Genomic DNA, 115343 nt, shown 5'->3' on the forward strand with positions numbered 1-115343 from the left:
TTGAAACTGCTTTTAGGAAGATAAACGATGCCAAGCCCCTCTTCGCAAGCTTTCAGTACAGCGCTTGAATTGTTGCTTTTCCAACGGCCATGAACTCTGACTGCGGTTAGCGGATTTCCATCGTTCTCGAACAACCACTGGTCACTGTTGGCGATAATACAGCTGTGCAGCTTGAGTTGTTCTGGATTCGCTGGAGCACCAAACTCAGCAATGTAATCTTTGCTTGCTGCTGCCGCCATCGGGCGATCGACGAGCTTTCTTGCCACCAATCCTGAATCGTCCAATCGACCATAACGAATCGCGAAATCGATGCCATCTTCGATGAAGTTAACCATCTTGGTATTGAAATTCATTTCTATGGTGAGCTCAGGATGATCTTTAGCAAACTCCATCATCGCCGCTGCGACATGATTTTCTGCAAACGCGCCTGCCGCACTCACACGCAAAGTACCGCTAAGCTGAGTCTGCTGAGACGTGACTTGTTCATTGGCCTGTTGTAGCCCAATCACCAAGTCTTTGCACTGTTGGTAATAAGTGTGGCCCGATTCAGTCAGGCTAACCATCCGTGTTGAACGCGCAAGCAGGGCCACTCCCACTCTCTCTTCCAACCTTGAAACCTGCCGACTCACATGGCTGGTACTGCAACCTAGCTGTTTAGCGGCTGCTGAAAAGCCGTGGCATTCGGCGACCGCAACAAATTCATTAATCCCTTCAAAGCTATCCATACTTAATCTACTCGCATTCTATCTTTGCTATATAGCAACAATGTTTTGCCTGTTTCGTATATTATCACCTAATCAGTTTGGAACTAGTATTAGATACAACAAGGCGGCGATAGCTAAGTAACAACGCGATACCTAGTGCCTAACGAAAAGCTTCAGTGCTTAACGAAAAGCGTCAGCACCTAAATAAAAAAAACAGCAGCTCAAAGGGACGAATCATGAAAAAAATACTAATACCTGTAACTAACCACGCAACACTAGGCGATACAGATCAAGCGAACGGTACTTACGCGCCTGAACTGACTCATGCACTGAAAGAGATCGTTGCTGCGGGTTTTGAATACGACATCGCGTCTATCAAAGGTGGCAAAGGCCCATTGTACGGAACCGATATTGAAGGGGATTCAGTAAACGCCGAGATCTTGGCTGATGATGACTTCCAGAACCGCATTAATAACACGATTCCTGTAAGCCAAATTAACGTAGAAAGCTACGATGCTATCTTCTACCCAGGTGGTTTCGGTTTGCTTTCTGACTTAGCAACCGACGAGCAATTCGCAGCTATTGCGGCTAAGCATTATGAAGATGGCGGTGTGATTGCGTCAGTATGTCACGGCCCTGCGGCGCTGCTTCCGATTGTTTTAAGCAACGGCGAGAAGCTACTAAGCTCTAAATCGGTGACTGGTTTTACACGTGAAGAAGAAATCGACTTTGGCACCATCAACGACATCCCATTCCTATTGGAAGAGTCTCTTGCTCGCAGCGCAGCGCGTTTCAACAAGGTTCAACCTTGGCAAGAGCTTGTGATTGTTGATGAGCGAGTGATTACTGGCCAAAACCCAACCAGTGCGCACGCAGTAGGTGCAACTCTAGTTAAGCAGCTGTCTTAGTTAAATCAGAAACTTAATCGAGTAACGGTTTTAGTCTTAGTAACCGTCCTAATAGAATAACTGCCGTTAAACAGATATAAGCTCAATCAAATAAAAAGAGCATGCTTCCTACTCAATATTCTTGAGAGAAGCATGCTCTTTTTTCGATCTAAAGGCACAAACAGCAAAGGTCAGTGCCTTCTTATTAATTACTTCTTGCTAATGGCTTCTCGCTAGTGACTTCGCAAGATCCCTTCAAGCACATTGAACAGCAAGTCGATCTCTTCAATCGAGTTGTAATGCATACAACCAATACGCACCACGCCCTGCTCTTCAATACCCAACTGCTTCACCAACCCTAATGCGTAGAAGTGTCCGTTCCAAACACAGATATTATGTTCACCCAACTTCTTGGCGATGAACTCTGGAGAATGGTTTTCAAAGGTAATCGCAAACGTTGGCGTTCTTAAATTCGAATCAAACTCGGTTTTCCCGTAAAGCGTTGCCCCTTCAAGGTCGGCCAAGCGTTTAAGGAAATACTCACTGAGTTGGCTTTCATGCTTATTATAAAGTGCGTAACTTTGCTCTAAACGAGAACGTAATGAATCAGTTGGCTCACCAAACTGCGCCAAGTAATCCACCGCAGCAATCACACCGGCAAGGCCTTCGAAGCTTTGTGTGCCTGTCTCAAAACGGCCTGGGCCGATATTGGTTGCAGGCTCAACCTTGTAAGGCTTTAACGTGTGTAGCCATTGAGGCGCAACATAAGCAATGCCCACATGCGGGCCGAAGAACTTATACGCTGAACACGCTAAGAAATCACAATTCAGTTGCTGAACATCAATCAAATGATGCGGCGCGTAATGAACGGCATCGACATAAACCTGCGCACCATGTTGATGTGCTAGTTCGATCACTTTCGCCATATCAACAATGGAGCCCGTCGTGTTCGAAGCAAACGTCACCGCGACAAGCTTGGTTTTCTCGTTAAGCAGCGATTCAAAATGCGCCATATCCAAACTGCAATCCGACTCGTCTACACGAACTTGGCGAACAATCGCGCCTTTGTCGTCTGCCGCTTGCTGCCAGCTCGATACATTTGAGTAATGGTCTAACGCCGTGACGATAACTTCATCGCCCTCTTTCCAATCGCGGCTGATCGCTCGGCTAAGTTGGAAGGTCAGAGATGTCATGTTCGCGCCGAACACAACGTTGCCAGAAGACTCCGCATTAAGCAGTGCTTGCGCCGCTTCTCGCGCTTGCTGCATTAAGCTTGTGGTCTTTTGGCTAGAAAAATAGTGGCCGCCTAGGTTTGAATTAAAATGCCCTAGGTATTCGGTCATTGAAGCTAAAACATTCTCAGGTACCTGAGAGCCACCCGGCCCATCAAAAAAGGTCACCGGCTTACCGTTATGGTATTGGCCTAGCGCGCTAAACTGCTGGCGCACATCATTAAGAGTGAAGGACATTGCGCGCATCCTTAGCCGTTAGAACAAACACATCCATGTAGCCCATCTCATCGTGGTCTATGGTACGAATCGGCTGTGCGTTGTGCCAAAGCTTGCTGTCGGCCAGCATTGCTACTTCACCGTCTTCAAGCACTTTTCTAAAGAATGGTGCTTCATGTGAATCTTGGTACAGCATGATCTCGCCACCCACAATGTTATGACGGTTAACACCAATTAAAGCGATGTGGTCGAAGCCATCTTGGTGAACACCTTCTGGCGCAACCTGTGTCTCTTCAAAAATGGCAGCGATACGAATTTGGTGGATTTCGATTTCTTGCCCGTCTTCAAGCCCATTGGTTTCAATGAACAACTCACACATCTCTTGCATGCCTTCGCTGCTTAAGATTGGTGCTTCAATTGGTTCGAATTGGCGAACAACGTCACCTTGAAAGTGATTAATGTCTTCAGACTGAACAAAGTTATGTTTGTCTAGCTCTACGACTTGTCCATTACTGAATTGAACCACCGAGTACCTTCTCAATCGAAACTGACCATCCGCATGCTCTGTGCTTGGAAGCTTAGAGAATGACGGTGACAACTCCTCAACTGCGTGGTTACTGAGGTGGGTAATATGTAGGGTATTTTCGTGAGCATGTAACATCATCGACTCCTTAATGATTGTTAATTAACTTTCGATATTTAACGTTTTATTTACATAAAGGATACTTGAAGATATTGCCAAATCAACATTAAACAATCATTTATCCCGTCAAATTTAATAATTCAGACGCTAAACCCAATCGAGAAATAAAAAGCAGTGTATAACACCAGAATAAAAGATGACCAACTCTTAAAACTAGCACACTCCACTAGCTAGTTATAAATCCCTGAAAATTTAAATTTAACGATATTATTAACTAGCAGGCCAGGTTTCATATTGTATAAGCCCTTACCCTTTAATACGCCAGCCTTCTTGCCTGAGTTCAGGCATCACACTCGCCATCATTCATTTCTATGATTTTACACAACGAAATACGACCTACCTATCAATTGCCAAGCTATTGATTATTTACACAACAAACTGAAATTGGTTAATTTATGAGTACGCCAGAATCCACACGCCTTTGCTTGCGCGTCTGGAACAGGTCGAGTTCGGGGGGAACTCGGCCGCCCTCAAATAGAGTGCTTTCTAATAAAACCTACAATTATAAATGATGCGTTTATTTGGAATATGATGGTCTGCCTTTATGTCCTAACTTAGAATTCGTTAAAAATAGGCGACTATAAAGATTGGGAATGTTCTACACAAAACAGATGAGAGGGTAAGCAAGCTTGAAAGATTGGTTGCTAAAAGAGCCACCTTTGGTGACATTTACACCAAAAGTCAAAACGAAAATAAGTTAACTAGACTTAAAACGATTCACTTAGAAAATAGGGAATTTAGCTAACACTCAATTTCACTGGACTGATTTTTAAAACCGTTCTTCGAGCGCTTCTGCTGGTACATTCGCTGGTCAGCTAAGCTCAAACACTCAGAAAAATTGACACATTCAAAACTAGATGCGCTTCCAAAACTGAGGCCAGACTGAGGCCAATCAGCACTGCGAATTTGCTCTTCCACCTGAGTCACTCTAAGCTCAATCTGAGAATAGAGAGCCTCAACTTGTTTCTCTTTATCCACTTTCAACAACCAGATAAATTCGTCGCCACCAGCTCGATAAACCATTCCAAGGTCTGTAAATTTTTCTCGCATCATGCGGCTGGTGTATTCTAAAAAGCGATCCCCTTCATCATGACCATAAGTATCATTAATCGATTTAAGGCCATCACAATCGATGAAGACGATACAATAGGAATGATGTACTAATTGTTTACTCGCATCATTAAAATCCAGCCGGTTTCCAAGCCCCGTTAAACTATCCACCCTCGACTGGATATAGGTTTTCTGATGTTGATGTTGTTGAATCCGCAACCATTCAGTCAGTGACAATAAAATGCAGGTACAATCTATTGCTAATGCAACAACAACGATGACTTCTGTCGATCTCTGAGTCGGCAATGGTGCAAAATGCGCAAAAATGTAATATACCAAAGCCGTGCCATAACAAAGACCACCGATCAAATAATATTTAGCGACAAAGTTTCGTTGATAAACCATCAATACGCCAGTCACTATCATTGTCGGCACCCAGATTGCCGCAATTAAATGGGACATAACAAAAGTCAACGAAAACGGGGCAAAGACATTAATAAACCCGATAATGACACACAGCCAACTAAAGGCCTGAAAGGTAAGATTAATACGAATAAAATGCTGCGGAAATCCAAACAATAATCTTGTGTAATAGCAAGAAAAAGCAACCGCAAACGGAAACAATACCATTCCAAAATAAACTGGGTTCCAGCTTTGGCTTGGTAATAAGTACCCCCAAGCGCCTGAAGCGGCGAACCATCCCAGGCCATGTAGCCCAACATAACCAGCACAAGCCAGTGTGACTGGATGTTTAGTTTGAAAGTAACAAAAAAGAGCGAAAACTCCCAACGTTAGCATGACAGTAATAGAAGCTAATGTGAGCGTATTGTTGCGGAAAACGTGAATATAAAATGGATATTCAGGTTGAAGAGTGAAGTTAACTGCCTTTGGAAATTTCTTTGCTTCCAAGTAGAGCCAAAGTGTTCCAGATTCCTCCGCATTCAATATTAACGGGAAGCTTTGCCTATGCAGATGCAAGATACTCTTGTTACTTAATTGGCCAAAATCAAGTATTCGCCTTACTTGACCATTTGTTGATTGCCAGTAACCCCAACCTTGATCCAAATAGTTTGCATGGAGTGTAACTATTTGTTGTGACGACTTGATATCGGAGTTGGCCAAATCAACTCTCAACCCAAACGCCCCTTCACCACCAAATATCGTTTCAATCCTTGGAGAGGATTCAATGTGTTTTTTTAATATGGGAAAATCGACTGGATCAGATAACAAAGGCATTTCATACCATCTTACAGCTTCATTAGCTAACACAGATTGTTCCCCGCTGACCTGCAGCGGAGAAGCAAAAACCGAATTCAGGCACACAATAAACACATTGATAAAAAGGATTAGAATCTGCATAGAGTTCAAATGATTCCGCGCAATATATAAATATCAATAATAACACATACAAAAAAATAACAACTGATAAACACTCAATAGTTCAAGTATTAACCAACATTACACCTGTTTGTAATCATGCCGTTCATACTAAAAGTGCGTCTTGTGGTCGCTTATCTGCACGCTAATTTTGATGAATTCTTGCAGCGTCTTTTAACGCAAACTTTTTAAAATAAAACATAGGATTCAGGTTCTCTTGTTTTTCTACTCATCAATGTATACGCAAAAAAGTAAATACTGCTATAGAAACACCATGATCAAGAAGGCCCTAAAAGTGAGCAATATGCATAGCTGTTTGCAAGAGCACTTTCCTTGACTTATCGCTATTGATCTAAGACACAGGATTACAAGACCATCATTTAGTTCGGTTATGTTCTAACGTATAACGATTAATTACACTTCTGCCCTTGTTTAACCTTTTATTGCCTCCATATTTTCCATACAATCCTAAGCGATTATAAATTAAAACAATTTCAATTTCGGAGTCCTCATGAGCGACGTAAAGCACTGTAATTTATTGATTCTTGGTTCTGGCCCTGCTGGCTATACAGCTGCAGTTTACGCTGCTCGTGCAAACCTAAACCCTGTACTGGTTACCGGTATGCAGCAAGGTGGTCAGCTTACAACCACAACTGAAGTAGAAAACTGGCCGGGTGATGCTGAAGGTTTAACAGGCCCAGCACTGATGGATCGCATGAAAGAGCACGCAGAGCGCTTTGAAACAGAGATCCTGTTCGACCACATTAACGAAGTCGATCTATCAAACCGCCCTTTCCGTCTTAAAGGCGATTCTGGTGAGTACACATGTGATGCATTGATCATCTCAACGGGCGCATCAGCTAAGTACTTAGGTTTAGAGTCTGAAGAAGCATTCAAAGGCCGTGGCGTTTCTGCTTGTGCAACGTGTGATGGTTTCTTCTACCGCAACCAGAAAGTAGCGGTTGTAGGTGGTGGTAACACCGCTGTTGAAGAAGCACTTTACCTATCTAACATCGCATCTGAAGTTCACCTAGTTCACCGCCGTGACACGTTCCGCGCTGAAAAGATCCTAGTGAAGCGTTTAATGGACAAAGTAGAGAACGGCAACATTGTTCTTCACACTGATCGCACGCTAGACGAAGTTCTGGGCGACGACATGGGCGTAACGGGCGTTCGTATCAAAGATACTCAGTCTGATAAGACAGAAGACATCGAGGTAATGGGCGCATTCATTGCTATCGGTCACCAACCAAACACTGAAATCTTCAAGGGCCAAGTCGACATGAAAGATGACTACATCATCGTTCAGTCTGGTCTTGAAGGTAACGCAACACAAACCAGCATCCCTGGCGTGTTCGCTGCGGGTGATGTAATGGACCACAACTACCGCCAAGCAATCACTTCTGCTGGCACAGGTTGTATGGCTGCACTGGATGCTGAACGCTTCCTAGATGGCCTTAACGATAAGTAAATCTGAGATTGCAGATTTGATTATCGGTGCTCTCGCCTCAGTAGATGCAGGGCGTCATCACATTTTGTTGTAAATCCCTAGAGCCCAGTGGTATATCCACTGGGCTTTCTTTTGTATACTAGCCGCCCTCAACAAATAATAATTATCATTAAGCCTTCATAATGGATAAGAAAAAACAACGCAGCTTGAACAAGTGGCTTAAGCAACAGAGTAAGTTAGCGAAACGCTGGCTTATGATTGCGATTAGCCTTGGCGTACTTTCAAGCGTGTTCTTAATTGCTCAAGCAGCTCTTCTCGCCTCTATTCTTCACCAGCTGATCATCGAAAATGTCGATAAATCTGAACTGGTTGGTCATTTCGCAGGCTTGGCACTATCGGTCGTTGGCCGTGCTGGCTGTACATGGGGACGTGAAATCGCAGGTTATCGCTGTGGTGAACAAATCCGGGTCTATATAAGGCAACTCATCCTTGATAAGTTACGTGAGTTAGGCCCTGCTTACATTAAAGGCAAACCTGCCGGTACGTGGGCAACGCTGTTGCTAGAACAAGTAGAAGACATGCAAGACTTCTTCTCTCGTTACTTACCTCAGATGTCTTTATCGGTAATGATTCCATTCATTATTTTAGTTGTGGTGTTCCCAGTAAACTGGGCAGCAGGACTGATCTTCTTGATTACTGCTCCACTGGTGCCGATGTTCATGGCACTTGTTGGTATGAAAGCGGCCGATGCAAACCGTAAAAACTTCAAAGCGCTGCAGCGTCTTTCAGGTCACTTTTACGACCGTTTGCAGTCAATGACGACTATCCGTCTATTTGATCGCACCAACGCTGAAACAGAAGTATTGAAAGGTGCATCTGAAGTGTTCAGAACGCGTACCATGGATGTGTTAAAAATCGCTTTCTTGTCTTCTGCGGTACTTGAGTTCTTCACGTCTATCTCTATCGCGATGACGGCGGTTTACTTTGGTTTCACTTACATCGGCGAGCTTAACTTCGGCCACTACGGCGTTGGCATTACGCTATTCGCAGGTTTGTTTATCCTTATCTTGGCGCCAGAGTTTTACCAACCTCTGCGTGATTTAGGTACTTTCTACCATGCGAAACAACAAGCGGTTGGCGCAGCGGAAAGTATTGTCGAGTTCCTAGAAACAGACATCACTAAAGTTAAATCAGGCGACACTCAGTTAGACCCGGCTCAAGGCATCAATATTGAAGCTCAAGATCTGAAAGTATTGAGCCCTGAAGGTGTTCAACTGGTTGGTCCTATCTCGTTCGCGCTTAACACTCGCCAATCGACTGCGTTAGTTGGCCCAAGTGGTGCAGGTAAAACAAGTTTGATCAACGCTATTCTTGGTTTCATGCCTTATGAAGGAAGCTTGAAAATCAATGGTATTGAATTGCGTGAACTCGACTTGGCCTCTTGGCGTAAAACCATTAGCTGGGTTGGTCAAAACCCGTTGCTACTGCACGGCAGCATTCATGACAACGTCACTCTAGGTAAGCACGATATCGCTGATCAAGTTGTCGAGAATGCACTTGAGCAGTCTTTTGCTAACGAATTCGTAAATGAGCACGGCTTGGATTATATGATCTCTGATCGCTCTGGCGGTCTGTCTGTGGGTCAGTCTCAGCGTTTAGCTCTGGCTCGCGCAATGATTCAAGACGGTCAGTTCTGGTTGCTCGATGAACCCACTGCCAGCTTAGATACTCGTAGCGAACAGTTGGTAATGAAAGGCATCAATAGCAATATCGAAAGCCGCACTGCCCTACTTGTGACGCATCAACTTGCCCCGCTTCAATCGGTCGATAACATTCTGGTTATGCGCGATGGTGGTCTGGTTGAACAAGGTCATTACTCTCAGCTTTCGACTGCGGGTGGTTTGTTTGAAGAGATGCTGAACGCGAACTTAGCTCAACAAGATAATAAGGGTAATTTAGATGCGTGATTTACTGCCTTACCTGAAACTCTATAAAAAGCATTGGTTTGGCCTATCGCTAGGCATGCTATTGGCTTTTGCTACTCTGTCGGCTTCTATTGGCTTGTTAACGCTATCAGGCTGGTTCATTTCAGCTTCTGCGGTTGCAGGTCTTACGATTGCACGTGAAACCTTCAACTACATGCTACCGGGCGGTGGTGTACGTGGTTTGGCAATGAGCCGTACTGCGGGTCGTTGGGGTGAACGTGTTGTCAGCCACAATGCAACATTCAAATTGTTAACTGATCTGCGTATCTTCTTCTTCAAGAAGCTGGCTCCGCTGATCCCAGGTCGTATTTCAAACCTTCGTGATGCTGATCTTCTGAACCGCTTGGTTGCTGATGTCGACGCGATGGATCACGTGTACTTGCGCTTAGTAAGCCCTGTGACGGTGGGTGTGTTCGGGATTTTCTTCCTGACTCTGTTCTTAATGTGGTTCGATAGCTCACTAGGTTTAATCTTAGGTTCTATCCTTCTGATCATGCTGTTGGTTTGGCCAATCTTGTTCTACAAGCTTGGTAAACGTAATGGTGGTGAGCTAACACAGAACAAAGCGGATCTTCGTGTGACAACGCTAGATTGGATTGAAGGCTACAGCGAGCTAACTCTGTTCGGTGCTGAAGAGCGTTACCGTAATGCGATTCTAGAAACGCAACGAAAGCTGATGGCGAATCAGTTTGTGAATGCTAACCTAACCGGTATGGCTTCAGCTGCGCTAATGCTGTTCAACGGTTTAACGTTGGTTCTTATGCTTTGGCTTGCGGCTGACGGTGTGGGTGGTAATGCACCAGACCCGTTCATCGCGCTAATGGCATTCGCAACCATGGCAAGTTTTGAACTGCTGATGCCTATCGCAGGCGCGTTCCAGCATTTAGGTCAAACTCTGTCTTCTGCTCGTCGCTTGAATGAAGTTATTCTGTCAGAGCCTGAAGTTCAGTTTGCTGAAGAGAAACTCGACATCAACAAGCCGCTTGATATTACGTTCTCAAACGTGACGTTCAACTACCCTGACTCTGAGCGCAGTGTTCTGAACGCTGTTGACCTAACGATCCCTGCCACGCACAAGGTTGCGATTGTTGGTCAAACGGGTTCTGGTAAATCGACTCTGATCCAGCTTCTGACTCGCTACTGGGATCCTAAAAAGGGCTACATATCAATCGCGGGTATTGAACTGACGCAGTGGAACGAATCGCAGCTTCGTGAATCAATCAGTGTAGTAAGCCAACGTGTCGACATTCTAAATGGTACTTTGCGTGACAACTTGTTGATTGCAAGACCAGAAGCGACCGATGATCACTTAGCGAATATCCTAAAAGACGTTGGTCTAGAAAAGCTGCTTGAGAATAACGCACTTGATAGCTGGTTAGGTGACGGTGGTCGTCAACTATCTGGTGGTGAGAAGCGCCGTATTGGCATCGCACGTGCGATTCTTCATGATGCCCCTATCCTGCTTCTCGATGAGCCAACAGAAGGCTTAGATAAGCAAACAGAACACAGCATCATGACGCTGTTCGAGAAGCACTTTGAAGGCAAGACGGTTATCTTCATCACTCACCGTTTGATTGGTCTAGAGTCGATGGATTCTATCGTTCTGATTGAACAAGGCGAGATTGTTGAACACGGTTCTCATGAAGCGCTATTAAACGAAGAAGGACGTTACTTCCAACTTCGTCAGGCAATCTAGCTCCTCATAAGTTATAAAGAAAACCATTCAAAGCCCGAGTTTATACTCGGGCTTTTTTGTGTCTGTGATTCTCCTGAACTACACCCTTCTCCAATCAAACTTGGCCAGTCACTTACAATAAGTACTGACCTTGATGCCAATACCCAAACAGCTTAAAAACTACAAGCGAACGACCCTGCGATGGTTAAATTTATGGAGCAGTACTTCCCTACTCGTGCCAACCTTAAAGCGAAATTCCCTGGCTATCCGAATAACTAGTTAGGGATTCATAACTCTAACTAGCACGCACAAAAAAGCCGAATGTGATAATCACATTCGGCTTTTAAATTACGAGTTAGTGCTTAAAGCTTGAAGCGGCTGATTTCGCTTTCTAGCTCGTGAGACAGCTCAGAAAGTTGAGCGGCTTGCTCTGCAGCTTGGTGTGCTTCGTCTGCTAGCTCGTTAGATACGTCACGGATTCCTTCAGTGTTACGAGTAATCTCAGACGTTACTGACGCTTGCTCTTCTGCAGCAGAAGCAATCTGTGTTGCCATGTCACTGATGCGTTCAACAGCAGCATGGATTTGCGTTAGGCTTGCAGCCGCTGAGTTCGCGTCATCAACACTGGTTTCAGCAAGTGTACGGCTATCGTTCATGATGTTAACCGCTTTGCCTGTTGTACCTTGCAGCAACTCAATCGTTTGTTGAATTTCTTGCGTTGAACCGTGTGTACGTTGGCTCAGAACTCGAACTTCATCCGCTACTACTGCGAAACCACGACCTTGCTCACCGGCACGTGCTGCTTCAATAGCGGCGTTAAGTGCAAGTAGGTTCGTTTGTTCTGCAATACCTTGAATGTTAGACAAGATAGCGTTGATGCTGTTGCCGTGCTCTTCAAGCTCGAGAATCACGTTAGTTGCGATTTGAACTTCTTGAGCAAGGTTTTGGATAGAGCTTTGAGTCTGTGTCACTTGACCAGTACCGTGCTCACACGCGCCAACCGCTTCAGATGAGTTCTGTGCAGTGTGGTCTGCGTTACCTGCGATCTCTTGTGTTGCTGCAGCCATTTCGTTAACGGCTGTTGCTACCATGTTGATCTCGTCTTGTTGCATTTGGATACGAGCACTACGTTCTTCAGCTTGAGAAGCCGTTTGACGTGCTTGGTTGCCTAGCGCAGCAGATACTTCGCTTAGCTTGATCACCATGGTGTGCATGTTACCCACAAAGCGGTTGAAGTTTGCTGCAAGCTGACCAATTTCGTCGTCGCTCTTAGGCTCAAGGCGTTGAGTAAGATCGCCCTCACCTGAAGCAATTTCTTCAAGTGCTGCTGAAACGCGGTTTAGGTCGCGGAATAGGAAGCTTACTAACCAAGACACGAGTACGATTACGATGAGCGTAATAACGACAGCAGTGATGATCAGCTGAGTAAGTAGCGTTGAGTGGTTCGCTTCTTCTGTTGCTTTGTCCATCTGAACCGCGAAGATCCAGTTAGTGTTAGGCACCTTCGTGAAGTAAAGCAGCTTGTCTGCGCCGCGCTCTTTGATGATCTCGATGCTACCCGTACGCACTGCGTTTTCGATGATAGGCATAGAGATATCGTTTGAAAGCTGGCTTACCGGCTTCAAGCTTAGTGCTGAATCTGGGTGTGCTAGGAATGTGCCGTCAGAGGCATCAATTAGCATTGCGTAAGCGTTGTCACCAACATCAAGGCTGATTACATCGTTAACCAACTGGTCGATCAGTACGTCTGCACCAACAACACCAACAAGTTGGCCATTGTGGCGAACAGGTTCTGCGATCGTTACTAGAAGTGCTTTGGTGATTGCATCTTGGTAAGCCGTAGTAATGATTTGCTTACCTGCAGCGTTTGCTTCTTGGTACCAAGGACGTTGACGAGGATCGTAATCTGCACGATTACGTTCAGGATGTGAACGGTACATTCCACCTTCTGGAGTACCTAAAAAGATATCGTCAAAGCCACCCGCTACACGAGCTTGTCTAAGGAAAGGAACAACATCATCCTCTCGTGAAAAGTCATTAAATGCTGATGCGATATCAGTACGGATATCAATCCAGTTTTTAATACCTTCAGATGCTGCTTCAGATACGCTTTCAGCTCGTAGGTATACGCCATTACGAGTCTGTTCAAATAATTGGTTTGCTGACAACCAAGTCAACGCTGTAGCCATAACGACAACAGCAGATAGGCTAGCGCCTATCAACTTCTGCTTTAGTGTTAGTTTCATGTCAAAGTTTCACGAGTGGTGGGAAATCTCGCGCATACTACCCAATATTAGTATTAAATTCGAGCGATTTCACAATTTAATATTGGAATATAATTTTAAGCAAACCATAAGCTTAAGTAATGTCAAATCCTTGGCTTATCGCCAAATTTAAGGCGGTGTTGTCTCTACGGTTATTAACATTTTTATCGCACTTCACATGCTTAAAAGAGACAAGAAAACACGGTAAAGAGGAAACAAAAAAGGCAGAAGAGTTTCCTCTTCTGCCTTCATATTGTTTACCGTTCTACTGCGTATAAATTGCAGTAGATTTCAGCTTAAAAAGCCTAGCGTTTTTCTGTACGCATACCCATTAGCAAGCTCACACACATCAGTAATAGAATGATGGTAAATGGTAATGCCGTCGAGATTGCACCCGCTTGTAGAGCTTGTACTGCTTCAGTACCACCAACCCACAATAGAGCCACAGCAATCGCACCTTCAAGGAACGCCCAGAACACACGTTGAGGCACAGGCGTATCAACTTTACCACCCGCGGTGATGCTGTCGATTACTAGAGAGCCTGAGTCAGACGATGTAATGAAGAATACTAGAACCAATACAACCGCAATGATTGAAAGCAGAGTCCCGAACGGCAGTGCATCAAACATTTGGAACATTGCTAGTGATACATCTGTTAGGCCGTCTTGACCAAGAATACCAACGTTATTCACGATTTGGTCAATCGCCATGCCACCGAATACTGACATCCAAATGATAGTCACTGTAGTCGGTACAATCAGTACTGCTGTGATGAACTCACGAACGGTACGACCTTTAGAAACACGTGCGATAAACATACCTACGAATGGAGACCATGAGATCCACCAAGCCCAGTAGAATACAGTCCAACCGTGCATCCACGTTTCATCTTCACGACCGTGAGGGTTACTCAACGGAATGATGTTTTCAATGTATGCCATCAATGTCGTTGGGATAGAACCTAAAGTCACCGCGTAGCCGATTAGAGCCACTAAGATAAGCAGTAGGAAAGCCACCAACATGTTGATGTTACTGATAACTTTAACGCCACCATCAATACCACGAAGTACTGATACTACCGCCAATAAAGTCACCGCTGTAATCACAATAACTTGCAGACCTAAGCCCGCTTCAATGCCGAATACATGCTGAATACCACTTGCCGCTTGTTGTGCACCAAGACCTAACGATGTCGCCAGACCAAATAGCGTTGCAAGTACAGCAAGAATATCAACAATGTGACCTGCCCAGCCCCAAGCTCTATCACCTAAAATTGGGTAAAAGATAGAACGGATAGAAAGAGGCAATCCCTTGTTGTAAGAGAAAAACGCAAGTGACAGTGCTACTACGCCATAAATCGCCCAAGGGTGTAGACCCCAGTGATACATGGTTGCGCCCAATGCCAGTTTTGCAGCTTCTGGTGTGTTTGGTTCAACACCTAACGGAGTTTCAAACCAACCCGTGAAGTAAGCCGCTGGCTCTGCCACACTCCAGAACATCAAGCCGATACCCATACCTGCGGCAAACAGCATCGATAGCCAAGAGAAGAATGAGTAATCTGCCGTCGCATCAACACCACCAAGGCGGATTTTGCCGTACGGAGAAACAATCAAACCTAAGCAGAAAATTACGAAAATATTACCCGACCAGATGAAAAGCCAATCAAACGAATTGATAATCTGGCCTTTAACGCCATCTAGCGCAGCCTTTGCTGAAGCGGTATCTGTAATAAGAACACCGATCAGGAACAAAGCGATAAGTCCCGCACTAATACCAAATACTGGGTTATGAACATCAAAACCCCATTTTTGGACGTTATCTTGACCGACAGTGTAATCCGTACTGTCGATACTGTATTTATCTATACCTTTAGTCATCATCCCTCTCTACGGAATTCTATTAGGGTCTATTGACCTCGTATTCCTTACTTACCTGCGACTTAATTACAAACTCGAACCTACGATCCAAGTAGTACAAGCTGTTGTCACAATAATTCAAATACTTGGATCTCTGAAGTTTAGCAGGTTAACTTGTTGTTTTCAGTAAACTAGAATCGGTTCGATGGAATTTCAAACAATATTCACGTAATTACTCAATTTTATGACGAAAAAAAGGTCGACCCTGTCGACCTTTTTATCAAAAATACTTTTAACTCAAAGCATTTTGGTGCTTAACCAATTGATTTTCAGTTCGTAAACCTAGCAATAAGCTTAGGCACATAAGCAATAATATGAAGGCAAATGGTAGCGCCATCGATACCGTTCCAGCTTGCAGTGCTTGAATAGATTCCGTACCACCAACCCATAGTAGAACCGCTGCAATCGCGCCGCCCATCAACGCCCAAAATACACGTTGTGGAACCGGTGCATCCACTTTACCGCCAGAGGTAATGCTATCGATAACCAATGAGCCTGAATCAGAAGAGGTGATAAAGAACACCATAATCAAACCAATCGATACCACTGAAAGCACAGAGCTCATTGGCAGAGCATCGTAAGTATGGAAAAGAGAAAGTGTAATATCTTGCAGACCATTCACACCAATCTCGCCCACCTTGTTCGCCACTTGATCAATCGCGATGCCACCGAAAATAGCCATCCAGATGATGATTACTGTCGTTGGGATGAACAATACAGCAACGATGAATTCACGAATCGTTCGACCTTTAGAGATACGAGCGATGAACATGCCTACGAATGGTGACCAAGACATCCACCATGCCCAGTAGAATACCGTCCAACCTTGCATCCACGTTTCGTCATCACGACCGTGAGGATTGCTTAAGGGAATGAAGTTTTCAATGTAGCCCATTAGCGCGGTTGGGATTGCTTTAATACCCGCCATGCCACCAGCGATGGTAACGAAGATAAGTAAGCCCAAAGCAACCAGCATGTTCACATTACTCAGAAGCTTTACACCACCGTTGATGCCACGAACCACGGACATTGTCGCTAAGAAAGTAACCACAGCGATAACAATCAGCTGCATGCCAATACCGCCATCGGTACCAAATACATGGTTAATACCACTTGTTGCTTGTTGAGCACCTAAGCCCAATGAAGTTGCAAGGCCAAATAGCGTTGCAAGCACAGCGACGATATCAACAATATGACCAAACCAACCCCAAGTTCTATCACCCAAGATAGGGTAGAAAATAGAGCGGATTGATAGAGGTAAACCTTTATTGAAGGTGAAGAAGGCAAGCGCTAGAGCAACAACCGCGTAAATCGCCCAACCGTGCAGACCCCAGTTGTAGATGGTTGCACCAAGAGCCAACTTCGCCGCTTCAGGAGAGTAAGCTTCAACACCTAGTGGTGTTTCATACCAGCCAGTGAAGTAAGCTACTGGCTCAGCAACACCCCAGAACATTAAGCCAATACCCATTCCTGCGGCGAATAACATCGACATCCAAGATAGGTTTGAGTGCTCTGCTTTGGCATCATTGCCACCAATACGTATCTTGCCATACGGGGAGACAATGAGGGCAAAACAGAAAATTACGAAGATGTTTGCTGCCCACATGAAGAAACCATCGAAGTTACCAATGACTTTCCATTTGATTCCATCAAGCGCCGCTTTTGCGGTTTCAGGGTCTGCGACTAGAAGTGCCAACAGGAAGATAATGATCGCCCCTGCACTGATTCCAAATACTGGGTTATGAACATCAAAACCCCATTTCTGAACGTTATCTTGTCCTACTGTATAATCGGTATTTTCAATACTATACCTATCTTTTACAGGCTCCATGCTTCCTCTCTAATTTGCAGCGCACAGTTTGCAACATTGCATTCGGCGCTTAAATTTCGAAAAGAAGAATATCAACCTGTCGCAAAAATACTAAAAAAACCTCCATAAAGGAGGCGTAAATTACACATTTAACGTTATTTAGCGTAAGATCAGTCCACAAGCCCGGAGCTGACCGCATATTTAGCAAGCTCTGCCGTAGAGTGAATATCGAGCTTATGCTTAATATTTTGCCTATGGGTTTCTACCGTTCGATAGCTGATATTCAGCGCCTTTGCGACCTCTTTACTGCTCTCCCCTTTTGCGACTAATTTCAGCACAGCCTCTTCACGTCTGCTCAATGGATTCTTGACAGATGGCGTGGGAGTAATCGGCTGAGTAAACAAATTCTGCGTGACTTTTTCACAGAAATAGGTCGATCCTTGATTGACCGTTTTGATTGCCTGTACCATTTTTTCAGCCGAAATCTCTTTCAACATGTAACCGACAGCACCCGACTGCATCACCTTCATGATGTATTCACGGTTGTTATGCATGGTCAGCATCAGGACCTTGGCTTCTGGGTCTTCTTCTTTAATCAGATGGGTGGCATCAATGCCATTCATGATAGGCATGCTGATATCCATCAACACCACATCAGGGCGCAGAGACTTAACGACCTCTACCGCTTCTAGTCCATTGCTGGCCGTACCTATCACGCTAATATCTGGCTCGAGTTCCAATCTCGCCATAAAGCCATCCAGTACCACTTGGTGATCATCAGCAATCACAACTCGAATAACTTCACTCATTCATTAATCCCTCTAGTGTCAGTAACACTGTAATTTCCGTTCCGAGGCCAATCTCACTCATCAATTCAAAGTCACCACCGATGAACTCCACTCGCTCTCTCATGTTACGCAGCCCGATCCCTCGTTTTTCCATCGCTTTATAGGTGTTGAAACCGACACCGTTATCTTGAATCAGTAGTTGCAACACATTACCAATTTGCTGAGCGATAACCGTTACTTTGGTCGCTTGTGCATGTTTTTCTATATTATTCAGCGACTCTTGCACGACTCGATATAGGGTCGTCGCCGCCTCTGATTTTAACTTACCAGGTTGAGTAGCAAACATGGTCTCGACTTCTATGCCCGAGTGCGCCTGAAAATCTAACAGTAATGAAGACAATGCCGCTTCTAAGCCTATGTCATCCAATGAACTTGGACGAAGTTGATGCGAGATGTGCCTCACTTCTTCGATCGCTCGCATCAGTGAATGCTGCGACTTATTCAAATGTGCTTTAAGGTCTTCATTTTGTAGCTTATTACCGAGCAGTTCCAAATGGCAACGACTCGACACTAATAATTGGTTAATACCATCATGCAACTCACGCGCTAGATGCTTCTTCTCGTCTTCTTGGAACATCACCGTCTTATGCGCCAGCTCCTTTAAGTTGTTATCAGCAATCCGATGTTCATGCATGTTAATAGCCAAGGTCAGCACGATGATGACCGCGACCGTTACGCTCAAAATCACCACAATCGAAAAGAACGTGGTTTCAATATTCTTATTTATCGCAGCCTGCATCGAAGCCACTTCTTGGTGTACGTCTTCAATATACAAGCCGGTGCCAATCATCCAGTCCCAACGCTCTAACCAAGCGGCGTAGCTCAGCTTAGACACCACCTCACCCGTCGACGGTTTTTGCCACAAATACTGGTGAAACCCGCCTCCGGTTTGCGCTTCTCTTAACAGAGCCTCTATCAGAAAATCGCCATCTTCATCTTGCAGTTGGAGTAGGTTTTGGCCTATCAATTCTGGCTGAATTGGATGAACCAAGTTGGTCCCGAGGCGATCGTATGCGAAGAAGTACCCATCAGAGCCATATCTAAGTTTAGACAATATGGTTCGAACTTTTTTTTTGGCTTGGGCTTCTTGGATATTTGGATCGTTATAGACGTGTTCTATGGCGTCGAACGCGAGATCAACCGTGTCTTTGAGGGCGTTTTCACGCGACTTGATTAGGCTGTCTCTAAAGATCTCGACTTCTTTAGCGCCTAACGTCTTAGTCTGGTGCAGCGAGATCCAACTAATACTCGCCGTTACCAGCAGCAACGGGAGCAACGTCAGCAAAATCAGCTTGGCTTTTAGAGGCATTCCTTTCCCTCACAAAAAACGGCTTACTGAACATCAATAAGCCGTTTTACTTTAGCAATTTATAGATAGCCGTCGAAACATATCATTCACATTCTTGGCTTCACTCACATTCCATAGAAAGATGGGAAAGCGAGAAGTGATCCAAGTACGAGGATTTGAATCAGAATGAACGGCATCACACCTCGGTAGATGTCCTTAGTCGTCACGCCTTTCGGTGCTACGCCTTTTAAATAGAACAAACTAAAACCAAATGGCGGCGTTAAGAAGGAAGTTTGTAGGTTCATCGCAATAAGGATAGCGAACCATGTCATGTTGATGCCCATCAGTTCAGCAACTGGCGCAATGATCGGCACGATGATGAAACAGATCTCTACGAAGTCGATGAAGAAACCCAGAATCAGAATCACCAGCATGGTAATGATCAGGAAGCCCCATTTTTCACCTGGCAGTTGTAGCATCCACTCTTCAACCAGATAGTCGCCACCAGTGTAGGTAAACGCCATTGAGAATGCCGTTGCACCCAACAAGATAGCAAATACCATCGCCGTTACTTTCACCGTCTCTTTCGACGCCTCGTACACCATCGACCAACTAAATTGACCGTAAAGCAGTGCAAGTATCATCGCACCCGCGCCACCTAATGCGGCTGACTCTGTTGGCGTAGCAACACCTGCGAAGATAGAGCCCAGTACAACAATGATTAACGCTAGAGGCGGAAGAATCGCTTTCAGTGCATTAAACACTTCCTGCTTACGGCTGATGGAGTCATCACGTTCAATAGGTTGAGCCGCTTCAGGGTGTAGCTTTGCGTATATCAAGATATAAACGATGTACGCGCCGACCAGCATCACGCCTGGCCAAATCGCCGCTTGGAACAAGTCGCCTACAGGAACACCTAGAACATCACCCAATAGAATCAATACGATGGAGGGTGGAATGATCTGCCCTAGCGTACCAGACGCACAAATAGTGCCGCAGGCTAAGCCTTTGTCGTAATTGTACTTGAGCATTACAGGTAGGGAGATAAGTCCCATAGCAACAACAGAAGCACCAACCACGCCAGTAGAAGCCGCAAGTAGTGAACCTACTAATACGGTTGAAATCGCGATACCACCACGAACGCCGCCAAACAGTCGCCCCATAGACTCAAGCAACTGCTCAGCAAGCTTGGTCTTTTGTAGAACGAGCCCCATAAAAACAAACAATGGAACGGCCATCAGAACCGTGTTTTCCATAATGGATTGAATTCGATATGGCATGAAGGCAAACATTTCAATGCCCTCAGCCCAAACACCAAAGATTAACGCGATACCACCAAAGGTAAACGCCACTGGGAAGCCAAGTAAAAGCGCAAACAAGGCTACGAAAAACATTACTATTCCAATCATGTTCAGCCTCTACTTGTTTTTTGTATGAATATTGTTTGCATGGATAAGATGCGGATTAAAAATCTTATTCAGTGAATGCAGGATCAAACCTACGCCACTGAGTGCCATCAAAAAGAATGACAGCGGGATCATAGCTTTGATGATCCAGCGATACGGCAGGCCACCGGGATCGCCTGAGGTTTCACCCAGTTCATAACTCTCTTTGGCAACATCGATACCAAACCAAGCCACCAGCAGGCAAAACGGAAGTAGAAAGATAAGCGTGCCAAGCAGGTCAATAATCGCTTGTGCTTTAAAGCTCAATTGCTCATAGAACACGTCAACTCGAACATGGCCACCAGCCTTGATGGCATAAGGAACACCGAGTAGGAAAACGGCGGAGAAAAGGTGCCATTCCATCTCTTGGAAGGCGATAGAGACATCGTTGAAGGCATATCTCATGACAACGTCATACACGACGTTGGCGATAAGTAAAATAAACAACATACTGGAAAGACATCCCAGTGCGTCACCGATACGATTAAACAGGCGTTCAATATAAATTAGACTTCGCATTCCCGACTCCATGGAATTTGAAAAGACATCGCGCAGCTGAGGTAACGAGCTGTAGGACGTAGAAAAGGTTCTTGAGCGTAATACAGGATTTATCCTGCTTAGTTATTATGTTTTAAATGAACCCTCGGCTTATTCACTCTTAAATACTCAATAAGAAAAGCTTCGGGTTCATTTAGATTCAGTTCAACAACTGTCGATTATTTCGCTTGGCTATTTAGGTAAGCTCTGTGTGAAATGTCCGTCCATGAACGTACTTGCTCTAGGTAGCTTGCTTGTGAAGCTTGAATATCTTTTGCTAGCTCATCTTTTTCAGCATGTGCAGCCAGTAGGCGATCGTTCGCTTCTTTCAGAGCAGACATAACCTCTGGTGGGAAATCTTTCACTTGTACATCTGGGTATTCTGTCTTCATTGAAACCCAGTTCTTACCACTTTCGTGCGTTGCTTGCGTGTACATGTCGTAAGCCGCAGTACGCATTGCAACACGTAAGATTTCTTGTAGGTCTTCAGGCAGCTTGTTCCATGTACGCTTGTTCACTAGGAATTGAAGCTCTGAACCCGGCTCGTGCCAACCTGTGTAGTAGTAAGGCGCGATTTTGTGGAAGCCCATTCGTAAATCCAGCGATGGACCTACCCACTCTAGTGCATCAATCGTGCGACGCTCTAGAGACGTGTAAAGTTCACCTGGGGCAATGTTCGTCGGTTTAGCACCTAGCTCAGCAAGAATCTCGCCTGCAAAGCCCGGGATTCGCATTTTCAGACCTTGTAGATCTTCAACGCTGTTGATCTCTTTTTGAAACCAACCCCCCATCTGGATATCCGTGTTACCACCAGGGAAAGACATCAAGTTATGTGGAGAGTAAACCTGCTCCATTAACTCCATACCACCACCGTGATAGAACCACGCGTATTGTTCTGCTGGCGTCATACCGAAAGGCATAGAAGTGAAGTAAAGAGTGTTTGGAACTTTACCTTTCCAGTAGTAAGAGCCTGAGTGACCCATGTCGTATTGACCAGACTTAACCATGTCAAAAACGCCAAGAGGTGCTTTGTGTTTGTTTGCTGAATCGATTCTGATTTGCAGTCGACCATTCGACATCTTCTCAGCCATCGCCGCCATGTTTTTGGTTGCATCACCGAAAACTGGGAAGTTTGGTCCCCAAGTTTCCGCAAGTTTTAAACGGTAAACCTTATCAGCGGCTGTAGCACCAGTAGCGACCAAAGCTAAACAAGCCGCAGCAGTTACTGCAACGTTTTTAAAAACTCGTGTGAGGGAGTTAGAAATGAGACTCATGTTCACGTCCTTTGTTGGGTTAACACTCTTTCTATGAGCATTTTTTATGATTCAACATAAGAGTGCACCGTGATGAGGCAACAAGATATCAGGGAGAGCACGCACGCATGGCGTTAACAAAGTTACGTATTAGACCAAAGGATTAAGTAGAACTACGTAGGAGATGATTGAATAGTGTCGATTTCAAAGGAGTTTGGATATTCACCAAGACAATACGTATTGATAAATACCTAAGTATTAATAATTAAATACTCTTAACAATTGATTGCCATTTCGTGATGAAGCTCTATTCATTGCTGTATTTTAGGGAAAAAAATCAAGGCTTTGCTCTCTTGATCTACCTAGCTAACGCCCTAATTTAGTGCTTGCTGATTCGAAGCTCTGACACGAGACAACACTAATCAGTTAAGCCGTATATCGAATTGGAATTGAGATTATAGAGCCTAGGTTTAGGCTTGGATTTGGGCTCGGACTTGGCATAATGTGCCAGATACAAAAAAGCCTCGAAAATCGAGGCTTAAAAACTTAACGAAGCGAATGTAATCCCACAGGATTAGATAGCTTTGTAGATAACCTTGTTACCTGCTAGCTGCTCTTTCGCTACTAGGTTTTCTTCAAGAAGTTTTTTCAATGCGCCTGTTGCCCATGAAGCTGCTTTCGCGTCTTCTTGACCAGCTTCTAGGCCGATACCTTTAGGGTTAATGCCTTCAGCATTGCTAACAACGATGTCTAGAACTTGTTGTTGCTTAGGAGTCAGTGCTACTGCAACTTCTTTAGTTGCTGCTACTGCTTTCTCTACCGCTGGTTTTGCTGCTACAGTTTTTTCTGCTACAACTTTCTCTGCGACAGGCTTCGCTTTTTTCGGCGTTGCCACTGCTTTAACTACAGCCGCTTTAGTGCGTTTCTGCAGTTTAGCCTGCACCTTACGCTTATGAGCAAGTCTCATTGAATATTTCTCCAGTTCACTGCTCTTTTCGCAGTGGTGAAAATTTGAAGCGCGATTTATACCAAAAAACAGGAGCTATTTGTAGAGTGAAGCGTCGAAAGTCGACGAAAAATACCGATATTGTCTACTAGCGTCTATTATTTAAACATCGACTTATCAATTCAGGGTCATATACACTGGTTATCCATCCAGACAAAAATATGAAAACTTGGTGTTACCTATGGACACTCGTCACCTTAGTAATTTCTCTTTGCCTTCATTCACTCGCTCGTACCGTATCCTCGCCATTATTTTAGGCTTCATTTGCTTGATCGTTTCGCTCTACAGTGACAATCCAAAGTTACTGATCGTGGGTGCTTTTTGCAGTATTGCGCTTCTGGGAACTGGCTACTATTTGATGCTGCGCAGCCGAGTGATGTTCACACTTACCCCGACTCATTTTCAGCAGCACTTTTACAAAGGGGGTTGGGTTTTAAAATGGAGTAACATCCAAAAAATTGGTCTTTGCACTTATGAACAAGATGGTTGGCATCAACCTCTGCCCTGGGTCGGAATTAAAGTAAAAGATTACTCGCCCTACCTCGATTCGATTTGTCCTAAAATAACTTGTGAATTATTGCTCAGCCAACGAGCACTTTTGTACTTAGGAGCCAAACAAGCAGGCAAAGAGTCCAACTTTGAGGATATGGTTCTCGACTCATCGCATTACCATGCGCGTTGTACTGAAAGTGGCTGTGTCGAACTGGGCCAATACAAAGAGTCGCAGAATACCGACAACGTGAATTTCAACGATAACCAATCACAGGACAACCTTGATTCACCGAATGAGACAAACAGTCCAAACGCGGTGATTAAAAACTATTCTGGATTGCAGGCGATGCTTGCCAACAGAATGAAATATCAAAGGGGCTTCCACGGTTATGACATTTTCATATCAACCCATGATTTGAATATGAGTGGAGAAGAGTTTGTGGGGCTGGCTCGACGCTACTTGGCTGCCGCTGAACGTCTTTCTGATTAAGGTTTACCAGTAAGTTCACACACAATAAAAAAGCTTAGCTTTCAGGACAAAAGCTAAGCTTCATTTTCAATCAATCGACACAAATAATCGGTTGGAAAATCAAAGATTTAATTAGTACAGAGGCATTTCATCTGCGACGAACGGGTTTGATGCACGCTCGCGACCGAATGTCGATTCAGGACCATGGCCCGGAACGAATGTTACGTCACTGCCTAGTGGCCAAAGCTTAGTCTTGATTGAAGCGATAAGCGTATTGAAGTCACCTTGTGGGAAGTCAGTACGGCCAATTGCGCCGTTAAACAACACATCACCCACAAACGCTAAACGAGCTTGCTCACTGAACAGTACAACGTGACCTGGCGTGTGGCCCGGCGTGTGAATCACATCAATCACTTGATTACCAAAAGTGACTTTGTCGCCCTCTTCTAACCAAGTGTTTGGTTCAAAAGCTTTACACAGTGGGAAACCAAACATCTGACTTTGATTCTCTAGACCTTGTAGCCAGAAGTTGTCTGCCTTATGCGGGCCCACAATTTCAACCTTCAAGATCTCAGCAAGTGGTACCGTACCGCCAACATGATCTAAGTGACCGTGCGTCAGTACCAAGTTCACAACCTTAACACCGAGTTCTTCAATGATAGCCGCGAGTTGTTGAACATCACCGCCCGGATCGACAACGATGCCTTCCATGGTTTCATCACACCACACAATCGAGCAGTTCTGAGAAAAAGAGGTAACAGGTACAACTTGATACTTAAGAGACATATACAAACCTTAAAGAGCGAATCTGGTGAACAACTCGAATATCGCTATGTTATTGGCAACAAACCCAACAATAACAAACTAAACAGCAACAAACTGAGCAGCAATAAACCGAATTATTAGAACAAACTGAAATTTGGGCAAACTATGACATTGGATGTCTACTTTGACAAGTGCCTACCGTATCACTCAATAACTCAGCTTAGCTCTACCAGCTGCGAACTGGACCAGTATCAATGTGGATGAAGTTACTACGAGCGTAATAACCAACACCACCTGCTTGCAGACTTTTAGCTACGTCTCTCAGTTCCTTTAAATCAACACCATCGATACGAAAATCGATCGCTTTACCAAGCATGTGATAGCTCTTTTTAGCGACACCACTCGACTTAGAGCGCAACGCTTCGTTGGTTGCTGGAGAGCGGTAGCCAGAGATGATTTGAACTTCTTTTTGAATACCCAGTACATTTTGAATCTGAGTGATCTGATCAAACAGGTTCTTATCCATTGGATGAATCTCATTGCGGCGGAAGTCACGGCACAGTTTGCTAAGGCGTGCCATCTCGTCACCAACATAGTTAGTGCCATCGAAATAACAAGTCTCTAATCGTTCACCAGTGTGAAGATTGTTCATGCTAATCGTTCTTGGTTGATCCGGGTATGAAGCGAAAGCGATAGAAGGAGTAAGAGAGGCGACTACAGCAGTACCACCAGCGTAAGTCAGAAACTGACGGCGTGAAAATAAACTTTGAGACATACAGCAAAAAAACCAATTAGATCGAACGAAAAATGCACGATACATAATGGAATTTGCTGCGTCAACGTACAAAAACCGTGCAAAACGTTAGTATTTGTAACCTTTGCACGGTTAGTTATTGATACTCATTATAATTTTATCAATAGAAGCTTGGTTGTCATTTTTCAGTCAAGATCACCTTTCTTGACCATATTTCAATCAACCGCCCTCTTTATCATATTGGTAGATATCACCGCGGTATTGTATGCCTCCTTCTTCAAACAACACGGTTTGATAAATGATATGCACTGGAATTCGCTTCTTGAGACGAACCTTAGTATTGGGCGCAAGTTCATCATCCTGATTCGGCACTTTCTTTACCTTAGTCGCAAATAACAACTCCGCGAGTTCCTCGGCATGCTCAACACGAATACAACCAGAGCTATAAGCACGGAAGTCGTCATTAAACAGGCCTTTACTTGGTGTATCGTGCAGGTAAATGGCTCGCTTATTAGGTGTGTTGAACTTATACAAACCTAATGCATTTCGCGAGCCAGCCTGCTGACGCATCCGATATGGAAACGAATTGAAGTTGATTGTCTGCCAATCGATCTCTGTGGTGTCGACCGTTTCCATTGAACGCCAACCGTCAATCACTTGGAAGTTGTTCGTTTCAAGGTAGCTTTCGTCCGCTTTTACTTTAGGCAGTATGTCTTTGACCATGATTTTCCATGGCACATTCCAAGTCGGGTTTAGAATGACAGAATCTAGGTTTATCTCTAAAAGCGGTGTTTTTCGCGATTTTCTTCCCACGACGACTTTAGACTCAAACACCTCTTCGCCATCTTCCCAGTACTTCATGTCAAAACTCGGCACGTTAACGACGATGAGAGAATCTCGGTCTCTTGGCCACAAACGAACACGTTCAGCATTCAGAGCCAATGAGGTTAATCGATCATCAAAGCCCATATTGATCCATTTGATCGTGTCTGGCCCGATGATCCCATCATCCGTAAGACCGTGCATGCGTTGGAAAGATTTAATCGCCTTTTGCAGATCTCGATCGAACTTGGGAAAATCGACCGCGATCATCGAGGTATCAACACCAACCAAAGCAATGCGCTCAACAAGAACCGTCTTGTCTGAAAGCTCGTCACCCAAGCGCTTCAAACCTTTCTGTCTATATCGTTCAATATTGAGTTCAGAGGCGGTTTCTAACACCGAATAGGTTGCTTTGAATTGGTCAAAATCCCCAACAGGCGGCGCGTAAGACAACACCATCTCCAATAAGTAATCATTGGCGACGCTGCTTTTTAATCTCATCAGGATATGCGGAGAAGGCGCTGGTAATTTGGAATGCAGCTTGCCCGAGAAGTACCAATCTTTACCGGCAAGCGGCGCATTTTCAACGTAGCTCAGGTAGTAGATAAAAGTATCGGTAAGTAATATGTCCAACTCTTGCCATTGAGCATGGGATTGATAGTGACGGATTTGCTTGAGTTGTCGCTCGAAGAGTGGTGCCATTTGCGCTTGTTCAAGAAGCGACAATTGAAATTCAAACGCCTTAACAAGTTCAGGTGAGTCCCAAAGGATAGGCAGAGAAGTGTCTTGATAGATACTCTGTGTGAGCTCTGGATATATAAGCATGAAAGAGAGTTCTGATTCCGCCGGAATGAAACGGCTCTCGTCAGAACTCGCATAGCTCCATGCATGCACGGAAACTAACACCAATAATCCACAGAAGTATTTTGCTAACATGCTTAACTCCGTCACCAGCAATTCCATAAGTATGGCAAAGAAACGGGAGTAAGCATGTTATTTTTTAAGGGATTTATGAATCAAATTGCACTCCAGTGATTATCCCACTGGACCGATGATTGCTGAGTTGATTTCTCATAAGGCTTGCGCTGGCTAACCACACTGCCCGCCCCAGAGCTTAATCGAAACTCACCATCAAACAGCACAGCACCAGAAGCGTCAGATAATGCAGACAGTTCTACTAATTCTTTGGTCTCTTTCGACCAAATACCGTAGCAATTGCCTCTTGGCGAAGTCGCAATAATCCAATCGTCTGACGCCGCAATACTGGCGATATAGTGATTGAACCTTGCCCATTGCTCAGGCTCTGCGTTCAGTGATTCAAACTGGCCGCCTTTAGTATGCATCGCCAATAGCGAAGGATACTCATCTGGTTCACCACGATATTGCTGGCCACAAAGTACCGTTTCAGCACCATCATGGGCTAAATGTCGAATGCTCAGCTTCTTATCCAACAATTCAACCTGATCAAGTAACACACCTTCAGGAGAAACATAACTCAAGCTCGGCAGCATCGAATCGAGGTTTTTCGGTGTTCTACCATCAGTATGAACGCCACCAACGCCGATCGCGAGATTACCATCCGGCATGATGATCACTTCATGTGGGCCGATACCGAAACCAGTGAACTCTTCGACCTTACGATAGCCTTGCGCGACATCGTAAACGCCAATCACGCCTTGGCTGGTGTCCGTTTTCCCTTCGGTGGCATACAGTAACTTGCCATCTAATGAGTAAACCCCATGACCATAGAAGTGGCGGTTGTTACCTTTGACGACCATTTTGATCTGCTGACCGTTTTTATAGTCAAACACCATAAAATAGTCACCAGGACGACGAGCAAAAACCACCGCATGCGATGAGGTTGGGCAAATCGCGACGCCATGGCCACGATTGGGGATGGGAAGTTGGCTCAGTGGCATGCCAAATTCGTCAGCCACAACTGCAGAATATTGACCACGACCATTAAGCGCACAGCCAATCAGTTGGGGATCGTTCGACGCACTCACCCCATCCTTTCGAGTCGCACACCCAAACGGAAGCAATGGAACAGCTGCACAACCCAGTGCAGCCTTGAGTAACGATCTTCGCGTATTATCAGTCACCATCGGTAGCATTAAATCCTATTACCACGCCAAGCTCTATCGCTGCTTCTTCATGAATCAGGTACTTCAAACGTTCTAGTTTGTTGTATTGAGTCAGCACCTCGCGGTAGCCCTCTTTGCTCTGCAATAACTCAAACAAGCTTGAGTCTGTAGGCCAAGTATCTAGCGTCAATGTGAACTGGTCAGCAACGCGATCAGCTAGGTCGTTTAAGCCCTTCTCTCTCAACAAGCCGTCTAGGCCATTGCCACCGGCAAGGTACAAATTCTGAAGTGCTGCTACATTGGCTTTTAGTTGAGTCATCGAGGTTTGTGCACGCCATGATTCTGAGAAGTAAGGACGCGGATGACCAATTTTCGCCATCGGGCGACTCAGCTTTTTCATGCTGTAATCAAGTTGGTTGGTCAATAAAGCGATGTATTCAGACTCCCAACGAGTCTCGTCTAGCGCTAACCAAGGGTTAACCTGCCATGCCTCAGCAATAGAGGCCGATTTCATTGCCAAGTTTTGTGCGATCGCTTGTGAAGATAGACAACCAGACGCTTTGTCTTGCAGTAATGGAGATTGCTCGTCGTACAGAGACCACTCCAACGCACCTAGCCCTTGAACCGTCACACTCTGCTGCGCGATTTCGTCTTGAGTCCAAGCTTTGTTCTGCTGAGTTAACTGACGCATCTTAAGACCCGTCGTGTTCTTTTTGTCTGGCCAGAATTGAACATTCCAGCTCTCTTCAAGCGCTGCTGTTGGACCTCTTTCTTGGCCTTGTAGTGCCATCCAGCTGTTCATTGTGATCTGCCATTGATCTTTCAAAGCGTCTAACTCAACGTTATCCGTTTCACAGTAACCTTGCATCAGAGCTTCTAATTCGCTCGATTGCTTCGCGAATAGCACCGCTGAATCAAACTCTTGTTGATAGACACTGCGACTGATGTGGTCGGTCGTGTCTGCTTGATAAGACACACCGTTAACCTCAGATGAAGCGGCTTGCTCACCCGATGATTGGCAGCCTGCCATAATTAATGCCGACAAAGGCATTAACAAAAATTTATGTGTCATGCTGTTACCTTACTTCCTAATTTTTCTTTTAATTATATGAGTTCATTAAATGCGAAACGACCGCTGGCCTCGTATTGCTACAAGTTCAGCGGTGCTAAGTGGTTTAATAGCGGCTTTCTTAAGTCATTAGCCGTTAACTAAACTGAATTCAACTCAGCTTATAACGAGTTTAAAAACGCCAATAGTGCTTCACGCTCGCTGCTACTAAGATCTAAAACGTTTTGTTTCGCCATTTCTGCTTCACCGCCATGCCAAAGCACAGCTTCCATAACATTTCTCGCACGACCGTCATGAAGTAAGAAGGTGTGACCATTCACTTCTTTGGTATAGCCTAATCCCCACAATGGCGTGGTGCGCCACTCTTGACCGTTTGCTAGATACTCTGGGCGATTGTCGGCTAAGCCTTCTCCCATATCGTGCAGTAACATATCGGTATATGGGCTGATTAGCTGTTTAGACAACGCAGGTAAGCCTTCACGTTCTGCTGTGCGAATTTCAGCTTGGTGGCAACTTTGGCAACCAATAGCTTTAAACAGTTTTTTACCTTGAACAACCGCAGGCTTATCAACGTTGCGACGAATTGGAACCGCCAAATGCTGCGAATAGAACTCAACAAAATCTAGGATATTATCGCTGACTTCAGGTTCACCACCATTTGGAAAATCATCACAGGTTGATTGAGCTGATGTGCAGTTTTCGTTCGGGAACAAACTGCTTGTTAAGCCCAAATCGCCGTTAAATGCTGCAGCATTTTGTTGCATTAGGTTTGGCTGTCCGGCTTTCCAACCGAAACGACCTAGCGCCATTTCATTGGTTTGAACATCAAGAACATAGTTGGCTTTACCTGAAATACCTTGTTTGTCTGCCAATTGCTGCTCTGCAAATCCAAGAATCGTTTCTTGTGGGATACTTTCAAGCAAACCAAGACCAATCATTGGCGGCGCCACTCGAGCTGAAAACTCGGTCTTAGGATGCATCTCGCCGAAAGCAAGTTCAGTAATATTTAAAGTGGGTTTACGCAGAGTAACGACGGTGCCGTCTTTGAATTCAACAGGAACATCCGTGTAGCTAATGTTCACTTTGCCCTCTGGTTTTACACCTTGAAGCGCAAAATCTTGTAGCTGACCGCCGTACGTCGGCTCTGGAATTCCACCATCTCGAATGAAGGCTTGTCGCTGCTCAGGCGTTTCAGCCGGAATGCTTAAACGAACCAACATGGATACTGCGTTCTCATCTCCTTCTTCTGGCGCGTGACCACGACCATCTTTGATGTGGCAGTTTTGACAGCCGTTAGTATTAAATAGTGGTCCTAACCCATCACGAGCATCGGTTGATGACGGTGCAGGAACCCAAGGGTTTCTAAAGAAGCTATTACCTACGCTGAAATCCAAGCGCTTACTCATTGGTAGATTGGCTGCGGGAAGGGAAAAAGCGTTCGCTCCTTCTTTCTTCACGGTCGTTTTGCCGCCAGAGTAGGTTTCATGAGCGTGTAATGGAGATACGAAAAACAGTGCGGTTAATAGTGAGGCTGAGAGATACGACTTCATACATTGCCTTGCTGTGTTTTTGATTTTAGTTTTTATGTGGGTGTGGCTTTCTTGAGGATCAAACAATTAGGGGCTCAATCAGAGCCCTTACATTTGTGTCGGCTCGGGTACTTAGAACTCGTGATCCGCTGTGTCTGGGTTTAGGCTATCAATGCCAATCACACCCGCAGCACGCTCAATAGCCGCTGTTTGAGACACTAGCGCAACAATTGTTTTGTTTACTAGTGCATTACCCGCAGCGTTGTCAGCAGCGATTAGCTGATCGAAGTGCTGGTTGTTTTTCTCTGCAGACGTTACTAATTCGCCTACTTGTGCACGTGCTAGGTCAAACTGCTTTTGAATCTCTTTCGCAGCTTGCTCATCTTTTTGCTCTACTAGGTCGAACAGGCTTGGGCCGGAAAGCAGAGTACCGTCTTCACGCTTGTATAGACCCGTGTAAACGTTGTAGATGCCTTGCTCGTTGTAGTAGTGAGAGTTGTGCGTGTTATCAGAGAAACAATCGTGCTCGTCTTCAGTAGAGTTTGCTTCTAGTGCAACCTTCATACGCTCACCCGCTAGCTCACCTAGAGACAGTGAACCCATGCCAAACAGCATTTTACGAAGACCATTCTCGCTAGATTCAGAAAGCAGTTCTTGACGGTAGTTGCCTTTCTCGCCTTCAGCCCACTGCTTTTCCATCCATTCTAGGTCTTGGATAAGTAGCTCAGCAGATGCTTTTAGGTATGCGCCACGACGGTCACAGTTGCCGTTAGTACACTCAGCGCCAACAACGAAATCAGTGTAAGCACGCTCACCTGCACCGCTGTTTGTACCGTTTAAATCTTGGCCCCAAAGTAGGAATTCAATTGCGTGGTAGCCAGACGCTACGTTCGCTTCAGAACCACCGATCTCGTTCAAGTCTGCGATTAGCTCAGGGGTGATGTTGGTTGCATCAACGGTAGTCTGACCAATTTGGAAAGTCTTGTTAGCCACGATGTTTGCGCTAGCGCCTTCGTTACCAAGTTCATATTGGTAATCAGTCGAAACATAATCAATCAGGCCTTCATCTAGTGGCCATGCGTTCAGTTGGCCTTCCCAATCATCAACAACAGCGTTGCCGAAGCGGAAAACTTCTGACTGTTGGTATGGTACGCGAGACTCAAGCCAAGCCCGTTTTACTTGTTCGAAGTTGCCAGCAGAAGGAGAAGCTAAGAAGGTATCAATAGAAGAGTTCAACGCTTTTGCTGTAATTACTGAATCTGCAAACACTGCATGCGCAATATCTGCGTAATGTTCTACAACTTGATCTTGAGTTACTGCTGCGAAAGAAGAAGCAGAGGCAAAAATGAGTGACGAAGTTACGGCTTTTGTCACTAAAGATTTAATGGTCATGAAGCATCCTTGTTGAGCTTTAAATTATTATTCGTAGTAATAGTGCAAACCATTATCATTTGCACTACGGATTGAAATAATACAAACTTACAATTTTATTGCAAGATAAATACAAAAAAACCTCACATATGTGAGGTCTTTAAACATTTTTATGTTAAGCGTAACAAAGAGGCTAATCAGATATCCAGATTATGCTTACCGTGTGAGACTTTTGCCTTCAGGTAGCTTTCATTACCCGATTTGATATGAGCAGAGGTATTCACCACTTCTTCAATCTCAATACCAAAAGATTTTAGCTCATTGATCTTCTTAGGGTTGTTGGTGACTAAGCGGATTTTTGTAGTACCTAAGGCGCGTAGCATTTCAGCAGCTTCAGTAAAATCGCGTAGATCATCGCCAAAACCTAGGTGGTTGTTGGCTTCATAGGTGTTCATGCCTTCGCTTTGCAGACGGTACGCATCGATTTTGTTGTACAAGCCAATACCACGACCTTCTTGGCGAAGATAAAGGATCACCCCACCCGTCTCACCCATAATTCTAATGGTTTCGTCTAACTGCTCGCCACAGTCACAGCGAGAAGAATGGAAAACATCACCAGTCAGGCACTCAGAGTGCATACGAACAAGAGGTATGTCTTGTGTCTTGTCTGCTGATTTAAATATCACAGCAACATGCTCTTTATCTGTTTTCAATCCATGAAAAGACAGAAGTTCAGCATCTATACTGCTTGTTACCCCTACTTTGAAATCTATTCTGGCACGCACTTCCGCCATAGCTATACTCACTTGAAAATTCGATGTATTTAACAACACTACATTATATGTCTAGGCAATATTTTGTAGCTAACTATCTAATGATAGACACTATGAGGCTGTTAACAATTTTTTTCAAGGTCGACCTTGTACAAATTGTTATAATATAACAATTATTTTTCAAGTAAGAAAAAACCCCACATTGGGATGACCAACATGGGGTTATAAATTAAACAGTTGCGGCTAAAACTACACTTTTTTACAGAACGCTCAACTTACTTGAGTTTGCTTCCAGATGACAAGTTGCACCCAAGCATTCTCTAATTCGGTTAGCTCTTCTTGCGTAAGCGTAGAAATGCTCGACTTAGCACTGTATCTCTCTGCCCATTTATCTGACTGGACATGAGTATGGAACTCTTTCTTTAAATTTGAGATTACGTTATCCACAGATACATCCTTATATAGCAGTGCTTAGCCTTTATAATCGGTTAATGTTACAAAATACAGGTCAGTTGGTAAACAGTAATACACAATTTTTATGAGCTCTTCCTAACACTTTTTACTGATAAATATATAAATAAGAGAAGTAATAGGCTCGGTAGCAACCAAAGTAATAGATTTGAAGCCGTCATTGCCGGTTTATAAAGTACAAACTCACCAAATCTTTCCGTCATATATTGAGTAATTTCACTATTACTCTTCCCTGCTTTCACCATATTGAACACAACAAGACGTAAGTCTTTTGCTATTGGTGAGTTGGATTCAATCAGATTTTGGTTTTGACATTGTGGGCAGCGTAACGTTTTCGCCAAGCTGATAGCACGTTGCTGTTGTTCTGGATTATCAAACTCAAACAGTTCAACTTGAATACTCGTATCTTTATTACTGGCAGTAAAAAGATCTTCAGCCATAGTCGGAAGGCTAATCACTAAAAGCGCTGACAGCATAAACAACGTTTGTATTAGAGACTTCATCATCCATTCACACCATCAAAATACATCGCAAGCTCATCTTTCCATACCGTTTCATTAATAACGCCCAATAGCTTCTTAATGATCTGGCCATTGGCATCAACCAAATACGTTTCAGGTGTGCCGATTACGCCCAACTCTAACGCTAACTTGCCTTGAGGGTCACTGATCACGGTTAAGTACGGGTTGCCATCGTTCGATAACACGTTAATCGCAGCCCCAGAGTTATCTCGATAATTAAGCCCAACGATGGGAATGCCTTTATCGTGAAGTTGAAGCAAAAATGAATGTTCGGTTTTACATATCCCGCACCAAGATGCCCATACATTAACCAGTTGATAAGGGTGCTGCGTGACATCAGTAAGCGTAGTTTTCTGCTGACCATTGACGCCTTCACTATTCACTAACGCAGTCGATGTAAATTCTGGAAATGCCCTTTGTTGTTCAGACACAATCGTCGATTGCTGCTTATTATTGAGCGCAAAGGCAAAACCCAACACCACCATTAATGCCAAGATAATTAACGTGATGAGCTTGTTACGAACGCTGGTATGCATACTGTGACGCCTTAACGGTTTTCTTTTTACGATGAGTCAATGAGAGTAAAGCGCCAAGTTTGGAGAACAACCCACCAAACCAGATCCAGCGTGCATACGCCTTGTATTGCACTCGAAATGCATAAGCGGTGGAATCGACTTTCTCGCCCATGGTGATATAAACATCGCCATGCCAGAACCACTTCATTGCAGGCTCACTCATGTTCATGACTCGAACTTGGTAGTGTCTTCTTTCTGGCGCGATGGTAAAGCTTTTCTCACCAGTATCTAAGTTTAGTATCGCCTTCTCTGCGGTAAAATTTGAAGCAACATACAGCTCAGTATCTCGATGAGAAAGCGTCCAATCCATGAACTCGACTTGTGCGCCTGGGCTTAGTTTATAGCTGCGCTCAAATGAGTGATAGCTATTCATTGCTGCACCTACAGCGAGTACTGCAACCCCGACATGAGCAAAGGTCATCACCCAGACTTTGCGTTGGAACTTAGAACTTCGGGTAACCACTAAGCCGTAAACATGAGTGAGTAACACCCAGAATGCGAGGCCCCAAGTCAGCAGTGCCATCACTTGTAGTTGTACCTGTTCTACTTGCCAAGAATAACAAGCATAACCAAGTACCGATGACGCCACAGCTAGCGATGAAATAACACCTTTAGTCGCTTGAGGTTTAATACTCAGTAAAGGGGCTAAGCCGACGACGGCTAACGCAAGCAAAGCCAAAGGAGCAATCAACAGATTAAAGTAAGGCGCACCTACCGATATGTTCCCCAACCCAAGCAGTTCAAATACCATTGGATAAAACGTACCAAACACCACAACAGCGGTCGCCAGTACAAAAATGAGCACCGCGACTAGGCTTAAAAAGCTCTTACTCGCGAAGCTGGTAATCGGGTTAGATTCAAAAGACTCTCCTCTAATGATAAGCAGAGAAAATGAGCTCACGAGCACCAACACTAATATAAGTAGCAGTGCGATACCTTTGGTTGGGTCAACAGCAAAAGCATGCACCGACGTTAATACGCCAGAACGAACAATAAAGGTGCCTAAGATACTCAAACAAAACGTAATGAAAGCAAGGCTAAGAGACCATTTCAAGAGCTGTTGTTTGCCCTTAGCAACGCCTAGAATGTGCAGTAATGCTGTTGAAGTAAGCCACGGCAACAAGCTGGCATTTTCAACAGGATCCCAGAACCACCAGCCGCCCCAGCCTAATTCGTAATACGCCCACCAAGAGCCAAGAATGATCCCTGCGGTTAAAAAGATCCAAGCGACTAGACACCAACTGCGACAATGGGCAACCCAATCAAACTCAATAGGATCAACCAGCAAAGCAGCAACTGCAAATGCCAGCACCACAGAAAAGCCGACATAGCCAAGGTAAAGTAATGGCGGGTGAAAGATCAGACCGACATCTTGCAACATTGGGTTAAGGTCACGCCCTTCTAGCGGCAAGATCGAATTCAGTTCAAATGGGTTCGAAGCAAATAAGGTAAACCATGCAAATATCGCGAGTAACACATTCATCACCCACAATACGCGGCTCTGATACTCAGAAGAATATTGCTTTTGTAGGGCAATCACACCCGACCAACAGCTAATGGTTAAGACCCAAAATAGCAATGAGCCTTCATGTCCAGCCCACACAGCGGCCATTTTGAAGAAGGTGGGTAATTGAGTATTGGAGTGTTCTGCAACATAGAAGATGGAAAAGTCGTCACCTACAAAGGCATAGCCAAGTAAAACGATAGCGCCAATGGAAAACAAAGCGCTAGAGAGGGAGAAACTGCGAATTAAAGCCACATTTTGTGCTTGTTTAGTTAGCATTTGATACATCGAATACACAGCGATAATGCTGCTGAGAACAGCGACCAAAATTAAACTAAACAGCCCCAAAGAACCGACCATATCACCTCAATCAGGCTCTACCTAAGCAGAACCAAGTTAAACCATTATTGGCATTGATTGCTCAACTAGCTGATGTAACTCAACTAGCTATTGCTACTCAGCGAAAAGAAATTTAGTGAGCAGATGTTTAGTATCCAACATCCACTCACTTATAACCTTGAGCGAAATTAAGCTAACGTTAATTGTCCTGCATAAAGGACAAACGTTCTTAGCATTAATACGCCCATCAGACTCAATGAAGTCACAGAGAAAATATACACAGTACTATGGCGAACCGATGCTGGTGTCACGGCGTTAAGCAACAAGGGTAAAACCATACCCACACCAATTACGCCATACCAGAACCAACTTGCCCAGAAACCACCGCCAATCGCGTTCCATACTGCCTGCTCACTTTGACCACCAGCAAATATCAACCCAGTGAAGAAAGTAACAAGGACAAACAGTTCAAACATAACAACAGGACGTTCGAAGCCGTGGATCCAAGAAATACTCGCACTATGCGGAGACTCCTTAAAGACCAACACACCAAATAAAATACATGCCGCCGCTCCCGAGGATAAACTCGAGAATAAGAACAATATCGGCAACACTGGGTTATTCAGCATTGGGAAGGTATTTAGCGCAGAGAGTAAGAAGCCAGTGTAAGCCGCAAGTAATAGCGCAAGAACAGCTAAGAATATTTCCAAAGCATTCTCAAACACTTCTAATTTGCCAATCCAGTTACTGACGAAATCGAGTCGTCCTTTTAACCATGTTTGGTCATTTAAAAATACGACGATTTGATCTCTAAATATAATGCCGATCCAAAGAAATAAGATCACCATATACACTTGGAATAAGATCACACCCATCGACATCACAGACGTCGGATTATAGAAGATCATGATCTTCCAAAAAGATAACGGTTTTGTCAGGTGGAAAACCAAGATCAGTAGGCCTGAAATGATCCCAAATGGCGCAAGAAAAGCGGTCGCCTTTAACACACCATTATGAGCAGGATCGCCTTCAATGACCTTACGTTTTAGGTAAATGGAGATCATTACGGCACCCGCCGACATCCCCGCGAGAAATAGATAGATAGCTATAATCCAGTCCCATACCACGGTACCAGACTGAAAAGCTGTGTCCCATGCACTCATAATCAGATCTCCCCTTTTTGGTGTGGCACTTTATAGAGTTTTGGCTGAGTACCGAGATAAGCCTTATCTCTGTAAACCACCTCAGATTTAAGCACCTGATTTATCTCACTCTTAGGGTCATTTAGATCGCCAAATACTAACGCATTGGTCGGGCAAGATTCGACACAAGCCGGTAACTTCCCTTGTGCAAGATTGGTATCACGGCAGAAGTTACATTTATCTGCGGATTTGTTCTCTGGATGGAAAAAGCGCACTTGATACGGACAAGCTAATAAGCAATAACCACAACCAACACACTTCTCTTGATGAACATCGACAATGCCGGTTTTTTCATCTTTGTAGGCCGCCCCTGTTGGGCAAACCATCACGCAGGGCGCGTTATCACAATGTTGGCAAGAGTTACGAGTAAAACGGTAATCAACATTGGGATATTCGCCTTGGGGTTCGCTCTTAATAATCTCTAAGCGCGATACGCCTTCAGGCACTTTGTTCACTTCACGACAAGCTTCTGTACAAGCTGTGCAACCAATACACGCGGTTTCGTCATGAATCATTCCATAACGTTTAGCCCCATCCTCTTGAACATTGGCCAACGTTTTACGACTTGTCACCGCTGCGGTTCCCGCAACACCTGTAGTAAAAATAACGGCACCCGCGCCAGCTAAAAAGTTTCTTCTTGAGCAGCTCATAGATTACTCCCCTTCTTTCTTCTGGTTGAAGTCTGAATGGCAATCCACACACAGCTTGATGGTTTGCTTCTTATCTAAGCCCAACACCTTTGCTTCTGTCGCATGAACATCATGGCAGTTTGAACACGTTAAGTTTTGCGCATGAACGTCGTGGGTCCAGCTCGCTTCGCGCAGATCATCAGGCTTGTGACAATCGATACACTGGCTATTGGCATCTAAAATTAAGCTAGGATCTAGGTAAACCTTGTCGGTACCTGGTTGTGATTGAGCCTCACGATACTTCACCACTTTAGGCGCGCCTTCGCGGTGGTCGGGGCTAATAGAACTATGACAGTCGGTACAATTTACTTCACGGCCAAGCAAAGCGTGTGCACTTTCACCATGTGAACCCAATACCGTTTCTTTTGAATCTTTATGGCACTGAACACACTTGTAGTCTTTGTCACGGATTAATTCGACTTCATGTCTTGTTGATTCCCCTACTGGCGTAACAGCAGGCTCAGCAACAGCATGAATGGAATAACCATAGAGGCAGAATGCTAGAAGGGATTTAAGCATTATGACTATGGCCAATTTAATATTGCCCATTTTATCCTTTCCTTATACCGGCATTATTTAACTCTCAACTAAATAATATTCCGGTTAAACAAAAGTACCCTTAAACGATATTATTACCGTTTAAATGATATCAATTCTTATTTTGGATAAGCCACAACGCTTTCTATAGTTAGAATATACCTCTAATTGGGTAATACGAAATTTCGATAGGTTAATCTGTGAACGCAATCACCCTATTTATATCATGGTCAATTTAGGTAATTGATTGTTATATATGATAATAATTCTCAGTTAAATTCTAATTAAACTAACCACCAATACCACTTTAGGGCTATATAAACTTCAACGTGACTAAGGTCACTGCCATTAATTGATCTGGGACAATCTATATCCAACACGTAACAAAATGTGTTTGTTTATGAATTAATATAAACAGGAATTCTCCAGTTCTTAATTTGAATAGCAAACTCACAACGCTTGGTATAAAAATCAGTATATTGGAGATATCACTGTGAAAAAGCATTGGATACGTAATTCGGTCACAGCACTATTAATGGTTAGCGCGTCATTAGCAAGCGCGACCAGTTTTGCTGCGTCTGAACAAAAAGAAATTGGCGATCCTCGTAACGATCAGTTCGAGCAAAACCACCCAGATCAATATCATTCATGGAGACAAACTTCAGAAAGCGAAACCATTGAAGACGCACTAAAAGAAGATCCCAACATGGTTATCATGTGGGCTGGCTACGGGTTCGCAAAAGACTACAACAAAGCGCGCGGCCACTTCTATGCGATTGACGATGTAAGACAAACCTTGCGTACTGGCGGTCCGACCGACGAAAGCTCAGGTCCAATGCCAATGGCGTGTTGGAGCTGTAAGAGCCCAGACGTTGCACGTGTTATTGAAGAACGCGGTGAAGATGGCTACTTCGAAGGTAAGTGGGCACGTCTTGGTAACGAGATCGTTAACCCTATAGGTTGTGCTGACTGCCATGACACCCAAAGCGATGAGTTCAAAAATGGCGAGCCAGCACTGAAAGCGACGCGCCCTTATGTTGAACGCGCTTTCGAAGCGATTGGTAAAAAGTTTGATGAGCAAAGCCGTTTAGACCAACAAGCTTCAGTTTGTGCACAGTGCCACGTGGAATACTACTTCACGGGTCCAACAAAAGGTGTGAAATTCCCTTGGGATAAAGGGACGCGTGTTGAACAGATGGAAGAGTACTACGATCAGATTGGTTTTAAAGATTGGACACATAAAGTCTCTAAAGCACCAATGCTAAAGGCTCAGCACCCAGGTTACGAAACTTGGCGTGAAGGCATCCACGGTAAGAACAAAGTCGTTTGTGCTGACTGTCATATGCCGAAAGTGACCAAAGAAGATGGCACCGTTTATACCGACCATAAAGTGGGTAACCCATTCGACCGCTTCGAAGATACCTGTGCAAACTGTCACACTCAATCTAAAGAGACCATGCTTAACATCGTTTCAAGCCGTAAAGCGCAAGTGCTGAACATGAAGCTGACTGCTGAGAAACAAATCGTAGCCGCTCACTTTGAAGCTGGCGCAGCATGGGAAGCAGGCGCAACAGAACAAGAGATGGAGCCCATCCTACAAGATATCCGTCACGCTCAATGGCGCTGGGATTACGCGATCGCATCTCACGGTGTTCACATGCACGCACCTGAAGTAGCCCTAGAGGTTCTTGGAACGGCGGTTGACCGCGCAGCAGACGCGCGAACTAAGATTGTTCGTCTACTTGCGAAGAAAGGCATTACCGATCCAATCGAGATTCCAGATCTCTCAACCAAAGAAGCCGCTCAGAAAGCGCTAGGAATGGACATGGATAAGATGAATGCTGAGAAGCAACACTTCTTAGACACGGTGGTACCTAAGTGGGAAGAGCAAGCTGAAAAGCGTGAAGCCAACTACGAATACTAGTTTCTTCAATTAGACCATTACGTAAAAACCAGTCACACTATTATGGTGTGGTTGGTTTTTTAGGTTTTTGGGGAATACACATCAATACCTACCTCCGATCTACTCTCCAATTCAAGGAATAAACAATGAAAACCTTATTTTCACTTTCAGCATTGTGCGTTGCACTGTTAAGTTCTGGCGTTCAAGCGTCTGAGCGCGCCGATATAGGTTGGGAGTTAATTGAGAAAGGCGCATTGGTAGTTGATGTCAGAACACCTGAGGAGTTCAAACAAGGGCATCTCGACAACGCCATTAACTACCCACTGTCTGAGGTCGCAACACACTTTGCCAACATAGATAAAGACCAGCCAATCGTGTTGTATTGCCGCAGTGGTAATCGCTCAGGACAAGCCTATCGATTCTTACAAGCTCAAGGGTTTACTCAAATCCACAACGCAGGTGGCCTGATTGAAATGCAGGAAAGTAAATAGCCAAAGGCTAACGATTAACGACTAGCGATTGGGCCAAGCTTAACGGATCATCTGTTTGGCTTGGTTGATCGAATGGATAATAGAAACACGATCAATCCCCTTCTGATTAGAGTCGAGAATTTGAGTCCAAGCATCGATCGCTTGTTGATAGCGCATACTGATGAAGTGATCGGTCGCGATTAACATCAATGCCGTACGATCGTTGGGATCAAGCTCCATGGATTGATTTAAGAGCACTTTCACATCATCACTCATCGCCTGTGAACTTAGGTAATACAAGGCGCTCGCTTTAGCTGCATAAAGCCCTGAAGGCGCCTGTGGGTCTAAACGAATCGCATAGTCGTAACAGGTAAATGCAGCATCAAACTCCCCTTTCTGCATATAAACACCACCAAGCTTAAACCAAAGGTCTGATTGATTAGGGTCTTGCTCCAGGCTCTGCTGAAGTTCATTTTGGAAATCTGTTGCTGTATAGCTGCTGTCGTCACTTGAAGTAAGTTGAGGGGCTTCTTGTTTCATCTGAGACCAAACCAGAATGCTGGCTAATATCGCCACACATGAAATAAGGAGGTTGCCTTTAAGATGACTGGTTTTTCTGTTTGATGCGATCACGATTGCCACTAGAAATAGGCTCATTAGCAGCAAAGCAATCAGTAACCAGATATCCATTCCATTCTCCTTTCATTGACGCTTTACTGTACCTTTTTCTCACTAAAACAATATTGATCGAGGTTTAGCTATTGGCTTTTAAACAAGTCACAGCCAAATTCTAGGTAATAAAAAACCGAGCACAATGGCTCGGCTTTTTGTCTCAACTTCTATTTATAGAAGTGAAAGATTACTCAGTGTCTTGCTCGCTATCAGAAGCGTCTGATGCTTGCTCTTCACTTGATTCAGAAACGACTGCTGCTTCAGCGTTTGCTACTTCAGCTTCGCCTTCAACAATCTCAGCTTCTTCTACTTCGTCGATACGTTGTAGACCTACAACGTTCTCGTCTTCAGCAGTACGAATCAGTGTTACACCTTGAGTGTTACGACCAACTTGGCTTACTTCCGCTACGCGAGTACGTACTAGTGTACCTGCGTCGGTGATCATCATCATTTCATCGCCTTCTTCAACTTGAACAGCGCCAACGACTGGGCCATTACGTTCAGAGACTTTGATAGATACTACACCTTGCGTTGCACGGCCTTTTGTTGGGTATTCAGCTAGCTCAGTACGCTTACCGTAACCGTTTTGAGTCACAGTTAAGATATCGCCTTCGTTAGAAGGAACAATCAACGATACTACTTGATCGTCTTCTGGAAGCTTCATACCACGAACACCAGAGGCAGTACGGCCCATTGCACGTACTTTGTCCTCGTTAAAGCGAACAACTTTGCCCGATTTAGAGAACAGCATGATGTCGCTATCACCGTTAGTGATGTCAACGCCAATCAGTGAATCATCGTCACGTAGGTTAACTGCAATTAGGCCGTTAGCACGTACGTTTGCGAACTGATCCAGTGATGTCTTCTTAACAGTACCGTCACCCGTTGCCATGAAGATGAATTTCTCGTTAGAGAACTCAGAAACAGGCAGGATAGCCGTGATACGCTCACCTTCTTCTAGAGGAAGAATGTTAACGATAGGCTTACCACGAGCAGTACGACTTGCTAATGGCAGTTGGTAAACTTTCAGACGGTATGTCTTACCACGAGTAGAGAAACATAGGATGTTATCGTGAGTATTAGCAACAAGCAGACGCTCAATGTAATCCTCATCTTTCATCTTAGTTGCACTCTTACCTTTACCACCACGACGCTGAGCTTCGTAGTCGCTTAGGATTTGGTACTTAACGTAACCTGCGTTAGAAAGCGTTACTACAACGTCTTCTTGAGCAATCAGCTCTTCCATGTCGATGTCATGAACTGCCGCTGTGATTTCTGTACGACGCTCGTCGCCATAGATTTCACGTACTGCTTCAAGTTCTTCACGGATAACTTCCATCAAACGCTCAGTGCTTGCAAGAATGTGCATTAGCTCAGCGATTTCTTCTAGAAGGGCTTTGTACTCGTCTAGAATCTTCTCGTGCTCAAGGCCTGTTAGGCGGTGAAGACGAAGTTCTAGAATTGCTTGTGCTTGTGTTTCCGTTAGGAAGTATTGACCATCGCGGATGCCGTATTGGTCTTCTAACCAATCAGGACGAGCTGCGTCAGTACCTGCACGCTCAAGCATTGAAGCAACGTTACCAAGATCCCAACCACGAGACACTAAACCAACTTTAGCTTCTGCTGGTGTTGGCGCGCTCTTGATCAGTTCAATGATTTCATCAATGTTAGCAAGTGCTAGAGACAATGCTTCAAGGATGTGTGCACGGTCGCGTGCTTTCTTCAATTCGAAGATAGTACGACGAGTCACAACTTCGCGACGGTGGTCTACGAAGCACTTAAGCATGTCTTTGATGTTGAACAACTGTGGTTGACCGTTATTCAACGCAACCATGTTGATACCGAAAGTCGTTTGCAGTTGAGTTTGAGCGTATAGGTTGTTAAGAACCACTTCGCCTACTGCATCACGCTTACATTCAATAACAATACGCATACCGTCTTTATCAGACTCGTCACGCAGTGCACTGATGCCTTCTACTTTCTTATCTTTAACCAGTTCAGCAATCTTCTCGATCAAACGAGCTTTGTTTACTTGGTAAGGGATCTCAGTAACGATAATGGTTTCTTTACCATTCTTCTCTACTTCGATATCCGCTTTTGAACGCATGTAAACCTTACCGCGGCCAGTCTTGTAAGCATCTACGATGCCTTTACGACCACTGATAAGTGCTGCTGTTGGGAAGTCAGGACCAGGGATATAGTCCATTAGCTCATCAATAGTGATATCTTCATTATTGATAAATGCTAAACAGCCATCAACAACTTCACCAAGGTTATGTGGTGGGATGTTGGTAGCCATACCTACTGCGATACCAGAAGCACCGTTTACCAATAGGTTAGGAATTTTTGTAGGAAGTACTGCTGGAATTTGTTCTGTACCATCGTAGTTCGGTACGTAATCCACAGTTTCCTTATCAAGGTCAGCCAGGAGCTCGTGAGCAATTTTCGCCATACGAACTTCGGTATAACGCATTGCAGCCGCGGAGTCGCCATCGATAGAACCAAAGTTACCTTGGCCATCAACTAGCATGTAACGCAGTGAGAACGGTTGCGCCATACGAACAATAGTATCGTATACAGCACTATCACCATGTGGGTGGTATTTACCGATTACATCACCTACTACACGAGCAGACTTTTTATATGGTTTGTTCCAATCATTACCTAGTACATTCATCGCGAACAAAACGCGGCGGTGTACAGGTTTTAGGCCATCACGCACATCTGGAAGGGCACGACCAACGATGACGGACATCGCGTAGTCTAGGTATGAACCTCTAAGCTCATCTTCAATATTTACGGGCGTGATCTCTTTCGCTAGATCGCTCATAGAGCCATTTTCCCTCTATAGTCAGATCGTATTTTTGAATACGTATAAGACCGAAAAATATAACACAAATTTACCTACGGAGGCATCACTTTCCCTCTCCTTTTACCATCTTGTGACCCTTGTAGCCAATCAATTGATGAGAAATTGCACCTCCGCATCATATCTTGCTGAAACATGGTCACTTTACATCCAATAAACTAGCAAAATTGTAGATCTTCTGGTCAGCGCGAAAAGGCAAGTTATAATGCCTGCAATTTCATGGATGCATTATTTAACTTGGAAATGCCGATTATGACTAAATCACAGAACGTAGACCCAGCAGAAATCAAGAAATTCGAAGACATGGCGTCACGCTGGTGGGATCTAGAAGGCGAATTTAAGCCACTACATCAAATCAACCCACTGCGACTAAATTACGTATTAGAGAAGACTGAAGGCCTATTTGGTAAGAAAGTCCTCGATGTTGGCTGCGGCGGCGGCATTTTGGCTGAAAGCATGGCTGTTGAGGGCGCAGTAGTCACTGGCCTAGATATGGGTAAAGAACCGCTAGAAGTGGCACGTCTTCACGCATTGGAAACTGGCACCAAGCTCGATTATATCCAGAGCACCATCGAAGACCATGCAGAACAGAATCCACAAACTTACGATGTGGTGACATGTATGGAAATGCTAGAGCACGTTCCTGATCCACAATCTGTGATTAGTGCATGTTCAAAATTAGTGAAACCGGGTGGTCACGTGTTCTTCTCTACCTTGAACCGTAACTTCAAATCTTACCTGTTCGCTATTGTTGGTGCAGAAAAGCTACTTAAGATTGTTCCTGAGGGCACTCATGAGCACGAGAAGTTCATTCGCCCTGCAGAACTTATCAAGATGGTCGATAACACTCCGCTGCAAGAACTAGGGATTACAGGGCTGCACTACAATCCTCTTACGGACACTTATCGTTTAGGCACAAATGTAGACGTAAACTACATCGTCCACACGCAAAACTTTGGCTAAAAAATATCGGTAGCCCTACCGTAAAACCTTTTGTAAAAAAGACGAATGAAAAGAGTTGCAATTACCATAACTTTGCGACTTTTTTCAGTCTAAATTTCGTGCGCTAGCTTCCATTTTGACCACCTCGATTTAAATTTAATCGCCTAAAATCAATCGCCCATTTTGGCCAAAGATCAAGGAATTTTTTTTTATGGGCGTGCAAAAATAAAGCATCATTAAAAGCCGACTTTTATACAATCAAGTCACATATAACCTCATCAGTTAGTGGTCACTTACAGTTTTTTTTCAATCCACCACTTATCCACAAGCAACCCCATTTCTTTACCTTGAAAAATATCAGTTGTAGCACTATCTTGTAACCCAACAAACAAATGACCCCTATATGTTGTGTTTGAACTACAATGTATGGGTAGACCAAGATCACAAAGCCGAAACGTAATTTACAAAAATTACACAGAAATACACAAAAACACGGCCTTGTTCAGTTTTGTTAGGGAAATTAAGCAGAATGAACCAACAACTTACTGTTACCAAGCGTAACGGGCGCAAAGAAACGATCGATCTAGAGAAGATCCATCGCGTGATTACATGGGCAGCTGAAGGCTTGCACAATGTTTCTGTATCACAAGTAGAATTGAAAGCTCACATTCAGTTTTACGATGGCATCACCACTACTGACATTCATGAAACTATCATCAAGTCAGCAGCGGATTTAATCTCTGAAGAGACTCCTGATTACCAATATCTAGCAGCACGTCTGTCTGTATTCCACCTACGTAAAAAAGCGTACGGCGAATACGAGCCGCCTGCACTGTATGACCACGTTGCAAAACTGGTTGATATGGGTAAATACGATAGCCACCTTATGGAAGATTACACGAAAGCTGAATTCGAAGAGCTTGACGAGTACATCGACCACAAACGTGACTTAGACTTCTCTTACGCAGCGGTTAAGCAGCTCGAAGGTAAATACTTCGTGCAAAACCGTGTAACGAAAGAAATCTACGAGAGTGCTCAGTTCCTTTACATTTTAGTTGCTGCGTGTCTATTCGCTAAATACCCGAAATCGACTCGTCTTGACTACATCAAACGTTTTTACGACGCATCGTCTACGTTTAAGATTTCTCTACCTACACCGATCATGTCTGGTGTACGTACGCCTACTCGTCAATTCAGTTCTTGTGTACTGATCGAGTGTGGTGACAGCCTTGATTCAATCAACGCGACAGCAAGCTCAATTGTTCGTTACGTATCTCAACGTGCTGGTATTGGTATCAACGCAGGTCGTATCCGTGCGCTTGGTTCTGAAATCCGTAATGGTGAAGCGTTCCACACAGGCTGTATCCCTTTCTACAAATACTTCCAAACAGCAGTAAAATGTTGTTCTCAAGGTGGTGTTCGTGGCGGTGCAGCAACGGTATTCTACCCACTATGGCACGGTGAAGTTCAGTCTCTATTAGTACTGAAAAACAACCGCGGCGTTGAAGAGAACCGAGTTCGTCACATGGATTACGGCGTACAGCTGAACAAGCTTATGTACTCTCGCCTAGTTCAGGGTGGCAACATCAGCCTGTTCTCACCTTCAGACGTACCTGGCCTTTACGATGCGTTCTTCGAAAACCAAGACCGTTTTGAAGAGCTATACGTTAAGTACGAAAACGATCCTTCAGTGAAGCGTGAAACGGTTAAAGCCGTTGAGCTTTTCTCTCTGCTAATGCAAGAGCGTGCTTCTACTGGTCGTATCTACATTCAGAACGTTGACCACTGTAATACACACAGCCCGTTTGATTCTGAAGTAGCACCTGTTCGTCAATCGAACCTATGTCTAGAAATCGCGCTTCCTACTAAGCCACTTTCTAACGTAGAAGATGACGAAGGCGAAATTGCACTATGTACGCTTTCAGCATTCAACCTTGGCGCAATCAATGAACTGGACGACCTAGCAGAGCTTTCTGAGCTGGTTGTTCGTGCTCTAGATGCACTGCTTGATTACCAAGACTACCCGCTTCCAGCTGCATACAAGTCGACAATGAACCGTCGTACTTTAGGTGTAGGTGTAATCAACTACGCATACTACCTAGCGAAGAATGGTGTTAAGTACTCTGATGGCAGCGCGAATGGCCTGACTCACCGTACTTTTGAAGCAATTCAATACCACTTGCTAAAAGCATCTGTTGAACTAGCGAAAGAGCAAGGCCGTTGCCCATCTTTCCACGAGACCAACTACGCGAAAGGCCTACTGCCAATCGATACTTACAAAAAAGATATCGACTTAGTATGTGAAGAGCCACTGCACTACGATTGGGATTCTCTACGTGAAGAGATCATGGAGCACGGTCTGCGTAACTCTACGCTAACAGCGCTTATGCCTTCTGAGACATCGTCTCAAATCTCGAACGCGACTAACGGTATCGAGCCACCACGTGGTTACGTATCAGTGAAAGCATCGAAAGACGGCATCCTTAAGCAAGTGGTTCCAGATTTCCTAAATCTTAAAGAGAACTACGAGCTACTTTGGAACATTGGTTCTAACGACGGTTACCTACACCTAGTGGGTATCATGCAAAAATTCGTTGACCAAGCTATCTCTGCAAACACTAACTATGACCCAAGTGTTTACGACAGCGGTAAAGTACCAATGAAGAAGCTGCTTCAAGACCTACTAACAGCGTACAAGTACGGTGTTAAGACGCTTTACTACCATAACACTCGTGATGGTGCTAAAGACGACCAAGGCGATGCAGTTCAAGTGCCGGAAGAAGATTGTGAAGGCGGCGGTTGTAAGATCTAAACCGCAATAAACATTAAGACCCCAGAGAAGAGTTATCTTCTCTGGGTTTAAAGCATTAACAGGGTCCGTTTTATTACGGGTCTTTAAAGGATTTGAGGCATTTATGGCTTACAGTACTTTTTCTCAGCAAAAAAATGACCAACTAAAAGAACCAATGTTCTTGGGTCAGTCGGTAAACGTTGCACGTTACGACCAACAAAAATTCGAAATCTTCGAAAAGCTTATCGAGAAGCAGCTTTCTTTCTTCTGGCGTCCAGAAGAAGTAGACGTGTCTAGCGACCGTATCGACTACAACAAGCTTCCTGAGCATGAAAAGCACATCTTCATCTCTAACTTGAAGTACCAAACGCTTCTAGATTCAATCCAAGGCCGCAGCCCTAACGTTGCCCTACTTCCATTGGTATCTCTACCAGAAGTTGAAACTTGGATTGAAACTTGGTCTTTCTCTGAAACGATTCACTCTCGTTCTTACACGCACATCATCCGTAACATCGTGAATGATCCAGGCGTAGTATTCGACGACATCGTTGAAAATGAAGAGATTCTGAAGCGTGCTAAAGACATCGCTTTCTACTACGACGACCTAATCAAGCTAACGGCTGACTACCACCGCTACGGTGAAGGCAACCACAGCATCAACGGCGAAGACGTCAAGATTTCACTTCACGACCTGAAGAAGAAACTTTACCTATGTCTAATGTCTGTAAACGCACTAGAAGCGATTCGTTTCTACGTAAGTTTCGCATGTTCATTTGCATTCGCTGAGCGTGAGCTAATGGAAGGTAACGCGAAGATCATCAAGCTAATCGCTCGTGATGAAGCCCTTCACCTTACTGGTACACAGCACATGATCAACTTGCTACGCAATGGTCAAGATGATTTTGAATTCATGCAGATCGCTGAAGAGTGTAAGCAAGAGTGTTTCGACCTATTCAAAGAAGCGGCTGAGCAAGAGAAAGAGTGGGCAGAATACCTATTCAAAGATGGCTCTATGATTGGTCTGAACAAAGACATTCTTTGCCAATACGTTGAGTACATTACCAACATCCGTATGCAGGCTGTTGGCCTAGGTACGGCTTACCCAGCAGCAACGTCGAACCCAATTCCATGGATCAACGCTTGGTTGTCTTCAGATAACGTTCAAGTTGCTCCACAAGAAGCAGAAATCAGTTCTTACCTAGTTGGCCAAATCGACAACGAAGTAAAAGCTGACGACTTTGAAGGATTTGAGCTGTAATGCCAACAATCAAAATCAACAAACTGACTTCAATTGAATCTAACCCTTCAAACACTCTGTTGGAAACAATGGAACAAGCTGGGTTAGAGCCAGAATACAACTGCCGAGATGGTCACTGTGGCGCTTGCCGCTGCACGTTGGATTCTGGTGAGGTCGAGTACGTTGGTTTTGCTATGGCTTACACGCAAGGTAATGAGATATTGCCTTGTATCTGTAAAGCAAAGACTGAGCTATCGCTGAGTAACGTTATTCATAGAAACAAGCAAAAACGCGCATAAGCCAGCTGGCTTTAGGTCACTTTGTTCGAATATCGTCAATAAGAATCAAAAAAGGGTCCGCTTCCTTTAGGAATGCGGACCCTTTTCTATTTATGTCTTTAGGTATCTAAAGCGACTCGTCTATCACTCAACCAAATCTTCCTGTTGGCTTGTGTCATACAAAGCCAAACGTTTATTGCTGAGTCAGGTTAAGAGTCACAGAGCCAATATAACAAGCGCTTCGGCACTCTCCACAGCCGTTACACTTATCTTTGTCCACTGTAGGCAACTCTCCTACTTCGATGTGTATTGCACCAGCTGAACACGCCGTTTGGCATGCTGAACAGTCCATTTGCATGTAATTATTGCAGCTATCCGCAAAGCTCGGCTTGAGGTCGATATAAGGCGTGACCGTTGGATGAAGTGCGCCGGTCGGACACACTTCAGTGCATTTGTTACACATAGAACAACTGTTGTAATCCAAATTCAGCAGCGCACTGCCCTCTAGCATCTCAATAACGCTATTTGGACACGATTGTTCACACAATCCACAACCGTCGCAAAGACGCTCAAACAGCACCTCATCGACCGCTCTTGGCGGTCTTGCATGCAAGCGCTGTGATATCTCTTCATAATTCGCGGCTGCTTTAACCGGTTTAGAAAGTCGAGTTAAGAAACCGCGTCTATTTGAATTTATTTGTTCAGACATTAGTCGATATATAACTTTTTAGTAGCAACGTTTAAATTATATTCAGATATTAAGTACTTAAACCAATCTATTACATCAACCGATAGCTTTTTATAAAAAGATAACTCTGATGCTTTATTTAGTTTTTCTAAATAAACAGAAGACCAAGTTAATAAGTGACCCTCAAGTAATTCACCAGCTGAATTAATATTATTATTTTCTAACAAATACGCATGAGCGAATAACATTAAACCAAATTGATCTTCCGGCTCTCTTAACCCAGTGTCTAATTCAATCTGATTCAATTCTAAAAACTGGCGATACTCAACCGTAGAAGCACCAAACACAACGCGGTCTTTATCTAGGTACACAGAACCCCAAGGCGGAGCTGGCATGTCTCCAACGCCTTCAAACAGGCGGCTGAACTCTGCTGCGAGCGCATCTTCGTCTTCGCTTCTTAATGCCTGCAAGCATTCTTCAGAGAGTACTTCGCTCTCAACCAAAGCTTCGACAATGGTGATTAACTGTTCTTTACTTGTCGCTTGATAAAATAGCGAACCCAACAATTTATGCGTATCGATAATCATTATTATTTATACCGTTATAGGTTTAAAGATAATTATATTAATTAACTCATTTCATTCTTTGATCTATTTTATACATTCAATTCATAAACTTTAAATTCCACACTTATTTGATGCCAATCAATCAATAACTCGAAATAAATACATAAAGAACAAACTACCTATAAAGTGCTAGCTATCAATAGTAAAAGGCATCTTAGAATGACGAATAAGAAAGAATCTGGGGTAATGAATCTTACTCGAAGAGGCTTCATGAAAGCTTCCTCTGCAGTAGGTAGTGCAGCTGCACTTGCGGGCGGTATTGCATTACCTTTCAAATCCAAACCAGTAGCGGCTGCAGTTGCTGAAAATGTGGATGAGAAAATCGTATGGAGTGCATGTACAGTAAACTGTGGCTCTCGCTGCCCACTGCGTATGCATGTACAAAACGGTGAAATCAAATACGTAGAAACAGACAACACAGGCACTGACGAATACGGTCATCACCAAGTTCGTGCGTGTCTACGTGGTCGCTCGATGCGCCGCCGTGTTTATAACCCAGATCGCCTAAAGTACCCAATGAAACGTGTGGGTAAACGTGGTGAAGGTAAGTTTAAGCGTATTAGCTGGGAAGAGGCTTATGATGAAGTCGCTGGCACCATGCAACGCCTTATCAAAGACTACGGTAACGACACTATCTACCTAAACTACGGTACAGGTACGCTGGGCGGCACGGTTACTAAATCTTGGCCACCAGCTCAAACGCTGATTGCTCGTCTAATGAACCTAAGTGGTGGTTACTTAAACCATTACGGTGACTACTCAACAGCGCAAATCACGAAAGGCTTGAGCTACACCTACGGCGGTTGGGCAAACAACAACTCTTTCTCTGATTTAGAGAACACTAAACTTAACATTCAGTTTGGTAACAACCCTGCTGAGACGCGTATGTCTGGTGGCGGCCAGATCCACCACTACGTTGAAAGCAAAAACAAATCAAACGCAAGAACGATCATCATCGACCCTCGCTACACCGATACTGCCGGTGGCCGTGAAGATCAATGGATCCCAATTCGTCCTTCTACAGATGCGGCATTGGTAGCGGGTCTTGCACACGTGATGATCACTGAAGACCTTGTCGACCAACCGTTCCTAGACAAATACTGTGTCGGTTACGATGAGAAGACCCTTCCTGCATCAGCGCCTAAAAACAGCGACTACAAATCTTACATCCTAGGTTTAGGTGAAGATGGCGTAGAGAAGACACCAGAATGGGCTTCTAAGATCACGGGTATTCCAGTTGACACCATCGTTAAGCTTGGCCGTGAAATGGGCACAGCGAAACCATGTGCGATTCACCAAGGTTGGGGCTTACAACGCACTGCGAACGGTGAACTAGCGTGTCGTGCAATCGCGATGCTGTCACTGCTCACTGGTTCTGTGGGCGTATCAGGCGGTTCAACAGGCGCTCGTGAAAGCGACATCAACATTCCATTTGTGCGCTTCCCTACTGTGCCAAACCCAGTTGAAACGTCTATTTCAATGTTCATGTGGACAGACGCGATTTACCGTCACCATGAAATGACCGACATCACTGATGGTGTTCGCGGTGCAGAGCGCCTTAAGAACCCAATCAAGATGATCTGGAACTACGCAGGTAACTGCATCATTAACCAACACTCAGACATCAACAAGACTCACGCGATTCTTCAAGATGAAAGTGCGTGTGAAATGATTGTCGTGGTTGATAACCATATGACGTCTTCAGCGAAGTACGCCGATATCATCCTGCCAGACTTAACAACGTCTGAGCAAGACGACTGGTGTATGGACGGTAAAGCGGCGAACATGCCTTACTTCATCTACGCGCAGAAAGCGATTGAGCCTCAGTTTGAAGCAAAATCTATCTACGAGATGTGTACTCAGCTTGCGAAACGAATGGGCGTAGAAAAAGAGTTCACCGAAGGCCGTACTCAAGAGCAATGGATTGAGCACCTTTACGCAGAAACTCGTAAGAACGATCCAACACTGCCAACCTTCGAAGAGATGAAAGAGCTGGGTATCTACAAACGTAGCTACGACCACCACTACATCGCTTATGAAGATTTCCGTAAAGATCCTGAAGCGAACCCACTGACCACACCAAGTGGCAAGATCGAGATCTACTCAGAGCAACTGGCTGATATCGCGAAGACTTGGAAGCTGAAAGAAGACGAAGTGATTCACCCACTTCCGATTTACGCGGACTCTTTCGAAGGTCATAACGACCCACTAGCAGAGAAGTACCCACTTCAGCTAACCGGTTTCCACTACAAGGCACGTACTCACTCGACTTACGGCAACGTTGCAGAAATCAAAGCAGCAGCACCGCAAGAGTTGTGGATCAACCCAATCGATGCAAAAGAACGTGGTATTGATAACGGCGACATGGTGAGTATTTTCAACGACCGTGGCGAAGTACATATTCCAGCGAAAGTGACACCTAGGATTCTTCCTCGAGTTGTGGCACTAGGCGAAGGTGCATGGTACGCACCAGATGGTCAGAAGATCGACCATGCAGGCTCTATCAACGTGCTGACGACTCAGCGCCCGAGCCCACTTGCTAAGGGTAACCCTCAGCATACAAACCTAGTTCAAATCAAAGCGCTAAAGAAAGCATAAGGTAGGTTGGAATGAAACAATACGGCTTTTACATTGATTCAAGTAAATGCACGGGTTGTAAAACCTGTCAGCTTGCTTGTAAAGATTATAACGATCTAGACATCAAAACGAACTACCGTCGCGTATACGAATATGCCGGTGGTGGCTTCACTCAAGATGGTGATACCTGGGTTCAGAAAGATGTCTTTTCTTACTACCTATCTATCGCTTGTAACCACTGTACTAACCCAGCGTGTGTGAAAGTGTGTCCTTCGGGCGCAATGCACAAACGTGATGAAGACGGTTTGGTTGTGGTTGATGAGAGCGTATGTATTGGTTGTCAGCACTGTAGCAATGCGTGTCCTTACGGCGCACCACAATACAATGCTAAGAAAGGTCATATGACGAAATGCGATGGTTGTTACCAACGTGTTTCTGAAGGCAAACAGCCTATCTGTGTTGAGTCTTGCCCACTTCGTGCATTGGAGTTTGGTGAAATCAATACACTTCGTGAGAAGTACGGCTCTGGTGCGGATGTGGCTCCACTGCCATCTTCAACAGAAACGCTACCAAACATCGTGATTAAGCTGAACAAAAACGCGAAGCCGACTGGCGATACCAGCGGTCACCTAGCAAACCCGAAGGAGGTGTAAGATGATTTTTCATGAGTGGTCTTTAATCTTCTTTACGGTGCTGGCGCAAACTGCGGTTGGTGGTTACTTACTGATTGGCGCACGTGCACTGGTACTTGGTCATGACGAAGAGAAGCTGAACAGCTACAAGGTTCCAATGTTTATCCTATGGGTACTGATGGGTCTTGGCTTCATGTTCTCGACAACGCACCTTGGCTCTCCACTGCGCGCGTTTAACGCTTTTAATCAGCTAGGTTCGGCTTGGTTGTCTAACGAAGTGTTCTTCGGTGCGGCATTCTTCGCTGTCGGTGGCCTGCAATGGTTACTGTCGGTAGTCAAGAAAGGTGGCGTTGCTATCCAGAAAGCACTGATGGTTGGCGCGATGGTACTGGGTGTTATCTTCATGTACGCGATGATCAACGTATACATGATCAACACAGTACCGACGTGGGACAACATCTACACACCACTGAGCTTCATCATGACGATGGTTGTGGGTGGCTTGCTGTTATCTCAGTTCGTGATTGTATTCGCAAACGACAGCCGCTTTACGGTTGACCGTAACATCACCATGTTGGCTGTTATCGCTGTTGCTATCAGCTTGCTTGTGACAGTAGGAAAACTGAACCTAATCGGAGACATCCAAACTTCAGCGGCAAAAGCGTCTGAGTTAGTCGATGGTTTAGGTAGCTATGTGATTCTTCAAGTGGCACTGCTAATGGCAAGCTTGTTGATTTGGATTCTACCTATGCTGAACAAAGCAAAAGCGAACCCAGTTAACCTTGGCTTAGCACTAGTATTGTTCTTGGCTTCAGAGTTAATCGGCCGTGGTTTGTTCTACAGCCTACATATGACAAGCGGTTTGTAATCGAGTTCTTACAGACATGAGTTGCGTGTAAACATCGCTGCTTGTTTGGTTATCTAGAAGGCTAGATAAACAAAAGGCCCAACACCTATTTAGATGTTGGGCCTTTTTATTTCGTTTTTTCTAGCGTTTTTAATACAGACTTAGCGAGTTCGCTTACATCGTTAGCTTACATAGCTACTTAATGATAGCCGCTGGAATAAACATGTCTTTTAATCGCTTAACCGAAGAATAAGTACCAAACATCGGTTTGTTATCTAAATGCCTTCTCAGCATATCGGCGGCAACGGTCTTAATCACGTTGCGTTGGTCTTCACGCGAGTACTGACGATAAAACTCAAGTACCTGCCCCCACTCGCCTGCTTCAGTCGACAATGCAACGCTGAATGTGTTGCCTTCCAGCTTACCAGTCACCAAAGCCAATTCAGTTCCGCACTTATCTCTTGTTGCTCCAGCCAGCGCAAAGGTCGCGGCTAATGGATCGCTCTTTTCAAGTTCGCTCTCTTTTGGCTCAGCCATCACCCATGAGTGTCCGAAGCAATCTTCTATCTGCTCATTCAATTGCAGCCACGCTGACAGTGAACCTTTGGTCGACACTTCAGACACAGATAACGTCTTCTTTTTTTCCGCCATGATGTGTCCAATATGGTCAATCATCGGCTCATCAACACTAACGACATTACTCTCTAGCAGCTTGTAAACCATCTGCAGCAGCTTAACGCGAGTTTCTAAATCCGACTTAGGTCCAAATAGTTTCACTTCAATAAACGGCAGATAAGAGCGGTAACCCAATTCATAACCTTGAGGCAATTTCAGCTGGTCTAACACGTCTGATATGCCAGATTCGGACAAACCAAAGGTAAACAACCTGCTGCATTCAGAAGCGACCACTTGAGGATAAGTACGAGCGAGGTCAGGGATAATTTCAAAGCTCACCATGCGCTTAAACTCACTGGGCACTCCCGGAGTGAAATAGAAAGTCGCATCGTTAATCTTAAGTTTGAAACCACATGCAGTGCCGACAGGGTTATCGACGATTTCCGAGTTTACTGGCAGCAAAGCCTGCTTTAGGTTGCTATCAGGCATCGGCATACCACGCCCGGAAAACATCTCTTCCATACGCGCCAGCCATTCAGGGAACATAATGAGTTTCTGCTCTGAGGCAGCAGCCGCAGCAGCTGCACTCATATCATCGGTTGTCGGACCTAAACCACCATTAACGATAACCACATCATAGTTAAAGCTCAGCATCAGCAATTCTTCAACAAGAGCATTCATTTGATCACCCACAGTTGAGCGCTTAGCAAGCGCAAAACCATGCTGATAAAACTCAGCAGACATCCAAGCTGCGTTTGTATCTACAATGTCTCCATGAAGAACTTCTTCACCTGTGCTTAACATTGCGATTTTCGTCATATTTCTATCCCTTGTTGTCATAAAAAGACACTGCATTATTTACAAACTGGTCTATGGTTGAATTTGGAGCAATTCGCCTTTTCACTAATATTAATAATGTTAAACCTAAGGTTTTCTTAGGAAAAGCAATAAATTATTAGTTCCCTAAATCAGGCATTTAATAGATAATTGTGATCCTGATCAATTCCAAACTTTCTCATGGAGACCCTTGTGGCCAAATCACCGTTACTAGCAAAGGTTACTGCCGCATTTTCAATGCTAATGTCAGTTAACTCGGTTGCAAGCCAATACGACTTCGACCAGCCAATCAACCTTTCTTACTCGGATGAATGTGCTCAAGATTACTGTTTTAATGACAACTTGTACACCTACAAGCCTAGTACCAATTACGCACTGAGCGAATCGAGTGATGAGTACGACTTCTCAATCCAACAACCAAAACACATGTTGGTGAGTCAGGAGAAAGATTGGGATTACCTAATGGGTCAAACCTACACCATTCTTGGCTTGAGTGTCGCGACAGTGGGTCTAATGACTCTGCTCCCTGAAAGTATTACTAAGTGGGATGATGACCAACGTGATATCAGCTCATTAGGTAAAAAGTGGAAAGATAACGTTTCTGCTGGTCCAACATGGGACCGTGACGAACACTTCCTAAACTACGTAATGCACCCATATTTCGGTGGTGTTTACTACACCGCAGCTCGACACGCAGGTTACGACGAGTTTGAGTCATTCTTATACTCTTGGACTATGTCGACGTTCTTCTGGGAATACGGCGTAGAAGCGTTTGCAGAAGTACCTTCATGGCAAGATCTCTTCATCACACCTTTCTTCGGTGCGGTTGTCGGTGAAATGATGCTAGAAGCAGAGCAGGATATCATTGCTTCAGGTGGCGAAGTGATGGGCTCTCAAACCATGGGTGATGTGTCGCTATTCTTCCTTAACCCTGTTGGACACATTCACTACTGGGTAAGTGACGCATGGGGCGGTGATGCAGAAGTTAACCTGAATACTAACCCTTGGTGGGATAACCAAGACGCTGCACGTTTTGCTTACGATGCTGGCGCACCATACGACTCTCAGTTTGTTGGTATGAACTTCAAAGTAACGTTCTAATTCGCCTCTAGTACTACTCAATATAAGTTATTGAATATAAGTTGCTGAATCATCAATCACAGTGACAACTCTTCTAAAAAGCGGCTCTCTAGCCGCTTTTTTTGTGCCCTACTCTTCATTCTCTTTTTTTGCATCGAAGCTTAGTTTCAAAAATTGACCTAGGTCAAACATTGTTCGATGTAACCTTCTACACTGAAATTAAAGAACTTTATCGCGTGATATCAAACATTTAATTAGCAAAGAATAATTGAAACCTTGGGGGCTGATATGAACAGTACATTTATCGTAAACTTTATCGGAAAAGCATCACCAGCAACAATCAAACAGCTTGCTGCGGTTACTCACGAAAACGACGGCAAATGGCTCATCAGTAAAGTGAACTTTATTGAAGACCAAGTCGCAGGCGTACTAAAGGTTCAACTTCCAGCCATCAACGAATCGATTGTAAAAGAAGCGTTCAGCGCCAATCCAGATCTCATCGTGCAGTTTGTCGATTCCGATCATACACACAATGTTCAAGACACGGTCCATCACTTGAGACTCGACTCTAACGACCGAGCAGGTATCGTCAACGAAGTGACTCATGTATTGGATAGACAAGGAATCAGTATTCTCGATATGGATTGTCACCGCGTCTTTATCGCTGGTGGCGGCGGTGTTAGCTCAAGTCTATTCACATCAAAAATCGCCGTTAAGCTGCCAATCGAAGTACAGATCGACGACGTAGTTAATGAACTCGAAACGCTCAGTGAAGATACTCGTGTGATGATTGAAAGCTAAATAAACAAAATTAAAGAACAAAAAAGAGCAGCTCATTAGCTGCTCTTTGTATTGCTCTGAACTTGTGATTCAGTTACTTAACTGACCATTGTGATAATGAGCGTTTGAAGTCTTCATAGCCGAATTCATTTAGCTTCTGAACTTCACCACTGCTACGTTCACAGTAGATTGAAGGCATTTTAAGGCCATTGAACCAGTTCAATTTCACCATTGTGTAACCCGCGCTGTCTAACAGATGCAGCTTTTGACCAATCTTAAGTGGCTCATCAAAGCTCGCTTCGCAGAACTGATCGCCCGCAAGACATGAACACGAACCAATCACGTAGTCATGGCTGCCTGTTTCTGATGCTTCCAATACTGATGCGGGCTCATTGTAGATAAGCGTGTCAAGGCGGTGCGCCTCAGTCGCTGAATCCACAATCGCTGTTTTCTTCACGTTCTCAACAATATCGACCACTGTCACAACTAGGTCGGTTGTTTTAGTGATGATCGCTTCACCCGGCTCAAGATACATCTGCACACCGTGCTTTTCAGAGAAGGCTTTCAGCGCAAGACCGAGTTTTTCGATGTCATAGCCAGGCCATGTGAAGAACACACCTCCGCCCATGCTCACCCAGTCCAACTTATCTAAGTGCTCACCAAACTGTTCTGAGATTGAATCAAGCAGGCCGATAAACGCATCGACGTCTTTGTTCTCACAGTTCATGTGGAACATCACACCATTAATCTCATCGAAAATTTCTGGTTTGATGTGGTCAGCTTGCACGCCCAAACGCGAGAATTGACGTGCTGGATTCGCCAAGTCTTGCCCTGCGTAGCTCACGCCCGGATTTAAACGTAAACCCAGTGAAGCTTTACCTTCAACAATATGACGGTAAGCAGCAAGTTGGCTTTGAGAGTTGAAGATCATCTTGTCGCAGATGTCAGCAACCTCTCTCACGTCATCTTCACTGTAGCCCACACTGTAAGCATGAGTTTCACCGCCAAAAGTTTCGTGACCTAATTTCACTTCATAAGGGCCAGAACTAGTAGTACCGTCTAGGTACGGTTTGATGATGTCAAACACGCCCCAAGTCGAGAAGCACTTAAGCGCAAGTACCAATTTCACACCTGAAATCTCTTTCAGTTGCTTGGCTTTTTCTAAGTTCGCAATCAACTTGTCTTCGTTGATCATGAAATATGGGGTTTTTAGTTCTTCTTTCTTAAACGTCATTTTTGTAAACACTCAAGCAGCATCTATAGATGGAAAGGTAAATTAACAATTTTGGTGTGATTTATTTTGATTTTGTCCTGTCCGAGCACAGTGAGTTACAAAATCAAAATAAATGATACCAAAGCTTCAAGGCTATCATCATCGAAAAGGGAACAATCCATGTCCCCTTTAATTAGCAATCAAAACAAGAAATCAGTTCTTATTTTTTCAGCTCATGAATCACTGGAAGACCTTGGCCTGCTTCAAGCTCTTGAACATGCCAATCTAGACCAATTTCCGGCATAGTTGCTAGGAACGGATCTGGATTTAGCTGTTCCATGTTGAACACGCCTTTATCAGCCCATTCGCCACGGAAGAACTGAAGTGCAGCGGTAATCGCTGGAACACCAGTTGTGTAAGAGATCGCTTGGTGCTCTACGTCTTCGTAAGCCACTTCGTGGTCTGCGTTATTGTAGATGAATACGCTACGCTCTTTACCATCTTTCTTACCTTGAACCCAAGTACCGATACACGTTAAACCAGTGTAACCCGGAGCTAGAGATGTTGGATCCGGTAGTAGTGCTTTAAGAACATGCAGAGGCTGAACCACAGTACCATCGTGCAGTGTTAGCGGATCTGGGCTAAGAAGACCGATATCACGCATGCAGTTGAAGTAGTTCAAGTATGCATCACCAAAGCCCATCCAAAATTCGATACGCTTAGCTGGGATGAACTCTTTCATTGAACGAACTTCATCGTGCGCCATTGAGTAAACTTTGTGAGAACCACAGTTCGGGAATTCAAACTCAAGCATACGAGAGTGACAAGGTACTTGTTTCCACTCTTCATTTTCCCAGTAGAAAGAATCGCCTTGGATCTCAAGCATGTTGGTTTCTGGGTCAAAGTTTGTCGCAAACTTCTTGCCGTGGTCACCAGCATTCACATCCATTACATCAATTGAGTCAATCTCATCGAACAAGTGCTTAACCGCGTATGCAGCAAAGATTGATACCACACCTGGATCGAAACCAGCACCAAGAATACCTGTGATGCCTGCTTCAGCGAACTTCTCACGGTAGCCCCACTGCCAATCGTAAGCTTGTGGTACTTGTTGGCCTTCAGAACATAGGTCAACCGCTACCGATGTATCTAAGTAAGAGACTTTAGTTTGGTAACACGCTTCCATGATTGCCATGTTTACCCAAGGAGGACCAGCGTTGATCACTAGATCCGGCTGAACTTCTTTAATCAAAGCAACAAGCGCATCAACATCATCAGCGTCCACTGAACGTGCTTCTAGTTTCTTAGTTGAATCTTTAAGGTTGTTTTTGCCCTTGATAGATTCGATGATTTTTTCACACTTCGCGATTGTGCGAGAAGCGATTGTGATATCACCCAGTACTTCGTTATTTTGTGCTGCTTTGTGTGCAACAACCCAACCAACGCCGCCTGCACCAATTTGTAGAATAGCCATAGTTTTAATTACCCTTGTTGTTCTGCTAGCTCAATAGCTAAAGTTTGAATTTTGTTAATTAGAGATTTGAAATCTGATGTCGTTAAGCACGGATTCAAGATTGTAAATTTCAGCGCGCTTTTACCGTCGACGACCGTTTCGCCAAGCACGGCAACACCACGAGTCAGAGCTTCCAGTCTTAACGTTTGATTCAGTTTGTCTAAATCTAGCTCACCGTTTGCTGACGGCTTAGATCGGAACAGCACTGTTGATAGTGACGGCTCTGCGAGTAGCTCTAGGTCAGCTTGGTTTTGAATCAGGTCTGCCACTTCTAGCGTTTGCTCAAGAAGATGGTCGTACATATCACCCAACTGCTTTGGTCCAACGCTTTGCATCGTCATGAAGACTTTCAATGCATCGAAACGCTTGGTGGTCGCAATAGACTTATCGACAAGATTTGGCAGCTCATCGTGCTCGCGATTCAAGTAGTCTGCGTGATGCAGTAGGAACTTAAAGTTCGCTTTGTCTTTCAGCAACACAGCACCACAGCTGATTGTTTGGAAGAACAACTTGTGGAAATCAACGCTCACTGAATCCGCTTTCTCGATGCCTTTCAGGCGAGCTTTATGGCTACTTAAGATAAGCGCGCCACCGTAAGCACTGTCGACATGGAACCAAAGATCTTGTTGGTTGGCGATGTCAGCAATCGCTTCAAGGTCATCAATAGCACCGTGATCGGTCGTACCCGCAGTACCGACAACAGCAAAAGGAATCAACCCTTGTGCTTTAAGCGCTTTCACTTCTGTGTCTAGCAAGTCAGGTTTGATAGTGCCGTTTGCATTGGTGTCAACACAGCACACTGCCGCTTCGCCTAGCCCTAGTAGAGAGGCAGACTTTTGAACCGTGAAGTGCGATTTCTTTGAACATAAGATACGCAGCTTACTCGCGTATTCTGGTAAGCCAAGCTTTTGGATAGAATGACCATTGTGCTTATCCGCAACCCAGTCTCTCGCAAGCAATAAACCCATTAGGTTACTTTGCGTGCCGCCGCTGGTGAAAACACCGTCAGCTTGTGCGCCAAGTTGGTATTTTTCGCACATCCAATCCACCACACGCTGCTCAACATAAGTCGCAGCCGATGCTTGGTCCCATGAATCCATTGATTGATTCAACGCCGCGATAATCGATTCAGCTGCTACCGAAGCCATAAGAGGCGGAGTGTGAAGGTGTGCAATACAATCTGGGTGTTGCACGAAGATGGAGTTTGCAGCGACAAGGTCTGCAGTGCTATCTACAACATCAACCAAAGCGTGTTGATTGTTGTCAAGGTCGACAGCATTGATGGCTGCTTCTAGCACTTTTGGTTCTAAACCCGAATAAGGGGTTTCAACCTGTTCAAAAACCGCTTTCATCGCTTGAGTGGTTTGGTTCATCACGCTAGCAAATTCGTCGCTACCGCCTAAACCCGTCTGGATAAAATGCTTGTTCCATTCTTGGTTTGCTTGCTCGCTTGAAGCTGGGTCTTGTTGTAGACCACCACCTGCTGCGATGATCGCTTCTTCCATGACGCGCAATGCAAAGTCAATCTGCTCAAAAGAGATAATCATTGGCGGAAGGAAACGAATGACCGAACCATCACGACCACCCTTTTCAACCATCAAGCCGCGTTCTAACGCTGCTCGTTGAATCGCTAGGGTTAGTTCGCCGTCTGATTGTGGTTCGCCAAACTTGTTAAGCTCACCATTTGGTTGTTTGATCTCAGCACCGAGCATCAGGCCTTTACCACGAACTTCAGCAATACAGCTAACGCGTGATTGAATCTTCTCAAGCCCGTGACGTAAATATTGGCCTGCGATGTTCGCGTGCTCAACTAAGCCATCTCGTTCGATGATCTCCAACGCCTTAGCGCCAGAGACCATTGCTAATTGGTTACCACGGAATGTACCGGTGTGCTCACCCGCTTTCCATGTATCAATGCTCTTATCGAACACAAGCAGCGACATAGGCAGTCCGCCACCAATCGCTTTAGATAAACATAAGATATCTGGATTAACACCAGACTCTTCAAACGCAAATCGATGGCCAGTTTTGCCCACACCACACTGAATCTCATCAAAAATCAGTAGGATGCCGTGCTCATCACAGATGCGACGTAGGCCTTGTAACCAAGATGCTGGAGCAGGAATCACACCGCCCTCACCTTGCACAGGCTCAACGATCATCGCCGCCGGTTTCATGATGCCAGACTCGTCATCATTCAACATACGTTCGATGTAACGAATGCTCGCGTTAGCACCCGCTTCACCACCAATACCAAACGGGCAGCGTAGGTTGTATGGGAAAGGCATGAAGTGCACATCAGACATCAAGCCGCTACGACGCTCTTTAGTGCCGAGGTTACCCATCATACCCATGGTGCCGTTCGTCATACCATGGTAAGCACCACGGAAAGCAAACATGGTGTTGCGACCTGTGGTTTGCTTGGCGAGCTTGATCGCCGCTTCCACAGCGTCAGCGCCAGATGGGCCACAGAATTGAAGAACCGAGTTATTTGAAAAGTCTTGAGGAAGAAAAGCTTTAACTCGCTTGATAAACGTCTCTTTTGCTTGAGTCGTGATATCAAGTGTTTGGTATGGCAAACCAGAATCGAGTTGGTCTTTAAGTGCTTGGTTAATCTCAGGGTGGTTGTAACCCAGAGAAAGTGTACCTGCACCGGCTAAGCAATCGAGAAAGAGTTGGCCACGAGTATCTTCAACTAAAGCGCCACATGCTCGTTTAATAGCAATAGGCAGGCGTCTTGGGTAAGAGCGAACATCCGACTCATGCTGTTCTTGCTCTAGCAAAATAGCGTCAGGTGTTAGGTCGTACGTTCCCTCTAAGATAGGAACCATAGTTGAAAATGAATTTGCGATAGTATTGATATCGACTTCAAAGGCGGTAGTCATAAAAGTCCCCTTGAATGTGTTCATACTCACCTCCATCAGACGCAATTACCCACCAACTCTCGTTAAATTTGGAGAGAGTTCATAGTGAAGTACACGTATTGTCTAGAAATGAGATATAGCTGTACGCTCGCATAAGTCAAATGACGAATACGAAATTAAGCCGTCTTAAGACAGCGATAAATTGTTAGCGTGAGCTCAAGGTTCAGTAATGCTACTGTTTTGAAGAATTGGACATTTTTGCAGGATCGGGCAGCTATGAGGAGCTGGTCCCTTTGGAAATGCAGAGCTGATTAGCAATGTTGTAATTAGTGTGTTCAATGTTGGGTTTCCCATTAACATGACGAACTGCGCCATAAGTATCCCGTCTATCAGCTAAAGGACTAGCCAATACCTACCCTACGTAATGTCCCAATCAGCAAGAATGGTCACTACGCGTATCCCCCAGAAGCAATCGTTGCTCTTCTTGAACATTTTCATTCCGAGATTGCGCGGGAAAGTAACATAAAGTGAAATGAACGATCAATAGTTTTTAGTAATAGCTTGATAAATAGCAGCGGTGGCTAAGCAATTGCTGTAAATATCGTCACACTATCGTTTGGGAAAGAGATCCCCGGTTCATTCGTTCCTCATACCCGAGGATGACGACGTGGGGTTATAAACGTTGCTAGAGAAGCTTTTAGGTCATGGCGTCACTCCCTAGAGCGAGGTATGAATTCATAGAGAACCCCTTACAACATGTCATTGTATTGCTTTATTCAAGAAACTATCTGATGCAATAGATTAAACTGAAGTTAATCAGCAAGCGGCAAGAGATCCCCGGTTCATTCGTTCCTCACACCCGAGGATGACGACGTGGGTGTACAGGCGGTGTTAGTGATGGCTTTGAGGCTGTGGCGCCTTTCCGTCATTCCTTAGCCTGAAGAATGAGTTCATTGGGAGTCCCTTACAACATGTCGATGTATTGTTTTATTCAGAAACTATCTGATGCAATAGATTAAACTGAAGTTAATCAGCAAGCGGCAAGAGCTCCCCGGTTCGCTCGTTCCTCACGCCCGAGGATGACGACGTGGATTTATAAACGTTACTAGAGAGACTTTGAGGTCATACCGTCTTTCCGTCATTCCCTAGCACGAGGAACGAGTTCATAGGGAATCTCGCTTTTAAAAACTAACTTGATTGCAAAATTTGAAACAGAGATAGAAATGAATGTTGAGTGCGGATTCGAACAAGAAGAGTTCTTAAACGTAAAAGCTAAACGTCAGAAACCAAAAAGCCCGAACATTTCTGTTCGGGCTTCTTAATTTGGAGCGATACATCGGGTTCGAACCGATGACCTCAACCTTGGCAAGGTTGCGCTCTACCAACTGAGCTAGTATCGCATTTGCTTTATCGAGATAAAGACTTTAATAGATGGTGCCCCGGGCCGGACTTGAACCGGCACAGCGCGAACGCCGAGGGATTTTAAATCCCTTGTGTCTACCAATTCCACCACCAGGGCACGCAATTCTTTATTGCGATGCCGATTACTGAAAAGTAAAACACCATCTTAATGCTGACGCCAATCAACATTACAAAATTTGGAGCGATACATCGGGTTCGAACCGATGACCTCAACCTTGGCAAGGTTGCGCTCTACCAACTGAGCTAGTATCGCATTTTCATTCAAATTCTTTCTAGAAGAAAGAGAGAATGGAGGCGCCTCCCGGAGTCGAACCGAGGTCCACGGATTTGCAATCCGCTGCATAGCCACTCTGCCAAGGCGCCTTAGTAACTCCAATCGAATCGCTCATTGCCATCCTCTTGGGTACGGCATGCATTCTACGGATTCAGACGATTGAGTCAATATTATTTTTGTATTTTTAATTCGTTTGAATAGATTTCATACGAAACAGGCCAAATAGCTGACTTTATGTTCAAAACACACTGTGAGCGGGTTATTCAAAGGAGATCTATATCACATTAGATATCCACTATTGATAACTTAACCTTAGGTTAAAGATCAAAAAAGCGAGCCTCAGCTCGCTTCTTCATCAATGATGTTTTTCGTCTAACAAATCGTCTTTGGCAGCCATCAAGTATTGTGCCATTGACCAGTAAGTAAGAACGGTGGCGACATACAGTGCAATGTAACCTACCCACACCATCCAGTCGTCGTATCTCCAGATAAGTACCCAAAGAGCGAACATCTGAGAAACCGTTTTGACTTTACCAACCCAAGATACCGCAACACTTGCGCGTTTACCGATTTCAGCCATCCATTCACGAAGCGCTGAAATGATGATCTCACGAGCAATCATGGTCACGGCTGGAATAGTTATCCAAATAGAGTGGTAATGCTCTGTAATCAGGATAAGAGCCGTAGCGACCAACACTTTGTCAGCCACAGGGTCAATGAAGGCACCGAAGCGAGACGTTTGCCCTAACTTACGAGCTAGCATGCCATCTAGCCAATCAGTGAAACCGGCTACCCAAAACACCATCGCAGCAGCGAAAGGAGCCCATTGATAAGGTAGATAGAAAACGACAACGAATACTGGGATCAAAAATAGTCTCAGTAAGGACAAAATGTTAGGTATATTCAAACGCATATTATTGGGCTCTTATTAATTGCGCTTTAATGGTGCGGGATTTTTACTATTGTTTCAATGCTTGATAAATGTTTTCTGCCAAAGAATGACTAATGCCCGGCACTTTGGCTATTTCTTCGACAGTTGCACGCTTAAGTTCTTGTAAGCCACCCATATATTTCAGCAAAGCTTGACGACGTTTAGGTCCTACCCCTTCAATTCCTTCCAAAGCACTGGTTCTGCGCGTTTTACCACGTTTCGCCCTGTGCCCTGCAATCGCATGATTATGGCTCTCATCACGAATGTGCTGGATAAGATGCAGCGCTGGTGCATCGCTAGGTAAATTAAACTCTTCACCTTCAAGGGTTACCAAAGTTTCTAAACCCGGTTTACGCGTCACGCCTTTCGCAATACCCATCATTCTTGGTCTAAACGGCCAATCACCCCAATATTGAGAAATGATCTCATGAGCGCGGTTTAGCTGACCTTTACCACCATCGATAAAGATGATGTCTGGGATCTTGTCGACATCGAGTTGCTTCGAATAACGTCTCTCAAGCGCCTGAGCCATCGCTGCATAATCATCGCCACCTGTAATGCCGGTGATGTTGTAACGACGGTACTCTGGTTTAACCGGGCCTTCTTGATTGAACACCACACACGACGCAATCGTGCTTTCACCCATGGTATGACTGATATCAAAACATTCCATGCGCTTGATAGCATCCATCGACAGCACTTCTTGGAGCTCTTTGAAGCGCTGATTAATCGTCATCTTGTGATTAATCTTGGTGGTAATAGCCGTCAATGCATTGGTATTAGACAATTTAAGGTAACGACCTCGAGTACCTGAAGGGTTGGTATTGAAGTGAATCTTACGACCCGCTACTTCACACAAGGCTTCTTGAATCGGTGTGACATCTTCCATCAAATCGGCATTGAGAATCAAACGGGTTGGGATGGTTCTCGCTTCACTATGCGCAAGATAGTATTGGCTTAAAAAGCTCGAAAAGACCTCTTCTCGCACCGTATTGTTGGGAATTTTAGGGAAATGGCTTCTACTGCCTAAAACCTTGCCTTGGCGAATCATCAAGATATGAATACACGCTACGCCATTCTCTTGAGCAAATCCCAACACGTCCATATCTTCCATTGAATCGTCAGATACGTATTGTTGTTCTTGCACACGTCGAATCGCTTGGATTTGATCACGGAAAGCGGCAGCTTGTTCAAAACGAAGCTCACGGCTTGCCTTGTCCATTTTGTCGATGAGCGTCTCAAGGACTAATTTGTCTTTCCCTTGCAGGAACAGACGAACGTAGTCGATAAGTTCACTGTACTCTTCATCAGAGATGATTGAGCTAACACATGGCGCAGCACAACGACCAATCTGATACATCAAACACGGGCGCGTTCTATTGGCATAAACCGTATCTTCACACTGGCGGGCAGGGAAAATCTTTTGGATTAGGTGTAGCGTCTCACGCACAGCGCCGGAATCAGGGTAAGGACCAAAGTATTCGCCCTTTTTCGTCTTAGCACCACGGTGCATCGACAAACGAGGATGCTTGTGACCGCTAATAAAAATATAAGGGTACGACTTATCATCACGCAAAAGTACGTTGTATTTAGGCAAGTACTGCTTGATGTAGTTGTGCTCAAGAATGAGCGCTTCTGTTTCCGTGTGCGTTACAGTGACATCGATCTTGTCAATATTACTAACTAGAGCGCGTGTTTTTTCACTGTCGACTTTTTTACGGAAATAACTGGAAAGGCGTTTTTTGAGGTTCTTAGCTTTACCGACGTAAATAACGGCAGCCTCGGCGTTATACATTCGATAAACGCCGGGCTGCTCTGTTACTGTCTTGAGGAATGAGACTGAGTCAAACAAGTTGGTCACTATACGATCTCAGTGTTAAAGGGTCTCAGTGTCTAACATTCCATGTCTAATCGCTAAATGCGTCAGCTCTACATCGCCACTGATATCCAGCTTACTGAACAAGCGGTAGCGGTAACTGTTGACTGTTTTAGGACTTAGATTGAGTTGTTCTGAAATATCCGTCACTTTCTGACCTTTGGTAATCATCATCATGATTTGAAGTTCACGTTCAGATAAGTCTGCGAATGGATTTTCAGACGCAGGCGAGAATTGGCTCAAAGCCATCTGCTGCGCAATTTCTGGTGAAATGTATCGTTGGCCACTATTAACCACTCGAATTGCATTTACCATTTCATCCGGACCTGCCCCTTTAGTAAGGTAACCCGCAGCCCCAGCTTGCATCACTTTAGTCGGAAATGGATTTTCCGTATGAACCGTTAAAACGATAATTTTAATATCAGGATTGAAACGTAAAATTTTCTTGGTTGCTTCTAAGCCACCAATACCTGGCATATTCATATCCATCAAAATAACGTCAATATTATTAGTACGACACCATTTGACAGCATTTTCACCGCTTTCAGCTTCCCCTGCTACGTTCATTCCACGGACGTCTTCAATAATACGTCGTATCCCTGTGCGAACCAGCTCGTGATCATCTACAAGGAAAACATTTATCAAACTTGTATCTCCACACTATTAATTGGCTCTGCAACCACTGTGTCATTTCATCTGTTTGAAACAATTGAACAAAGGAACAGTGGATCGCAGCATTGAGTACATCTTAACTTAATTACTAAAAAAAAGCTCTGTTGAATATGTGCTGAAACACGAACTTTAGCAAGTACTTATTAACAAATAAGCTAACTAAAACAACAAGCTTTTTCTAAAAATCAACCAGTTAAAACAACACCCAATAAAATTACATAAGATAAAGATATTTTCAATACCATTGAATAACCATTCGCGACAATTTCACTTATTTGCTTATAGAGTCCCGTTATTTGCCTCTACTAACTAGAATTTAGTTAGTATTTTTACTGCCTTTTGTGCGCAGAGGGTCGCTAGATGGTAGTATTCGATTCCCCATTTCAATAGGTTACTACATTGGATATTCAGCAAGGCTTTGTACTCACAAGACAAGCAAGAGATTTTTCAGGGCGCACACAAATCGACTTGTGGTTAAGCACCCCTCAAGGCCCTACTCTGCTGACGATTCAAAATGAAAAACCGGTATTTTTTGTCGCTCAATCTGACGTTGAGGCATGTCAGGCAATCGCAGCGAAAGAGTCGATCGATTGCCAATTTAAGCCTCTAGAATTAGCCACATTCGAGCAAACACCTCTCGCCGCGTGTTACACCTCACTGTCGAGAAGCAGCTTTGGTTTAGCGCAAGCCTTTCACAACGAAGAAATCCAAACCTTTGAAAGCGATATTCGACTCGCCGATCGATTCTTGATGGAACGTTTTATCAAGGGAAGTATTGAGTTCACCGGATCTGCTGTGCAAAAAAATCAGCATCGTCGAGTCTCAAACGCAAAATGCCGAGCAGGTGATTACTTACCCAGTCTATCTGTGGTCTCGCTTGATATTGAGTGTTCGGAAAAAGGCGTGCTTTATTCAATTGGCCTAGACAGCCCGATGGACAGCCAAGTAATCATGGTCGGCGAAGCACAACAAGCTGAAACCAATATCCAATGGGTTGCCAACGAGAAAGCGCTACTTGAAGCCATGATAGCTTGGTTCTCTGAATTTGATCCTGACATCATCATTGGCTGGAATGTTATCGACTTCGATTTTAGGCTGCTGCACAAACGTTCAGAATGGAACGAAGTGAAGCTCAACATCGGCAGAGACAACCAACCGAGCTTTTTCCGCAGTTCTGCTCAAAATCAGCAAGGTTTTATCACGATTCCGGGGCGCGTTGTCTTGGATGGTATTGATATGCTCAAGACAGCGACCTACCACTTCCGTTCTTGGTCTCTTGAGTCGGTATCGCAAGAGCTGCTTGGGGAAGGCAAAGACATCCATAACGTTCATGACCGTATGGATGAGATAAACCGAATGTTTGAGTTCGATAAACCCTCACTCGCTAAGTACAACCTTCAAGACTGCGTACTGGTAAACAGCATCTTCGAGCACACTCACCTACTCGACTTCGCGATTGAGCGCTCTCGATTAACCGGTGTTGAGCTGGATCGCGTTGGTGGCTCTGTTGCGGCCTTTACTAACTTATATCTGCCTCAAATCCACAGAGCGGGTTATGTCGCACCGAACTTAGAGCCAGAGAATTGGATTGCGAGCCCCGGCGGTTATGTGATGGATTCAATTCCCAATCTGTACGACTCGGTTTTGGTACTCGATTTTAAGAGCCTGTATCCATCGATCATTCGCTCGTTTCTGATTGACCCTATGGGACTAATTGAAGGGTTGAAGCTTGAACTAGGCCCAGCAGAAAACCAAGCCGTTGATGGCTTTCGAGGTGGGCAATTCCACCGCTCTAAACACTTCTTGCCCGAGATGATCGAAAACCTTTGGGCTGCACGTGATGTGGCGAAGAAGAACAACGAGAAAGCGTTCTCTCAGGCGATTAAGATCATCATGAACTCATTCTATGGTGTGTTAGGTTCGTCTGGTTGTCGTTTCTTCGATACCCGGTTAGCGTCTTCAATTACCATGCGTGGACATGAGATCATGAAGCAAACCAAGGTTCTGATCGAAGACAAAGGCTATCAAGTGATTTACGGCGATACCGATTCAACCTTCGTGTCTCTGAACGGCAGTTATGATCAGCAAAAAGCAGACGAGATCGGGAACACACTGGTCGCTTACATCAACGATTGGTGGACGAATCACTTAAAAGAGACCCACAACCTAACCTCAATACTCGAATTGGAATACGAGACTCACTATCGCAAGTTTCTAATGCCGACCATTAGAGGTTCAGAAACCGGCTCGAAGAAACGTTATGCCGGATTAATCACTCAAGGCGATAAAGAAAAGATCATATTTAAAGGGCTTGAGAGTGCACGCACCGATTGGACACCTCTCGCACAGCAATTCCAACAAACCTTGTATGAGATGGTGTTTCACGATCAAGATCCAACCGACTACGTCAGACAGTTTGTTGATGAAACCTCTGCTGGCAAACATGATGATTTATTGGTGTATCAAAAGCGCTTACGCCGCAAATTACATGAATACCAAAAGAACATTCCGCCGCAGGTTCGCGCAGCTCGTATGGCCGATGAGATCAATGCTCAGTTAGGGCGCCCTCTTCAATACCAAAATAAAGGACGCATTGAGTATTTGATTACTCTGAGTGGCCCTGAGCCCAAGGAGTATTTAAAGAGTGGTATCGATTATCAGCACTATATCGACAAGCAGATTAAACCGGTCGCAGAGGCAATACTGCCCTTCATCGGTTTAGACTTTGAAAGAGTTAGTGGGCAGCAGTTGGGTTTGTTCTAGCACTATATTCAATATGCTCTTAAAACGAAAAAAGCAGAGATATGTTCTTCAGCACACTCTGCTTTTTAGTATCAATGGATCGGTTATAAATCTCTATCCGATTCTGAACTCGGTTTTCTGATACTGCTTAATCAACCACTCACCAAAGCCATCAAGAATACCGATCACCGAACGTTTAGGGATTGGTCGACCAGAAAGTAAAATGCCCAACCTTTGGATTTCGACTTCTCGATCTGGGTGATACTTCAAGAACTGTTGGCCACATTCAACAGGATCATCGTACCAATATTTATCGCGGTACATCACCAGTGAGTAACTCGCCCGTAGAAGCTTCTTGGCAATAATCACCTGCGCAGCGACTTGTTGTTCTGGCGTTGTCGCTCGTGCGATCTTGTTGCGATACACCGCCAACCAGTTTTCCGCATCCATATTCCAGTGCTTAGCGATTTCCCAACTTGTTTCAAAATCACCATAGCAGTCTGATAAGTCTTCACCATGCACACACACGGCTAAATGCTTGAGCATAAAACCCCAAGTGAAGATATTGTCGAAATCGACTATCTCACTCACTAAGGTAGTTTTTATCGCCACTTGAGTTACCTGCGGGAAGCTCTTTTGGAAACGCCATTTGATGGTGTTCAACAAAGTGGTTCGTTGGTCAGGAAACGGTCGATGGGTCACCACAACCACATCTAGATTGGAGCGACCGAAGACGGCTTGCTTACGAGCCACACTGCCATAAATATAAATACTGTGCAGATTAGATCCTAACCCACCTTTTAGAAAGGTAATCAGATCGTTAACCACAGGTTGAAATTCAGGTTGAAAAGGCTGTGTTGGGTCAATAACGGGTAGCTGCATAGGTCGTTTCGGTAAATAAAATAATGATTTAACTATAACTCTATGATCGCCTAGGTGACTTTATGATTCAAGCTATTCCTATTTATAGCATCTCCGAGATATAATCAGCGGATAGACCCACTAAGGACAAACACAAAATGCCTAGAGCAAGTGAAATTAAAAAAGGTTTTGCTATCACAGTAGAAAGCAAAACAGTGATCGTTAAAGATATCGAAGTAACAACACCAGGCGGCCGTGGCGGCCAAAAGATTTACCGCTTCCGTGGTAACGATGTAGCAACTGGCGTTAAAACTGAAGTTCGCCACAAGGCTGACGAAATTGTTGAAACTATTGACGTAACTAAGCGTGCAGTAATGTTCTCTTACGTTGATGGCAACGAGTACATCTTCATGGACAACGAAGATTACACACAATTCATCTTCAACGGTGAGACTATCGAAGACGAACTACTGTTCATCAACGAAGAAACTCAAGGCATGTACGCGATCCTTATCGACGGCAACGCTGCAACGCTTGAGCTACCAACATCTGTTGAACTAGTTATCGAAGAGACTGATCCTTCAATCAAAGGTGCATCAGCGTCTGCTCGTACTAAGCCTGCTCGTCTTTCTACAGGTCTTACTATTCAAGTACCTGAATACATCGCGACTGGCGACAAAGTAGTAGTAAACACTGCTGAACGTAAATACATGAACCGCGCAAGCTAAGATACTTATTATGACCGAAGCTAACGACCTAATGTCTTATGACGACGCAATTGACACTGCATACGACATCTTCCTAGAGATGGCACCTGACAACCTAGAGCCTGCAGACGTGATTCTTTTCACTGCTCAGTTTGAAGATCGTGGCGCAGCAGAGCTTGTTGAAACTGGCGATGATTGGGTTGAACATGTTGGCTTTGAAGTCGACAAAGAGATCTACGCTGAAGTGCGCATTGGTCTTGTGAATGAAGCTGATGACGTTCTAGACGACGTATTTGCTCGCATGTTAATCAGCCGTGATCCAGAACATAAGTTCTGTCACATGCTGTGGAAACGCGACTAATACCGCTGTTGACGCTCATCTGCATGAGTAAACAAGTATTCATGTAAGCGAGTTAAAAGTTAGCCGAGCCCATTGCTCGGCTATTTTTATCACGCTATTTTCCATCGTGATTCATCACTTTCATCATCAACGTTAGATTCACTGATTATGACCAAAGCAAAAACAGACACACAATCAAAAGGCTATGCCTGCATTGGCCTAGTTAACCCAAAGACGCCAGAAAACGTAGGCTCAGTGATGCGAGCAGCTGGCTGCTACGGCGCCAACTCTGTGTTTTACACTGGCACACGCTACGACCATGCGCGAAAATTCCATACCGATACCAAAGAAAAGCACTTAGCCCTGCCTTTGATTGGTGTTGAAGAGCTGAAAGATATTATTCCAGTAGGCTGCGTGCCGGTTGCTGTTGATCTGATTGAAGGTGCTAAGCCTCTACCTGATTACAAGCACCCACCACGTGCGTTTTACATTTTTGGCCCAGAAGATGGCACGCTAAAGAAAGAAATCACAGATTTCTGTCGTGAGACGATTTACGTTCCGACCAACGGCTGTATGAATCTAGCGGCATCAGTGAATGTTGTGCTTTACGACCGACTGGCGAAAGGCGATAACTTTTCGAATCATAAGTAAAAGAAACGAGATACGAGATAAGAGATGCGAAAAGCTCGCTTACTGTCACTTATGGCAGCATGTTTTCGATACTCGGTTACTCGCATCCCGCATCTGCTATTTCTCCAGACGTAAAAAAACCTGCTCAATGAGCAGGTTTTTAGTATTCAGTGCTTTCAGCTAATGAAGCTTTACGCGTAAGAAATTACGTAATTACTGACGTGTTCTTGGCTTAGCTGGTTTAGCCGGACGACCGTTGTTCAGTTTAGGCTTACTTTTGTTAGCCTGAGGTTTACCTTTGTTTGCAGCTGGAGCGCTACGACCTGAATCAGGTGTTGTAGTACCGCGAGTTGCAGGCTTCTTACGCTTAGTTTGGTTGCTACGGCCTTTTGGTGCGTTTGCACGCTCTTCGTGACGTTTAACAGCACGACGAATTTTTTGGCTACGAGAACGCTCACGCTTACGAGAAGTGTTTGAAGGATCAAGATCCAACAGTGTCTCTTTCTCAGGCTTAAGCTCAACAAGCTCACGCAGGTAGTTAACTTCTTGAAGATCTAGCTCTTTCCAACCGCCACGAGGCAGTTTCTTATCAAGGTAGATATCACCGTAACGTACACGTTTCAGGCGGCTTACTGTCGTTTCTTGAGATTCCCAAAGACGACGAACTTCACGGTTACGACCTTCGTTAATCGCTACGTAGAAAGTATGGTTCATACCTTCACCACCAGCGTAAACAACATCTTCAAAACGAGCCATGCCGTCTTCTAGTTGTACACCACGAGTAACGTTTTTAACTTTTTGCTCAGTCACTTCACCGAATACACGTACTAGGTACTCACGCTCAACCTGACGGCTTGGGTGCATTAGACGGTTTGCAAGCTCACCATCAGTAGTGAAAAGCAAAAGGCCTGATGTGTTTGCATCAAGACGACCAACTGAAATCCAACGAGAACCACGGATCTTAGGTAGACGATCGAAAACAGTACGGCGGCCTTCAGGGTCGTGACGAGTACAAAGCTCACCTTCAGGTTTGTAGTAAGCAAGTACACGACAAACCACTTCTTCAGAAGCCTTGCCTGAAACAGTATGGCCATCGATACGGATCACTGAGTTCTCGTCTTCAAGACGCTCGCCCAGTTTCGCAACTTGACCGTTAACACTTACACGACCAGATTTGATTAAACCTTCTAGTTCACGACGAGAACCGTGACCAGCTCGCGCTAAAACCTTCTGTAATTTTTCGCTCATTTACTCTTTTCTACCTAATTGTCGTCTTCACAGACGTCGAATGAATTTTTCACGACCAAATCGCGGTCGCGTATTATCGCAAATAACCTGCCAAAAAGCACTTGTTATTTACTGTGGCAGGTTTGCTGTATCGTTACAGACTGTTAATCAGTAAAGCGATTATTCAAACGGCGCAGGATCGCCAGCACCACGACGTAGAACCACGGCATCATCGTCACTGAAGTCAATAACGGTCGTCGGTTGCTCACCTAAGTAACCGCCATTCAAAATCACATCAACCGCATGCTCTAGGCTGTCACGAATTTCTTCTGGATCCGACTCTGTAGTCTCGTTACCCGGAAGAATCAGAGACGTCGACATCAGTGGTTCGCCCATCGCTTCCAACAGGTCGAGTGCAATCTTGTTGTCTGGGACACGAATACCAATCGTTTTACGCTTGGCGTTCATCAAACGCTTTGGCACTTCTTTAGTTGCTTTAAAGATAAACGTGTAAGCACCTGGCGTGTGTGCTTTCAGCAGACGGAAAGCCACGTTATCAACGCGTGCATACAGTGATAACTCAGAAAGATCACGGCATAACAAGGTGAAATTGTGCTTGTCATCGATGCGACGAATTTTACAGATACGTTCAAGTGCTTGTTTGTTTTCAAGCTGACAGCCCAGCGCATAACCGGAATCTGTTGGATAAACCACAACGCCGCCATTGCGAATAATCGCAACCGCTTGAGTAATTAAGCGTGCTTGTGGGTTATCTGGGTGTACATAAAAAAACTGGCTCATTGTTGATCCTCGTTATCGAATCTCTCGACTCTATCATCAGAAGGAGCTGGCTCACCTAAAGACTATTCAGATGGTGAAACCGTTTGAAACTCCCAATCTTTCCATACTTCTTCGACCCCAGAAGGTAGCCAGAGATTGCGTCCAAGTTCCATCCACGGAGATGGGTAATGGAAATCACTGCCTTGGGAGGCTAATAGTTTGTATTGTATAGCATAATCCGCGAGTGTGCGTCTTTCTTGTTGCGCTTGCTGAGGTTGAGCTACTTCCATCGCATCCCCTTTCGCTTCAACAAATGCCGCTAGCAGGCGCTTAACCCACTTGGCTGTAAGTCCATATCGCCCAGGGTGAGCGAGTACGGCTTGTCCACCAGCAGCATGAATAGCCGTGACAGCATCACTCATTGAACACCAAGTTGGCGGCACATAACCTGGGTTATTACGAGTAAGAAACTTTTTAAACACCTGCTGCATAGTTTTCGCATAGCCATTGTCGACTAGCCACTTAGCAAAGTGAGCGCGAGTGATTGGTGCATCACCCGCAATCAATTTAACTTCTTCTAACACCCCTTCACGAGTCGCTTTCTCAAGACGGTGAGCGATCATCTCAGCACGCCCAATACGGTGTTGCTTCTGTTGTTCAATGAGCGCTTTGAGTTCTGGTGACTCAGGATCAACGTTTAACCCAACAATATGGATATCTTTGTTTTGCCAAACAGTCGAAATCTCAATGCCGTTTATCAACTGAATAGGAAGGTTGTTATCCGCAATGTAGCTGCGTGCTTCAGCAAGCCCATCAGTCGTGTCATGATCTGTAATCGCTAGCGCTTCGATGTTAAAGCCAAGCGCTCGGTCAATTAGCTCAGGTGGAGTAAGTCGGCCATCTGAGGCTGTTGTATGACTATGTAGATCAATTCTCATATATTCTTTTTCATTGTTTTCAATTTTTATCGTTATATTTGTGTCAACACACTTGACCCGCAAGCAGAAAACTAGTTAACTAGTACACAAATACGAAGTATCACATTTGATAGGTTCACCATGTTACAAGAATTTAACCAAAACCATAAAGATAAAGTTTTAGAACTTTCTTCAGTAGAAGCAAGTTCAGAGCTTAATTGGTGGCGCACTTGGACAAGTTCTTGGTGGGCTAACGTGTACTTCTAATTAAACAGTTTGTTTATAAAAAAGTTATCACTAAGCCCGCTTTAATAGCGGGCTTTTTAATTTGTCGAACATCTCACATTCAACTGACTAACAAATCATCGAATTGACCATATTCTAGATTGGGTGAAAGGTATCTTTATGCGACTATGTACGGCAGGAAATTTAAAGAATCATAAAGGAGGTCTTGTGAACAAGGCCATTGAAATCAAAAAGCTGGGAACCATTGAGGTCATCAATTCCTCAGTTCCTTACTCGCAAGATCCAACCAGCGTTTTTCATACTTTGTGTGAAAACAAAACTGATAGTCTTTTGTTGGAATCTGCCGAGATTGAATCTAAACAGAACCTGACAAGCCTACTCCTTATCGACTCTGCTGTTCGCATCGTATGTCGCGGACATGAAGTAATCTTTCAAGCATTGACTGAAAACGGTCAAGCGCTTATCGAACATCTCACTCAAAACGTGAAAGCAGAAATTAAATCTGACCTTACTGATAACGTTTTGACGCTGACTTTTATCGAACCAAGCAACGAATTAGACGAAGACTCACGTTTAAGAGAAGCCTCTTCATTCGATGCACTGCGTTTGGTTCAGCACAGCTTTGAGCAAGACGCGGATAACAAACACGCATTATTCATGGCGGGCTTATTCGCTTACGACATCGTGGCAAACTTTGAGCCACTAGGTGATGCTGAAGCAACCAACAATTGTCCTGACTTTGTCTTCTATGTAGCTGAAACACTATTGCGTTTCGATCACCAAGAGAACGAAGGCCTACTTCACGCGAGCTTATTTGCTCAAGATGACAACATCAAAGCGCAATTAACTGACCGTCTAGCCGACATTCAAACTCAGTGTCAGTCCCTGAAAGCCATCACTGAAGTAACGCCGTTAGACAACGTTGAAGCTGTACCTAGCGTTTCAGATGAAGACTTCTGCCAAACGGTTCGTGATTTAAAAGAGTACGTAGTTAAAGGCGATGTATTCCAAGTGGTACCTTCACGCCGCTTCACTCTACCTTGCCCTGCCCCACTGGCGGCTTATAAAGAACTCAAACAAAGCAACCCAAGCCCTTACATGTTCTACATGCAAGACGAGCTGTTTACTCTGTTCGGTGCATCTCCAGAAAGCGCGCTGAAATACGAGATAGAAACCAACCAAATCGAGATCTACCCGATTGCTGGTACTCGTCGTCGTGGTAAGCGCCCTGACGGTCAAATCGATTTCGACCTAGACAGCCGTATCGAGCTTGAACTGCGTACCGACAAGAAAGAAAACGCCGAGCACATGATGCTAGTTGACCTAGCGCGTAACGATGTGGCACGTATTGCCGAAGCTGGCACTCGCCACGTAGCAGACTTACTGAAAGTAGACCGCTACAGCCATGTAATGCACTTGGTTTCTCGTGTTGTTGGTCAGCTCCGTGAAGACTTAGATGCTCTACACGCTTACCAAGCTTGTATGAACATGGGTACGCTAACGGGCGCACCAAAAATCCGCGCAATGCAGCTTATTCGTGACGTAGAAAAAACGCGTCGTGGTAGCTACGGTGGTGCAGTCGGTTATCTAACCGGTGAAGGGACTCTAGATACTTGTATCGTAATTCGCTCTGCTTACGTTGAAGATGGCGTAGCACAAGTACAAGCAGGCGCTGGGGTCGTATTTGACTCAGACCCACAAGCAGAAGCCGATGAAACTCGCGGCAAGGCACAAGCGGTTATCTCAGCGATTCAAGCTGCACACACTAAAAGCGCTGCAGTAAATCAGAACACATCAAACAAGAAGGAGTCGTAATCATGGCTGATATTGTATTCATCGATAACTTCGACTCATTCACTTACAACCTTGTAGACCAGTTTCGTTCATTAGGTCACAGCGTAAAGATTTACCGTAACAACATTCCGGCAAAGGTTGTTGAAGCTGCGATCAACGAACTAGACAACCCTGTTGCACTGCTTTCACCAGGCCCTGGCGCTCCAGCAGATGCGGGCTGTATGCCAGAGCTGATTCAGCTTCTAAAAGGTAAAGTGCCAATGATTGGTATTTGCTTAGGCCACCAAGCGATTGTTGAAGCCTATGGCGGCACCGTTGCAGGCGCTGGCGAAATCATTCATGGTAAGGTGTCGATGATGGAACACCAAAACCATGCGACTTACCAAGGCTTACCTTCGCCATTGGCTATCGCTCGCTACCACTCTTTAGTGGCAACGCATGTATCTGATAGCCTAACGGTGACCGCTGAAGTAGATGATTTGGTGATGTCTGTGGTTCAAGAACAAGACAAGGTGTGTGGATTCCAATTCCACCCTGAATCAATTATGACGACCTACGGTGCAACGCTTCTAGCAAACGCTATCGAATGGGCTCTTGAGAAAAAGACGATATAGGAAACGATCATGGAACAGATTAATAAACTTTACGAACAGCAGTCTCTTACTCAAGAAGAAAGCCAACAGTTATTTGATGTGATCATCAAGGGTGAACTAGACCCAATCTTGATGGCTTCTGCGCTAACTGCACTGAAAATCAAAGGCGAAACGCCCGATGAAATTGCAGGCGCAGCAAAAGCACTACTTGCGAATGCAAACCCGTTCCCGCGCCCTGATTACGATTTCGCAGACATCGTAGGTACAGGTGGCGACGGTCACAACACCATCAATATCTCGACGACTTCTGCATTTGTTGCCGCAGCGTGTGGCTTAAAAGTCGCGAAGCACGGTAACCGCAGCGTATCGAGCAAATCAGGCTCTTCTGACCTACTGGATTCGTTCGGTATTAACCTAGCGATGACAGCAGAAGACACTCGTACTGCAGTCGACGAGCTTGGCGTAGCATTCCTATTTGCTCCGCAATATCACGTCGGTGTACGTCACGCGATGCCTGTTCGTCAGACGATGAAAACGCGCACTATCTTCAACATCCTTGGTCCACTGATTAACCCTGCTCGCCCTAATATCGAGTTAATGGGTGTTTACAGCAAAGAGCTCGTCCGCCCTATCGCGGAAACCATGCTGCAAATGGGTATGAAGCGTGCTGCCGTTGTGCATGGTAGTGGCCTCGATGAAGTGGCTATTCATGGCGAGACAATCGTTGCTGAAATTAAAGATGGCAAAATTCACGAGTACACAGTGACACCGGCAGACTTTGGCCTGAACACTCACCCTCTTGAAGCAATCAAGGGCGGCGAGCCAGAAGAGAACAAAGCCATCACAACCGATATCCTGACGGGTAAAGGCACTGATGCTCAAGTTGGCGCAGTGGCAGTCAACGTTGCTCTACTGATGCGTCTGTTTGGTCACGAAGACCTAAAAGCCAACGCACAGCAAGCAATTGACGCGATGAACTCTGGCAAAGCATACGAGCTTGTACAAAAGCTTGCTGCACACGCCTAACGAACGACGAATCGAGACAAAGAACATGACACAGACTACCGATAAACTGTCGACCCACGTTTCAGTCAAAGAAGCTGAAATGGCGGAAGTATTAGCAAAAATCGTTCGTGATAAATACCAATGGGTTGAAGCACGTAAGCAGACTCAACCATTAGACGAGTTTAAAGCGTCACTAACTGCAACAGACCGCAGCTTTTATGACGCTCTGAGCGGAGAACAAACGGTTTTCATCACTGAATGTAAAAAGGCCTCTCCGTCAAAAGGTTTAATCCGTGACGAGTTTGACCTCGACTACATTGCTTCTGTTTACAACAACCACGCAAACGCGATTTCTGTGCTGACAGACGAGAAGTACTTCCAAGGTGACTTTGAGTTTTTACCTAAAGTTCGCAGCATTGCTAAGCAGCCTATCCTGTGTAAAGACTTCATGGTTGATACCTACCAAGTGTATCTAGCTCGTCATTACTCAGCTGATGCTATCTTGTTAATGCTATCGGTATTAGATGACGAAGAGTACAAAGCGCTGGCGGAAGTCGCTCACTCACTCAACATGGGTGTATTGACCGAAGTCAGCAACGAAGGAGAGCTTCACCGTGCAGTCGCTCTAAACGCTAAGGTGATCGGCATTAACAACCGTAATCTTCGTGACCTTTCGACTGATTTGAACCGTACTAAAGAGTTGGCGCCGCTGATTCGCGAACTGGCTCCAAACGCAGTTGTGATTTCAGAGTCTGGCATCTACACACATCAACAAGTTCGTGACCTTTCAACGTTTGCAGATGGCTTCCTAATCGGTAGCTCTCTAATGGCAGAGAAGAACCTCGAGCTTGCGGTACGCAAAGTAACACTGGGTGAAAACAAGGTGTGTGGTTTAACTCACTCTGACGATGCAGCAAAGGCTTATCAAGCTGGTGCGGTATTCGGTGGTCTGATATTCGTTGAAGCATCTAAGCGTCATGTGGATATCGAAGCGGCTCGTTTGACTATGAGCGGCGCACCTTTGAACTACGTGGGTGTGTTCCAAAACCACAGCGTTACTGACGTTGCGAAAACGGTTTCTGAGCTAGGCCTGTTCGCTGTGCAATTGCACGGTGATGAGTCTCAAGCGTTTGTCGATGAGCTAAAACAGTCACTACCTGAAAGCGTTGAGATTTGGAAAGCTTACGGTGTTTCTCCCGATGCTGAGAGCTCGCTACCAGAATTACTGGAAAGCAACGTGACTCGTCACCTGCTAGATACTAAAGTGGGTTCTCAAACTGGTGGCACAGGCCAAGTGTTCGATTGGAACCTAATCAACAACCAAAGCGCAATCATGTTGGCGGGAGGCCTAAACCCAGAAAATGCTAACCAAGCCGCTAAGTTGGGTTGCTTAGGATTAGACCTAAACTCTGGCGTTGAATCCGCTCCAGGAAAAAAAGACGCAGACAAACTGCAACGTGCTTTTGCAGCGATTCGCAATTACTAGTCCAAACTCGGCGCTAGAAATTAGAAAGCAGAAACTAAAAACATATTTGTGAGCTTTGCCTTTTGCGAAGCTCAAACAAGATTAAATGACTTGGTGTGAATACACATCAGTAGAATTGAAGGAATAACACAATGGCTAAACTCGATGCCTACTTTGGTGAATACGGTGGTCAATACGTACCGCAGATCCTAGTGCCAGCACTAGACCAACTTGAACAAGCATTTATCGATGCACAAGCCGATCCTGAGTTCCGCAGCGAATTCATGACGCTTCTTCAAGAGTACGCTGGTCGTCCAACGGCGCTAACGCTAGCACGCAACCTAACAAAAGGTACAAAAACCAAACTGTACCTAAAGCGTGAAGATCTACTTCACGGCGGTGCTCACAAGACAAACCAAGTTCTTGGTCAGGCATTGCTAGCAAAACGTATGGGTAAGCAGGAAATCATCGCTGAAACTGGGGCAGGCCAACACGGTGTGGCAACGGCTCTAGCGTGTGCTCTACTAGGTCTTAAGTGTCGTGTATACATGGGTGCAAAAGACGTTGAACGTCAAAGCCCGAACGTGTTCCGTATGAAGCTAATGGGCGCAGAGGTTATCCCTGTTCATTCTGGCTCTTCAACGCTAAAAGATGCATGTAACGAAGCGCTACGTGACTGGTCGGCAACTTATGAAGACGCGCACTACCTATTGGGTACTGCAGCGGGCCCTCACCCATTCCCAACGATTGTTCGTGATTTCCAACGCATGATTGGTGAAGAAACGAAGAACCAAATTCTAGCTCGTGAAGGTCGCCTTCCTGATGCAGTTATCGCGTGTGTCGGCGGTGGTTCAAACGCTATCGGTATGTTCGCGGATTTCATTGAAGAAGAGTCTGTACGCCTAATCGGTGTAGAGCCTGCTGGTAAAGGTATTGATACCGACCAACACGGCGCGCCGCTTAAACACGGTAAAACTGGTATCTTCTTCGGTATGAAAGCACCACTGATGCAAGATGAGAATGGTCAAGTAGAAGAGTCTTACTCTGTATCTGCGGGTCTAGACTTCCCATCAGTTGGCCCTCAACACGCGCACCTAAATGCTATTGGCCGTGCTGAATACGACAACGTAACCGATGACGAAGCACTAGAAGCTTTCCAAGCTATCGCACGTAACGAAGGTATTATCGCAGCGCTAGAGTCATCTCATGCTTTGGCTCATGCTGTTAAAATGGCTCACGATGACCCAGAGAAAGAACAGCTATTAGTGGTTAATCTATCTGGTCGTGGTGATAAAGACATCTTCTCTGTACACGACATTCTTAAAGAGAAAGGAGCATTATAATGGATCGCTATCAATCACTCTTCACTCGCTTAGCTGAAAAGAATCAGGGCGCATTTGTACCGTTCGTAACGGTTGGCGATCCTAACCCTCAGCAGTCTCTTAAGATCATGGAAACACTCGTTGAAGCGGGTGCTGATGCACTTGAACTTGGTATTCCATTCTCAGATCCGCTTGCAGATGGCCCGACAATCCAAGGCGCAAATATTCGCGCGTTAGATTCAAAAGTAACGCCAGATGTGTGTTTTGATCTTATTGGTCAAATTCGTGCTAAATACCCAGATCTGCCAATCGGCCTACTGATGTACGCAAACTTGGTGTACGCACGTGGTATCGAGAACTTCTACGAGCGTTGTGCGAATGCAGGTATCGATTCAGTATTGATTGCTGATGTACCAACCAACGAGAGTGGCGAGTTTGTTGCTGCAGCTAAGAAGTTTGGTATTCACCCAATCTTTATTGCTCCACCAACAGCAAGTGATGAGACGCTTCAATCGGTTTCTGAGCTAGGTGGTGGTTACACTTACCTACTTTCTCGTGCTGGCGTAACGGGTGCAGAAACCAAAGCAAACATGCCTGTGACAGCCCTACTTGACCGTTTGAACAAGTTTGATGCGCCACCAGCACTGCTTGGTTTCGGTATCTCTGCTCCTGAGCAAGTAAAAGAAGCCATCGAAGCTGGCGCTGCTGGTGCTATCTCTGGCTCTGCGGTTGTGAAAATCATTGAAAACAACTTTGAACAACCAGAAGCAATGCTTAAAGCACTTGCTGAGTTTGTTACGCCAATGAAAGCGGCAACGCAAAAATAATAAATAGGCTCCCACTAGTGCGATAATTTGCGCTGTGGGAGTTTTTCTCCCAGAACACGTCCAAACCCTCTCAATTGTTAAATTTCTGATAAAAACAACGCCTCATACAAACCTGTAGCGCATCTATAATACCCCACCAAAACATCACTACTATTTATAAAATAATGACAAATCAAAAAGCAATCGTTTGCTTTGGTGTGAAAAATCATCAAATGACATTTGATTACTGCTTTTTGGTGTTCTTTCATCTCTGCTCATATTGATAAATGTAAAGGATACGTGTAAAACTTCTCGCGAAATATTAATCCAATGGTACATCGTACATTGGTGAGTAGTTCTGGGATTTTTATATTTAGTAGCACAGAGGTTATGGAAGTGTTAAAAGAAAAGAGTTTACTAAGCAACATCGGCGTTCAAGTCGTTATTGCAATGATCATCGGTACCCTAGTCGGTGCGATGATGGGTGACAGCGCAACTATGTTCGCTCCACTGGGTGCTATCTTCATCAATTTGATCAAGATGCTGGTTATCCCTCTAGTCGCGGTTGCCCTAATTTCAGGTGCTGCTGGTCTAGGCAACAGCTCATCGGCTGGTAAAGTCGGTGTAACAACACTGGGTTACTTTGCACTAACGTCTGCACTTGCTGTAGCACTAGCGCTAGTAATGGGTGAAATATTCGAACCAGGTCGTGGTATCGATGTTTCTGGCGTTGAAGGCATGTTCTCTTCTGAATATGCTGCGAAAGGCGAACTTCCAACATTCTGGGCAACCATCACGGGCATGATCCCGACCAACGTTTTCCAATCACTGAATGAAGCAAACATTCTTCAAATTCTAGTTTTCTGCTTATTCTTCGGTATTGCGATTTCTAAACAAGCGAAAGAGAAACGTGACCCTATCATCAATGGCGTAAACGCGATTGTTGACGCAATGGTTTGGATGATCAACAAAGTTATGATCATTGCACCACTTGGCGTATTCGGCCTAATGGCAGAAGCTGTGGGTACATTCGGTTTTGGCGCACTTATGGTTGTGTTCAAACTGTTCGTTGTTTACATCGCTGCGATCCTAATCTTCGGCTTTGTTGCTTACCCGCTAATGATTCAAATCTTCACTAAGACTTCAGCTAAGAAGTTCCTAGTAGCAATGAAGAAGCCTCAAGCGGTTGCACTATCAACAGCATCTTCAATGGCGACACTGCCAGTAACAATGGAAACGGTAGAGAAAGAACTTGGCGTTCGTAACTCTACGGCTTCATTCGTTCTGCCTCTTGGTGCGACGATCAACATGTCTGGTAACGCAATTTACTACGGCCTAGTTGCTATCTTCTTCGCACAGCTGTTCAACATCGACCTGTCTATGGGTGCTTACGTTGCTATCATCGTAACGTCTACCCTAGGCGCAGTTGGTCAAGCAGGTGTTCCTGGTCCCTCTTTCCTAGTGGTTGCGGTTCTTCTAGCGGCTGGTATCCCTATCGAAGGTCTACCTCTGTTGTTCGCTCTAGACCGTATCTTCGACATGATCCGTACTGCTCTGAACATCACTGGTGATGCAGCATGTGCAGTCATCGTTGATTCTCTAATCGAAGACGAAGCGAAAGAAACTGAGCTACAAAAACAGCAAGCGTAATATTAAGCTTCAGTTTTGATTAAAAAAACCGCCTTCATATAGGCTAATGCCGTTCACTTAAGAGTGAACGGCATTTTTGTTCTTAGCATACCGTTGTGGTCTGGGTTTAACTCTTCTAGGGAATGTCCTTTCCCTTCGCCCTTCAAGTATTAAGCTTTCAGCCATGTTGTGGAACCCCTTTAGCTGACGAGGTATTGCGCCTGGTGTTGAATAAGGTAAGCCTACAAGTAACGCTGATACATGAGCTAACGTGCCGTTAAAACTCAGTTGATAAGGAAGGTAATTTCCCTTTAAATTGAAGCAGAGCTCGACCATCTGATATCGGATTAAATTGTAAGTAAGCAAGATGCCCCATAACTCCTGCTTGACCAGCTCTGGTAAACGACTTCGCAGCGTAAGACGGTTTCCAAGCATGTATTGTTTTTGCTCTCGGTAGCCCAGCTCTATTTCCCAACGATGCTCATAAAGGCCTGCAATATCTTTTGATGGGTAACGCAGGGAGTCCGTCATGGAGGTTAATATTTGGTAGTCTTTTCCTTTAATTTTACGAGTGACAAGTCGAGCGGTTATCGACTTTGGTAAATCAGGCCATAGCTTTCTAGCTCTTGGATTACTGTGTAATTGAACAAGTTTGTCATTTCGCCCTAAAGATTGAACAATGTCATATTGTGTATTTTTCTTGAGGGGGATAAGCCAATGGCGCTCTGAGCCAGAGTCTTGCCATTTATGTAATAAACCTAAAGAATAGAACCCCTTATCGAACATTGTTACGCTATGGTTTGGTGTTGTTTCTATCAGTTTTTCAGCTAATATCATTTCGTTTGTATTGTAATTATCAAATGCACTGGCCGTAATAATGTGACTGCTTAGTTCCATTTGGCAGACCATTCTCACTTGCGGATATTGCGTCCCTTTTTGTCGAGAAAATGCTTTTTCATTTTGCGGGTTATCGGGCGTTCGCCAAACAACGCCATCGACGCCAAGCAGCGTTAATCCATTCCATTGGGGTAACTTTGCACTGTTTAACCATGACGTAGTCATTCGCTCAAAGACCGCTTTAATTGCGTCTTCACCCAACGTCTTTCGACGTTGAGTTAACGCACTCGGTGCGACAAAAGCTTTACCTGTACGGTCGACAATATCAAGTTGGTTCACTAAATCTTTCATGGATTTACTGTTATAGATAGCCATTCCAACAAGCAGCCACACCATGGATTCTAAAGTTAATTTCCTCTTTCTCATCGTGACAGTATCAGTAAGAGAATAGGCTTCGTCGATGAGTTCAATTGGAAGCAAGTCAGACAAAGTCTCAACGCTGCTAGGTTTCCAATCATTAATTATGTTTAGAGCTTGAGAAACATCCATAAAAAAATCCAAGTGCATTAAATACACTTGGATTTTGACAGCTCTGAAGGATCCTTCAACCGATCGCTTTGGCTTTAACTGATCGGCATTACCTTCATATAGGCGGTTTTTTATTAGGTGATGATCAATATTGAGTCGGTAAATCTTACCCTTGTAAGGCTAATTGATTAATCCAAACGCACGAGGCAGAGCCAAGCTAATTTCTGGAATAAAAGTAATAGCCAACAGTGTGACGATCAGTACGGCACAAAACGGCATGATACTTCTTATAACGTTTTCAATCTTAGAGCCACTGACACTACAACCCACAAATAGCGCCGTGCCAACGGGTGGCGTTGCAATACCAATACATAAGTTGAAGATAATCATCATCGCAAAGTGAATTGGATGCATGCCTAAATGCTCAGCAATCGGCATAAAGATAGGGGTAAAGATCAATACGGCTGGCGTAAGGTCCATAAACATACCCACAATCAGTAGAATCAGGTTCATCAGAATAAAGATGATAATTGGATTATCTGAAATAGAGAGCATCCAATCACTGATCATGGTTGGTAGACCGGTAAACGCCATTGCCCATGACATGATGGTAGAAGCACCAATCAAGAACAGCATAATGCCAGTGACTTGAATCGTTTCTCTACAAATTATCGGGAAGTGCGCCCATTTGAGCGTTCGGTAACAGAGTGACAGTATAAAAGAGTATAGAACCGCTATACATGCTCCTTCTGTTGCAGTGAAAATACCACCAATAATACCGCCAATAACAACAACAATAAGCCCTAAGCTTGGCGTTGCTTGCCAAACAATATTCAGCACATCTTTTGCTGTGAAGCCGTCATTCGCACTTGTTTTGTAGCCCTTCTTTTTAGCGATAAAATAGGCGACGACCATACAACTTAAGCCCATTAAAATACCTGGGACATACCCTGCGATAAACAACGCCGCAACGGATGTTCCACCCGATACCACTGAAAATACGATCAGTGAATTACTCGGCGGTATTAATAAGCCTGCCGGGCAAGATGCAACGTTTACTGCTGTTGCTAAGTTTTTATCATAACCATCTTTTTCTAATTCTGGGCCTAAGGTTTTACCAACCGCAGCTGCTGCTGCAACGGCTGATCCTGAAACGGCGCCAAACATCATATTGGCGAAGATGTTCACGTGAAAAAGTGAGCCCGGGATCCAACCAACCAAGAGCTTTGCAAGGTTGATGAGTCGACTCGCGATGCCACCTACATTCATTATATTCCCCGCGAGGATAAAGAAAGGGATGGCTAATAAACTGAAACTATCAATACCGGTAATGATTTTTTGACCCGCAGTAATACTGGCGACTTCAAACGGTAAGATGAAATACATGATGGTTAAAGATGACATGGCAATTGCAATCGCAATCGGCATGCTTATCGCGATCATGAATAAGAATAGGCCTAGCAGCCAAACACCAATGGACAAATCCATAATATAGAGTCCTTTTAAAACTTATTTTTTGTTGGGTTCACAAAAAAGATCAAACGTATTCATGACCAAATAAATGAGGATAATAACGGCTGAAATCGGCAATATTGAATACACCGTCGACATCGGTAATTGCAGTGCTGGAGAGAGTTGTTGTGTGGTTCTTCCCATTAGGGCGATGCCACCTTGAAGCATTGCTAGAAATACAAATGCGCCAGAAATGATATTGATGAGTACATGTAATGCGATATGTGCTTTACCCTTAAGATAACCATCCAATAACGTTATTGCTAAGTGTCCTTTGATACCGAATAAGTAGCTTGCTCCTAATAAGCCAAGCCATACCATCGCATAACGAGCAAGTTCATCAGTCCAGTTACTTGGATCATTCAAAACATAACGACTAAAGACCTGCCAAGTGACAGTAACGACAAGTAACATTAGTGCAAAAGAAGAGACAAAAAGAATCAGCCTATCAAGTAGGTTTCTGAAAGTTGCTAACATGGTGTGATACCTCAAAAAATTTTGCCTTAGCAAAGCCAAGGCAAAATTATATTTTCACTAAGACTGATTAAAGAGCTTCAATTTTTTCAATGAATGGAGCTAGTTTTGGATCTTTTTTCGCCTCATCAATCATAGGTTTAACAGCTGCACGGAAAGGGGCTTTATCAACTTCAACAAACGTGACACCTTCTTTCATTCCTTTCTCTTTGTTCATGTCATCTGTTGCATCCCAGATTTTGATCTGCTCTTCAAGAGACTCAGCAGCAGCTTCTTTTAAGATCTTTTGCTCTTCTGCCGTTAATGAACCCCATTTGTATTCTGAAATGATGATCACGTCAGGTGTCATCATGTGCTGGTCCATAGAGTAAAATTTGGCAACTTCACTGTGTTTCATTTCAACTAAGCTAGAAATATTATTCTCAGCACCATCAATTACACCTTGTTGCAGAGCCGTGTATACCTCATTGAAAGGTACAGGTGTTGCTTTACCACCAAGTAAGTTAACCATTTCCATCATGGTTGGAGAACCAGGAACTCGAACTTTCATGCCAGCTAGATCTGCTGGTGAGTTGATGGCTTTCTTAGCGTAGAAGCTACGTGTGCCTGAATCATAGAATGTAAGACCGATGAAACCTTTGCCTTCGCTTGAAAGCAGCATCTCTTGTGCAGCTTCACTTCGCATGAAGGTTCTCATATGTGGAACGTCACGGAATAAGAAAGGCAGTGCATTAACCTTAAACGTTGGTTCAAAAGATTCGGCTAACCCACCATTGATTTTGGCCATATCAATCGCGCCAGTAACAACTTGCTCCGCTTGGTCACGTTCAGAGCCTAATTGACCGTTTGGAAAGATCTTAATCGTAAGTTCACCATTCGATTTTTCTTTAACTTTATCAGCCATGATCACCATGCCTTGGTGAGCTGCGCTTTCTAATGACATTGCATGCCCTAACGTCAAAGTTTTTGCTTGAGCGCCAAATGCCATAAGAATTGAAGCCGCTGCAATCGTCAGTAGGTGTTTTTTCATGTTCTTCTCCAGAATCCATTTTGTAAGAGGTACAGTTTTTATATGCAACGCTATAGCTAAGTTTGAAATCTAACGTTCAATTGCACATCGCTCATAGCAGTAACGTTTCATTACAATATTCTTACCCTATGAATCTTGTATTACAATACTATATGTATATTTTGTGAACTAAGGTTTATCTATTGGCCTGAGAACCTAATTGATTGTGATACCAATCATATTTGGGACTAATTAGACCATTAATCAGTTCTACTTTGGATTTTTTTGTAATTTCGATTACTTTCAACTGCTTTAAGAACGATCTCTTAGTAAAAGAGTATCGATCTATTTATGTTATTTTAAGACATTAAATTCAGTTATGGAGCACGACAAAGAAGGTCTCCTCGCTCGAAAACGCGAGTCGTGAACAGTGCTTTGTGAGGTGATGAAGGCAAGGTTTTCGGTTGGATTTAGGTAACAAGAATAGATAAAGGCAATAGAGAGAAGCTTGAGAGGATGAATTGTTTGTAACAAAAATCCGAGAGCCTTACAGCCCTCGGATTTTTGTTTTTGGTGTTCTAATTTTTAGGCGTTAAACGAATTACAAATCAGCGCCATAGATATCAAACGTGAAGTACTTAGCGGCGATCTTGTCGTAAGTACCGTTTGCTCTGATCTCTTCAATCGCAGCATTGAATTGTTTCGCCAATTTTGAATCCTGCTTTCTTAATGCTAACGCCGTACCCTCACCGATGTAGGCTTTGTCGGTAACGGCTTTGCCTTTGAACTCAAAACCCTCGCCTTCTTTCTTATCTAAGAAAGCCAATGACAGTTGATCTGAGTTGCCGAAGGTTAGATCTAAGCGACCGTTTTGCAGATCCAGATACACTTCATCTTGCCCTGTGTAACGCTTAATGTTGGCAACACTACCAAACTTGTCGGTTACGTAGCGATCGTGAATCGTACCTTGCTGAACACCGATGGTTTTACCCGCTAAGCCTGCCTCATCAACGCTGAATTCTGCGCTTTTAGCAGCAACAAATACGGCTGGTGTTTGGTAGTACTTGTCAGTAAATAAGATTTTACGCTTACGCTCTTCGGTAATGCGCATCGAAGCCATGATCACATCCGACTTTCTTGCCAACAAACTTGGAATTAGCGAATCCCAGCTTTGTGAAACCCAAGTACAATCGAGTTTAGCTTGCTCACACAAGGCGTCAGCTATCTCAATATCAAACCCGACAGGCACACCGTCGCTGTTTTTATAGTTGAATAGCGGATACGTAAAGTCCGACGCTAAACGGATTTCTTTCGCCTGTACCGTTGTACCAAGTAAAGCGGCCGCACAAGCGAGTCCTAGTATTATCTTTTTCATCATTGCCATCCTAGATATGATCTTTATCGAGTTGAGATTGAATTTCTTTATGTTGAGCTTGTTGAATTTGTTTGCCTTGTTGACTCTGTTCTAATTCGGTTTGGTAACGTGTTAGTGACGTTATCACTTCTAGCATGCTCTCTTGGCTACCAATACTGATTCGAACACAGTTACGCAAAGCCGGTTCATGGTTTTGGTTCCTTGTCACAATGCCGTCCTTCGCCAAGACACTGAACACTTGGTGCCCTGCTTTTTGACGCAGCAAAATGAAGTTTGTCGATGAAGGGTAAACAGACTCGATGAAATCAAACCGCGTTAGCTCACAAGCAAACCAGTTACGTAGTTCAACCAGCTTTTGCGTCGCGTCTTGCATCACTGAGACTCGTTCATCGGACAAAGCGTCTAGCACGATTTGAGATGAGCAATCTGGCATCGGATACGGTGGAATCAGCTTCGCGACATACTGCATCACATTTTGACTCGCTAAGATAAAACCACAACGAACCGCAGCCAGTCCAAATGCCTTAGACAAGGTGCGAATCACAACCAAATGTGGATAGCGTTCAATAAGACTAACGGCTGACGTTTGTGGTTCAAATTCGATATACGCTTCATCGACGACCACTAGCGACTTCCCAATCGTGCCTTCCAATACCTGAATCAAATCCGATTTAGGAATCACATTGCCCGTTGGATTGTTTGGTGAGCAAAGAAACACGATATTCGCCAGTTCTGCCTTATTCACAATATCAGCGACGTTCAGGCTAAAGTCTTCCTGCAATGGAGAGTCCAAGGTATTAATCGCCAATGCATCAGCGCAAAACTCATACATCGCATACGTTGGAGAGCAGATAAGTATGTTGTCGCACGCCGGTTTACAGAATGTTCTGATCAGCAAATCAATCGCTTCATCTGCACCACGAACAGCCACAGTCGCGGCATCGGTACTACAGTAATCTTGATAAGCCTTAGCAATATCTTGTGGTAAGAAGTCTGGGTATCGGTTGTGACTTGCTTCTCCTTGAAACAGCGAGCTTTCCAATTCATTGGCGTTTAGCCAGACACGTCCATCACCACCAATTCTTCTTGCCGATTGATAAGGTATTAATTTTTTTACAGCCTGAGGCACTAAGCTATCAATAAAAGATGTCAAGAAGCTATCCCTTTCACAAAATCACAATGTCTTCATCATTGCCTTCATATTCAAAAAATGTGACTTATACAAATATTGAATCACAAATGATGATTAAGTATTTACATTCAAACAGAACACTATTGATAAATGAATCGAAATAATCACATAATAGCCATGATAAAAAGTCATAGGTAAAGATATGAATCGCACACTTCCTTCAACCAAAACCTTGCTCGCGTTTTTGTCTACGGCAAGGCACCTCAACTTTACACGCGCGGCACATGAGCTCAATGTTACGCAAGGTGCAGTGAGTCGTCAGGTATTGTCGTTTGAAGAAAGCCTTGGCTGTGATCTCTTCTATCGCCATGCTCGCGGATTGTCTTTAACGCCGAAAGGAGAAGAACTGGTTCCCCTGATACAAGGAACGATTCATCAGCTGCAATCGGCTCTAAATCAAGTGGCTAGCTCTCCGTCTAAGATCAAACTCAACGCACCGAGCTGTATTACCTCTTGGCTACTACCTAAGTTGATGTCTTTTCAGCAAGCCTATCCTGAAATTGATGTCGAACTGACGTCGACCATCAAGCACGTCTTCGAACCAAGCTTTGATCCGTTTGACGCCGTAATTACCTATGGTAAGAAGCCAAACCAACAATCGATTATCAGCCAATTATTGTTTAACGAGCAGCTAGCGCCCGTTTGCCAAGCACAAAGCATTACACAGAGCCATCTTGTCGACGACGCATCGACCATCATCAAGCCACACAAGCTTGCCCAATACACTTGGCTACACGCCAACAATGAGCAAAGTGATTGGCGACTTTGGTTAGAGCACATCGGCAGCCACGACCTTTCAAGCAAGAACAACCAACAATTCGCAACACTCGATCAAGCTATGAACGCCGCCATTCAAGGGTTTGGCATTGCCATAGGCGACATCACGCTGGCCAAGCAAGATATTGATTTGGGTAGATTGGTGAAAGTGAGTGAAGGCAGTGTCTTCTCTGGAAATGGTTACTTCTTGCTGCAACCCAAGAATCGACAAAATACATCCTTATCTACGCTTGTTGATTGGCTCGTCGATTAGCGGCAATCATTGTTGGTAGGCCTCTTTATAAGCGGCAGGAGAGCGTCATAATGAGAATTTTTCCGTTCTCAAAATGAAACTATTTGATGTCTGTTTCGTATTGATTGTCAGAGAATAGAACGTACCTTCCTTTAACTATTTGAAAAGAAGTTCAATTCTATTTAGCCGGGAATTTATTCTGTTCCGTTGGAGAAAATGGCATTCGAGTTGCTTTGTCATAGATAACCCAACCAATATACAGCAGGTTGCACCAGTTTCACTGCAGCTTGTCACGGAGGATAGGCTATGACCTTACAAAGACATACGTATTACGGCTTGATTCACCATGGAATTAAAACCCTATTAATGGACAGAATTGGCCACTTCACAGAGCGTGAATATCACGAGTATCTCGACTTAACGACCGGTAAATCGACATGTTTTGCCATGAGTGAGCAAGAGCTCGAAAACACCTTAGACAGCTTAAAGAGCGAAGGTTACCTTGAAGATATCAAAAAGCTGATACCTCGCTATCAAACCTCGTCAATGCGATAACCTGCTTCAACTCTTTAAACACGATGAGTGGTTAGATTGAATTAATTGGCACCCAATTGTCTCGAGCTATTTAGCATCGAGACAGTTTTCGTTAGACTGTCAGCAACTCAACTAACTGGATAGTCAGTGTCTCATGAAACAAATTCTTGATTTCATTCCTCTCATTATTTTCTTTGCGCTTTATAAGATGTACGACATCTATACCGCGACCGGCGCTTTGATCGTTGCCTCTGCAGTTCAAATTATTTTGACTTATTTCATCTACAAGAAAGTCGAAAAAATGCAGGTCATCACCTTTCTAATGGTTGCCGTATTTGGTGGCATGACCATCTTCTTGCACGACGACAACTTCATTAAATGGAAAGTCACCATCGTTTACGCACTGTTTGCGATTGGCCTGACGGTCAGTCACATCATGGGCAAATCAGCGATTAAAGGTATGTTAGGCAAAGAGATCACACTGCCTGATTCGGTATGGGGCAAGATCAACTGGGCATGGACGCTGTTCTTTACCCTATGTGCCGTTCTCAACGTTTACGTTGCTTTCAGCCTACCGTTGGATGTTTGGGTCAACTTCAAAGTGTTTGGTCTACTCATCGCGACCTTGCTCTTCACCTTGCTCACTGGTGTTTATATCTATAAGCATCTACCAAAAGACCAGCAGAAAGAGTTAACGGATAAAAATACCGACGAGAAATAGCCCTTAGGGATGAGTCCTCATACCCTATTTGATACAATTATTATCAATATGCGATTGGCCAATGATACTCGTGATCATTGGCCGCTGATTATTTGTGTTCGGTGAAGACGTTAAAAATTAGACCACCACGAGTCTCGTAAACACATCTATTTTTATATAAAACAATCAATACCATTAAGAGTACGACAATGACTATTCAATCAACTTTGAACCCGATTGGTTCTTTACTTCTTCGCACATTAGCGATGCCTTCTGATACAAATGCAGCAGGCCAGATTTTCGGTGGTTGGATAATGTCACAGCTTGACCTTGCTGGCGGCATACTGGCAAAAGAGATATCTAACGGCAAGATAGTCACGGTTTCAGTATCGAGTATCGAGTTCAAACAGCCGGTTTCAGTGGGTGATGTTGTGTGTGTTTATGGTGACTGCACTAAGATTGGTCGCAGCTCGATGAATATCGACCTAGAAGTCTGGGTTAAGCCTGTACTTGATCACGGTATCGGCGACCGCTACAAGGTTTGTGGCGCGACATTCAACTACGTTGCGGTTGATGAAAGTGGTAAGCCTCGCCCAATCAACAAATAACACCTTTTATTAAGCGTGTGGCACCGATGGTCTTTAGTTTTTATAAATGAAATTACTAGGGCGTATTGACCTTTCGAGCTGACTTTTGCAGCGAATTGCTGGGTATTTATACAAGGCAGAGGCTTTGATGTGTAGCTAGCCTCCATAAGAAGCCGATAACGTAGTAGAAATGACCAGCAAACGCTGCCCGAAGGGTTCAGCTAAAAGCGTTTTACTCTTTGTTGAGGGAGATTTGCTTAGAATGACTAGGCTACTTCCCCCTCGCCGCGATTAAAACGCTTTTGACTAGGCGTCCCCACCCGAACAAAATTTAACCACGAAAGGTCAACACGCCCTAACGACCATACAACTCTCTCGCACCAATTCACAATTTCTTATCATTAGCCCTTCCAATACCAATTAGTTCGCGTAAATTAGCAAGATAGCGAATTTAAACGCCCCAAATTTAGTGAAGTAAAATAAGGATATCTCAATATGTGGTACGTGATTTTTTCTCAAGACGTCGAAAATTCATTAGAAAAACGCCTAAGTGTTCGCCCACAACATCTAGAACGCCTACAAACACTTCACGATGAAGGCCGACTGTTAACAGCAGGTCCAATGCCAGCGATTGATTCAGATAACCCTGGCGAAGCAGGCTTTACAGGTTCAACTGTGATTGCTGAATTTAACTCTTTGGAAGATGCACAAGCATGGGCAGACGCTGACCCGTACATTGATGCTGGCGTTTACCAAAATGTGATTGTAAAACCATTCAAGAAAGTATTTTAACGTGAAAAAATGGATTATTGGCTCACTGGCTTTAGCTCTGCTTGCAGGCTGTGCTTCAAGTGAGCAAGACGAACAAAGACAGCTAGAGATGATGGCGCAGCACCGAGCTGGCGTTTTATCTGCAGGCCTGCCGATTGAGTATGGCCCACTGTCGGTCATGCGCGTGCTAGCAAAAAACACCGTTATCGAAATCATGATGATCTACAACCAAGATGCAAAAGGTGCTAAGCCTTTAAACCAAGTTGTAGACATGAGTGTGAATAGCTACTGCACCAACTCTGAAGTGAGAGCAAACCTTGATATGGGCTTGGCTTACAACATCAAGATTCGCAACACTCGCGGACAACTGATGGTTGAGAAGTTGATCAGCAAAGAGACGTGTCAGAGCAGCAGCTAGATTCTAGCTCGAGATTCGAACAAGTATAAAACCAGAAGGCCTCGCAAATGCGAGGCCTTTGTTTTATGAAGCAATCAAAATCCTAAGCTGAATTATGCCTCGGTTGATTCCCACTCTTTACGCAGTGCTTTAGTTGCCGAAACTAAGTTAGTCAGCGCCGCTTCCGTCTCTGCCCAGTTCCGTGTCTTCAGCCCACAATCAGGGTTTGCCCACAAACGTTCCGCTGGAATTTTCTCTGCCGCTTTCTTAAGTAAATCAACAATCCACTCTTCTGACGGGATGTTTGGTGAGTGAATGTCATAAACGCCAGGTCCAATCGCATTCGGGTAGTTGAACTCTTCAAATGCTTTCAGCAGTTCCATGTTCGAGCGAGAAGTCTCAATGGTAATCACATCGGCATCTAGCGCGGCTACTGAATCAATGATCTCGTTGAACTCGCTGTAACACATGTGGGTATGAATCTGAGTTTCTGGTTTAGCACTTGCCGCTGAGATCTTAAAGGCATCGACCGCCCACTCTAGGTATTCTGCGTGGTCGCGCTTTTTCAATGGCAGACCTTCACGAATCGCTGGTTCATCGATTTGGATAATGTTGATGCCCGCGTCTTGCAAATCAGACACTTCATCTCGCAGCGCAAATGCCAATTGATTAGTGATCTCTTTGCGTGAAATGTCTTCACGTGGGAATGTCCAACATAAGATAGTGACTGGGCCTGTCAACATCCCTTTCATCTGCTTCGAGGTCAGAGATTGGGCATAGGTCGACCATTCTACGGTCATCGGCTTCTCACGCTCTATATCCGCGACCACAATCGCCGGCTTCACGCAGCGTGAGCCATAGCTTTGTACCCAACCAAACTTAGTGGTTTGAAAGCCTGCTAGGTTTTCTGCAAAGTACTCCACCATGTCGTTACGTTCAGCTTCGCCATGAACAAGCACATCCAAATCCAGTGCTTCTTGACGTTTAACGGCATCCGCAATATGGCCTTTCAATGCAGTGTTATATTCCGCTTCACTCAGTTTGCCAGTGCGGTAAGCACTACGCTGAACACGGATCTCTCCGGTTTGTGGAAATGAACCAATTGTTGTGGTTGGCAATAATGGTAAACCTAACACCTCAGACTGATGTGAAGCGCGTTCGGCATAAGGAGCACTTCGCTCGGTTAGGGTTTTGGTAATGGTGTTAATACGAGCTTGAACCTGCGGCTTATTCACATGAGTCGCGCTCTTGCGTGCAACAATCGGCTGGCTGTAGGTTTCACACGCCAAGATAGCATTGTGGTTACCGTCTAGTGCCGCACCCAATATACTCACCTCGGTCACTTTCTGTTTCGCGAAAGCAAACCAACTCTTCACTTCATCGCTGAGTGAATCTTCTAACTCAAGGTCGACTGGACTATGCAAAAGTGAACATGAACTTGCTACCCAAAGTTTGTCTCCTAGCTTCTCTTTCACTGGTTGTAGTAACTCTAGTTGAGCGGCTAAATCAGCTCGCCAAACGTTTCGTCCATTAATCACCCCTGTTGAAAGTACCCAGTGTTCAGGTAACTTACCCACTACTTCATCAAGTTGCTGTGGTGCTGCTGCTAAGTCGATATGTAGGCCATTAACTGGTAGCTCTACTATCTTATCTAAGGTATCAGTCACCGAATCAAAATAAGTAGTGAGCAGCAGTTTTACATCACCTTGAATCACTTGATACGCCAACTTGAATGAATCTGCCCATTGACTCTCAAGCTCAAGCGAAAGAATTGGTTCATCGATTTGAACCCACTCAACCCCCAACTTAGCGAGTTTTGCCAAAATTGCTTGGTAAGCGGTAAGAAGGCGCGGAAGAAGAGATAAACGATCAAAACCCTCCTCCACTTCTTTACCAAGATATAAATAAGATAACGGGCCTAACAAAACTGGCTTCACCTTATGCCCCGCTTTAATCGCTTCACTCACTTCGTCAAACAGTTGTGGCCAACTCACTTCAAAGGTGTCGTCTTTACTGAACTCAGGAACAATGTAGTGATAGTTAGTGTTGAACCACTTCGTCATATCTGATGCTGCTGCACCATCTTTAGCGCTTTCAGAGCCGTGCTTAGCGCCACAACAAGTTGGCTGCCTTTGAGATTGTATTTGAGTTTGAGATTGACCGCGACCAACGCGGAACAAGGTATCTAAATCTGGGAAGGCTTTTTCACCTTCTGATCCACCAGCGTGACGCTCAGGTACATGACCTAGAAGTAACGTCGTTGTTAGAACATGGTCGTACCATGCGAAGTCACCCGCAGTTGCAAAGCTTAGATTCGCCTTAGCTTGTACATTCCAGTTACGATTTCTTAGTTCGCTACCGAGTTGCTTTAAATCTGATTGGTTAATCTCACCGCGCCAGTATTTTTCTAAAGTGAATTTGAGTTCGCGTTTTTCGCCGATACGTGGGTAGCCTAAAATATGCGTTGTCGTAGTCATGAACCTGTTCCTTATTCAATAATTTTTAGTGTTCGATCAAACTGCCTAGCTTATGGTTTAAGTTCTTTACAAGGCGTCTAGATGGCTAAACTATCTCCCTAATCTGAACGATGAACAACGTCCAAATATTCATCTTGTTTATTAAAAATATTCATCTTGAATAATCTAAAGTTGAAAAATTAAATCCATCTGGACATCTAGACGTTTACAAATGAAAGAAAACCCCGTAGGGTGATTATTAAGAAATATTGAATTGGCTTAGGGAATATGAGGAAAACTCATGATAGAGCTTAAACACCTTCGAACATTGACTACCTTAAGAGACAGCGGCTCGCTAACAGCGACGGCAACTTCTCTTCACTTGACTCAGTCGGCGCTTTCTCACCAACTGAAAGACCTTGAGGCGCGTATCGGTGGTCAGCTTTTCCTACGTAAAACTAGACCAGTTAAGTTCACCTCTGAAGGTGAGATTTTGCTTAGGCTTGCCGATGAGATACAGCCAAGAATAGCTAAAGCGGAGAACGAACTCGCGAGCCTGAAAGAGGATGTGAACGGTCGTTTGCACATGGCGATTGAATGTCACTCATGCTTCCAATGGTTAATGCCTGCTTTGAAGGAATATCAAGTGGCTTGGCCAAGCGTAACGCTAGATTTCTCGTCAGGCTTTGGGTTTGAGCCGCTACCCGCGCTAATGGCAGGCGAGCTAGATTTGGTGATCACCTCTGATATACAGCCTCGCTCTGAGGTTCACTACGAACCACTCTTTGATTTTGAGATGCGTTTGATCACCGCAATCAACTCACCTTTGGCAGAAAAGGCGAGCATTGAACCGCAAGATCTTAGCGATCTCACTATGCTCTCCTACCCAGTTCAAAAGCAGCGTTTAGACGTAGTGAAGCACTTTTTGCAACCAGCAGGTGTAGAACCTAAGAAGTGGAAACAAGCAGACAACACCTTAATGTTGGTGCAAATGGTATCGGCAGGATTAGGTGTCGCGGCATTACCAAATTGGGCGATCAGTGAGTTCTCAAGACAAGGTTTGATAGCCAGCAAACCGTTAGGTAAAGGGCTTTCAAGAAGACTGTTTGCCGCAGTAAGAAACTCAGAAAAAGACAAACGTTACCTGCAAGCTTTCTTTAGCACGGCAAGACAGCAAAGTAAGAGTCACTTAGATGGCATAGAGGTCGTTTAAAGATGATTTATGGCTAAGTTAAGCTCGATCGATTCGTCAGAAACAAAAAAGTCACAGATAATCTGTGACTTTTTTTCTCTCAACACCCACAACACGCGATGCATGTCATTTTCGATAAAAGATGCGCTAATCTTTAGCTTATCTCGAGTAAGACTTAAACTGGTTAGTCAATGGATCGTATTGATAGCCAAGCATATCGAGCTTGCCCTCAACACTTTCTGTATCCATTTCATACATGCTGATCAGCTCTTCAAAGCTATCGCATTCTAGGCGAAGTTTTTCATTAACGATTCCTAGCAAAATAATGCTATCGAAACCTTTGACGTTGCTTAAATCCATCTCGTACTCCTTACGAACACACTGACTAGAGTTAAGTTTAGAACGCTTACCAACGTCACGCTAAAAAACAGATCACACTTCTTAACAAGAATACGTAATTAATGAAAGTGCGTGATTAAAGCGCCCAAACTGGCGTTAAACCCACAACGGCCACCAATAACATCAACAACGAAATACTCAGTTGAAGCTTTTCAGGCGTTCTTGCGAACAGTAAATGCCAACACCACACCACGATTGAGGAGATCAACAAAGCAAAACTAAATAGCAAAGTGGAAATCACAGGTTCTAATTGAGCTTCAGACAAAGAGTAAACACTCACGACGGTCGCCAGTACTACCAACATACCGGTTAGCACGCCCACAACAGGAAGCACTCGATGAAATGCCTGCAACCGTGTCCTTGCAATCGTCAGTAGTAGATGGCCAAACGCTGCTCCTAACAGTACCACTAGCAGCAAAGTAGTAATGATACCAACAGCGGTTGCTTGCTCAGTCGCTTGTATAGCAACATATGACAACGCTAAACCACAGGCCAAGTACATCACCCAGATAGGACCAGAATCGCGAGTCTTCTTGGTTTGAACTTGAGAATAGAAATAAAAGATCGCGAACACGACCAGAAAGGCTTCAATTTTTACTGAAGCGACGGCAAGCCACAGCACGCCAATCGCAGGTAACATCTTGTGGATCCGACCACGCTGCCCCGGACAAATATCCCCTTTCACCAAGATGAGGGTTAAGATCAGTTGGGTTCCTAAAAGCATCGGAGCAAATTGTACTAATAACGTTTCGACCATTGTGGATCTACTTCTTCAGACTTATTTTCGCGAATAATATCAAAAACTGCTGCGAACACTAATCAAAATCACAAATTAGCGACGTTATTCAAGGCTTCAACTATGCTGTTGTATGGCTCTTTTATCGCCATTTACCGTAAAAAGACGAAAGACACCAGAACTAACAGGGGCATGTTCTACTGGCTAGTCTAGGCTCATGCCGCTATAATTCCCGCCTCAAAAATCAGAGGTTGAAATATGTACAGCGATATCACTCCTATTCACGAACACAAAAAATACTGGGCCGAGTGCTACGGAACTGCACCCTTTTTGCCTACCAGTAGAAAGGAGATGGATGCTCTTGGATGGGATAGCTGTGACATTATTATTGTAACTGGTGACGCTTATGTCGATCACCCGAGCTTTGGTATGGCTATCATCGGCCGTCTGCTTGAAGCTCAAGGTTTCCGCGTGGGCATTATTGCTCAACCAAAGTGGGACAATAAAGATGCCTTCATGAAGCTAGGTAAACCTAACCTATTCTTCGGCATCACAGCGGGTAACATGGACTCCATGATCAACCGCTACACCTCTGATCGCAAATTACGTCACGATGATGCTTATACTCCGAACAATGAAGGTGGCAAGCGTCCTGATCGTGCAACTCTGGTTTATTCTCAACGTTGTCGTGAAGCTTACAAAGGCACGCCAATCGTGCTTGGTGGTATTGAAGCGAGCTTACGTCGTGTAGCTCACTACGACTACTGGTCAGATAAAGTTCGCCGCTCTGTATTGTTTGATGCAAAAGCTGACATTCTTCTTTTTGGTAACGCTGAGCGTGCATTGGTTGAAGTAGCACACCGCATTGCCGATGGTGAAGACATGTCTACGCTGACCAATATCCGCGGTACTGCTATCAATCTTCCTGCGGCCCCTGAAGGCTTCAAGATCATTGACTCTTCTCGTATCGAAAAGCCGAACAAAGCGTATGTTCCGGTTAACCCGTACGAAGTTGAAACTCAGTGTGATACCAAGAAAGACGAAAAAGAAGAAGTAAAAGCGCAACCTATTACTATTCGCCCTTCTCGTCACGATGCAAAAACTACAGCGGTTCGTATCCCAGGTTACGAAAAGCTAAACAATGACCGTATTCTTTACGCTCACGCTAGTCGTATTCTGCACCTTGAGACAAACCCGTACTCAGGTCGTGCTCTGATTCAACGTCACGGTGATCGCGAGCTTTGGATTAACCAAGCGCCTATTCCATTGACCACAGAAGAGATGGACTACGTATTTGGCCTTGCGTACAAGCGTGTTCCGCACCCGATGTACGGCAAAGCGAAAATCCCAGCATACGACATGATCAAAACCTCGGTTAACATCATGCGTGGTTGTTTTGGTGGTTGTTCTTTCTGTTCAATCACAGAGCACGAAGGTCGCATCATTCAGAACCGTTCGAAAGAATCTATCTTGGATGAGATCGAAGACATTAAAGATAAAGTACCGGGCTTCACAGGTACTATTTCTGACTTGGGCGGCCCAACGGCGAACATGTACCGTTTAGGTTGTTCAGATCCAAAAGCTGAAATTAACTGTCGTCGTCCATCATGTGTGTTCCCGAAAATCTGTGAAAAGCTAAACACAGACCATCAACACACTATCGACCTGTACCGCTCTGCGAGAAAAGTACCGGGTGTTAAGAAGATCATGATCGCTTCTGGTGTACGTTACGACTTAGCGATTGAATCTCCAGAATACGTTCGTGAGCTTGTGACTCACCACGTTGGTGGTTACTTGAAGATTGCTCCAGAGCATACTGAAAAAGGCCCACTGGATCTGATGATGAAGCCGGGCATGGGCACTTACGATCGTTTCAAAGAGATGTTCGAGAAGTACAGCGCTGAAGCCGGTAAGAAACAGTACTTAATTCCTTACTTTATCTCTGCTCACCCGGGCACAGAAGATGAAGACATGCTTAACCTAGCAATGTGGCTGAAAAAGCACAACTACGAGTGTGACCAAGTACAGAACTTCTACCCATCGCCAATGTGTAATGCAACGTCGATGTACTACTCAGAGACTAACCCTCTGAAACGCGTGAAATATAAGAAGCGTGAAGATGTTCCTGTGCCGAAAGGTGATCGTCAACGTCGTCTGCATAAAGCACTGCTTCGTTACCACGATCCTGAAAACTGGAAAATCATCCGTGAAGCACTGATCAGCATGGGTAAACAGCACCTAATTGGTGACAAAGCAAACTGCCTAGTACCAGCAGAAGACTTTGATGCACAAACACCGGCACAACGTCGTAAGTCTGGTCGTCACGGTTCACAACGCTTTGCGACTAAGCACAGTAAATCTCAGCCAGGTCTTGGTGGCGAAAGCCCACGTAACCACTCTGGTAAGAAACCGGGTGGCAAGAAGCCGAATGGTAACGGCAACGGTAGCCAAGGTAATGCTAACCAAGGTGGCGGTAATGGCAATGCTCGTAAACCAGCGACTGGCTTCATTAAGAAAGGTCCTGGTGGTCAGCAATCACAAGGTAATGGCGGCGGAAATGGCAAACCAAACCGTAACAAAGCGGGCAATGGTCAAGGTGGCAAACCTGCAAGTAACGGCAAGAACCGCCAGCGCGCAGCACAACGCTAATATCGCGAACCGATTGACTTCGCTATCGTAAAAACACAAAGCGCAGCTATTTAGCTGCGCTTTTTTGTGTCTGTTACAAGATAGCCTAACGAGCAAACACCCAATACTGACTAAGCAAATAGTTACTGACCATGCCCACCAAGATGCCAACCGCCATTGCGATAAACACTGCCCCAGTAAATGCAGGCAGCAATTCAGTCATCAACTTAAAGCACAGCAAATTAGGTATCGCCGATATTGATGCAGAGAACATGAACTTTTGCCATTGAATCAGCTTTTCGGACCAATTCCCCTGCCCTTTGAATTCAAAGGTCAACACTCGATTTCCAAACCAGGTTGTCGTTGCTGAAACGATGAAAGAGCCAATTCGAGCACTCATCAAAGGCAGCCCAATAACGTAATGCAGCAATGCAAACACGGCACAATCGACAACAAAGCCACCCGCCCCCACCATAGCGAATTTAATCATCTTATGGTGAGGTTGTAGTTTTTTGTTTAGCGCGTCGAACTTGTGGCTAAACAGTCTCGATGACGAGTTAAAATTGAACATCGCCATCACTTCGAATATAGCTCAACGATAGATTTGGTTTGATATTTTGGCTATGACAACTAAATAGAGCGCGCTTGATCTTCACCGTCGGTTCTAAAATACAGGTTAACGCGTTGTCTTTAATCTTGGTTTCCACTTCCGCTCTTTTACCAATCAGATAGAACTTGTCGATACCATCTAACTGTTTAACATCAAGTAGCTTTTTCGCTTGTCCATGACTGTAAAATTGCCCAGAGAACGGTCGTTTACCGATGTAAAAGCTCGGCGCTTCATCCGTGATCTGCTCGAAGATAATACGGTCACTTTTCTCGTTCGCTTTGCCTAGGTTGAGGTAGACCATCGCAATCATTAACAGCACAGGTAGCACCAAAGCCACACTCGAGAACCACTTCTTATCTTTTTCTACCACAAGCGTTGCCACCAGCAAGCCAAGGGCTGGAATACCCGGTAGGACGTAAGCTGGAAGAATATTACCCGCCATAGTGAAAAGAATTAGAGGAGAGACCAACCAACACACAAGGAATGAAAACAACCCACTATGTTCAGCGTTAACTTCTGCGATTTTCTTACGACGGGCGAAAGTCAAAATAGGCAACACAATCGACCACGGTGCAGCCGCTTGAAGCCAAAACAACCAGATCATGCCTCTTGCTTGGTCATGGGCAGAACCGTATAAATCGCCCTCCCAGCCACTCACAACAAAACGCTTAAAGTGCTCGCCAACAATAAAGTAATCAATAAAACCCGGTGTTGCCATTTCAGCCATGATGTACCAAGGCAAGGCAATCGCCAGCATCACACCTAAGCCAGACAACAGTGGAAAGCGTTGCCATAACACTTTGAAAGCGCCAAAAAATCCATGTTGCAATACTAACCAAGGGAAAACGGCGATACCCATAATCACAATCGCTACCGGCCCTTTTGCCAGCAAGCCTAGTGCTAAGCCAATGAAACCGACATAGCCCCAAGACCGATTAGTCTTCGCGCTCCCTTCTCCCTTCGAACCCTCTCCTCCTAACCAACATAGGTAGAAACCTAACATGGCTATGGTCATCGCTAACGTTAATGCCATGTCAGTCATAACAGCACCCGCCGCGATAGAGAAAATCCCACATGTCGCCAATACCACGGCCGCCACCAAGGCACTTTGTCCGGTGCGTTTAGCCATGTACGCAACCAACAAAATCGTCGCAAAACCTGCTAACCAGTGTGGCGCACGCACAGCAAACTCACTCAAACCAAACAGCTCAATGCCAATCGCGCTCATCCAGGTAAACATCGGAGGCTTACCCCAGAAAGGGATGCCGTAATCAAATTGAGGGGTTAACCAATTGCCGGTTTCTACCATCAAGCGAGCCATCTCACCGTAGCGCGCTTCCGTAGTGTCCATTAAAGGGTATGTCGCCAGAGATAAGAGCCTTAGAACCAATGCAAAAGCCAACAAATACCATAGGTGCGTTCGGTTCAGGCTCATGCTGACTCCTCTAATTTAAAATGCGTTTTTAATGCAGGGGTATCGACCACCGATTGGATCAGATACAAAGGACGGTTCTTGGTTTCAATGAAAATACGACCTATGTATTCCCCCATTAAACCAATACTCAGAAGTTGAATGCCGCCAAGGGCAAGTTGAACCACCATCATGGATGGGTAGCCAGTAATAGGCTCACCAAACATCATGGTTTTGAACACGATGAAGACGCCATACACAAAAGCGGTAAGCGCCACTAATCCACCAACGGCCGTCGCAATACGCAGTGGGCGGATAGAAAATGATGTGATGCCATCCATCGCCAATCCGATGAGTTTCAGGTAGTTCCATTTCGTCTCGCCACAGAAGCGAGCATCGCGCTTAAACTGAATCGTTGCTTGTCTAAAACCTGGCCATGAAAAGATGCCTTTCATGTAACGGTTACGTTCAGGCAGTTGGTTGATATGGTCGACAACCTCTCGGCTTAACAGTCGGAAATCACCGACATTTTCTGGAACATCGATCTTCGCTGCCACGTTCATGACTTTGTAAAAGCTTGCTGCTGAAAACTTCTTAAACCACGTTTCACCATCACGCTGGCTGCGCTGCATATTCACAACGTCATAGCCTTCGCGCCACTTGGCAACCATTTGTGGGATCAGCTCCGGCGGATCTTGCAGGTCTGCGTCTAACAAGATCACCGCTTGTCCTCGGCAATGCTCAAGACCAGCACTCATCGCTGATTCTTTACCAAAGTTACGGCTTAAACCGATCACAGAAATTGAGCTATTGATTGAAGTGAATGAACTCACCAAATCCAAGCTGTTGTCTTTGCTGCCATCATCGACATAAACAATTTCACTGGTGATGGGTAAGCTATCCAGTACCTTGGTTAAGCGAGAATGAAACTCTTCTAACACCTCTTGTTCATCGTAAAACGGCACAATGATCGATAGTGAAACGGCGGGATTGATCCGTGATGTGGAGACTTTAGGTCGGCTAATATGAAGTTCAGACATAATACGTTCTTCTATTTTTTAATCTGAATCCAATCTACCCCCTCATAAGTGAAAGTTATGTTATTGACATATTTTTCACGCTCACTCAGGATAATGTTACCGTCTATTTCTGTATGAGAATCAAAATGAAACGAGTTCTATTAGTCGAAGATAACCGTGAAATCGCAGGTGTCTTGTTTGATTATTTTGAGTGTATTGGCATGGAACTCGATTATGCGGACAACGGCGAACTCGGCCTGCAACTCGCGTTGGAAAACTCATTTGATATCATCATATTGGATCTGATGTTGCCAAGAATGGACGGCCTCACGGTTTGTAATAAACTGCGAGACCAAGGCAACGCGACACCTATTTTGATGTTGACTGCGTTAGATAGCCGCGATGATATGTTAAAAGGGTTTGAGCATGGTGCCGATGACTATCTAACCAAACCTTTTGATTTGGATATTTTGGAAGCCAGAATGAAAGCGCTTGTTCGTCGTTACCGAGGAAAAGTGGCTTCTTCTAAATTGCAGTTTGATGAACTCACCATCGACCAAAAAACGCGTAAAGCTTACCGTCAAGATAAGTTACTCGCACTCAACCCAACCACTTACACCATCCTTGAGATGTTGTGCCAAAAAGCACCAGAAGTGGTTACTCGCGAAGATATTTCCTACAAACTCTGGGAAGAAGACGAACCCAACAATGACGTGTTGCGCAGTCACATCTATCAATTACGTAACCAACTCGACAAGCCGTTTGATACTCAGATGTTGATTACCGTCCCTAAAGTTGGATTCCGTCTGGAGTCATCGAATTGATTTTAAATGTTCTCACGAGCACCAAAACCCTAACCGGCCGCTTAGCGGTTTTCTTTGGGTTAATGGCCGTGATTGTATCGGCCTTTGTCTATTTAGTCTTTGTTGCCGCACTCTACATGTCAGAAGATCGCGTCGGTGAAAGACGCATCCTGATCGACCGTAACTATGCGGTTGGTTTATTCCAAGCAGGGGAAAGCGGTACGTTAAGAATTGATGACCTGACAATCGCCTACAATGATCTTTCATTGATACCTGCCGAATACCTCAAATACATTAAAGGCAAAGAAAGCTTTGTTGGCGAGGTAGGTGAAGAACCTAACTCTCGCATGGTGTATGTTGGTGAGTATTCTGATAAAGGTCAAACCCACCCAATCGTTCTGCTTTCCGAGATCGACCGCGTCGAGTTTGAGATTTACGAACTGGTTTATGCGACCACCTTTGTACTAACATTACTCTCTATTCTAATTTTTAGCTTTGGTGCTCTGCTCTATCGATTATCTAAACGACTGATTGAACCCTTCAATTCTATTTCCGAACAATTGGAATCCAATAAGCTCAACCTCAATGAAGAATTTAGTGTCAATGACGACGCCGCAGTTGAGTTTCGTCAGCTCACAGATCAACTCAATCAGTACCGAAGAGAAATCAATTCCTTACTCAAACGTGAACAAGCCTTTGCTCGCTACTCAAGTCATGAACTAAGAACACCGTTAACGGTCGCTCGTGGCGCAAATAAATTACTGCTAAGAAGCGAAACCACCGAGTTTCAATCTCGCCAGATTGAGCGCATTGATGAAGCCATTGTTCAGATGTCAGAGATGGTCGATGCCCTACTCGGCCTCGTGCGTTACGAAAGAAACAGTGACGATGCGCCACTGCGATTGTTTAGCCAACAAGAGTTAGAGACTATCGTCTCAAAAAACTCAGCACAGGCGGATGAGAAAGACGTCGACACCTCCATGTACGTTCAATCAGAACCCACAATTCAGGCCACCAGCGCGATAATGAATATGTTGGTCGGTAACTTGTTAAGAAACGCGATTGCAGCCACTAATAGCGGTACAGTAACTATTACCCTTTCTCAAGACAGTCTTATTATTGAAGACCAAGGCGAAGGCCTGCAGGAGCAATACAATCCAAATGGGCATGGGTTAGGTTTATTGATTGTCGAGGACTTATGTCAACGCTTCCAATGGGGCTTTGAATTGGTCAATCGCAGCTGTGGTGGATGTACCGCTAAGATCACCTTTCAAACCGATCTATCCGCATCCACCCCAGAGTAAATGAGTTCATAGTTCGAAGCTCAATATCGAACGAAAACTTGATTTAGTTGGTTTACAGCGGTCCCTAGCTACTAGATACTCGTCAGTCCTATTTGAACTATAAATGCTGGCTCTGAGTCAGCATTTTGTCTAAGTGCGATGAAACTAAATAATAGCCCTGTAACTCAACATCAATACAACGAGCACACCTTTTTCTTAAAGCGTGACGATCAGCTTCACTCCCACTTTTGCGGCAACAAAGCCAGAAAGTTCATGAAGCTACTGGAAGACGATAGCCCAAACACCACCACTCTAATAAGCTATGGTTCCGCTCAGGCTAACTCCTTGTTCTCACTCGCCGCACTTGCGAAAATCAAAGGCTGGACGCTTGAGTTTTACGTCGACCACCTGCCTCAATGGCTACAAGAACGCCCACTCGGCAACTACCGTGGCGCTATCGATCTCGGGGCTAAGGTTATTTCAGTCAAAGAAACAGGCTCTGAGCTTCATCCACAAGAGTATATTGAGCAAGTAAGACAACCTGACTCACAATGCATTGTGTTACCAGAAGGTGGACGCTCTCAGCTTTCTGAATACGGCGTGAAGCAACTGGCGATTGAAATACTCAGCTGGACGCGTTTCGAAAACAAACACGATTTCGTGGTAGCACTTCCAGCAGGCACAGGCAGCACAGCTCTGTATCTGCATAAGCATTTAAAAATGCACAACATCCCAGTGTTAACTTGCGCTTGTGTTGGCGGCAGTGATTACCTAACACAGCAGTTCAATGAACTCGGCGAAACCGATCACCCGCAGATATTACCACTTAAAGCCAAACACCACTTTGGTAAGCTTTACCAGCAGGACTATCAAACTTGGTTGGCTCTGCAAGAACAGACGGATATTGAATTCGACCTGCTCTACGACCCATTGATGTGGCAATGCCTAGAGCAATGGCAAGAAGAGAACCCAACAAAAACCGTCATCTATATCCACCAAGGCGGCATCTTAGGTAATGAGTCGATGTTGCCGCGCTATCAACGTAAGTACCCAGAACTTCGAAGTAGTCACACCGCTGATAACGCTACTTGGTAGTAATCCGTTCTTTTCTACTCTAATACCCCCCGCGTTTCTGCGGACCTGAGAATTTCTCAGCACATCATGAACAGCCATCGCACTCCCTTTCGATGGCTGTTTATCAGTAATCGCCACCTGCTATCCCTGCCATACATTTCAAGTTAGAGACATAAATCTGGCGAGAATCATCGCGTTATCTATACTTTCGATTGGAACGTCAATTGTCATCGAAAGGAATTACGCATGCGAAAACTCACTACGCTCGGCCTGTTTTCAGTTTTACTGCCCTTCTCTGCGATTTCAGGAGAAAACGTCACTTATCAAGTCGATGGGATGGATTACGAAGGTTATTGGAGTGAAGCCAGTGACCAAGCGCCTTTGGTACTGCTAATACACGATTGGGATGGCTTAACCGATTACGAAAAGAAACGTTCTGAGATGCTCAACGAACTCGGTTACAACGTGTTCGCCATCGATCTATTTGGTAAAGGCATTCGCCCGACCGAAGTGAAAGATAAAAAGCAACACACAGGCGAGCTGTATAAAGACAGAGAAAAAATGCGTGCGCTACTTAGCGCGGGAGCAATGGAAGCGAAAAGGCTTGGTGGTAACTTAGATAACAACGTGATGATGGGTTACTGTTTTGGTGGCGCAGCCGTTTTAGAAGCCGCTCGTGCGGGTATCCCATCGAAAGCTTATGTTACCTTCCATGGCGGTTTATCGACACCAAAAGGGCAAGACTACTCTGAGACAAAAGCTCCTGTTGTCGTGTTCCATGGCACAGCTGACGCCATGATCTCAATGGAAGATTTTGGCAGCCTCGCCGCTCAACTTGAAACAACCAAGGTTCCGCATGAAATGATCACCTACAGTGGTGCGCCACATGCCTTTACTGTATTCGGCTCAAACAACTATCAACAAGAAGCTGACCAAAAATCGTGGGATAGATTTACCCATGTGCTAGAAACCACCACCAGATAATCTTCTCCCTCAGAACCCATAACCCCATTCTAAGGCTTAAGAATGGGGTTGTTTAATTATCACTGCATCATCTCACTACAAATAGCGGTGGATACTTAAGTCATCAGTTTTAATATCACTAGCTGAGCCACTGACCACGCTTGCCAAGATCTTTCCTGAGCCACATGCCATTGTCCAACCTAATGTCCCATGTCCAGTATTTGTAAATAGGTTCTTGATAGGCGTCTTTCCTATGATAGGCGTGCCATCTGGCGTCATTGGTCTTAACCCAGTCCAGTATTCGGCTTTAGAAAAGTCCCCCGCTTGTGGGAAAAGATCTTTAATCACCATATCAATCGTGGCTTTGCGTTTTTCAGGGATAAGGTAATTAAACCCCGCAAGTTCTGCCGTCCCTGCAATGCGAATACGATCATCAAATCGCGTCATCGCTACCTTGTAAGTTTCATCCATCACAGTCGAGGTTGGTGACTTATCTACATTCACGATCGGCAGTGTTAGCGAATAGCCTTTCACTGGATAAACCGGGATCGACAAATCGACTTGCTTCAACAGTTCTCGAGAATAGCTTCCTGAAGCGACCACGTAAGCATCCGCTTTGAACTCGCCTTGAGTCGTTGTAATACTCTCAATGGTTTGATTCTGATGATTGAGCCTAACCACTTCGGTATTAAACACGAACTGAACGCCGAGTTGCTTGGCTTTTTCGGTCAAGGTTAAACAGAACTGATGACAATCACCGGTTTCATCGTGTGGTAAATACAGGCCGCCCACCAGCTTGTCTTTAACGTCTGCTAAACCAGACTCCACTGACAGACACTGTTCAACATCAAACAGCGAGTGTTCGATTCCACTCTCTGTTAATAGCTTCATATCCTGCTGAATAGCGTCCAATTGTTTTTCGCTTCTGAATACTTGCAAGGTGCCTTTTTGCCGGCCCTCATAAGCCAGTTGTTCACTGGTTCTTAGATGAGTGAGACACTCTCGGCTGTAGTTAGCGACTCGCAACATCCGCGATTTATTCTGTGCGTACTTGGCTTCATTACAGTTGGCGAGCATCTTAGTCGCCCAAGACATTAACTCTGGAGAAAGAGAAGGCTTCACTTTAAGTGGCGCATGTTCTTGGGTAAGCCATTTCATCGCTTTCAATGGAATACCAGGCGCTGCCCATGGTGAAGAATAACCGTAAGAAATTTGCCCGGCATTCGCAAAACTGGTTTCTTTGCCACTGCTATCTTGACGATCGATAACCGTCACCGAGTGGCCCTCTTTCGCCAGATACCAAGCACTGGTCAAGCCAATCACACCGCTGCCAATTACAATTACTTCCATTCTCTTCCCCTAATGCCCGACAAAGCCAAAACCAGCCGAACACAACTGTCAGTGTAAAACTCGTTTCGTTAATGGTTTGTAACTTATTCCGCACGTGTTGACTTAACAATAGAGAGAGCGTTGACAAAAACTCAATTCGACTTAAAAACGAATTCGGCAGTTTGAAAGTGTGATATTGGCGGTATTTGAAAGCTTAGGTAGGAGTCGCTAAGTAAATCAACTAAGCCTAGATATTGTAAGCGTCATGGCTTAAGAAAGTGGCGTTCTCGAGTAAGAAATCCAACAAGGTTTCGGCTTGTAGCGTAAGTGCACGGCCTTTCAAAGATTGAACCTTAACCGTCGCCTTCGATAGCATCTCCAACTCGGTCGCAACCACTTCAATCTGCCCTGACTTTATTTCATCGATCACAGTGAGCTTAGGCATAAAGGTGACGCCCAACCCTGCTGAAACGAAGTTAGTCAGTGCCGTGACTGAGTTAGTTTGAAGTTTTGGCTGCAAGGTAAGATGGGAAATTTGTTCAGCCTGCTTTACTAGCCTCCCCATACCGGTCGAGTTATCGATCAAGGCGAGAGAAGCGTCTTGAATATCTTGCATTACCACTGGTGCTTCTTTCATCGTAAGGAAGTGCCCCTTCGGAGCAATCAATTCGAGCGGATGGCTGCGTTCAACGTGGGAGTGCAGTTTAGGGTGCGGTGCAGACGCATAGGTTATCGCAAAGTCTATCTGTTGATCTTCCAACATCTTGACTGCATCCAATGCCCCAGCGATCTCAATAGAAAGATTGATATCAGGATAACGAGTCATGAAGGTTTGCATCGGTTTTGACACCAAGTTGGTAATAAATCCTTCACCGATAGCAATGCTGACATTGCCTCCTTTGAGGTTTTTAAGCTTAGTTAGTCGAGCAAGTACAGCGGCCTCTCCACGAACAATGGAACGGTAGTAATTCAGCAGTTCATTACCCGCTTCGGTTAACAGTGATTGGCGGTTGTTGCGCTCCCATACTTTCATTTCCGCTTGCGCTTCTAACTGTGTCAACATCCGACTCATCGCGGCAGGGTCAACGTTCATCATCTTAGATGCCTTACGTAACGACCCATATTTTGACAACGCATTTAAATACTCAAGAGCACGGATATTAAAGTGGTGCATTCAACTTCCTTGTAATTCAACTGACACTTAATCAAGCGTCTCACAAATTTGCTGCG

Annotated in this window: 97 protein-coding genes, 4 tRNA genes and 1 other annotated feature (1 of these 102 only partly in view); of the genes, 40 read left to right on the top strand and 61 right to left on the bottom strand. The window is 44.6% G+C overall.

Translation table 11 applies throughout. From position 1 onward, the window contains the following. Positions 1 to 725: the 5' portion of a LysR family transcriptional regulator gene (locus tag BCU07_RS07275; protein WP_102428052.1), read on the bottom strand. Its footprint begins 160 nt before the window's first position; only the first 725 of its 885 coding nucleotides appear in the window; it begins with the start codon at positions 723 to 725; the stop codon falls past the left edge of the window. A gap of 215 nt (positions 726 to 940) precedes the next feature. Here BCU07_RS07275 and BCU07_RS07280 point away from each other — a divergent pair, with 215 nt between their 5' ends. Continuing rightward, positions 941 to 1612, top strand: coding sequence for a type 1 glutamine amidotransferase domain-containing protein (locus BCU07_RS07280; protein WP_102428053.1), 672 nt, complete (start codon positions 941 to 943; stop codon positions 1610 to 1612). Between the two features lie 212 nt (positions 1613 to 1824). Here BCU07_RS07280 and BCU07_RS07285 read toward each other — a convergent pair whose 3' ends face one another. The 3 genes from BCU07_RS07285 to BCU07_RS07295 all read right to left on the bottom strand — a co-directional run bounded on the left by BCU07_RS07285 (position 1825) and on the right by BCU07_RS07295 (position 6151). Next, a complete protein-coding gene (locus BCU07_RS07285) occupies positions 1825 to 3060 on the bottom strand; it encodes a cysteine desulfurase-like protein (RefSeq protein WP_102428054.1) in 1236 nt (411 codons plus the stop codon). Further along, entirely contained in the window at positions 3044 to 3700 is a 657-nt protein-coding gene (locus BCU07_RS07290) for a 2OG-Fe dioxygenase family protein (RefSeq protein WP_029405418.1), read from the bottom strand. Before BCU07_RS07290 ends, BCU07_RS07285 begins: the two co-directional genes overlap by 17 nt. A 783-nt stretch (positions 3701 to 4483) precedes the next feature. Next, positions 4484 to 6151 (bottom strand): GGDEF domain-containing protein, encoded by a 1668-nt coding sequence (locus BCU07_RS07295; protein ID WP_017066195.1) that lies wholly within the window; start codon positions 6149 to 6151, stop codon positions 4484 to 4486. A 529-nt stretch (positions 6152 to 6680) separates the two neighbouring features. On the opposite strand from BCU07_RS07295, the gene trxB reads away from it, so the two are divergent. The 3 genes from trxB to cydC all read left to right on the top strand — a co-directional run bounded on the left by trxB (position 6681) and on the right by cydC (position 11300). Then, positions 6681 to 7640, top strand: a complete 960-nt coding sequence (gene trxB / locus BCU07_RS07300; protein WP_050052961.1) for a thioredoxin-disulfide reductase — start codon at positions 6681 to 6683, stop codon at positions 7638 to 7640. A gap of 161 nt (positions 7641 to 7801) precedes the next feature. Continuing rightward, positions 7802 to 9586 (top strand): heme ABC transporter permease/ATP-binding protein CydD, encoded by a 1785-nt coding sequence (gene cydD, locus BCU07_RS07305; RefSeq protein WP_102428055.1) that lies wholly within the window; start codon positions 7802 to 7804, stop codon positions 9584 to 9586. Beyond that, complete coding sequence (gene cydC, locus BCU07_RS07310) at positions 9579 to 11300, top strand: heme ABC transporter ATP-binding protein/permease CydC (RefSeq protein ID WP_102428056.1); 1722 nt, start codon at positions 9579 to 9581, stop codon at positions 11298 to 11300. Before cydD ends, cydC begins: the two co-directional genes overlap by 8 nt. 341 nt (positions 11301 to 11641) lie before the next feature. Here cydC and BCU07_RS07315 read toward each other — a convergent pair whose 3' ends face one another. From BCU07_RS07315 to BCU07_RS07355, 9 genes are all read right to left on the bottom strand, one after another. Then, entirely contained in the window at positions 11642 to 13525 is a 1884-nt protein-coding gene (locus BCU07_RS07315) for a methyl-accepting chemotaxis protein (RefSeq protein WP_017070254.1), read from the bottom strand. Between the two features lie 323 nt (positions 13526 to 13848). Next, on the bottom strand, positions 13849 to 15420 hold the full coding sequence (locus tag BCU07_RS07320) for a BCCT family transporter (protein ID WP_017060963.1): 1572 nt from the start codon (positions 15418 to 15420) through the stop codon (positions 13849 to 13851). Between the two features lie 271 nt (positions 15421 to 15691). Then, positions 15692 to 17290: a BCCT family transporter gene (locus BCU07_RS07325; RefSeq protein WP_017066829.1), complete on the bottom strand. Its 1599-nt coding sequence runs from the start codon at positions 17288 to 17290 to the stop codon at positions 15692 to 15694. A 149-nt stretch (positions 17291 to 17439) separates the two neighbouring features. Further along, on the bottom strand, positions 17440 to 18078 hold the full coding sequence (locus BCU07_RS07330; RefSeq protein WP_017060961.1) for a response regulator transcription factor: 639 nt from the start codon (positions 18076 to 18078) through the stop codon (positions 17440 to 17442). Then, complete coding sequence (locus tag BCU07_RS07335; RefSeq protein WP_017063573.1) at positions 18071 to 19426, bottom strand: cache domain-containing protein; 1356 nt, start codon at positions 19424 to 19426, stop codon at positions 18071 to 18073. Before BCU07_RS07335 ends, BCU07_RS07330 begins: the two co-directional genes overlap by 8 nt. Before the next feature lie 104 nt (positions 19427 to 19530). Then, positions 19531 to 20814, bottom strand: coding sequence for a TRAP transporter large permease (locus BCU07_RS07340; protein WP_029235146.1), 1284 nt, complete (start codon positions 20812 to 20814; stop codon positions 19531 to 19533). A 9-nt stretch (positions 20815 to 20823) separates the two neighbouring features. After that, positions 20824 to 21369, bottom strand: coding sequence for a TRAP transporter small permease subunit (locus tag BCU07_RS07345; RefSeq protein WP_102428057.1), 546 nt, complete (start codon positions 21367 to 21369; stop codon positions 20824 to 20826). Between the two features lie 197 nt (positions 21370 to 21566). Continuing rightward, positions 21567 to 22661, bottom strand: coding sequence for a TRAP transporter substrate-binding protein (locus BCU07_RS07350; protein WP_102428058.1), 1095 nt, complete (start codon positions 22659 to 22661; stop codon positions 21567 to 21569). A 553-nt stretch (positions 22662 to 23214) separates the two neighbouring features. Further along, positions 23215 to 23607 (bottom strand): hypothetical protein, encoded by a 393-nt coding sequence (locus tag BCU07_RS07355; RefSeq protein ID WP_017060956.1) that lies wholly within the window; start codon positions 23605 to 23607, stop codon positions 23215 to 23217. A gap of 220 nt (positions 23608 to 23827) precedes the next feature. On the opposite strand from BCU07_RS07355, the gene BCU07_RS07360 reads away from it, so the two are divergent. Next, positions 23828 to 24628 (top strand): DUF2982 domain-containing protein, encoded by an 801-nt coding sequence (locus BCU07_RS07360; protein WP_102428059.1) that lies wholly within the window; start codon positions 23828 to 23830, stop codon positions 24626 to 24628. Positions 24629 to 24739: 111 nt separating this feature from the next. Here BCU07_RS07360 and BCU07_RS07365 read toward each other — a convergent pair whose 3' ends face one another. The 15 genes from BCU07_RS07365 to nrfB form a co-directional block, all read right to left on the bottom strand. After that, on the bottom strand, positions 24740 to 25393 hold the full coding sequence (locus BCU07_RS07365) for an MBL fold metallo-hydrolase (RefSeq protein WP_017060954.1): 654 nt from the start codon (positions 25391 to 25393) through the stop codon (positions 24740 to 24742). 205 nt (positions 25394 to 25598) lie between these two features. After that, positions 25599 to 26147: a YcbK family protein gene (locus BCU07_RS07370; RefSeq protein ID WP_017060953.1), complete on the bottom strand. Its 549-nt coding sequence runs from the start codon at positions 26145 to 26147 to the stop codon at positions 25599 to 25601. A 198-nt stretch (positions 26148 to 26345) separates the two neighbouring features. Further along, positions 26346 to 27884, bottom strand: a complete 1539-nt coding sequence (locus BCU07_RS07375; protein ID WP_102428060.1) for a L,D-transpeptidase family protein — start codon at positions 27882 to 27884, stop codon at positions 26346 to 26348. 80 nt (positions 27885 to 27964) lie between these two features. Further along, the gene (locus BCU07_RS07380) at positions 27965 to 29053 is read right to left on the bottom strand and encodes a DUF1513 domain-containing protein (protein WP_102332082.1); all 1089 of its coding nucleotides are present in this window, start codon (positions 29051 to 29053) and stop codon (positions 27965 to 27967) included. Further along, a complete protein-coding gene (locus tag BCU07_RS07385; protein WP_102428061.1) occupies positions 29043 to 30104 on the bottom strand; it encodes an imelysin family protein in 1062 nt (353 codons plus the stop codon). The genes BCU07_RS07380 and BCU07_RS07385 overlap by 11 nt, the downstream gene beginning before the upstream one ends. Positions 30105 to 30262: 158 nt before the next feature. Beyond that, a complete protein-coding gene (locus tag BCU07_RS07390) occupies positions 30263 to 31651 on the bottom strand; it encodes a di-heme oxidoredictase family protein (protein WP_102428062.1) in 1389 nt (462 codons plus the stop codon). A gap of 111 nt (positions 31652 to 31762) precedes the next feature. Continuing rightward, the gene (locus BCU07_RS07395; protein ID WP_102428063.1) at positions 31763 to 33022 is read right to left on the bottom strand and encodes an imelysin family protein; all 1260 of its coding nucleotides are present in this window, start codon (positions 33020 to 33022) and stop codon (positions 31763 to 31765) included. Between the two features lie 176 nt (positions 33023 to 33198). Next, on the bottom strand, positions 33199 to 33795 hold the full coding sequence (locus tag BCU07_RS07400) for a GTP cyclohydrolase II (protein WP_009848836.1): 597 nt from the start codon (positions 33793 to 33795) through the stop codon (positions 33199 to 33201). 249 nt (positions 33796 to 34044) lie between these two features. After that, positions 34045 to 34221, bottom strand: coding sequence for a hypothetical protein (locus BCU07_RS07405; protein ID WP_017060980.1), 177 nt, complete (start codon positions 34219 to 34221; stop codon positions 34045 to 34047). Between the two features lie 89 nt (positions 34222 to 34310). Continuing rightward, a complete protein-coding gene (gene nrfF / locus BCU07_RS07410; protein ID WP_102428064.1) occupies positions 34311 to 34751 on the bottom strand; it encodes a heme lyase NrfEFG subunit NrfF in 441 nt (146 codons plus the stop codon). Then, positions 34748 to 35302: a DsbE family thiol:disulfide interchange protein gene (locus BCU07_RS07415; RefSeq protein ID WP_102428065.1), complete on the bottom strand. Its 555-nt coding sequence runs from the start codon at positions 35300 to 35302 to the stop codon at positions 34748 to 34750. The genes nrfF and BCU07_RS07415 overlap by 4 nt, the downstream gene beginning before the upstream one ends. Continuing rightward, entirely contained in the window at positions 35283 to 37205 is a 1923-nt protein-coding gene (locus tag BCU07_RS07420) for a heme lyase CcmF/NrfE family subunit (RefSeq protein WP_102428066.1), read from the bottom strand. The genes BCU07_RS07415 and BCU07_RS07420 overlap by 20 nt, the downstream gene beginning before the upstream one ends. Positions 37206 to 37372: 167 nt before the next feature. After that, entirely contained in the window at positions 37373 to 38347 is a 975-nt protein-coding gene (gene nrfD / locus BCU07_RS07425) for a cytochrome c nitrite reductase subunit NrfD (protein WP_102320482.1), read from the bottom strand. Positions 38348 to 38349: 2 nt separating this feature from the next. After that, on the bottom strand, positions 38350 to 39036 hold the full coding sequence (nrfC, locus tag BCU07_RS07430; RefSeq protein WP_048613593.1) for a cytochrome c nitrite reductase Fe-S protein: 687 nt from the start codon (positions 39034 to 39036) through the stop codon (positions 38350 to 38352). A gap of 3 nt (positions 39037 to 39039) precedes the next feature. Beyond that, positions 39040 to 39624, bottom strand: coding sequence for a cytochrome c nitrite reductase pentaheme subunit (gene nrfB / locus BCU07_RS07435; RefSeq protein ID WP_019822323.1), 585 nt, complete (start codon positions 39622 to 39624; stop codon positions 39040 to 39042). Positions 39625 to 40105: 481 nt separating this feature from the next. Here nrfB and nrfA point away from each other — a divergent pair, with 481 nt between their 5' ends. Next, on the top strand, positions 40106 to 41536 hold the full coding sequence (nrfA, locus tag BCU07_RS07440) for an ammonia-forming nitrite reductase cytochrome c552 subunit (protein ID WP_198599049.1): 1431 nt from the start codon (positions 40106 to 40108) through the stop codon (positions 41534 to 41536). Between the two features lie 125 nt (positions 41537 to 41661). Beyond that, the gene (locus BCU07_RS07445) at positions 41662 to 42006 is read left to right on the top strand and encodes a rhodanese-like domain-containing protein (protein ID WP_102428068.1); all 345 of its coding nucleotides are present in this window, start codon (positions 41662 to 41664) and stop codon (positions 42004 to 42006) included. A 39-nt stretch (positions 42007 to 42045) separates the two neighbouring features. Here the strand turns inward: BCU07_RS07445 and BCU07_RS07450 are convergent, their stop codons facing one another. Together BCU07_RS07450 and gyrA are read right to left on the bottom strand one after the other, a co-directional pair. After that, complete coding sequence (locus tag BCU07_RS07450; RefSeq protein WP_017066842.1) at positions 42046 to 42675, bottom strand: tetratricopeptide repeat protein; 630 nt, start codon at positions 42673 to 42675, stop codon at positions 42046 to 42048. Between the two features lie 169 nt (positions 42676 to 42844). After that, on the bottom strand, positions 42845 to 45487 hold the full coding sequence (gene gyrA / locus BCU07_RS07455) for a DNA topoisomerase (ATP-hydrolyzing) subunit A (protein WP_102428069.1): 2643 nt from the start codon (positions 45485 to 45487) through the stop codon (positions 42845 to 42847). Between the two features lie 258 nt (positions 45488 to 45745). On the opposite strand from gyrA, the gene ubiG reads away from it, so the two are divergent. The 4 genes from ubiG to yfaE all read left to right on the top strand — a co-directional run bounded on the left by ubiG (position 45746) and on the right by yfaE (position 50795). Then, positions 45746 to 46489, top strand: coding sequence for a bifunctional 2-polyprenyl-6-hydroxyphenol methylase/3-demethylubiquinol 3-O-methyltransferase UbiG (gene ubiG, locus BCU07_RS07460; RefSeq protein ID WP_017063556.1), 744 nt, complete (start codon positions 45746 to 45748; stop codon positions 46487 to 46489). A 508-nt stretch (positions 46490 to 46997) separates the two neighbouring features. Then, the gene (gene nrdA, locus BCU07_RS07465) at positions 46998 to 49280 is read left to right on the top strand and encodes a class 1a ribonucleoside-diphosphate reductase subunit alpha (RefSeq protein ID WP_017060992.1); all 2283 of its coding nucleotides are present in this window, start codon (positions 46998 to 47000) and stop codon (positions 49278 to 49280) included. Positions 49281 to 49383: 103 nt separating this feature from the next. Further along, positions 49384 to 50517 carry a class Ia ribonucleoside-diphosphate reductase subunit beta gene (gene nrdB / locus BCU07_RS07470; RefSeq protein WP_017063554.1) on the top strand — a complete coding sequence of 378 codons (1134 nt, stop codon included), beginning with the start codon at positions 49384 to 49386 and terminating at the stop codon, positions 50515 to 50517. Next, positions 50517 to 50795, top strand: coding sequence for a class I ribonucleotide reductase maintenance protein YfaE (yfaE, locus tag BCU07_RS07475; protein WP_010438115.1), 279 nt, complete (start codon positions 50517 to 50519; stop codon positions 50793 to 50795). Before nrdB ends, yfaE begins: the two co-directional genes overlap by 1 nt. A 172-nt stretch (positions 50796 to 50967) precedes the next feature. On the opposite strand, the gene napF is transcribed toward yfaE, so the two are convergent. Both napF and BCU07_RS07485 read right to left on the bottom strand, forming a co-directional pair. Further along, the gene (napF, locus tag BCU07_RS07480; protein WP_017060994.1) at positions 50968 to 51483 is read right to left on the bottom strand and encodes a ferredoxin-type protein NapF; all 516 of its coding nucleotides are present in this window, start codon (positions 51481 to 51483) and stop codon (positions 50968 to 50970) included. After that, entirely contained in the window at positions 51483 to 52049 is a 567-nt protein-coding gene (locus BCU07_RS07485; protein WP_017060995.1) for a molecular chaperone, read from the bottom strand. The genes napF and BCU07_RS07485 overlap by 1 nt, the downstream gene beginning before the upstream one ends. Positions 52050 to 52247: 198 nt before the next feature. On the opposite strand from BCU07_RS07485, the gene BCU07_RS07490 reads away from it, so the two are divergent. Genes BCU07_RS07490 through BCU07_RS07500 form a run of 3 tightly spaced genes read left to right on the top strand, consistent with a single transcriptional unit; the run spans position 52248 to position 56165 of the window. Then, on the top strand, positions 52248 to 54686 hold the full coding sequence (locus tag BCU07_RS07490) for a DmsA/YnfE/YnfF family dimethyl sulfoxide reductase (RefSeq protein WP_102429058.1): 2439 nt from the start codon (positions 52248 to 52250) through the stop codon (positions 54684 to 54686). 11 nt (positions 54687 to 54697) lie between these two features. Beyond that, positions 54698 to 55318 carry a DMSO/selenate family reductase complex B subunit gene (locus BCU07_RS07495; protein ID WP_004733360.1) on the top strand — a complete coding sequence of 207 codons (621 nt, stop codon included), beginning with the start codon at positions 54698 to 54700 and terminating at the stop codon, positions 55316 to 55318. Position 55319: 1 nt separating this feature from the next. Continuing rightward, on the top strand, positions 55320 to 56165 hold the full coding sequence (locus tag BCU07_RS07500) for a dimethyl sulfoxide reductase anchor subunit family protein (protein WP_102429057.1): 846 nt from the start codon (positions 55320 to 55322) through the stop codon (positions 56163 to 56165). 174 nt (positions 56166 to 56339) lie between these two features. Here BCU07_RS07500 and BCU07_RS07505 read toward each other — a convergent pair whose 3' ends face one another. Next, positions 56340 to 57578, bottom strand: a complete 1239-nt coding sequence (locus BCU07_RS07505) for a CinA family nicotinamide mononucleotide deamidase-related protein (RefSeq protein ID WP_102429056.1) — start codon at positions 57576 to 57578, stop codon at positions 56340 to 56342. 210 nt (positions 57579 to 57788) lie between these two features. Between BCU07_RS07505 and BCU07_RS07510 the strand changes: the two genes are divergently transcribed. Both BCU07_RS07510 and BCU07_RS07515 read left to right on the top strand, forming a co-directional pair. Then, positions 57789 to 58697: a DUF3943 domain-containing protein gene (locus tag BCU07_RS07510; protein ID WP_017069173.1), complete on the top strand. Its 909-nt coding sequence runs from the start codon at positions 57789 to 57791 to the stop codon at positions 58695 to 58697. A gap of 267 nt (positions 58698 to 58964) precedes the next feature. After that, a complete protein-coding gene (locus BCU07_RS07515) occupies positions 58965 to 59477 on the top strand; it encodes a glycine cleavage system protein R (protein ID WP_017061000.1) in 513 nt (170 codons plus the stop codon). A 73-nt stretch (positions 59478 to 59550) separates the two neighbouring features. Here the strand turns inward: BCU07_RS07515 and nspC are convergent, their stop codons facing one another. The 10 genes from nspC to uvrY all read right to left on the bottom strand — a co-directional run bounded on the left by nspC (position 59551) and on the right by uvrY (position 70194). Beyond that, positions 59551 to 60690 (bottom strand): carboxynorspermidine decarboxylase, encoded by a 1140-nt coding sequence (nspC, locus tag BCU07_RS07520; RefSeq protein WP_017063550.1) that lies wholly within the window; start codon positions 60688 to 60690, stop codon positions 59551 to 59553. Positions 60691 to 60889: 199 nt separating this feature from the next. Further along, positions 60890 to 62143, bottom strand: a complete 1254-nt coding sequence (locus tag BCU07_RS07525; RefSeq protein ID WP_017069176.1) for a carboxynorspermidine synthase — start codon at positions 62141 to 62143, stop codon at positions 60890 to 60892. An 8-nt stretch (positions 62144 to 62151) separates the two neighbouring features. Next, positions 62152 to 65091 (bottom strand): pyridoxal phosphate-dependent class III aminotransferase, encoded by a 2940-nt coding sequence (locus tag BCU07_RS07530; RefSeq protein ID WP_198599069.1) that lies wholly within the window; start codon positions 65089 to 65091, stop codon positions 62152 to 62154. 1279 nt (positions 65092 to 66370) lie between these two features. Continuing rightward, a tRNA-Gly gene (locus BCU07_RS07535) sits at positions 66371 to 66446 on the bottom strand. A 32-nt stretch (positions 66447 to 66478) separates the two neighbouring features. Then, positions 66479 to 66565 (bottom strand) — tRNA-Leu (locus tag BCU07_RS07540). An 80-nt stretch (positions 66566 to 66645) separates the two neighbouring features. Next, positions 66646 to 66721: transfer RNA gene (locus BCU07_RS07545), tRNA-Gly, on the bottom strand. 36 nt (positions 66722 to 66757) lie between these two features. Next, a tRNA-Cys gene (locus tag BCU07_RS07550) sits at positions 66758 to 66831 on the bottom strand. 266 nt (positions 66832 to 67097) lie between these two features. Next, positions 67098 to 67655 carry a CDP-diacylglycerol--glycerol-3-phosphate 3-phosphatidyltransferase gene (pgsA, locus tag BCU07_RS07555; RefSeq protein WP_017061490.1) on the bottom strand — a complete coding sequence of 186 codons (558 nt, stop codon included), beginning with the start codon at positions 67653 to 67655 and terminating at the stop codon, positions 67098 to 67100. A 46-nt stretch (positions 67656 to 67701) separates the two neighbouring features. Then, on the bottom strand, positions 67702 to 69534 hold the full coding sequence (gene uvrC / locus BCU07_RS07560; protein ID WP_102429055.1) for an excinuclease ABC subunit UvrC: 1833 nt from the start codon (positions 69532 to 69534) through the stop codon (positions 67702 to 67704). A 15-nt stretch (positions 69535 to 69549) separates the two neighbouring features. Beyond that, positions 69550 to 70194 carry a UvrY/SirA/GacA family response regulator transcription factor gene (gene uvrY, locus BCU07_RS07565; RefSeq protein WP_102333647.1) on the bottom strand — a complete coding sequence of 215 codons (645 nt, stop codon included), beginning with the start codon at positions 70192 to 70194 and terminating at the stop codon, positions 69550 to 69552. 426 nt (positions 70195 to 70620) lie between these two features. Here uvrY and BCU07_RS07570 point away from each other — a divergent pair, with 426 nt between their 5' ends. After that, the gene (locus BCU07_RS07570) at positions 70621 to 72984 is read left to right on the top strand and encodes a DNA polymerase II (RefSeq protein ID WP_102429054.1); all 2364 of its coding nucleotides are present in this window, start codon (positions 70621 to 70623) and stop codon (positions 72982 to 72984) included. A 93-nt stretch (positions 72985 to 73077) separates the two neighbouring features. Here the strand turns inward: BCU07_RS07570 and BCU07_RS07575 are convergent, their stop codons facing one another. After that, entirely contained in the window at positions 73078 to 73845 is a 768-nt protein-coding gene (locus BCU07_RS07575) for a hypothetical protein (protein ID WP_017061494.1), read from the bottom strand. 137 nt (positions 73846 to 73982) lie between these two features. Here BCU07_RS07575 and yeiP point away from each other — a divergent pair, with 137 nt between their 5' ends. The 3 genes from yeiP (at position 73983) to BCU07_RS07590 (ending at position 75522) form a co-directional block, all read left to right on the top strand. Then, the gene (gene yeiP / locus BCU07_RS07580) at positions 73983 to 74552 is read left to right on the top strand and encodes an elongation factor P-like protein YeiP (protein WP_017055115.1); all 570 of its coding nucleotides are present in this window, start codon (positions 73983 to 73985) and stop codon (positions 74550 to 74552) included. A 10-nt stretch (positions 74553 to 74562) separates the two neighbouring features. Further along, the gene (locus BCU07_RS07585) at positions 74563 to 74892 is read left to right on the top strand and encodes an HI1450 family dsDNA-mimic protein (protein ID WP_004741258.1); all 330 of its coding nucleotides are present in this window, start codon (positions 74563 to 74565) and stop codon (positions 74890 to 74892) included. A gap of 147 nt (positions 74893 to 75039) precedes the next feature. Then, complete coding sequence (locus tag BCU07_RS07590) at positions 75040 to 75522, top strand: RNA methyltransferase (protein ID WP_017061495.1); 483 nt, start codon at positions 75040 to 75042, stop codon at positions 75520 to 75522. A gap of 192 nt (positions 75523 to 75714) precedes the next feature. On the opposite strand, the gene rluB is transcribed toward BCU07_RS07590, so the two are convergent. From rluB to rnm, 3 genes are all read right to left on the bottom strand, one after another. Further along, entirely contained in the window at positions 75715 to 76749 is a 1035-nt protein-coding gene (gene rluB, locus BCU07_RS07595; RefSeq protein ID WP_017055112.1) for a 23S rRNA pseudouridine(2605) synthase RluB, read from the bottom strand. Between the two features lie 159 nt (positions 76750 to 76908). After that, a complete protein-coding gene (locus BCU07_RS07600; RefSeq protein ID WP_009848751.1) occupies positions 76909 to 77529 on the bottom strand; it encodes an L-threonylcarbamoyladenylate synthase in 621 nt (206 codons plus the stop codon). A gap of 62 nt (positions 77530 to 77591) precedes the next feature. Further along, positions 77592 to 78446 (bottom strand): RNase RNM, encoded by an 855-nt coding sequence (gene rnm, locus BCU07_RS07605; RefSeq protein WP_017061496.1) that lies wholly within the window; start codon positions 78444 to 78446, stop codon positions 77592 to 77594. Between the two features lie 120 nt (positions 78447 to 78566). Here rnm and BCU07_RS07610 point away from each other — a divergent pair, with 120 nt between their 5' ends. From BCU07_RS07610 to BCU07_RS07645, 8 genes are all read left to right on the top strand, one after another. Then, the gene (locus BCU07_RS07610; RefSeq protein WP_009848753.1) at positions 78567 to 78692 is read left to right on the top strand and encodes a trp operon leader peptide; all 126 of its coding nucleotides are present in this window, start codon (positions 78567 to 78569) and stop codon (positions 78690 to 78692) included. After that, positions 78639 to 78753: a sequence feature (Trp leader region), on the top strand. Its footprint overlaps the gene before it by 54 nt. Before the next feature lie 125 nt (positions 78754 to 78878). Then, a complete protein-coding gene (locus tag BCU07_RS07615) occupies positions 78879 to 80486 on the top strand; it encodes an anthranilate synthase component 1 (RefSeq protein ID WP_102429053.1) in 1608 nt (535 codons plus the stop codon). 2 nt (positions 80487 to 80488) lie between these two features. Then, the gene (locus BCU07_RS07620; protein WP_010438041.1) at positions 80489 to 81079 is read left to right on the top strand and encodes an aminodeoxychorismate/anthranilate synthase component II; all 591 of its coding nucleotides are present in this window, start codon (positions 80489 to 80491) and stop codon (positions 81077 to 81079) included. A gap of 9 nt (positions 81080 to 81088) precedes the next feature. Next, a complete protein-coding gene (gene trpD / locus BCU07_RS07625) occupies positions 81089 to 82084 on the top strand; it encodes an anthranilate phosphoribosyltransferase (protein ID WP_102332468.1) in 996 nt (331 codons plus the stop codon). A 25-nt stretch (positions 82085 to 82109) separates the two neighbouring features. Next, positions 82110 to 83549, top strand: a complete 1440-nt coding sequence (trpCF, locus tag BCU07_RS07630) for a bifunctional indole-3-glycerol-phosphate synthase TrpC/phosphoribosylanthranilate isomerase TrpF (RefSeq protein WP_102429052.1) — start codon at positions 82110 to 82112, stop codon at positions 83547 to 83549. Positions 83550 to 83680: 131 nt separating this feature from the next. After that, complete coding sequence (gene trpB, locus BCU07_RS07635; RefSeq protein WP_102429051.1) at positions 83681 to 84871, top strand: tryptophan synthase subunit beta; 1191 nt, start codon at positions 83681 to 83683, stop codon at positions 84869 to 84871. Beyond that, positions 84871 to 85677: a tryptophan synthase subunit alpha gene (gene trpA, locus BCU07_RS07640; protein ID WP_102429050.1), complete on the top strand. Its 807-nt coding sequence runs from the start codon at positions 84871 to 84873 to the stop codon at positions 85675 to 85677. The genes trpB and trpA overlap by 1 nt, the downstream gene beginning before the upstream one ends. Positions 85678 to 85986: 309 nt before the next feature. Further along, complete coding sequence (locus BCU07_RS07645; RefSeq protein WP_372050086.1) at positions 85987 to 87306, top strand: dicarboxylate/amino acid:cation symporter; 1320 nt, start codon at positions 85987 to 85989, stop codon at positions 87304 to 87306. A gap of 57 nt (positions 87307 to 87363) precedes the next feature. On the opposite strand, the gene BCU07_RS07650 is transcribed toward BCU07_RS07645, so the two are convergent. From BCU07_RS07650 to hisC, 6 genes are all read right to left on the bottom strand, one after another. Beyond that, positions 87364 to 88671 (bottom strand): IS4 family transposase, encoded by a 1308-nt coding sequence (locus BCU07_RS07650; protein ID WP_413286086.1) that lies wholly within the window; start codon positions 88669 to 88671, stop codon positions 87364 to 87366. A 159-nt stretch (positions 88672 to 88830) separates the two neighbouring features. Beyond that, a complete protein-coding gene (locus tag BCU07_RS07655) occupies positions 88831 to 90138 on the bottom strand; it encodes a TRAP transporter large permease (protein ID WP_102427833.1) in 1308 nt (435 codons plus the stop codon). Positions 90139 to 90159: 21 nt separating this feature from the next. Beyond that, complete coding sequence (locus BCU07_RS07660) at positions 90160 to 90639, bottom strand: TRAP transporter small permease (RefSeq protein ID WP_004736522.1); 480 nt, start codon at positions 90637 to 90639, stop codon at positions 90160 to 90162. A 67-nt stretch (positions 90640 to 90706) separates the two neighbouring features. Further along, the gene (locus BCU07_RS07665; RefSeq protein ID WP_017063537.1) at positions 90707 to 91666 is read right to left on the bottom strand and encodes a TRAP transporter substrate-binding protein; all 960 of its coding nucleotides are present in this window, start codon (positions 91664 to 91666) and stop codon (positions 90707 to 90709) included. A gap of 580 nt (positions 91667 to 92246) precedes the next feature. Beyond that, positions 92247 to 93020 carry an ABC transporter substrate-binding protein gene (locus BCU07_RS07670; RefSeq protein WP_102427884.1) on the bottom strand — a complete coding sequence of 258 codons (774 nt, stop codon included), beginning with the start codon at positions 93018 to 93020 and terminating at the stop codon, positions 92247 to 92249. A 10-nt stretch (positions 93021 to 93030) separates the two neighbouring features. Next, a complete protein-coding gene (gene hisC, locus BCU07_RS07675) occupies positions 93031 to 94173 on the bottom strand; it encodes a histidinol-phosphate transaminase (protein ID WP_102427834.1) in 1143 nt (380 codons plus the stop codon). A 181-nt stretch (positions 94174 to 94354) separates the two neighbouring features. Here hisC and BCU07_RS07680 point away from each other — a divergent pair, with 181 nt between their 5' ends. The 6 genes from BCU07_RS07680 to BCU07_RS07705 all read left to right on the top strand — a co-directional run bounded on the left by BCU07_RS07680 (position 94355) and on the right by BCU07_RS07705 (position 98231). Beyond that, the gene (locus tag BCU07_RS07680) at positions 94355 to 95242 is read left to right on the top strand and encodes a LysR substrate-binding domain-containing protein (RefSeq protein ID WP_017063534.1); all 888 of its coding nucleotides are present in this window, start codon (positions 94355 to 94357) and stop codon (positions 95240 to 95242) included. Between the two features lie 285 nt (positions 95243 to 95527). Next, on the top strand, positions 95528 to 95776 hold the full coding sequence (locus BCU07_RS07685; protein ID WP_017069991.1) for a hypothetical protein: 249 nt from the start codon (positions 95528 to 95530) through the stop codon (positions 95774 to 95776). A 133-nt stretch (positions 95777 to 95909) separates the two neighbouring features. Then, positions 95910 to 96476: a septation protein A gene (locus BCU07_RS07690; protein WP_017061509.1), complete on the top strand. Its 567-nt coding sequence runs from the start codon at positions 95910 to 95912 to the stop codon at positions 96474 to 96476. A gap of 188 nt (positions 96477 to 96664) precedes the next feature. Beyond that, positions 96665 to 97063: an acyl-CoA thioester hydrolase YciA gene (gene yciA, locus BCU07_RS07695; RefSeq protein WP_017061510.1), complete on the top strand. Its 399-nt coding sequence runs from the start codon at positions 96665 to 96667 to the stop codon at positions 97061 to 97063. A gap of 474 nt (positions 97064 to 97537) precedes the next feature. Then, on the top strand, positions 97538 to 97834 hold the full coding sequence (locus BCU07_RS07700) for a YciI family protein (protein WP_004741234.1): 297 nt from the start codon (positions 97538 to 97540) through the stop codon (positions 97832 to 97834). 1 nt (position 97835) lies between these two features. Next, positions 97836 to 98231 (top strand): GspS/AspS pilotin family protein, encoded by a 396-nt coding sequence (locus tag BCU07_RS07705; protein ID WP_017062026.1) that lies wholly within the window; start codon positions 97836 to 97838, stop codon positions 98229 to 98231. Positions 98232 to 98323: 92 nt separating this feature from the next. Here BCU07_RS07705 and metE read toward each other — a convergent pair whose 3' ends face one another. After that, positions 98324 to 100687 (bottom strand): 5-methyltetrahydropteroyltriglutamate--homocysteine S-methyltransferase, encoded by a 2364-nt coding sequence (metE, locus tag BCU07_RS07710; protein ID WP_102427835.1) that lies wholly within the window; start codon positions 100685 to 100687, stop codon positions 98324 to 98326. Positions 100688 to 100967: 280 nt separating this feature from the next. Here metE and BCU07_RS07715 point away from each other — a divergent pair, with 280 nt between their 5' ends. Further along, positions 100968 to 101879 carry a LysR substrate-binding domain-containing protein gene (locus BCU07_RS07715; protein WP_017063530.1) on the top strand — a complete coding sequence of 304 codons (912 nt, stop codon included), beginning with the start codon at positions 100968 to 100970 and terminating at the stop codon, positions 101877 to 101879. A gap of 138 nt (positions 101880 to 102017) precedes the next feature. Here the strand turns inward: BCU07_RS07715 and BCU07_RS07720 are convergent, their stop codons facing one another. Both BCU07_RS07720 and BCU07_RS07725 read right to left on the bottom strand, forming a co-directional pair. Beyond that, the gene (locus BCU07_RS07720) at positions 102018 to 102218 is read right to left on the bottom strand and encodes a DUF4250 domain-containing protein (RefSeq protein ID WP_102427836.1); all 201 of its coding nucleotides are present in this window, start codon (positions 102216 to 102218) and stop codon (positions 102018 to 102020) included. A gap of 115 nt (positions 102219 to 102333) precedes the next feature. Next, positions 102334 to 103014, bottom strand: a complete 681-nt coding sequence (locus tag BCU07_RS07725; protein ID WP_029235143.1) for a hypothetical protein — start codon at positions 103012 to 103014, stop codon at positions 102334 to 102336. A gap of 330 nt (positions 103015 to 103344) precedes the next feature. On the opposite strand from BCU07_RS07725, the gene BCU07_RS07730 reads away from it, so the two are divergent. After that, the gene (locus BCU07_RS07730) at positions 103345 to 105642 is read left to right on the top strand and encodes a YgiQ family radical SAM protein (protein WP_017067347.1); all 2298 of its coding nucleotides are present in this window, start codon (positions 103345 to 103347) and stop codon (positions 105640 to 105642) included. Positions 105643 to 105727: 85 nt separating this feature from the next. Here BCU07_RS07730 and BCU07_RS07735 read toward each other — a convergent pair whose 3' ends face one another. From BCU07_RS07735 to BCU07_RS07745, 3 genes are read right to left on the bottom strand one after another with little or no spacing between them, the layout of a single operon-like run. Beyond that, positions 105728 to 106192: a GtrA family protein gene (locus tag BCU07_RS07735; protein WP_102427837.1), complete on the bottom strand. Its 465-nt coding sequence runs from the start codon at positions 106190 to 106192 to the stop codon at positions 105728 to 105730. After that, positions 106179 to 107666: an ArnT family glycosyltransferase gene (locus BCU07_RS07740; protein ID WP_102427838.1), complete on the bottom strand. Its 1488-nt coding sequence runs from the start codon at positions 107664 to 107666 to the stop codon at positions 106179 to 106181. Before BCU07_RS07740 ends, BCU07_RS07735 begins: the two co-directional genes overlap by 14 nt. Then, the gene (locus tag BCU07_RS07745; RefSeq protein WP_102398635.1) at positions 107663 to 108682 is read right to left on the bottom strand and encodes a glycosyltransferase family 2 protein; all 1020 of its coding nucleotides are present in this window, start codon (positions 108680 to 108682) and stop codon (positions 107663 to 107665) included. Before BCU07_RS07745 ends, BCU07_RS07740 begins: the two co-directional genes overlap by 4 nt. A 125-nt stretch (positions 108683 to 108807) precedes the next feature. Between BCU07_RS07745 and BCU07_RS07750 the strand changes: the two genes are divergently transcribed. The 4 genes from BCU07_RS07750 (at position 108808) to BCU07_RS07765 (ending at position 112805) form a co-directional block, all read left to right on the top strand. Further along, on the top strand, positions 108808 to 109485 hold the full coding sequence (locus BCU07_RS07750) for a response regulator transcription factor (protein ID WP_065585153.1): 678 nt from the start codon (positions 108808 to 108810) through the stop codon (positions 109483 to 109485). Then, complete coding sequence (locus tag BCU07_RS07755) at positions 109482 to 110768, top strand: sensor histidine kinase (RefSeq protein WP_102427839.1); 1287 nt, start codon at positions 109482 to 109484, stop codon at positions 110766 to 110768. Before BCU07_RS07750 ends, BCU07_RS07755 begins: the two co-directional genes overlap by 4 nt. 138 nt (positions 110769 to 110906) lie before the next feature. Then, entirely contained in the window at positions 110907 to 111842 is a 936-nt protein-coding gene (locus tag BCU07_RS07760; RefSeq protein ID WP_102427840.1) for a pyridoxal-phosphate dependent enzyme, read from the top strand. Positions 111843 to 112067: 225 nt separating this feature from the next. Then, positions 112068 to 112805, top strand: a complete 738-nt coding sequence (locus tag BCU07_RS07765; protein ID WP_050643811.1) for a dienelactone hydrolase family protein — start codon at positions 112068 to 112070, stop codon at positions 112803 to 112805. Positions 112806 to 112880: 75 nt separating this feature from the next. Here BCU07_RS07765 and BCU07_RS07770 read toward each other — a convergent pair whose 3' ends face one another. Together BCU07_RS07770 and BCU07_RS07775 are read right to left on the bottom strand one after the other, a co-directional pair. Continuing rightward, entirely contained in the window at positions 112881 to 114134 is a 1254-nt protein-coding gene (locus BCU07_RS07770; RefSeq protein ID WP_102427841.1) for a D-amino acid dehydrogenase, read from the bottom strand. 226 nt (positions 114135 to 114360) lie between these two features. Continuing rightward, positions 114361 to 115287, bottom strand: coding sequence for a LysR family transcriptional regulator (locus tag BCU07_RS07775; protein WP_017062039.1), 927 nt, complete (start codon positions 115285 to 115287; stop codon positions 114361 to 114363). Between the last annotated feature and the right edge of the window lie 56 nt (positions 115288 to 115343).

The organism is Vibrio sp. 10N.261.54.E10, from assembly GCF_002877735.2.
Lineage (GTDB): Bacteria > Pseudomonadota > Gammaproteobacteria > Enterobacterales > Vibrionaceae > Vibrio > Vibrio crassostreae_C.

Excerpts from the sequence above, each read along its gene's own strand:
- BCU07_RS07280 (WP_102428053.1), top strand. The coding sequence starts at position 941 with ATGAAAAAAATACTAATACCTGTAACTAACCACGCAACACTAGGCGAT.
- BCU07_RS07285 (WP_102428054.1), bottom strand. The coding sequence starts at position 3,060 with ATGTCCTTCACTCTTAATGATGTGCGCCAGCAGTTTAGCGCGCTAGGC.
- BCU07_RS07290 (WP_029405418.1), bottom strand. The coding sequence starts at position 3,700 with ATGTTACATGCTCACGAAAATACCCTACATATTACCCACCTCAGTAAC.
- BCU07_RS07295 (WP_017066195.1), bottom strand. The coding sequence starts at position 6,151 with ATGCAGATTCTAATCCTTTTTATCAATGTGTTTATTGTGTGCCTGAAT.
- trxB (WP_050052961.1), top strand. The coding sequence starts at position 6,681 with ATGAGCGACGTAAAGCACTGTAATTTATTGATTCTTGGTTCTGGCCCT.
- cydD (WP_102428055.1), top strand. The coding sequence starts at position 7,802 with ATGGATAAGAAAAAACAACGCAGCTTGAACAAGTGGCTTAAGCAACAG.
- cydC (WP_102428056.1), top strand. The coding sequence starts at position 9,579 with ATGCGTGATTTACTGCCTTACCTGAAACTCTATAAAAAGCATTGGTTT.
- BCU07_RS07315 (WP_017070254.1), bottom strand. The coding sequence starts at position 13,525 with ATGAAACTAACACTAAAGCAGAAGTTGATAGGCGCTAGCCTATCTGCT.
- BCU07_RS07320 (WP_017060963.1), bottom strand. The coding sequence starts at position 15,420 with ATGACTAAAGGTATAGATAAATACAGTATCGACAGTACGGATTACACT.
- BCU07_RS07325 (WP_017066829.1), bottom strand. The coding sequence starts at position 17,290 with ATGGAGCCTGTAAAAGATAGGTATAGTATTGAAAATACCGATTATACA.
- BCU07_RS07330 (WP_017060961.1), bottom strand. The coding sequence starts at position 18,078 with ATGAGTGAAGTTATTCGAGTTGTGATTGCTGATGATCACCAAGTGGTA.
- BCU07_RS07335 (WP_017063573.1), bottom strand. The coding sequence starts at position 19,426 with ATGCCTCTAAAAGCCAAGCTGATTTTGCTGACGTTGCTCCCGTTGCTG.
- BCU07_RS07340 (WP_029235146.1), bottom strand. The coding sequence starts at position 20,814 with ATGATTGGAATAGTAATGTTTTTCGTAGCCTTGTTTGCGCTTTTACTT.
- BCU07_RS07345 (WP_102428057.1), bottom strand. The coding sequence starts at position 21,369 with ATGCGAAGTCTAATTTATATTGAACGCCTGTTTAATCGTATCGGTGAC.
- BCU07_RS07350 (WP_102428058.1), bottom strand. The coding sequence starts at position 22,661 with ATGAGTCTCATTTCTAACTCCCTCACACGAGTTTTTAAAAACGTTGCA.
- BCU07_RS07355 (WP_017060956.1), bottom strand. The coding sequence starts at position 23,607 with ATGAGACTTGCTCATAAGCGTAAGGTGCAGGCTAAACTGCAGAAACGC.
- BCU07_RS07360 (WP_102428059.1), top strand. The coding sequence starts at position 23,828 with ATGGACACTCGTCACCTTAGTAATTTCTCTTTGCCTTCATTCACTCGC.
- BCU07_RS07365 (WP_017060954.1), bottom strand. The coding sequence starts at position 25,393 with ATGTCTCTTAAGTATCAAGTTGTACCTGTTACCTCTTTTTCTCAGAAC.
- BCU07_RS07370 (WP_017060953.1), bottom strand. The coding sequence starts at position 26,147 with ATGTCTCAAAGTTTATTTTCACGCCGTCAGTTTCTGACTTACGCTGGT.
- BCU07_RS07375 (WP_102428060.1), bottom strand. The coding sequence starts at position 27,884 with ATGTTAGCAAAATACTTCTGTGGATTATTGGTGTTAGTTTCCGTGCAT.
- BCU07_RS07380 (WP_102332082.1), bottom strand. The coding sequence starts at position 29,053 with ATGGTGACTGATAATACGCGAAGATCGTTACTCAAGGCTGCACTGGGT.
- BCU07_RS07385 (WP_102428061.1), bottom strand. The coding sequence starts at position 30,104 with ATGACACATAAATTTTTGTTAATGCCTTTGTCGGCATTAATTATGGCA.
- BCU07_RS07390 (WP_102428062.1), bottom strand. The coding sequence starts at position 31,651 with ATGAAGTCGTATCTCTCAGCCTCACTATTAACCGCACTGTTTTTCGTA.
- BCU07_RS07395 (WP_102428063.1), bottom strand. The coding sequence starts at position 33,022 with ATGACCATTAAATCTTTAGTGACAAAAGCCGTAACTTCGTCACTCATT.
- BCU07_RS07400 (WP_009848836.1), bottom strand. The coding sequence starts at position 33,795 with ATGGCGGAAGTGCGTGCCAGAATAGATTTCAAAGTAGGGGTAACAAGC.
- nrfF (WP_102428064.1), bottom strand. The coding sequence starts at position 34,751 with ATGATGAAGTCTCTAATACAAACGTTGTTTATGCTGTCAGCGCTTTTA.
- BCU07_RS07415 (WP_102428065.1), bottom strand. The coding sequence starts at position 35,302 with ATGCATACCAGCGTTCGTAACAAGCTCATCACGTTAATTATCTTGGCA.
- BCU07_RS07420 (WP_102428066.1), bottom strand. The coding sequence starts at position 37,205 with ATGGTCGGTTCTTTGGGGCTGTTTAGTTTAATTTTGGTCGCTGTTCTC.
- nrfD (WP_102320482.1), bottom strand. The coding sequence starts at position 38,347 with ATGAGTGCATGGGACACAGCTTTTCAGTCTGGTACCGTGGTATGGGAC.
- nrfC (WP_048613593.1), bottom strand. The coding sequence starts at position 39,036 with ATGAGCTGCTCAAGAAGAAACTTTTTAGCTGGCGCGGGTGCCGTTATT.
- nrfB (WP_019822323.1), bottom strand. The coding sequence starts at position 39,624 with ATGGGCAATATTAAATTGGCCATAGTCATAATGCTTAAATCCCTTCTA.
- BCU07_RS07445 (WP_102428068.1), top strand. The coding sequence starts at position 41,662 with ATGAAAACCTTATTTTCACTTTCAGCATTGTGCGTTGCACTGTTAAGT.
- BCU07_RS07450 (WP_017066842.1), bottom strand. The coding sequence starts at position 42,675 with ATGGATATCTGGTTACTGATTGCTTTGCTGCTAATGAGCCTATTTCTA.
- gyrA (WP_102428069.1), bottom strand. The coding sequence starts at position 45,487 with ATGAGCGATCTAGCGAAAGAGATCACGCCCGTAAATATTGAAGATGAG.
- ubiG (WP_017063556.1), top strand. The coding sequence starts at position 45,746 with ATGGATGCATTATTTAACTTGGAAATGCCGATTATGACTAAATCACAG.
- nrdA (WP_017060992.1), top strand. The coding sequence starts at position 46,998 with ATGAACCAACAACTTACTGTTACCAAGCGTAACGGGCGCAAAGAAACG.
- nrdB (WP_017063554.1), top strand. The coding sequence starts at position 49,384 with ATGGCTTACAGTACTTTTTCTCAGCAAAAAAATGACCAACTAAAAGAA.
- yfaE (WP_010438115.1), top strand. The coding sequence starts at position 50,517 with ATGCCAACAATCAAAATCAACAAACTGACTTCAATTGAATCTAACCCT.
- napF (WP_017060994.1), bottom strand. The coding sequence starts at position 51,483 with ATGTCTGAACAAATAAATTCAAATAGACGCGGTTTCTTAACTCGACTT.
- BCU07_RS07485 (WP_017060995.1), bottom strand. The coding sequence starts at position 52,049 with ATGATTATCGATACGCATAAATTGTTGGGTTCGCTATTTTATCAAGCG.
- BCU07_RS07490 (WP_102429058.1), top strand. The coding sequence starts at position 52,248 with ATGACGAATAAGAAAGAATCTGGGGTAATGAATCTTACTCGAAGAGGC.
- BCU07_RS07495 (WP_004733360.1), top strand. The coding sequence starts at position 54,698 with ATGAAACAATACGGCTTTTACATTGATTCAAGTAAATGCACGGGTTGT.
- BCU07_RS07500 (WP_102429057.1), top strand. The coding sequence starts at position 55,320 with ATGATTTTTCATGAGTGGTCTTTAATCTTCTTTACGGTGCTGGCGCAA.
- BCU07_RS07505 (WP_102429056.1), bottom strand. The coding sequence starts at position 57,578 with ATGACGAAAATCGCAATGTTAAGCACAGGTGAAGAAGTTCTTCATGGA.
- BCU07_RS07515 (WP_017061000.1), top strand. The coding sequence starts at position 58,965 with ATGAACAGTACATTTATCGTAAACTTTATCGGAAAAGCATCACCAGCA.
- nspC (WP_017063550.1), bottom strand. The coding sequence starts at position 60,690 with ATGACGTTTAAGAAAGAAGAACTAAAAACCCCATATTTCATGATCAAC.
- BCU07_RS07525 (WP_017069176.1), bottom strand. The coding sequence starts at position 62,143 with ATGGCTATTCTACAAATTGGTGCAGGCGGCGTTGGTTGGGTTGTTGCA.
- BCU07_RS07530 (WP_198599069.1), bottom strand. The coding sequence starts at position 65,091 with ATGAACACATTCAAGGGGACTTTTATGACTACCGCCTTTGAAGTCGAT.
- pgsA (WP_017061490.1), bottom strand. The coding sequence starts at position 67,655 with ATGCGTTTGAATATACCTAACATTTTGTCCTTACTGAGACTATTTTTG.
- BCU07_RS07575 (WP_017061494.1), bottom strand. The coding sequence starts at position 73,845 with ATGCAGCTACCCGTTATTGACCCAACACAGCCTTTTCAACCTGAATTT.
- yeiP (WP_017055115.1), top strand. The coding sequence starts at position 73,983 with ATGCCTAGAGCAAGTGAAATTAAAAAAGGTTTTGCTATCACAGTAGAA.
- BCU07_RS07585 (WP_004741258.1), top strand. The coding sequence starts at position 74,563 with ATGACCGAAGCTAACGACCTAATGTCTTATGACGACGCAATTGACACT.
- BCU07_RS07590 (WP_017061495.1), top strand. The coding sequence starts at position 75,040 with ATGACCAAAGCAAAAACAGACACACAATCAAAAGGCTATGCCTGCATT.
- rluB (WP_017055112.1), bottom strand. The coding sequence starts at position 76,749 with ATGAGCGAAAAATTACAGAAGGTTTTAGCGCGAGCTGGTCACGGTTCT.
- BCU07_RS07600 (WP_009848751.1), bottom strand. The coding sequence starts at position 77,529 with ATGAGCCAGTTTTTTTATGTACACCCAGATAACCCACAAGCACGCTTA.
- rnm (WP_017061496.1), bottom strand. The coding sequence starts at position 78,446 with ATGAGAATTGATCTACATAGTCATACAACAGCCTCAGATGGCCGACTT.
- BCU07_RS07610 (WP_009848753.1), top strand. The coding sequence starts at position 78,567 with ATGTTACAAGAATTTAACCAAAACCATAAAGATAAAGTTTTAGAACTT.
- BCU07_RS07620 (WP_010438041.1), top strand. The coding sequence starts at position 80,489 with ATGGCTGATATTGTATTCATCGATAACTTCGACTCATTCACTTACAAC.
- trpD (WP_102332468.1), top strand. The coding sequence starts at position 81,089 with ATGGAACAGATTAATAAACTTTACGAACAGCAGTCTCTTACTCAAGAA.
- trpCF (WP_102429052.1), top strand. The coding sequence starts at position 82,110 with ATGACACAGACTACCGATAAACTGTCGACCCACGTTTCAGTCAAAGAA.
- trpB (WP_102429051.1), top strand. The coding sequence starts at position 83,681 with ATGGCTAAACTCGATGCCTACTTTGGTGAATACGGTGGTCAATACGTA.
- trpA (WP_102429050.1), top strand. The coding sequence starts at position 84,871 with ATGGATCGCTATCAATCACTCTTCACTCGCTTAGCTGAAAAGAATCAG.
- BCU07_RS07645 (WP_372050086.1), top strand. The coding sequence starts at position 85,987 with ATGGTACATCGTACATTGGTGAGTAGTTCTGGGATTTTTATATTTAGT.
- BCU07_RS07650 (WP_413286086.1), bottom strand. The coding sequence starts at position 88,671 with ATGGATGTTTCTCAAGCTCTAAACATAATTAATGATTGGAAACCTAGC.
- BCU07_RS07655 (WP_102427833.1), bottom strand. The coding sequence starts at position 90,138 with ATGGATTTGTCCATTGGTGTTTGGCTGCTAGGCCTATTCTTATTCATG.
- BCU07_RS07660 (WP_004736522.1), bottom strand. The coding sequence starts at position 90,639 with ATGTTAGCAACTTTCAGAAACCTACTTGATAGGCTGATTCTTTTTGTC.
- BCU07_RS07665 (WP_017063537.1), bottom strand. The coding sequence starts at position 91,666 with ATGAAAAAACACCTACTGACGATTGCAGCGGCTTCAATTCTTATGGCA.
- BCU07_RS07670 (WP_102427884.1), bottom strand. The coding sequence starts at position 93,020 with ATGAAAAAGATAATACTAGGACTCGCTTGTGCGGCCGCTTTACTTGGT.
- BCU07_RS07680 (WP_017063534.1), top strand. The coding sequence starts at position 94,355 with ATGAATCGCACACTTCCTTCAACCAAAACCTTGCTCGCGTTTTTGTCT.
- BCU07_RS07685 (WP_017069991.1), top strand. The coding sequence starts at position 95,528 with ATGACCTTACAAAGACATACGTATTACGGCTTGATTCACCATGGAATT.
- BCU07_RS07690 (WP_017061509.1), top strand. The coding sequence starts at position 95,910 with ATGAAACAAATTCTTGATTTCATTCCTCTCATTATTTTCTTTGCGCTT.
- yciA (WP_017061510.1), top strand. The coding sequence starts at position 96,665 with ATGACTATTCAATCAACTTTGAACCCGATTGGTTCTTTACTTCTTCGC.
- BCU07_RS07700 (WP_004741234.1), top strand. The coding sequence starts at position 97,538 with ATGTGGTACGTGATTTTTTCTCAAGACGTCGAAAATTCATTAGAAAAA.
- metE (WP_102427835.1), bottom strand. The coding sequence starts at position 100,687 with ATGACTACGACAACGCATATTTTAGGCTACCCACGTATCGGCGAAAAA.
- BCU07_RS07715 (WP_017063530.1), top strand. The coding sequence starts at position 100,968 with ATGATAGAGCTTAAACACCTTCGAACATTGACTACCTTAAGAGACAGC.
- BCU07_RS07720 (WP_102427836.1), bottom strand. The coding sequence starts at position 102,218 with ATGGATTTAAGCAACGTCAAAGGTTTCGATAGCATTATTTTGCTAGGA.
- BCU07_RS07725 (WP_029235143.1), bottom strand. The coding sequence starts at position 103,014 with ATGGTCGAAACGTTATTAGTACAATTTGCTCCGATGCTTTTAGGAACC.
- BCU07_RS07730 (WP_017067347.1), top strand. The coding sequence starts at position 103,345 with ATGGATGCTCTTGGATGGGATAGCTGTGACATTATTATTGTAACTGGT.
- BCU07_RS07735 (WP_102427837.1), bottom strand. The coding sequence starts at position 106,192 with ATGTTCAATTTTAACTCGTCATCGAGACTGTTTAGCCACAAGTTCGAC.
- BCU07_RS07740 (WP_102427838.1), bottom strand. The coding sequence starts at position 107,666 with ATGAGCCTGAACCGAACGCACCTATGGTATTTGTTGGCTTTTGCATTG.
- BCU07_RS07745 (WP_102398635.1), bottom strand. The coding sequence starts at position 108,682 with ATGTCTGAACTTCATATTAGCCGACCTAAAGTCTCCACATCACGGATC.
- BCU07_RS07750 (WP_065585153.1), top strand. The coding sequence starts at position 108,808 with ATGAAACGAGTTCTATTAGTCGAAGATAACCGTGAAATCGCAGGTGTC.
- BCU07_RS07760 (WP_102427840.1), top strand. The coding sequence starts at position 110,907 with ATGAAACTAAATAATAGCCCTGTAACTCAACATCAATACAACGAGCAC.
- BCU07_RS07765 (WP_050643811.1), top strand. The coding sequence starts at position 112,068 with ATGCGAAAACTCACTACGCTCGGCCTGTTTTCAGTTTTACTGCCCTTC.
- BCU07_RS07770 (WP_102427841.1), bottom strand. The coding sequence starts at position 114,134 with ATGGAAGTAATTGTAATTGGCAGCGGTGTGATTGGCTTGACCAGTGCT.
- BCU07_RS07775 (WP_017062039.1), bottom strand. The coding sequence starts at position 115,287 with ATGCACCACTTTAATATCCGTGCTCTTGAGTATTTAAATGCGTTGTCA.